The sequence below is a fragment of the Pseudomonas sp. CH61 genome, assembly GCF_059429415.1.
On the sequence record NZ_CM182098.1, the window covers coordinates 6,473,485 to 6,588,827 of the forward strand.

99 protein-coding genes (2 of these 99 only partly in view) are annotated in these 115,343 nt (G+C 60.4%); 36 read left to right on the plus strand and 63 right to left on the minus strand.

What is annotated here, in order from left to right:
- From ureC to urtA, 11 genes are all read right to left on the minus strand, one after another.
- Positions 1-1,418, minus strand: partial view of an urease subunit alpha gene (gene ureC / locus AC5SEM_RS29055; RefSeq protein ID WP_212620495.1) — the 5' portion only. 283 nt of this gene lie to the left of the window's left edge; the window shows 1,418 of its 1,701 coding nt (coding positions 1-1,418); the start codon lies at positions 1,416-1,418; its stop codon lies off the left edge, out of view.
- Positions 1,419-1,620: 202 nt separating this feature from the next.
- Positions 1,621-1,926 carry an urease subunit beta gene (locus tag AC5SEM_RS29060; RefSeq protein ID WP_134175795.1) on the minus strand — a complete coding sequence of 102 codons (306 nt, stop codon included), beginning with the start codon at positions 1,924-1,926 and terminating at the stop codon, positions 1,621-1,623.
- Positions 1,926-2,459 carry a GNAT family N-acetyltransferase gene (locus AC5SEM_RS29065; RefSeq protein ID WP_495471829.1) on the minus strand — a complete coding sequence of 178 codons (534 nt, stop codon included), beginning with the start codon at positions 2,457-2,459 and terminating at the stop codon, positions 1,926-1,928. Before AC5SEM_RS29065 ends, AC5SEM_RS29060 begins: the two co-directional genes overlap by 1 nt.
- Before the next feature lie 5 nt (positions 2,460-2,464).
- Positions 2,465-2,998 carry a GNAT family N-acetyltransferase gene (locus tag AC5SEM_RS29070; RefSeq protein WP_116031801.1) on the minus strand — a complete coding sequence of 178 codons (534 nt, stop codon included), beginning with the start codon at positions 2,996-2,998 and terminating at the stop codon, positions 2,465-2,467.
- Positions 2,999-3,007: 9 nt separating this feature from the next.
- Positions 3,008-3,310, minus strand: coding sequence for an urease subunit gamma (locus tag AC5SEM_RS29075; RefSeq protein ID WP_116031797.1), 303 nt, complete (start codon positions 3,308-3,310; stop codon positions 3,008-3,010).
- A gap of 158 nt (positions 3,311-3,468) precedes the next feature.
- A complete protein-coding gene (locus AC5SEM_RS29080; protein WP_495471830.1) occupies positions 3,469-4,308 on the minus strand; it encodes an urease accessory protein UreD in 840 nt (279 codons plus the stop codon).
- A 43-nt stretch (positions 4,309-4,351) separates the two neighbouring features.
- Positions 4,352-5,050, minus strand: coding sequence for an urea ABC transporter ATP-binding subunit UrtE (gene urtE, locus AC5SEM_RS29085; RefSeq protein ID WP_077570731.1), 699 nt, complete (start codon positions 5,048-5,050; stop codon positions 4,352-4,354).
- Positions 5,051-5,185: 135 nt separating this feature from the next.
- Positions 5,186-6,055 carry an urea ABC transporter ATP-binding protein UrtD gene (urtD, locus tag AC5SEM_RS29090; RefSeq protein WP_007918913.1) on the minus strand — a complete coding sequence of 290 codons (870 nt, stop codon included), beginning with the start codon at positions 6,053-6,055 and terminating at the stop codon, positions 5,186-5,188.
- A complete protein-coding gene (gene urtC, locus AC5SEM_RS29095; protein WP_495471831.1) occupies positions 6,052-7,131 on the minus strand; it encodes an urea ABC transporter permease subunit UrtC in 1,080 nt (359 codons plus the stop codon). The genes urtD and urtC overlap by 4 nt, the downstream gene beginning before the upstream one ends.
- Positions 7,131-8,633: an urea ABC transporter permease subunit UrtB gene (gene urtB, locus AC5SEM_RS29100; RefSeq protein ID WP_495471832.1), complete on the minus strand. Its 1,503-nt coding sequence runs from the start codon at positions 8,631-8,633 to the stop codon at positions 7,131-7,133. The genes urtC and urtB overlap by 1 nt, the downstream gene beginning before the upstream one ends.
- A gap of 330 nt (positions 8,634-8,963) precedes the next feature.
- The gene (gene urtA / locus AC5SEM_RS29105; protein WP_007914554.1) at positions 8,964-10,229 is read right to left on the minus strand and encodes an urea ABC transporter substrate-binding protein; all 1,266 of its coding nucleotides are present in this window, start codon (positions 10,227-10,229) and stop codon (positions 8,964-8,966) included.
- A gap of 309 nt (positions 10,230-10,538) precedes the next feature.
- On the opposite strand from urtA, the gene AC5SEM_RS29110 reads away from it, so the two are divergent.
- Positions 10,539-15,338, plus strand: a complete 4,800-nt coding sequence (locus AC5SEM_RS29110) for a DUF4329 domain-containing protein (RefSeq protein WP_495471833.1) — start codon at positions 10,539-10,541, stop codon at positions 15,336-15,338.
- Between the two features lie 67 nt (positions 15,339-15,405).
- Here the strand turns inward: AC5SEM_RS29110 and AC5SEM_RS29115 are convergent, their stop codons facing one another.
- The 10 genes from AC5SEM_RS29115 to cbiE all read right to left on the minus strand — a co-directional run bounded on the left by AC5SEM_RS29115 (position 15,406) and on the right by cbiE (position 24,439).
- Positions 15,406-16,779: a PepSY-associated TM helix domain-containing protein gene (locus AC5SEM_RS29115; protein ID WP_495471834.1), complete on the minus strand. Its 1,374-nt coding sequence runs from the start codon at positions 16,777-16,779 to the stop codon at positions 15,406-15,408.
- A gap of 180 nt (positions 16,780-16,959) precedes the next feature.
- Entirely contained in the window at positions 16,960-19,080 is a 2,121-nt protein-coding gene (locus tag AC5SEM_RS29120) for a TonB-dependent copper receptor (protein WP_495471835.1), read from the minus strand.
- Positions 19,081-19,164: 84 nt separating this feature from the next.
- Positions 19,165-19,611 carry a DUF2946 domain-containing protein gene (locus tag AC5SEM_RS29125; RefSeq protein ID WP_495471836.1) on the minus strand — a complete coding sequence of 149 codons (447 nt, stop codon included), beginning with the start codon at positions 19,609-19,611 and terminating at the stop codon, positions 19,165-19,167.
- Between the two features lie 21 nt (positions 19,612-19,632).
- Complete coding sequence (locus AC5SEM_RS29130; RefSeq protein WP_137217653.1) at positions 19,633-20,112, minus strand: copper chaperone PCu(A)C; 480 nt, start codon at positions 20,110-20,112, stop codon at positions 19,633-19,635.
- Positions 20,113-20,160: 48 nt separating this feature from the next.
- Positions 20,161-20,559, minus strand: a complete 399-nt coding sequence (locus tag AC5SEM_RS29135) for a DUF2946 domain-containing protein (protein ID WP_116031771.1) — start codon at positions 20,557-20,559, stop codon at positions 20,161-20,163.
- A gap of 97 nt (positions 20,560-20,656) precedes the next feature.
- On the minus strand, positions 20,657-20,947 hold the full coding sequence (locus AC5SEM_RS29140; RefSeq protein WP_007914567.1) for an addiction module antidote protein: 291 nt from the start codon (positions 20,945-20,947) through the stop codon (positions 20,657-20,659).
- A 3-nt stretch (positions 20,948-20,950) separates the two neighbouring features.
- Entirely contained in the window at positions 20,951-21,253 is a 303-nt protein-coding gene (locus tag AC5SEM_RS29145) for a type II toxin-antitoxin system RelE/ParE family toxin (protein WP_122606498.1), read from the minus strand.
- Positions 21,254-21,412: 159 nt separating this feature from the next.
- A complete protein-coding gene (locus AC5SEM_RS29150) occupies positions 21,413-22,141 on the minus strand; it encodes a cobalt-precorrin-6A reductase (protein ID WP_495471837.1) in 729 nt (242 codons plus the stop codon).
- Complete coding sequence (locus AC5SEM_RS29155) at positions 22,138-23,235, minus strand: cobalt-precorrin-5B (C(1))-methyltransferase (protein ID WP_495471838.1); 1,098 nt, start codon at positions 23,233-23,235, stop codon at positions 22,138-22,140. The genes AC5SEM_RS29150 and AC5SEM_RS29155 overlap by 4 nt, the downstream gene beginning before the upstream one ends.
- Positions 23,228-24,439, minus strand: a complete 1,212-nt coding sequence (gene cbiE / locus AC5SEM_RS29160; protein ID WP_495471839.1) for a precorrin-6y C5,15-methyltransferase (decarboxylating) subunit CbiE — start codon at positions 24,437-24,439, stop codon at positions 23,228-23,230. The genes AC5SEM_RS29155 and cbiE overlap by 8 nt, the downstream gene beginning before the upstream one ends.
- Positions 24,440-24,571: 132 nt before the next feature.
- Here cbiE and cobG point away from each other — a divergent pair, with 132 nt between their 5' ends.
- The 8 genes from cobG to AC5SEM_RS29200 all read left to right on the plus strand — a co-directional run bounded on the left by cobG (position 24,572) and on the right by AC5SEM_RS29200 (position 39,124).
- Positions 24,572-25,867: a precorrin-3B synthase gene (cobG, locus tag AC5SEM_RS29165; protein WP_495471840.1), complete on the plus strand. Its 1,296-nt coding sequence runs from the start codon at positions 24,572-24,574 to the stop codon at positions 25,865-25,867.
- Complete coding sequence (locus tag AC5SEM_RS29170; RefSeq protein ID WP_077570758.1) at positions 25,860-26,486, plus strand: precorrin-8X methylmutase; 627 nt, start codon at positions 25,860-25,862, stop codon at positions 26,484-26,486. The genes cobG and AC5SEM_RS29170 overlap by 8 nt, the downstream gene beginning before the upstream one ends.
- Positions 26,483-27,217, plus strand: coding sequence for a precorrin-2 C(20)-methyltransferase (locus AC5SEM_RS29175; protein WP_495471841.1), 735 nt, complete (start codon positions 26,483-26,485; stop codon positions 27,215-27,217). The genes AC5SEM_RS29170 and AC5SEM_RS29175 overlap by 4 nt, the downstream gene beginning before the upstream one ends.
- Positions 27,217-28,917, plus strand: coding sequence for a precorrin-3B C(17)-methyltransferase (gene cobJ / locus AC5SEM_RS29180; protein ID WP_495471842.1), 1,701 nt, complete (start codon positions 27,217-27,219; stop codon positions 28,915-28,917). Before AC5SEM_RS29175 ends, cobJ begins: the two co-directional genes overlap by 1 nt.
- Before the next feature lie 493 nt (positions 28,918-29,410).
- Positions 29,411-36,370 (plus strand): TcdA/TcdB pore-forming domain-containing protein, encoded by a 6,960-nt coding sequence (locus AC5SEM_RS29185; protein ID WP_495471843.1) that lies wholly within the window; start codon positions 29,411-29,413, stop codon positions 36,368-36,370.
- A gap of 309 nt (positions 36,371-36,679) precedes the next feature.
- Positions 36,680-37,459 (plus strand): hypothetical protein, encoded by a 780-nt coding sequence (locus tag AC5SEM_RS29190; protein ID WP_495471844.1) that lies wholly within the window; start codon positions 36,680-36,682, stop codon positions 37,457-37,459.
- Between the two features lie 100 nt (positions 37,460-37,559).
- A complete protein-coding gene (locus AC5SEM_RS29195) occupies positions 37,560-38,390 on the plus strand; it encodes a hypothetical protein (protein ID WP_495471845.1) in 831 nt (276 codons plus the stop codon).
- Positions 38,391-38,440: 50 nt separating this feature from the next.
- A complete protein-coding gene (locus tag AC5SEM_RS29200) occupies positions 38,441-39,124 on the plus strand; it encodes a hypothetical protein (RefSeq protein WP_495471846.1) in 684 nt (227 codons plus the stop codon).
- A gap of 88 nt (positions 39,125-39,212) precedes the next feature.
- Here the strand turns inward: AC5SEM_RS29200 and AC5SEM_RS29205 are convergent, their stop codons facing one another.
- The 13 genes from AC5SEM_RS29205 to gcbA form a co-directional block, all read right to left on the minus strand.
- Positions 39,213-39,809, minus strand: coding sequence for a MarC family protein (locus tag AC5SEM_RS29205; protein WP_331694086.1), 597 nt, complete (start codon positions 39,807-39,809; stop codon positions 39,213-39,215).
- A gap of 64 nt (positions 39,810-39,873) precedes the next feature.
- The gene (locus AC5SEM_RS29210) at positions 39,874-42,651 is read right to left on the minus strand and encodes a hybrid sensor histidine kinase/response regulator (RefSeq protein ID WP_495471847.1); all 2,778 of its coding nucleotides are present in this window, start codon (positions 42,649-42,651) and stop codon (positions 39,874-39,876) included.
- Positions 42,652-42,750: 99 nt separating this feature from the next.
- A complete protein-coding gene (purD, locus tag AC5SEM_RS29215) occupies positions 42,751-44,046 on the minus strand; it encodes a phosphoribosylamine--glycine ligase (protein ID WP_495471848.1) in 1,296 nt (431 codons plus the stop codon).
- A 155-nt stretch (positions 44,047-44,201) separates the two neighbouring features.
- Positions 44,202-45,809: a bifunctional phosphoribosylaminoimidazolecarboxamide formyltransferase/IMP cyclohydrolase gene (gene purH, locus AC5SEM_RS29220; protein ID WP_095047355.1), complete on the minus strand. Its 1,608-nt coding sequence runs from the start codon at positions 45,807-45,809 to the stop codon at positions 44,202-44,204.
- Between the two features lie 83 nt (positions 45,810-45,892).
- Positions 45,893-46,213: a DNA-binding transcriptional regulator Fis gene (gene fis / locus AC5SEM_RS29225; RefSeq protein ID WP_002555375.1), complete on the minus strand. Its 321-nt coding sequence runs from the start codon at positions 46,211-46,213 to the stop codon at positions 45,893-45,895.
- Complete coding sequence (dusB, locus tag AC5SEM_RS29230; RefSeq protein WP_116031736.1) at positions 46,210-47,220, minus strand: tRNA dihydrouridine synthase DusB; 1,011 nt, start codon at positions 47,218-47,220, stop codon at positions 46,210-46,212. The genes fis and dusB overlap by 4 nt, the downstream gene beginning before the upstream one ends.
- Before the next feature lie 185 nt (positions 47,221-47,405).
- Positions 47,406-48,674 carry a DUF3426 domain-containing protein gene (locus AC5SEM_RS29235; RefSeq protein WP_495471849.1) on the minus strand — a complete coding sequence of 423 codons (1,269 nt, stop codon included), beginning with the start codon at positions 48,672-48,674 and terminating at the stop codon, positions 47,406-47,408.
- 30 nt (positions 48,675-48,704) lie between these two features.
- Complete coding sequence (gene prmA / locus AC5SEM_RS29240; RefSeq protein WP_495471850.1) at positions 48,705-49,583, minus strand: 50S ribosomal protein L11 methyltransferase; 879 nt, start codon at positions 49,581-49,583, stop codon at positions 48,705-48,707.
- Positions 49,584-49,851: 268 nt separating this feature from the next.
- Positions 49,852-51,210: an acetyl-CoA carboxylase biotin carboxylase subunit gene (accC, locus tag AC5SEM_RS29245; protein WP_077570780.1), complete on the minus strand. Its 1,359-nt coding sequence runs from the start codon at positions 51,208-51,210 to the stop codon at positions 49,852-49,854.
- A gap of 17 nt (positions 51,211-51,227) precedes the next feature.
- Positions 51,228-51,689 carry an acetyl-CoA carboxylase biotin carboxyl carrier protein gene (accB, locus tag AC5SEM_RS29250; protein ID WP_150652411.1) on the minus strand — a complete coding sequence of 154 codons (462 nt, stop codon included), beginning with the start codon at positions 51,687-51,689 and terminating at the stop codon, positions 51,228-51,230.
- Between the two features lie 48 nt (positions 51,690-51,737).
- Positions 51,738-52,190, minus strand: coding sequence for a type II 3-dehydroquinate dehydratase (gene aroQ / locus AC5SEM_RS29255; protein ID WP_007914604.1), 453 nt, complete (start codon positions 52,188-52,190; stop codon positions 51,738-51,740).
- 251 nt (positions 52,191-52,441) lie between these two features.
- On the minus strand, positions 52,442-54,388 hold the full coding sequence (locus tag AC5SEM_RS29260) for a methyl-accepting chemotaxis protein (RefSeq protein ID WP_137217638.1): 1,947 nt from the start codon (positions 54,386-54,388) through the stop codon (positions 52,442-52,444).
- A 51-nt stretch (positions 54,389-54,439) separates the two neighbouring features.
- Positions 54,440-56,110: a diguanylate cyclase GcbA gene (gene gcbA / locus AC5SEM_RS29265; protein ID WP_495471851.1), complete on the minus strand. Its 1,671-nt coding sequence runs from the start codon at positions 56,108-56,110 to the stop codon at positions 54,440-54,442.
- Between the two features lie 434 nt (positions 56,111-56,544).
- Between gcbA and AC5SEM_RS29270 the strand changes: the two genes are divergently transcribed.
- The 7 genes from AC5SEM_RS29270 to AC5SEM_RS29300 all read left to right on the plus strand — a co-directional run bounded on the left by AC5SEM_RS29270 (position 56,545) and on the right by AC5SEM_RS29300 (position 64,115).
- The gene (locus AC5SEM_RS29270; protein ID WP_141125796.1) at positions 56,545-57,612 is read left to right on the plus strand and encodes a DUF2333 family protein; all 1,068 of its coding nucleotides are present in this window, start codon (positions 56,545-56,547) and stop codon (positions 57,610-57,612) included.
- A 3-nt stretch (positions 57,613-57,615) separates the two neighbouring features.
- Positions 57,616-58,173, plus strand: coding sequence for an NUDIX hydrolase (locus tag AC5SEM_RS29275; RefSeq protein WP_123593101.1), 558 nt, complete (start codon positions 57,616-57,618; stop codon positions 58,171-58,173).
- A gap of 188 nt (positions 58,174-58,361) precedes the next feature.
- Positions 58,362-58,733, plus strand: coding sequence for a translation initiation factor Sui1 (locus tag AC5SEM_RS29280; protein WP_007914613.1), 372 nt, complete (start codon positions 58,362-58,364; stop codon positions 58,731-58,733).
- Between the two features lie 219 nt (positions 58,734-58,952).
- Positions 58,953-60,866: an arginine decarboxylase gene (gene speA, locus AC5SEM_RS29285; RefSeq protein WP_034151560.1), complete on the plus strand. Its 1,914-nt coding sequence runs from the start codon at positions 58,953-58,955 to the stop codon at positions 60,864-60,866.
- A 233-nt stretch (positions 60,867-61,099) separates the two neighbouring features.
- Positions 61,100-62,443, plus strand: coding sequence for a type VI secretion system Vgr family protein (locus AC5SEM_RS29290; protein WP_495471852.1), 1,344 nt, complete (start codon positions 61,100-61,102; stop codon positions 62,441-62,443).
- Positions 62,440-63,234 carry a DUF4123 domain-containing protein gene (locus AC5SEM_RS29295; RefSeq protein WP_495471853.1) on the plus strand — a complete coding sequence of 265 codons (795 nt, stop codon included), beginning with the start codon at positions 62,440-62,442 and terminating at the stop codon, positions 63,232-63,234. The genes AC5SEM_RS29290 and AC5SEM_RS29295 overlap by 4 nt, the downstream gene beginning before the upstream one ends.
- 17 nt (positions 63,235-63,251) lie before the next feature.
- A complete protein-coding gene (locus AC5SEM_RS29300) occupies positions 63,252-64,115 on the plus strand; it encodes an alpha/beta hydrolase (RefSeq protein WP_137217635.1) in 864 nt (287 codons plus the stop codon).
- Here AC5SEM_RS29300 and AC5SEM_RS29305 read toward each other — a convergent pair.
- Together AC5SEM_RS29305 and AC5SEM_RS29310 are read right to left on the minus strand one after the other, a co-directional pair.
- A complete protein-coding gene (locus AC5SEM_RS29305; RefSeq protein WP_077570797.1) occupies positions 64,109-65,458 on the minus strand; it encodes an MATE family efflux transporter in 1,350 nt (449 codons plus the stop codon). The genes AC5SEM_RS29300 and AC5SEM_RS29305 overlap by 7 nt on opposite strands.
- 228 nt (positions 65,459-65,686) lie before the next feature.
- Complete coding sequence (locus tag AC5SEM_RS29310; RefSeq protein ID WP_064388791.1) at positions 65,687-65,980, minus strand: hypothetical protein; 294 nt, start codon at positions 65,978-65,980, stop codon at positions 65,687-65,689.
- Between the two features lie 235 nt (positions 65,981-66,215).
- Here AC5SEM_RS29310 and AC5SEM_RS29315 point away from each other — a divergent pair, with 235 nt between their 5' ends.
- From AC5SEM_RS29315 to AC5SEM_RS29335, 5 genes are all read left to right on the plus strand, one after another.
- Positions 66,216-66,518 carry a MazG-like family protein gene (locus tag AC5SEM_RS29315; protein WP_007914625.1) on the plus strand — a complete coding sequence of 101 codons (303 nt, stop codon included), beginning with the start codon at positions 66,216-66,218 and terminating at the stop codon, positions 66,516-66,518.
- Entirely contained in the window at positions 66,518-67,267 is a 750-nt protein-coding gene (locus tag AC5SEM_RS29320; RefSeq protein WP_495471854.1) for a methyltransferase, read from the plus strand. The genes AC5SEM_RS29315 and AC5SEM_RS29320 overlap by 1 nt, the downstream gene beginning before the upstream one ends.
- Before the next feature lie 12 nt (positions 67,268-67,279).
- Positions 67,280-67,894 (plus strand): DUF4136 domain-containing protein, encoded by a 615-nt coding sequence (locus tag AC5SEM_RS29325; protein ID WP_495471855.1) that lies wholly within the window; start codon positions 67,280-67,282, stop codon positions 67,892-67,894.
- 54 nt (positions 67,895-67,948) lie between these two features.
- Entirely contained in the window at positions 67,949-68,506 is a 558-nt protein-coding gene (locus AC5SEM_RS29330) for a DUF4136 domain-containing protein (protein ID WP_212620482.1), read from the plus strand.
- A 237-nt stretch (positions 68,507-68,743) separates the two neighbouring features.
- Positions 68,744-70,741, plus strand: coding sequence for a pilus assembly protein TadG-related protein (locus AC5SEM_RS29335; RefSeq protein WP_495471856.1), 1,998 nt, complete (start codon positions 68,744-68,746; stop codon positions 70,739-70,741).
- Here AC5SEM_RS29335 and AC5SEM_RS29340 read toward each other — a convergent pair.
- Both AC5SEM_RS29340 and AC5SEM_RS29345 read right to left on the minus strand, forming a co-directional pair.
- A complete protein-coding gene (locus tag AC5SEM_RS29340) occupies positions 70,738-73,491 on the minus strand; it encodes a PAS domain-containing sensor histidine kinase (RefSeq protein WP_495471857.1) in 2,754 nt (917 codons plus the stop codon). The two genes, AC5SEM_RS29335 and AC5SEM_RS29340, sit on opposite strands and share 4 nt — an antisense overlap.
- Positions 73,488-73,931 (minus strand): TadE/TadG family type IV pilus assembly protein, encoded by a 444-nt coding sequence (locus AC5SEM_RS29345; RefSeq protein ID WP_095121976.1) that lies wholly within the window; start codon positions 73,929-73,931, stop codon positions 73,488-73,490. The genes AC5SEM_RS29340 and AC5SEM_RS29345 overlap by 4 nt, the downstream gene beginning before the upstream one ends.
- A 75-nt stretch (positions 73,932-74,006) precedes the next feature.
- Here AC5SEM_RS29345 and AC5SEM_RS29350 point away from each other — a divergent pair, with 75 nt between their 5' ends.
- From AC5SEM_RS29350 to AC5SEM_RS29360, 3 genes are all read left to right on the plus strand, one after another.
- Positions 74,007-74,477 carry a prepilin peptidase gene (locus tag AC5SEM_RS29350; RefSeq protein ID WP_495471858.1) on the plus strand — a complete coding sequence of 157 codons (471 nt, stop codon included), beginning with the start codon at positions 74,007-74,009 and terminating at the stop codon, positions 74,475-74,477.
- A gap of 126 nt (positions 74,478-74,603) precedes the next feature.
- The gene (locus tag AC5SEM_RS29355; protein ID WP_495471859.1) at positions 74,604-75,392 is read left to right on the plus strand and encodes a response regulator transcription factor; all 789 of its coding nucleotides are present in this window, start codon (positions 74,604-74,606) and stop codon (positions 75,390-75,392) included.
- A gap of 817 nt (positions 75,393-76,209) precedes the next feature.
- On the plus strand, positions 76,210-76,572 hold the full coding sequence (locus tag AC5SEM_RS29360; RefSeq protein WP_137217628.1) for a DUF6124 family protein: 363 nt from the start codon (positions 76,210-76,212) through the stop codon (positions 76,570-76,572).
- A 118-nt stretch (positions 76,573-76,690) separates the two neighbouring features.
- On the opposite strand, the gene AC5SEM_RS29365 is transcribed toward AC5SEM_RS29360, so the two are convergent.
- The 8 genes from AC5SEM_RS29365 to cpaB are packed head-to-tail and all read right to left on the minus strand — an operon-like array spanning position 76,691 to position 84,139.
- Entirely contained in the window at positions 76,691-76,963 is a 273-nt protein-coding gene (locus tag AC5SEM_RS29365; protein WP_495471860.1) for a DUF3613 domain-containing protein, read from the minus strand.
- Between the two features lie 10 nt (positions 76,964-76,973).
- Positions 76,974-77,696, minus strand: coding sequence for a hypothetical protein (locus tag AC5SEM_RS29370; RefSeq protein ID WP_495471861.1), 723 nt, complete (start codon positions 77,694-77,696; stop codon positions 76,974-76,976).
- 22 nt (positions 77,697-77,718) lie between these two features.
- Positions 77,719-78,603 carry a type II secretion system F family protein gene (locus AC5SEM_RS29375; protein ID WP_123596011.1) on the minus strand — a complete coding sequence of 295 codons (885 nt, stop codon included), beginning with the start codon at positions 78,601-78,603 and terminating at the stop codon, positions 77,719-77,721.
- 1 nt (position 78,604) lies between these two features.
- Complete coding sequence (locus tag AC5SEM_RS29380; protein ID WP_495471862.1) at positions 78,605-79,489, minus strand: type II secretion system F family protein; 885 nt, start codon at positions 79,487-79,489, stop codon at positions 78,605-78,607.
- 18 nt (positions 79,490-79,507) lie between these two features.
- Entirely contained in the window at positions 79,508-80,776 is a 1,269-nt protein-coding gene (locus AC5SEM_RS29385) for a TadA family conjugal transfer-associated ATPase (protein WP_123596017.1), read from the minus strand.
- The gene (locus tag AC5SEM_RS29390) at positions 80,773-81,963 is read right to left on the minus strand and encodes a CpaE/TadZ family protein (RefSeq protein ID WP_123596019.1); all 1,191 of its coding nucleotides are present in this window, start codon (positions 81,961-81,963) and stop codon (positions 80,773-80,775) included. Before AC5SEM_RS29390 ends, AC5SEM_RS29385 begins: the two co-directional genes overlap by 4 nt.
- Positions 81,960-83,177 (minus strand): type II and III secretion system protein family protein, encoded by a 1,218-nt coding sequence (locus tag AC5SEM_RS29395; RefSeq protein ID WP_495471863.1) that lies wholly within the window; start codon positions 83,175-83,177, stop codon positions 81,960-81,962. The genes AC5SEM_RS29390 and AC5SEM_RS29395 overlap by 4 nt, the downstream gene beginning before the upstream one ends.
- Positions 83,178-83,197: 20 nt before the next feature.
- On the minus strand, positions 83,198-84,139 hold the full coding sequence (gene cpaB / locus AC5SEM_RS29400) for a Flp pilus assembly protein CpaB (RefSeq protein ID WP_495471864.1): 942 nt from the start codon (positions 84,137-84,139) through the stop codon (positions 83,198-83,200).
- Between the two features lie 331 nt (positions 84,140-84,470).
- Between cpaB and AC5SEM_RS29405 the strand changes: the two genes are divergently transcribed.
- From AC5SEM_RS29405 to AC5SEM_RS29415, 3 genes are all read left to right on the plus strand, one after another.
- Positions 84,471-84,680: a Flp family type IVb pilin gene (locus AC5SEM_RS29405; RefSeq protein ID WP_228759302.1), complete on the plus strand. Its 210-nt coding sequence runs from the start codon at positions 84,471-84,473 to the stop codon at positions 84,678-84,680.
- Positions 84,681-84,698: 18 nt separating this feature from the next.
- The gene (locus AC5SEM_RS29410) at positions 84,699-84,914 is read left to right on the plus strand and encodes a Flp family type IVb pilin (RefSeq protein ID WP_311998267.1); all 216 of its coding nucleotides are present in this window, start codon (positions 84,699-84,701) and stop codon (positions 84,912-84,914) included.
- A 73-nt stretch (positions 84,915-84,987) separates the two neighbouring features.
- Entirely contained in the window at positions 84,988-85,398 is a 411-nt protein-coding gene (locus AC5SEM_RS29415; protein WP_495471865.1) for a response regulator, read from the plus strand.
- Between the two features lie 63 nt (positions 85,399-85,461).
- On the opposite strand, the gene AC5SEM_RS29420 is transcribed toward AC5SEM_RS29415, so the two are convergent.
- The 5 genes from AC5SEM_RS29420 to AC5SEM_RS29440 all read right to left on the minus strand — a co-directional run bounded on the left by AC5SEM_RS29420 (position 85,462) and on the right by AC5SEM_RS29440 (position 93,356).
- Positions 85,462-86,763, minus strand: a complete 1,302-nt coding sequence (locus tag AC5SEM_RS29420) for an IS4 family transposase (protein WP_495473472.1) — start codon at positions 86,761-86,763, stop codon at positions 85,462-85,464.
- A gap of 702 nt (positions 86,764-87,465) precedes the next feature.
- Positions 87,466-89,136, minus strand: a complete 1,671-nt coding sequence (locus AC5SEM_RS29425; protein WP_137217622.1) for a ShlB/FhaC/HecB family hemolysin secretion/activation protein — start codon at positions 89,134-89,136, stop codon at positions 87,466-87,468.
- A 134-nt stretch (positions 89,137-89,270) separates the two neighbouring features.
- On the minus strand, positions 89,271-90,848 hold the full coding sequence (locus tag AC5SEM_RS29430) for a collagen-like triple helix repeat-containing protein (RefSeq protein ID WP_495471866.1): 1,578 nt from the start codon (positions 90,846-90,848) through the stop codon (positions 89,271-89,273).
- A 298-nt stretch (positions 90,849-91,146) separates the two neighbouring features.
- A complete protein-coding gene (locus tag AC5SEM_RS29435; RefSeq protein ID WP_495471867.1) occupies positions 91,147-92,001 on the minus strand; it encodes a MaoC family dehydratase in 855 nt (284 codons plus the stop codon).
- A gap of 2 nt (positions 92,002-92,003) precedes the next feature.
- Positions 92,004-93,356 (minus strand): 3-oxoacyl-ACP reductase, encoded by a 1,353-nt coding sequence (locus AC5SEM_RS29440; protein WP_077570838.1) that lies wholly within the window; start codon positions 93,354-93,356, stop codon positions 92,004-92,006.
- A gap of 284 nt (positions 93,357-93,640) precedes the next feature.
- Between AC5SEM_RS29440 and AC5SEM_RS29445 the strand changes: the two genes are divergently transcribed.
- The 3 genes from AC5SEM_RS29445 (at position 93,641) to AC5SEM_RS29455 (ending at position 97,722) form a co-directional block, all read left to right on the plus strand.
- On the plus strand, positions 93,641-94,918 hold the full coding sequence (locus AC5SEM_RS29445; protein WP_495471868.1) for an acetyl-CoA C-acetyltransferase: 1,278 nt from the start codon (positions 93,641-93,643) through the stop codon (positions 94,916-94,918).
- A gap of 388 nt (positions 94,919-95,306) precedes the next feature.
- Positions 95,307-96,203 (plus strand): PA4780 family RIO1-like protein kinase, encoded by an 897-nt coding sequence (locus AC5SEM_RS29450; protein WP_007914672.1) that lies wholly within the window; start codon positions 95,307-95,309, stop codon positions 96,201-96,203.
- 310 nt (positions 96,204-96,513) lie between these two features.
- Positions 96,514-97,722: an MFS transporter gene (locus tag AC5SEM_RS29455; protein ID WP_495471869.1), complete on the plus strand. Its 1,209-nt coding sequence runs from the start codon at positions 96,514-96,516 to the stop codon at positions 97,720-97,722.
- On the opposite strand, the gene cueR is transcribed toward AC5SEM_RS29455, so the two are convergent.
- The 3 genes from cueR to AC5SEM_RS29470 all read right to left on the minus strand — a co-directional run bounded on the left by cueR (position 97,676) and on the right by AC5SEM_RS29470 (position 101,058).
- Entirely contained in the window at positions 97,676-98,089 is a 414-nt protein-coding gene (gene cueR / locus AC5SEM_RS29460; protein WP_095122009.1) for a Cu(I)-responsive transcriptional regulator, read from the minus strand. The two genes, AC5SEM_RS29455 and cueR, sit on opposite strands and share 47 nt — an antisense overlap.
- Positions 98,086-100,479, minus strand: a complete 2,394-nt coding sequence (locus AC5SEM_RS29465) for a heavy metal translocating P-type ATPase (protein ID WP_495471870.1) — start codon at positions 100,477-100,479, stop codon at positions 98,086-98,088. Before AC5SEM_RS29465 ends, cueR begins: the two co-directional genes overlap by 4 nt.
- 195 nt (positions 100,480-100,674) lie before the next feature.
- The gene (locus AC5SEM_RS29470) at positions 100,675-101,058 is read right to left on the minus strand and encodes a hypothetical protein (protein WP_077570848.1); all 384 of its coding nucleotides are present in this window, start codon (positions 101,056-101,058) and stop codon (positions 100,675-100,677) included.
- Between the two features lie 147 nt (positions 101,059-101,205).
- Here AC5SEM_RS29470 and AC5SEM_RS29475 point away from each other — a divergent pair, with 147 nt between their 5' ends.
- Both AC5SEM_RS29475 and AC5SEM_RS29480 read left to right on the plus strand, forming a co-directional pair.
- A complete protein-coding gene (locus tag AC5SEM_RS29475; RefSeq protein ID WP_077570850.1) occupies positions 101,206-101,403 on the plus strand; it encodes a cation transporter in 198 nt (65 codons plus the stop codon).
- Positions 101,404-101,589: 186 nt separating this feature from the next.
- Positions 101,590-102,792 (plus strand): multidrug effflux MFS transporter, encoded by a 1,203-nt coding sequence (locus tag AC5SEM_RS29480; protein ID WP_077570852.1) that lies wholly within the window; start codon positions 101,590-101,592, stop codon positions 102,790-102,792.
- Between the two features lie 6 nt (positions 102,793-102,798).
- On the opposite strand, the gene AC5SEM_RS29485 is transcribed toward AC5SEM_RS29480, so the two are convergent.
- From AC5SEM_RS29485 to AC5SEM_RS29495, 3 genes are all read right to left on the minus strand, one after another.
- A complete protein-coding gene (locus AC5SEM_RS29485) occupies positions 102,799-102,972 on the minus strand; it encodes a hypothetical protein (protein WP_495471871.1) in 174 nt (57 codons plus the stop codon).
- 160 nt (positions 102,973-103,132) lie between these two features.
- A complete protein-coding gene (locus AC5SEM_RS29490) occupies positions 103,133-104,146 on the minus strand; it encodes a zinc-binding alcohol dehydrogenase family protein (RefSeq protein ID WP_495471872.1) in 1,014 nt (337 codons plus the stop codon).
- Positions 104,147-104,176: 30 nt separating this feature from the next.
- Positions 104,177-104,470 carry a putative quinol monooxygenase gene (locus AC5SEM_RS29495; protein ID WP_495471873.1) on the minus strand — a complete coding sequence of 98 codons (294 nt, stop codon included), beginning with the start codon at positions 104,468-104,470 and terminating at the stop codon, positions 104,177-104,179.
- 119 nt (positions 104,471-104,589) lie between these two features.
- Between AC5SEM_RS29495 and vimR the strand changes: the two genes are divergently transcribed.
- The 3 genes from vimR (at position 104,590) to AC5SEM_RS29510 (ending at position 108,080) form a co-directional block, all read left to right on the plus strand.
- On the plus strand, positions 104,590-105,519 hold the full coding sequence (gene vimR, locus AC5SEM_RS29500) for a transcription regulator VimR (RefSeq protein ID WP_077570859.1): 930 nt from the start codon (positions 104,590-104,592) through the stop codon (positions 105,517-105,519).
- 317 nt (positions 105,520-105,836) lie between these two features.
- Positions 105,837-106,571 (plus strand): ArsR/SmtB family transcription factor, encoded by a 735-nt coding sequence (locus tag AC5SEM_RS29505; RefSeq protein ID WP_077570861.1) that lies wholly within the window; start codon positions 105,837-105,839, stop codon positions 106,569-106,571.
- A gap of 126 nt (positions 106,572-106,697) precedes the next feature.
- Positions 106,698-108,080, plus strand: coding sequence for an MFS transporter (locus AC5SEM_RS29510; RefSeq protein ID WP_495471874.1), 1,383 nt, complete (start codon positions 106,698-106,700; stop codon positions 108,078-108,080).
- Positions 108,081-108,201: 121 nt separating this feature from the next.
- On the opposite strand, the gene AC5SEM_RS29515 is transcribed toward AC5SEM_RS29510, so the two are convergent.
- The 3 genes from AC5SEM_RS29515 to AC5SEM_RS29525 all read right to left on the minus strand — a co-directional run bounded on the left by AC5SEM_RS29515 (position 108,202) and on the right by AC5SEM_RS29525 (position 111,417).
- Complete coding sequence (locus tag AC5SEM_RS29515) at positions 108,202-109,155, minus strand: adenosine deaminase (protein ID WP_008082147.1); 954 nt, start codon at positions 109,153-109,155, stop codon at positions 108,202-108,204.
- 80 nt (positions 109,156-109,235) lie between these two features.
- Complete coding sequence (locus AC5SEM_RS29520; protein WP_495471875.1) at positions 109,236-110,201, minus strand: 2-oxoglutarate and iron-dependent oxygenase domain-containing protein; 966 nt, start codon at positions 110,199-110,201, stop codon at positions 109,236-109,238.
- 142 nt (positions 110,202-110,343) lie between these two features.
- The gene (locus tag AC5SEM_RS29525; protein ID WP_077570867.1) at positions 110,344-111,417 is read right to left on the minus strand and encodes a BMP family ABC transporter substrate-binding protein; all 1,074 of its coding nucleotides are present in this window, start codon (positions 111,415-111,417) and stop codon (positions 110,344-110,346) included.
- 287 nt (positions 111,418-111,704) lie between these two features.
- Here AC5SEM_RS29525 and AC5SEM_RS29530 point away from each other — a divergent pair, with 287 nt between their 5' ends.
- Entirely contained in the window at positions 111,705-112,796 is a 1,092-nt protein-coding gene (locus AC5SEM_RS29530; protein WP_123594069.1) for a calcium:cation antiporter, read from the plus strand.
- 124 nt (positions 112,797-112,920) lie between these two features.
- On the opposite strand, the gene AC5SEM_RS29535 is transcribed toward AC5SEM_RS29530, so the two are convergent.
- The 3 genes from AC5SEM_RS29535 to AC5SEM_RS29545 all read right to left on the minus strand — a co-directional run.
- A complete protein-coding gene (locus AC5SEM_RS29535; RefSeq protein ID WP_495471876.1) occupies positions 112,921-114,279 on the minus strand; it encodes an 8-oxoguanine deaminase in 1,359 nt (452 codons plus the stop codon).
- 256 nt (positions 114,280-114,535) lie between these two features.
- Positions 114,536-115,219, minus strand: a complete 684-nt coding sequence (locus AC5SEM_RS29540) for an SDR family oxidoreductase (protein ID WP_077570874.1) — start codon at positions 115,217-115,219, stop codon at positions 114,536-114,538.
- Positions 115,220-115,244: 25 nt separating this feature from the next.
- Positions 115,245-115,343, minus strand: partial view of a MerR family transcriptional regulator gene (locus tag AC5SEM_RS29545; protein ID WP_495471877.1) — the 3' portion only. 252 nt of this gene lie beyond the right edge of the window; 99 of the gene's 351 nt are visible here — the last part of the coding sequence; its start codon lies beyond the right edge, outside the window; the stop codon is at positions 115,245-115,247.

Sequence of the window (115,343 nt, forward strand, 5' to 3'; positions counted from 1 at the left end):
CGGTAGTGCACCGGTTGCGGCGTCGGGATCGAGGCGTTGGCATCGCCCATCAGGCTGGCGGCAATCGCGCCGCCCTTGAGGATCAGCGTTGGCTTCACGCCAAAAAACGCCGGACGCCACAGCACCAGATCCGCCCATTTGCCGACTTCCACCGAACCGACTTCATGGCTGATGCCATGGGTGATTGCCGGGTTGATGGTGTACTTGGCGATGTAGCGTTTGGCGCGGAAGTTGTCGTTGCCTGCGCCGTCCTGCGGCAGTGGCCCGCGTTGTTTTTTCATCTTGTCGGCGGTTTGCCAGGTGCGCGTGATGACTTCGCCGACGCGGCCCATGGCCTGGCTGTCGGAGCTGATCATCGAGAACGCGCCGAGATCGTGGAGGATGTCTTCGGCGGCAATCGTTTCGCGGCGGATGCGGCTTTCGGCAAACGCGACGTCTTCGGCAATGCTCGGGTCGAGGTGATGGCAGACCATCAGCATGTCGAGGTGTTCGTCGATGGTGTTGCGCGTGAACGGTCGGGTCGGGTTGGTCGAACTCGGCAGCACGTTGGGGAAGCCGCAAGCCTTGATGATGTCCGGTGCGTGACCGCCACCGGCACCTTCGGTGTGATAGGTGTGAATGGTGCGGCCCTTGAACGCGCCGAGAGTGGTTTCGACGAAACCGGACTCGTTGAGGGTGTCAGTGTGGATCGCCACCTGCACGTCGAACTGGTCGGCAACGCTCAGGCAGTTGTCGATGCTCGCCGGCGTGGTTCCCCAGTCTTCGTGCAGCTTGAGGCCGATGGCGCCGGCCTTGACCTGTTCGATCAAGGGCTCCGGCAGGCTGGCGTTGCCCTTGCCGGTGAGGCCGATGTTCATCGGGAACGCATCGGCGGCCTGGAGCATGCGCGCCAGATGCCATGGCCCTGAGGTGCAAGTGGTGGCGTTGGTGCCAGTGGCTGGGCCGGTGCCGCCGCCGATCATGGTAGTGACGCCGCTCATCAGCGCTTCTTCGATCTGCTGCGGGCAGATGAAGTGGATGTGCGTGTCGATGCCGCCGGCGGTGAGGATCATGCCTTCGCCGGCGATCACTTCGGTGCCGGCGCCGATGGCGATGGTCACGTTGGGCTGCACGTCGGGGTTGCCGGCTTTGCCGATCGCGGCGATGCGGCCGTCCTTGAGGCCGACGTCGGCTTTGACGATGCCCCAGTGGTCGATGATCAGCGCGTTGGTGATCAACGTGTCGACGACTTCGGCCGCCAGCAATTGGCTTTGGCCCTGGCCGTCGCGGATGACTTTGCCGCCACCGAACTTCACTTCTTCGCCGTAGGTGGTGAAGTCTTGTTCGACTTCGATCCACAGCTCGGTGTCGGCCAGGCGCACCTTGTCGCCGACGGTGGGGCCGAACATGTCGGCGTAGGCTTGTCTGGAGATTTTCATGCAGCGTCCTTCCGGAAAATAGTGGTGAGCCATTGACCCTCACCCTAGCCCTCTCCCAGAGGGAGAGGGGACTGTACACGGTGGGCCGGCAATCGGTGATCGGCTCCGCAGAGGGGACTGGTCGCGGTGGGGCGGTTATCGGTGATCGGCTCCCTCTCCCTCGGGAGAGGGCTGGGGTGAGGGGCAGCGGTGCACGCAGATGTCAGAGGTCACCCATGACCCGCCCGGCAAACCCGAACACCCGCCGCTTCCCGGCATAATCCACAAGCTCAACCTCACGGCTCTGCCCCGGCTCAAAGCGCACCGCCGTGCCCGCCGGAATATTCAGGCGCATGCCACGGCTCGCTGCGCGATCGAAGGTCAGCGCGTCGTTGGTTTCAAAAAAGTGATAGTGCGAACCGACCTGAATCGGCCGGTCGCCGCTATTGGCGACTTTCAGGCTGAGGGTGCGGCGGCCGACGTTGAGTTCGATGTCGCCGGGCTGGATCTGGTACTCGCCAGGAATCATCACTGGGCTCCTTGCAGAATCTTGTAATAGAGGGCGGTCGGCCGATAAGTGCCGGTCGGGTCGCAGGCGTAATCAGGAATCTGACCGGCGCGGGTGTAACCCAGCGCCTTGTAGAAATCTTCGGCGGGGGAGCCGGCCTCGGTGTCGAGGTAGAGCATGCCGCGCTTGTGTTTCGGCGCTTCGAGTTCCAGCGCACTCATCAATTGCTGACCGAGACCGCGACGCCGTGCGTGTTCGCGCACCAGCAGTTTCTGCACCTCGGCGCGGTTGAGACCGTTAGCCTTCTGGCACAGACCCAACTGCACACTGGCCATTACCTGCTCGTCCTTGACCACCACCCAAAGCAGCACGCTGCCCTTGTTGACGTTTTCCTGCACCTCATCGAAATACGTGCGCGCCTGCGCCGCATCGAGGTCGGCCATGAAGCCGACGCTGGCGCCGTACCCCACGGCATCGAGCAGCAGATCGATCAGGCCCTGACGATAATGCGCAAAACTTTCAGCATTGACGCGGCGCAGTTGGGCGGCGTTCATCGGTGTCACTCCTTGTTGGCGTCAGGCGGCTCCGCGCCGGGGTTGAGGGTCAGTTGCATGAAGGTCAGATCGAGCCAGCGGCCGAACTTGGTGCCGACTTGCGGCATCTGCCCGGTAATGCTGAAACCGGCGCGCTCGTGCAGGCGAATCGAGGCGGCATTGCCGCTTTCAATCGCGGCAACCATCACGTGTTTGTCGCAGGTCTTCGCCCGTTCGATCAGCACAGTCATCAGTTGCGGGCCGAGGCCGTTGCCGCGCTGATCGCTGCGCACGTAGACCGAGTGCTCGACGGTGTGACGGAAGCCGTCGAACGGCCGCCAGTCACCGAAGGAAGCGTAGCCGAGCACACTGTTGTCGGCGTCGACGATCACCAGAATCGGATAGGCCTGAGCCTGACGCGCGCTGAACCATGCCTGACGGTTGCCGAGGTCGACGGCTTGTTCATTCCAGATCGCCGTGGTGTTGAGTACGGCGTCGTTGTAGATGTCGCGGATCGCCGGCAGATCGGCGTGGACGGCATCACGAATGGAGTAGGTCATGGCGCGGCCTCAGACGATCGGTTGGTGGACGGTGACCAGTTTGGTTCCGTCGGGAAACGTCGCTTCGACCTGAATCTCCGGGATCATCTCCGGGATGCCTTCCATCACTTGTTCGCGGTTGAGCAGGGTGGTGCCGAAGTGCATCAGCTCGGCCACGGTCTGACCGTCACGCGCGCCTTCGAGCAGCGCTGCGGAGATGTAGGCCATGGCTTCCGGGTAATTGAGTTTCACGCCGCGCGCCAAACGCCGCTCGGCGACGAGGCCGGCGGTGAAAATCAGCAGCTTGTCTTTTTCGCGTGGGGTCAGGTCCATTGTGGGGTTCCGTCAGGGCAGATTTAAAAAGTATTCAGGGTTGCAAACACATTCCCTTGTAGGAGTGAGCCTGCTCGCGATAGCAGTGTGTCAGCCAATAAAATAATGACTGATACGGCGCTATCGCGAGCAGGCTCACTCCTACAGGGGAATGCATTTCAGGTGTTCCAGATTCGGGGTGGCTGAGCCTCACGGCCCAGCAGCACCGGACGCAGCAAGCGCCAAAGATCAATCAGCCATGCGCGGGCGAGCAGTGCTTCAGACGCCAGACAGCGAGCCACCAAAAGGCCAGGCAACTGGGTCAAATCCCCGCGCACGTCATGCCCCAGCGAACGACAACGCTCAAGCAACTCAGCATCAATTTCACCGGTGACCAACAACGTCGCAAACACCGGATTGCCATCCAGCCCGATCGGCGAATCAAGCAAACCGTCGCCACCGACAATGCGCTGGCGCTCATGCCAGAGCAATCGGCCATCGCGGCGAATATCCAGGTGCGCCTGAAAATGCCCACGGTCGAAACGTTCGCCACTGGCCGGACGACCCAGCGCCACCACGTCCCAGTAAAACAGCCGCGCATCACCTTCAAGATCAATCGAAGTGCTTAGTTCAGCCTGCGCGGCGCTGTAGACGATGGTTTCCTGCGGCAGCCATTCCAGCGTCGCTCCGGCAGCCACTTTCAAATCCAGTTTCTGATAAGCCGGCCCACCGGCGCGATACCACTTGGCCGCGCCGGGGCTGGTGATCTGCGCCCAGGCGTGTTGCTCGACACGTGCGCTGATATCGAGGCGATCACCGCCGGCAATCCCGCCCGGCGGGTGGACGATGATGTGCTGGCAGACCTCGGGGCCTTCGGCGTACAGGTGCTTTTGCACCCGCAGCGGGCCGAGGTGTCGGCGCATGACCGGGCGCGTGCAGTCGCCGAAACGGGCGTAGGCGAGTTCCAGCTCGGCGTGCCAGCTCGGGGTAAACAGGGCAGGTGCAACAGTCGAATTCATGGTGTGTAATTATCGTTAGGAAGCTACAGATTAGTTCGTTGTACTAGATCGTTACCAGCCCGCGTACACCCTCGGCCTCCATATTTTCACCGCGACCCTGCTGCACGATCTCGCCTCGGGACATCACCAGGTATTGATCGGCCAGTTCCGCGGCGAAATCGTAGAACTGCTCGACCAGCAGAATCGCCATGTCACCGCGCGCCGCGAGTTGCTTGATCACCGCGCCGATCTCCTTGATCACCGAGGGTTGAATGCCTTCGGTGGGCTCATCGAGGATCAGCAAGCGCGGACGGCTGGCCAGTGCGCGGCCAATCGCAAGCTGTTGCTGCTGACCGCCGGAGAGGTCACCACCGCGACGCTGCTTCATTTGTAGCAGCACCGGGAACAATTCGTAGATGAAACTTGGTACCTCTTTGGCTTCGCTGCCGGGGAAGCGTGACAGGCCCATCAGCAGATTTTCTTCCACGGTCAGGCGTCCGAAGATCTCGCGGCCCTGTGGCACGTAAGCGATCCCGGCGTGTACGCGCTGGTGTGGCTTGAACGTGGTGATCGGTTTGCCTTCCCAGTTCACCGCGCCTTCTTTGGCCGGCAGCAGGCCCATCAGGCATTTGAGCAGGGTGGTTTTGCCGACGCCGTTACGGCCGAGCAGGCAGGTGACTTCGCCGACCTTAACGTCGAAGCTTAAGCCGCGCAGGATGTGGCTACCGCCGTAGTACTGGTGCAGCTTGTCGACTTGCAGCATGTCAAAAGTCTCCTCAAATCCCTCTGTAGGAGTGAGCCTGCTCGCGATAGCGGTGTGTCAGTCAACATCTGTTTGTCTGATACACCGCTATCGCGAGCAGGCTCACTCCTACAGTTTTGATCGGTGTTTGCAGCTTTAGCGGCCGAGGTAAACCTCGATCACGCGCTCGTTTTCCTGCACCTGTTCCAGCGAGCCTTCGGCCAGCACGCTGCCCTGGTGCAACACCGTCACATGGTCGGCAATCGAGCCGACAAAGCCCATGTCATGCTCCACCACCATCAGCGAATGCTTGCCCGCCAGGCTCTTGAACAGTTCAGCGGTGAACTCGGTTTCCGCATCGGTCATCCCCGCCACCGGCTCATCGAGCAGCAACAATTGCGGGTCCTGCATCAACAGCATGCCGATCTCGAGAAACTGCTTCTGCCCGTGAGAGAGCAACCCCGCCTGACGATTGACCGAGGTGGTCAGGCGAATCGTTTCCAGCACTTCGCTGATCCGGTCCTTCTGCTCGCCACTCAATCGCGCACGCAAACTGGCCCACACCGACTTGTCGGTTTTCTGTGCCAGCTCCAGGTTTTCAAACACGCTCAGCGCTTCGAACACCGTCGGCTTCTGGAACTTGCGGCCGATGCCAGCCTGGGCGATCTGCACTTCGCTCATCTGCGTCAGGTCGAGGGTTTCGCCGAACCAGGCTTTGCCGTGACTCGGCCGGGTCTTGCCGGTGATCACGTCCATCAGCGTGGTTTTGCCCGCGCCGTTGGGGCCGATGATGCAGCGCAATTCGCCGACGCCGATGTACAGGTTGAGATTATTCAGCGCGCGGAAGCCGTCGAAGCTGACGCTGATGTCTTCCAGGGTGAGGATCGTGCCGTGACGGGTATCAAGGCCCGGCCCGACGCGCTGACCGAGGCCGATCGAGTCGCGGCTGGTGCCGGCGTCCTTGTTCGGTTCGACGGGAAAGAAGGCCGGTTCCAGCATGAATTCCGCGCTCGCTGTGACTCTCATTGTTCACCTCGTTTCTTCAGCAGGCCGATCACGCCTTTGGGCAGGTACAGCGTCACGACGATGAACAGCGCGCCGAGGAAGAACAGCCAATATTCCGGGAACGCCACGGTGAACCAGCTCTTCATGCCGTTGACCACACCGGCGCCGAGCAGTGGGCCGATCAGCGTGCCGCGACCGCCGAGGGCCACCCACACCGCCGCTTCAATCGAGTTGGTCGGCGACATTTCGCTCGGGTTGATGATGCCCACTTGCGGCACGTACAACGCCCCGGCCAGACCACACAACACCGCACTCAAGACCCACACGAACAGCTTGAACCCGCGTGGGTCGTAGCCGCAGAACATCAAGCGGTTTTCCGCATCGCGCAGCGCCGTCAACACACGACCAAATTTGCTTTGCGCCAGGCGCCAGCCGATGAACAGACTCGCCACCAGCAGCAACACCGTGGCCAGAAACAGCACCGCGCGGGTGCCCGGTTCAGTGATGCCGAAACCGAGAATCGTGCGGAAATTGGTAAAGCCGTTGTTGCCGCCAAACCCGGTCTCGTTGCGGAAAAACAGGAGCATGCCGGCGAAGGTCAGGGCCTGGGTCATGATCGAGAAATACACGCCTTTGATTCGCGAGCGGAAGGCGAAGAAACCGAACACCAGCGCCAGCAATCCCGGCGCCAACACCACCAGACACATCGCCCAGACGAAGCTGCTGGTGCCGGTCCAGTACCACGGCAATTCCGTCCACGACAGGAAGGTCATGAACGCCGGCAGACCATCGCCCGCCGCTTGGCGCATCAGGTACATGCCCATCGCATAACCACCGAGCGCGAAGAACAGACCGTGACCCAGCGAGAGCAAACCGGCGTAACCCCAGACCAGATCCAGCGCCAGGGCGACGATGGCGTAGCAGAGGATTTTGCCAACCAGCGTCAGGGTGTACGCCGAGACCGACAGTGCACTTTCCGTCGGCAACAACGACAGCAGCGGCAGGGCGATCAGCAGCGCAAGAATCACCGCGCCAATCGCGATGGTGACTTTCGGCCCGGCCTTTTGTGTAGCGGAAACAAGCAGAGGCTGATTCATCAGTCGATCACCCGTCCTTTCAGTGCGAAGAGGCCTTGCGGACGTTTCTGGATAAACAGAATGATCAGCGCGAGGATCAGGATCTTGCCGAGCACCGCACCGATCTGCGGTTCGAGAATCTTGTTGGCGATGCCCAGGCCGAACGCGGCGAGCACGCTGCCGGCCAGTTGGCCAACGCCGCCAAGCACCACCACCAGGAACGAGTCGATGATGTAGCTCTGGCCGAGGTCCGGGCCGACGTTACCGATCTGGCTCAGCGCCACGCCGCCGAGACCGGCGATGCCCGAGCCGAGGCCGAAGGCGAGCATGTCGACGCGACCGGTCGGCACACCGCAGCAAGCCGCCATGTTGCGGTTCTGGGTGACGGCGCGGACGTTGAGACCAAGGCGGGTTTTGTTCAGCAGCAGCCAGGTCAGCACCACCACAAACAGGGCGAAAGCGATGATCACGATGCGGTTGTACGGCAGCACCAGATTCGGCAGCACTTGAATGCCACCGGACAGCCACGCCGGGTTCGCCACTTCAACGTTCTGCGCGCCGAACAACAGGCGCACAAGCTGAATCAGCATCAGGCTGATGCCCCAGGTGGCGAGCAGGGTTTCCAGTGGGCGGCCGTAGAGGTGACGAATCACCGTGCGCTCCAACGCCATGCCGATTGCCGCCGTGACAAAGAACGCCACCGGCAGTGCGATCAACGGATAAAACTCGATGGCTTGGGGGGCGTAGCGCTGGAACATCAACTGCACCACGTAGGTCGAGTAGGCACCGAGCATCAGCATCTCACCGTGGGCCATGTTGATCACGCCGAGCAGGCCGAAGGTGATCGCTAGACCAAGTGCCGCCAACAGCAAAATGGATCCGAGCGACATGCCGCTGAAGGCCTGGCCGAGGATCTCGCCGACCAGCAGTTTGCGTTTGACCTGAGCGAGGCTGGTTTCAGCGGCGGTGCGCACGCCGGCATCGCTCTCGACGCCGGGTTCGAGCAGGCCTTCGAGGCGCGTGCGTGCCAGCGGATCGCCGGTTTCGCCGAGCAACCGTACGGCCGCGAGGCGCACGGCCGGGTCAGCGTCGACCAACTGCAGATTGGCCAGCGCCAGGCTCAGGGCGGCATGCACGCCTTCATCTTTTTCACCAGCGAGTTGCTGGTCGAGGAATTTCAGCTGCGCGGGTTTCGCGCTTTTCTGCAATTGCTGCGCGGCGGTCAGACGGATTTTGGCGTCGGCGGCGAGCAATTGGTGGCTGGCCATGGCGGTGTCGATCAGACCCCGCAGGCGATTGTTCAGGCGCAGGATTTTGGGTTGGCCGTCGATGGTCAACTCGCCTTGTTGCAGGGCGTTGATCAATTCGATACGGGCTGGATCGGGCTGCGCGGCCCAGGTTTCCAGGAGTTTGGCCTGTTGCACGGGATTGGCCGCGACGAAGTCTTCGGCGTCGCCAGCATGGGCCAGCATTGGCAGCAAGAGTGCGATGGCTATGAGAAAGCGGTGTATGGCAGTGGGCATTAGTGGTGTCCTGTTCAACCGCCCCCTCACCCTAACCCTCTCCCGGAGGGAGAGGGGACTGACCGAGGTGTCTGGACGATGTGCTGCGACCTGCGAATTCGAGCCGAACTCAGGCTTCGAAAAGCATGAAGATCGGCTCCCTTTCCCCCTCACTCTCTTGAAATTGAGGGGACTGACCGAGGTGTTTGGACGATGTGCTGCGACCTGCGAACTCGAGCCGAACTCAGGCTTTGAAAAGCATGAAGATCGGCTCCCTTTCCCCCTCTCCCTGAGGGAGAGGGCTGGGGTGAGGGGGGAAATCTCAAGCCCACCTCAAAAACTGAATCCGCCTCAGTTGCTCTTCACCGCATAATCCGGCTTCTTGTCGTTGCCCTGAATGAACGGACTCCACGGTTGCGCGCGGATCGGTCCTTCGGTCTGCCACACGACGTTGAACTGACCATCGGCCTGAATCTCGCCGATCATCACTGGTTTGTGCAGGTGGTGATTGGTCTTGTCCATGGTCAATGTGTAGCCCGACGGCGCGGCAAAGGTCTGCCCGGCGAGGGCTTCGCGGACTTTGTCGACGTCGGTGGACTTGGCTTTCTCGACCGCCTGCGCCCACATGTGGATGCCGACGTAAGTGGCTTCCATCGGGTCGTTGGTCACGGCTTTGTCGGCGCCCGGCAGGTTGTGTTTCTTCGCGTAGGCTTTCCAGTCAGCGACGAACTTCTTGTTCTGCGGGTTTTCAACCGACTCGAAGTAGTTCCACGCCGCGAGGTTGCCCACCAGCGGTTTGGTGTCGATACCGCGCAGTTCTTCTTCGCCGACCGAGAACGCCACAACCGGCACGTCGGTAGCCTTCAGGCCCTGGTTGGCCAGCTCTTTGTAGAACGGCACGTTGGAGTCGCCGTTGACCGTCGAGATCACCGCAGTCTTGCCACCAGCCGAGAATTTTTTGATGTTGGCGACGATGGTCTGATAGTCGCTGTGACCGAACGGCGTGTAGACCTCTTCGATGTCCTTGTCGGCCACGCCTTTGGAATGCAGGAACGAACGCAGGATCTTGTTGGTGGTGCGCGGGTAGACGTAGTCGGTGCCGAGCAGGAAGTAGCGCTTGGCGCTGCCGCCTTCTTCGCTCATCAAATATTCAACGGCGGGGATCGCTTGCTGGTTTGGCGCGGCGCCGGTGTAGAAGACATTCGGCGACATCTCTTCGCCTTCGTATTGCACCGGGTAAAACAGCAGGCCGTTGAGTTCTTCGAACACCGGCAATACCGATTTACGCGATACCGAAGTCCAGCAGCCGAACACCACGGCGACCTTGTCCTGGGTCAGCAACTGCCGACCTTTTTCGGCGAACAGCGGCCAGTTCGACGCCGGATCCACCACCACCGGCTCAAGCATCTTGCCGTTGACGCCGCCTTTGGCGTTGATCTCGTCGATGGTCATCAGCGCCATGTCTTTGAGCGACGTTTCGGAGATCGCCATGGTGCCGGACAACGAATGCAGAATCCCGACCTTGATGGTCTCGGCGGCCTGGACAGTCCAGGTCATGCCCATCGCGGCAATGGATGCCGTGAGTGTGAAAGCCTTGATCAAACTGCGACGCTTCATTGTGCGATCTCCATGAACATTTGAAGTTTTTCTGGTTGGCAGATGCGGACGACTGAAGGGTGTTTTGCAAGGGCTGTGCCCGGTCGGGAATGGGCAGGGAAATGTCGTGTTAGAGCGGTTGCGCCGCAGTAGCGCGCACCAGTAAGGCACAGAGTGCGGGTGTTGGTGCGTCGAGTTGCGCCAGATTGGGGCGCGCCTGTGTTGGCAGATGAGGATACATAAACGATAAACATGTACCACGGTCCGGCAGGCCTGCGGGACCACACTCATTCGATCGTTATCCCGATTATTTTTCGAAGGATGCTCAAGATGAATGACGTGTCAGGCCCCGCAAAACCTTCCCGCAAGTTCAGGCTGCCTACCCTGAGTCCCGCGTTCCTCACGGAGGAAGATGCAGCCTATTGGGTGCACAACCGGATTCCCCTGAAGCCGGACAGGGAATATGGCAGCGTGATTCTGCTGCGTCCGGATGGACGCTTTGTCGCCACCGTACCCATTCCGGGAGAGGTCACCCGCTTCGATTTCGGCACCATTATCGAAGTCGATGCTGCAGGGCAATACGTGCACCCTCGTGGATACAAATGTGTGGCGAATCTGCATTGCCATGCGCCTCTGTACGAGGAAGTTCGCAAAGCCAACCCACGTCAGGATGAGAGGCTGACAAGGCTGTTCATCAATTTTTTCTCCGATCTGGATTTCGTCGCGGATGTGGCAGCGAAGGACTTTTTTCGCAGTGCGTATCTGTCCGGACCCGATGGAACCTTGCTCAAATATTCGCCGAGTGGCTCGAAAGAGGAGTTCAGCTACTACCTCTGGCGCAAGGCCGGCTCGCCGACCGGTAATCCGGTGGGCGCTTATGACGTGATGAGCATCATCAACAAGGTCGCGTCCGTGGGTGAACTGAAAGTCATTGTTTCGCACGCAGACTGGGGGCATTCCGTTGGTCAAGTGCCGCCGGACTGGAAAGCCGGCCAGCCGTTTGCCAACGGCAGGGTGGCCGGGTTGCCGCTGATGACCCGCGTCTGTGTCACTGCCGAACGCGCCGTTCTCGCCGCATTGAAATCCAGAGGCGCGCAAACCTGGGGGCTGTTGCTGAAAAGAACTGCCGGCGAGGAGTATGTCGCGACCCATGGGCGGGCGGCCGGGCTGGCGTCATGGGATCCTGCAAAGATCTTTGCGGCGGATGCTCATGGTCAATTGCAGCTGCCCAAAGGTTATGAGCTGGAAGGCTTCTACTACGCGTCCCGCCCGGACCCTTCGCAGCTTCCTCCTGCGCAACCGTGGCTCTACGAGAACTTCTTCACGCCGCAGGAAATAGCCCTGGCCATTGCCTGTCATGGCCGGAGCAGAAAGCTCGCGGCGGCTCGCCGGCCTGTGTCGCTGTACATGCAGGCCAACGATGCCTCCATGTTGAAGTACAGCTTCAGCGGCAGTGAGATTGAACGTGCGCTGAGCATCGAGCATTCCAACGGCTCGATCAGCGATGCCGGGGTGCAATCCAGGCTAATGAAAGGGGCATTGCAGCCACGGGAATTTGTCTCGATGCTGATATTGGCCGGCCAGGTGGAAGTTGTGCGGGGCAGTGGGCTATGGGGACGTCTGGGCGTGCTGGACCTGGAGTGGGCGCCTTTCGCGGACTTCCCTTGGCCGTCATTGAGTCGGGCGTTTTTATCCGCCGATGACGCCGCCCGGTATGCGCATGAACAAGTCGGTATCCGACGCGATCGACAGTTCGCAGGCTACGTTTTTCAACGCCGCGACAAACGCTTTGTTGTCACCGAACCGCAGGAAGGGGACATCGATGTGCTTGGCCAAGAGCAGCTTTATCCTCGGGACAATCGAGGGCGCCCGGTTTTTCCCGATGACCATGTGTTACATGCCCGTTATGTCTCCCACGTCGCGTTGTCGCAGCTTGAACCGGTCAATATCGAGTACCTGCAATGGACGTTTGAGGAGGCGTTGCTAAGCCTGCAGATGTTGAGTGTCGAAGAGACCCGCCAGGTGTTGCTCGATAAGGTCGTTGTGTATTGCTCTGCCGCCAAGGACAGCCTGGTCAGGTTCGCACCTTACGCGACCCTGGCTGCGAAGGATCTGGCGAGACGCCTGGGAACACACTTGCACCCCGGTCCATTGGCTCTGGAACTGGCCAAGGGCAGCAAACGACCGCAAGACTTCATCAGGGAGCAGGCGACTGCCGGTGGGTTGTTCAACTTGCTGGATAACGAGTTGTGGGGCTACCGCGGACAAATAGCTCCGGACTGGAGTCTACCGGCATCCCCGGAGGCGACGACTACTGAACCGACGACGCCTTTTCCGACGCTGCCAACGCCGTCGTTGCCCCAACCAACGCTACCGCCGTTTCCCTCATCCCCTTCACTCCGGCCCATAGCGCTTTGGCCCTTGCCATGGAAGCGGCCGGCGTTCGTCATGTACGGTGCGGTCTATGCCTCAGCGGACGAAGCGGCACAGCATCTGTTTGCTCGCGACAGACGCTTGCATGATGAGAGCCGAGCCTGGTTCGGATTCATCCTCAAACACGAGGTTCGGGAAGAGTACATTGGCACTGAGATGTTTCCCGTCAGTGCTCAGGACAGCCATCTGTTTCGACTGGAGTCGGTGTTTGCGTCTCGACGGTCGGCACCCTGGCACCAGTACCCGGAAGGCTTTGAGATGTATGGGAGCTTTTATGTGCATCAGCGAACAAGAGCACCATCGAGCAGCCCCGAGGACTGGCTGGGGCAGTATTTTATATCGCCAGACCATCTGACCGCCGCGATGTACTACGGTGGTCGTCGGCCTGTCATCGCGTCGTCGCCCGCAGCGTTTTATCTCGCCGCTCGGGACGGTGCTCTGCTGAAGTACGCAAGGAATACGGCCAGCAAGTTGTTCCACGATGACACGTCCCAGACAACACTTGACCAGATCAAGCAAGACCTCGCCGCCGGAAAGTGGTTGCCGACTGACTTCGTCCATGAAGTCGCCGCCAGCGGTGAACTTTCGGTGGTGCGCACGAGCCTGTGCTGGGATCGCTCAGGGCAGGTCACGCCAACGTGGCAGCCCTTCGCGAATCTGCAGCGTCGATGGCTCGGCCCCGCGTTTCAACGCGCTGATGATGCGGCAGCATTTGCCCGATCGGTATTGCCTCGTCTCACCGACAGGATTTTCGGCGGCGTAATTGTACAAAGGCCAGACAGCCTTTATGTGGCCACGACGCCTGTCGAGGTTTCGCGGGAGGATTTCGACATCAGCGAAATCTTTCCGGATGAAGCCAAGAGCACCGGATTGTTTCCTGCTGGCTGCAGGATCACGGCGCGTTATCGATCCAGAGTCGCAAGGGCGCTGTCGGTCATTTTTTCTCGTGTCGAGAAGCAGATCTATCTGAACATGCTGTCGGTCGACACCGTGTACTCAGCCTTCACACGGCTGCCAAGAGTGGCGTGGGATGAATACCTGTTCGGCCCCGACGGTTCGTTGATCCGCTATCAACCGGGAATATGGGATCGTCTGCGAGCGGATCTGGTGGCCGTTCTGACGGATTACAAATCGGTTCCTGCCACCCTGGATGGCGACGCGATAAAACAGCGCATACGTAGCGCGAAACTGAAACCGAGTGAATGGGTCGACGCTCTGGCTAAGGCGGGTTACTTGCAGGTTGTCATCGGCAGTGACCTCTGGGGTTTGCCGCGCCAGGTGAGTCGCTGGAGTTCTTACTCCGCGGATCTGCAATCCGTAATGGATTACACCAGAGCGACAAGCGCCCCGTTGTGCAGTCCGGTATTTATCCAGGCCGATGCTGCCGCCCGGTATGTTCATGAAGTGTTGGTGAGCAGGGACACGCAGACTTTCGGATTCATACTGCGCTCTCGGGACGGCTTGTTCCTCGCCAGCCTGCCCGTTGAAGTGCAACGTTCTGAGTTGGCTGTGGATCGGGTGTTCGCTCAGGCACAACTGCTTTCAGGGTATGCGCAGGACTCGATATATCTGCGTGCAGCGCTGCCGCCACTCGACGCACGGCCCGATGACTTGCGCCATTTCCTCTTGACTCCTAACGATGTCCAGCAAGCCTGCCGACGGGCCAGTACGCCGCAGGGGTACAAACCGATCTACATTTCCTGTGCCGATGGCGCGTTGTTGAAACTGCAACTGCATGCATTTGAGCCGGGTGTGTTCTACGACAAGTTCGGGCAAGTTGAATTGCGCCCCAATGCTTTTGTATCGCGCGAACAGGCAGCGATTGATGAACGTGACATTGCCAAGGGCAGATTCAGATTTACAGACTACGTGCACCGGATGGCCAGGGCCGGCCGGCTCGACGTCATTGAAACCAGTGATTACTGGTCGCGGCATGGTCAAGTGGATGAGCACTGGCAAGCGCGTATGGCCGATGCTTCGAGCGAGCAACGCTGGCGAGATAACCCGGTGCCGGCGCTGGGACCGGTTTTTCATCACCCCGACGATGCCGCCCGCTATGCGCAACAACGCACGGACGATATCGCTCACAGCGAAACCGGTTACGAAGGCGCGATTCTGTCGCGCTCGACGAGCAGTCGCTTCGTCCCGCTCGAGCCAATAGCCTGGTCAGCCTATGCAGAGGATCCCGTCCTGCGGATATTCCGCTCGCCGAGCGATCCCGCGATCAGTTGGCGCACTCCGGCGGCGCGCTACCCCAAGGGCTACACACCCGTGGCCAGTCACCAGTTCCATCTTTCGGGCAATACCACGCTCGCACCGGACACGGATGATGTCAGAGCAAATTTCGCTGCGCCTGCGCGAGTGCATGCGCACACACATGAACTCAAGAGCCAGGGCTTCGATATTCAGGATTATTACTACTCAACGCCTGACCGGGTGTTGATCAAGTACACGCCCGTTTACTCGCAAGCCGAGAGGGATTTGTTGCTGACCCGACCGGTGGATTTCGAAGCCGGGCGTTGGGTCAGCCGGCTAAGCCCTGGCGAATTCGTTTCGCAGCTCATGGAACTGGGCGAATTCAGAGTGCTGGTCGCGGGGCATTACTGGCGTCAGACCGGTCGCATGGGCGCCGGCTGGAGAGTGCGCCGCCAGCAGCCTGCAACCGAGGGTGGGGCACGAGTCAGGGACGAGTTGTAACGCTCGATTTAGCGGCGACATAACAGGAGTGTGCCGCCGTCGGCGGCCACTCCACACAGAGTCTCACTTACGTCGAGGCAGATTCAGGCTGCCGGCCAAAGCGCGACAGCAGCACTCGATCCAGCAACCACACCACCACCAACGACGCCCCCACCAATGGGAACACCACCGCCAGTGCGAGCATGATCACCACGCCGGTTTTCCATTTCGGCAAGTCATGACGCAGCGGTGGCACGCCGAATTTGCCCTGTGGCCGACGCTTCCACCAGATCACCACACCGCTGACGGCGCTGAGCAGAATCATCAGGCAGATCAGCAGCACAACGATCTGATTGAAGGTGCCGAACATCTTGCCTTCGTGAAGCATCACGCCGATTTCCGTGGCGCGGGCGACGCTGCCGTATTGTTCGAAACGCACGTCGGCGAGGACCTTGCCGGTGTACTGATCGACATGCAGGGTGGCGTCATTGCGTGGGTCATCGGCGAACACGGCAATGGTGAACACGCCGGTGGCGGTGGTCGGCAGGGTGATGCTGTAACCCGGCTCGACCTTGCGCTGGGAGGCGATGTTCTGCACGTCTTGCAGGCTGATGGCGGGTGCTGCGGGGCCAGCATTGGTGGCGCCGTGGTTCATGTGTTCGGCGTGGTCGCCGGACATCGGCATCGGCGTGTTTTCCATCGCCCATGGCACGGTCTGGCGGGTGGCGGTGTTCAGGCTGCGCGCCTCGACGTCGGAGGTCGGCACGTTGTCCCACATCGCCGCCGGGAACACGTTCCACACCTGGGCGTATTGCTTGCCCCAGAAACCGGTCCAGCTCATGCCGCTGAGCAACATCACCAGCAACAGTGTCGCGCCCCAGAACCCGGTGACCGCGTGCAGATCACGCCACAGCACGCGGCCGCGACTGTTCAGCCGAGGCCACAAAATGCCCGCTGCCTGACCGCGCGGCCACCACAGGAACAGGCCGGACACCACCAGCACCACGCCCCAACCGGCGGCCATTTCGATAAGGCGATCACCGACGGTGCCGATCATCAATTCGCCGTGGATCGCGCGGGCGATGGCTTGCAGATTCTGCTTGGCATCCTGCTCGCCGAGGATGTCGCCGTGGTACGGATCGACAAATACGTTGAGTTCGTGGCCGGCGTTTTTCACCACAAACTGTGCGCTGCGTTCGGCATTCACCGGCGGCAGGTACTGGGTGACCTGGCCTTGCGGGTAAGCGCTTTTTACCCGTTGCAGCAGGTCATCGGCCGGCACCGTGTGATGGCCGGCCGGGACATTGAGCAGGCTGTTGTACATCAGTGAATCGAGTTGCGGTTTGAACAGGTAAATGATGCCGGTCAGGGCCAGCATCACCATGAACGGGGCGACGAACAGGCCTGCGTAAAAATGCCAACGCCAGGCCAGGTTGTAGAAATTCGGTTTGGGCTGTTTCATCACGTGTGCTCCGCTTGGCTTGGATCTTCTAGTTGTTTTGCAACCCTGTGGGAGCGACGGTGCGACGATTCGACCTGCTCGCGAAGGCGTCGTGCCAGACGACATCAACGTTGGATGTGCCGTCCCCTTCGCGAGCAGGTCGAATCGTCGCACCGTCGCTCCCACATGGGTGGGTGATTGTTAGAAACTCATGTCGACCTTGGTCCAGAGCGTGCGCCCCGGTTCATTGATCGCTTGCGGGTCGTTGGCCGGGTAGCCGAATCCGGCGTTGCCCGCCAGGTTCAGGTGTTCGGCGTAAGCCTTGCCGAACAGGTTGTCGACGCCGCTGCTGACCTTCCAGTTCTTGTTGATCCGGTAGGCACCGTTAAGCGAGAACACGCCGAAGCCCGAACTCTTGTCGTAATCCTTGCCGACCACGTTGCCCTTGTTCTGGTCGATACGGTTTTGCGCGGCAACTACTCTCCACAGTGCCCCGGCGCTCCAGTTGTCTTCGCTATAGGTCAGACCGAAACGTGCATCCAGTGGCGGCATCTGCGGCAGTGCCGAACCGTCGCTGCTGTTCTTGCCCCAGGCGTAGGCCAGGGTCGCATCGGCTTTCCAGTGGTCGGTGAGTCTGTACGCGGCACCGAGTTCACCGCCCATGATTCGCGCGTCGATGTTCTCGGCGCGCGAGGTGCTCATGCCCATCATTCCGGGCGTGTAGTCGAAGAGGATGTAGTCGCGGACCACGCCAATATATCCCGAGGCCCAGGCTTCGAGGTCGGCGCTCTTGTAGTTCACGCCAAAGTCGAACTGGGTGGTCTTTTCCGGTTTGATCGAATCGAACGCGTTGACCGATCCTGCCGGGCCGGACTTGGGCGAAAACAGCTCCCAGTAATCCGGGAAACGCTGCGCATGACCGAGGCCTGCATAGAGCGTGGTCGGGCTGTCAGCGAGGTCATGCTCGTAGCGGATGAAACCGCTCGGCAGGGTGTCGGCGCGGGTGTCGTCGGCGGTCGGGTTCGGGCGAGTCATCATTCCCGAGCCGGTGGTTTGCCGGTAATCCTTGGCCGAAGTGCGGTCGACGCGGGCGCCAGTGATCAGGCGATCACGGTCGGCGGCGTACCAGGTCATTTCGCTGAACACGCCGTAGTTATGGAAATCGGCGTCCTTGCTGTACGGCTGATCCTTGTAGGTGTCGATGCCCATGCCGCTGCGCTGACGGTGTTCGTTGGTTTGTGCGTCGAGGCCGGTGATCAGTTGAATATCAGCCCAGCGCCAAGTGGCCTTGATCCTTGCGCCGAGGGTGCGGCGGTCGACGTTGGAGGCCATGGGCCCGGCCATCATCCCGGTGCCGGACGGCGTGCGCAGGGTGTAGTTGTCCATCACGTGGTCGGCGTAGTTGTAGTAGACCTGCGCTTCGAGTTTCTCCAGCACGTCGGTGATGTTGGATTTTTCGAAACGCAGGCCGAGGCTTTCGCGCAGGAACTGCGAGCCGTCCATGCCGCGTCCGGCGTAGCGTGCTTCACCATCGCCCTTGCCGGCGGTGAGTTCGATCAGGGTGTCGGCGTCCGGGGTCCAGCCCACCGCGATGTCACCGTTCCACTTGTCGTAGCGTGAGGCGACGATGTCGTTGTTGCCGTCGCGGTAATCGTCGGAATGCGCGGTGTTGCCGATTACTCGCACGTAGCCCAACGGCCCGCCGGCAGCGGCATCGACGACTTTGTCGAAGCGTCCGTGGGAGCCGGCGAGAATGCTCGCGTTCACGCGGGTGCCGAGTTCGCCGAAGCTTTCCGGCTCACGATCAAACAGCACCGTGCCCGCGGATGCGCCCGGACCCCATAGCACGGTTTGCGGGCCTTTGATCACGGTGAGTTTGTCGTAGGTCTCCGGTGAGATATACGAGGTTGGTGCGTCCATCCGGCCGGGGCAGGCGCCGAGCATCATGCTGCCGTTGGTGAGGATGTTCAGGCGTGAACCGAACATGCCGCGTAGCACCGGATCACCGTTGGTGCCGCCATTGCGTACCAGTGCGAAGCCGGGAATGGTTTTCAGATAATCGCCGCCGTCACTGGCCGGCACCGGTTGGCGCGGATCCTTGGGGTTGGTGACGATGGTCAGCGGCGAACTCGGGGCGATCGCGGTAATCACCGTCGGGCTGAGTTCTTCGTTGTGGCCGGCGTGATCATCGGCCAATACCAGCGGAGACAGCAGAACGCCGCAAAGGACGGCGGTAGCGTGCCTGAAACGAATCCGCGATTCGTTCAAAGCGAAGGACGCCGGGGCAGTGCCCGAGCGTGGAACAGCAGTAAACCTGGACATGACAATTTCCATCAAACAGTCGTAAACGACACAGCCGGCAGCCTGAAGCTGTCTTCTCAACCGTGTGCAATCAAAGGTGCGTGTTTACGCTGCGACGGGCGGGGCGCGGCTGCGCGCGCCGGGAAAAAAGGTCTGCCGGGCATGACCCAGGCGTGGGGCGGGTGGGGTGAAGGTGTTCAGCGGCGGGATATTGAAAGCGACGAAATCGCCGCCACCGGTCAGTGCCGGGCAATTGAACAGCAGGCTGCAATAACCGCATTTTTCCCACAGTACGTGGTGCGAGGATTGCGGCGGGCAGTGTTCTGCCGTCGGTTGTGCATCATGGCCGCTGTGATCCATGCCCGGCATGTCCATCGACATGTCCATGCTCATCGGCATCGATGTCGAGGCGTGTTGATCCATCGGCATCGACTGAGAAATCAGTGGGCCGATGAAGATCATCAACATGGCGAACAGGGCGATCCAGCTGCCGCGAGTCAGGTGTTCAGTCTGACGGCGTTGCCGGGAGGGCCTGGCGCTCAGCGGGCACAAGGGCGGAGTCTGCCGGAAGGCTTACTGGGCGTGCGCGTGGGCCTGCGTGGTTTCCGGCGGCTTCTTCTGCACCGAGACGTCGACGGTGACGTCACCAGCCTTCTCGAAATGCAGTGTCAGCGGGAAGCGCTTGCCGTCGCTGAGCAGGCTGCGATCGCTCGGGTTGAGCAGCATCACGTGATAGGCCATCGGCGCAAACGTCACGTTGCCGCCGGCCGGAATGGCCACGCTCGGCACTTGCTGCATCTTCATCAGATCGCCCTGCATGACGTGTTCGTGCAGTTGCGCTTCGGGGGCGATGGGCGAATCGACGCTGAGCAAACGATCGTCAGTCTTGCCAGCGTTGTGAATGATGAAATAGGCGGCGACCGTCGGTGCATTCGGCGGCAGTTCCTGCGACCACGGGTGGGCGATCTCAAGTTCGCCCGCCTTGTATTCGTGGGCATGGGCAAAGCACGCCGGCAACAGCAGCGCAGCGATTACGATGAGTTTGTTCAACATGGCAGTTCTCCAGAACGATTTGAAACGCAGGTCAATTGCGCGAACAAATCAAACCAGAGGGGATGCACGGGGATTGAGACTCGGCCATTGCTGACGCGGCGTCGGTGTTTGCAGCAAGGCGGGCGCCACGCTGCGATTACTTTCGTAACGGGCGAAATACAGCTGCGGCGAATGCCCCGGCAGCGCCACCAATGGCGCAGAGCCTGAGCAGCACCAGCAATGCTGCATGTTCGTATGAGTGTCGTTGCTCGGGGCTTTCTGATCGATGGGGCCGATGTTGATCGCCACCATCTTGGTCCCGCTGCCGGTGCAGAAACTGCTCCAGAGCAATTGCTCGGCCGGTGAATTGGCCGCCTGCGCCATCGCCCCGGTCATCGGCATGGCGAGCATGTTGAACAGCACTGCAAAGCAGGCGATCCAGGCAATTGCTAGCCGGTGTCGGTTCATGGGACAGATCCATTGGGTGGGCGATCAGGCGCGGCTATTTAGCCTGATCAAGGCCGATAAGTAAAAAAGCGTCGTGCGGTTTGGTGTCGCAGCGCGTTCACAGTGTTACGGCATGCAATCGCAAACCCAGAGCCTTCATGACTTTCATGATAGTTGCGAATTCGGGATTGCCAGTGCTACTCAGCGCTTTATAAAGACTTTCGCGGCCCAAACCTGCATCCCGCGCCACTTGTGTCATGCCTTGAGCCCGGGCGATGTCATTGAGCGCTGCACGGATAAGGACGCCGTCGCCTTCATCGTCGTCAAAACAGGCATCCAGATACGCCGCCATGTCCTCGGGAGTTTTGAGGTACTCGGCGGCGTCAAAACGGGCGAATTCTTCGGTCATGATTTACTCCTCATTTCCGATGTTATGAGCCATCTGCACGGCGCGTTTGATATCTCTTTTTTGTGTCGATTTGTCGCCCCCGATCAGCAGCAGATAAATCACTTCGCCTTTGCGTGTGAAGTACATCCTGTAACCGGGGCCGTAATGAACACGCATTTCATAAACAGTGTCACCGACGAACCCGCAATCACCGAAGTTCCCATTTTCGGCTGTTTTAATTCTGGAGATGATTCGGCCTTTCCCTTTGATGTCTTTCAAGGAGTCGAGCCATTCGGAAAATATGCGGGATCGTTCAAAAGCGATCATGTCGGGATCGTATTCCTTGGGATACAAGCTGGCAAGCCGCTTTTCTTGGCTGTCTGCTTGTCGGGATTAAAGGAACCGAAGTATTGGGGTGAGGATGTAGTGAAAAACAGTCGGCTGCGTCCTCAAAAATTGCAGGTAAATTCGCAAATAAATTCGAAGTCAGGAAAAGTCTGACGTCGTGAGGGCTTCAAGGACTTCAGACGCTGATCGAAATTCCCTATCAACTTCTGGCAACCCCGGTCGCTTCAACACAACCACCGGCACCCCACGCTCGCGCGCCACTTCCAGCTTCGGCTCGGTGGCGGTGCTGCCGCTGTTCTTGCTGATCAACACATCGATCTGCCGCCGCTCGAACAGTGCGCGCTCATCCCCAAGCAGAAACGGCCCACGCGCACCGATCACTTCGCAGCGTTCATTGCCCGGGTAAACGTCGAGGGCGCGCAGAGTCCAGAACTGGTCCTGAGGGATTTCATTGAGGTGCTGCAGCGGTTCGCGGCCAAGAGTGAACAAGGGGCGACGGAATGGTTTGAGCGCAGTGATCAACTCGGCCCAGTCGCTGACTTCGCCCCAGTCATCACCGGGCTGCGGCTGCCAGGCCGGACGGCGCAGGGCCCAGCAGGGGATGCCGGTCAGTCGCGCAGCGGTCGCGGCGTTCTGGCTGATTTGCGCGGCATACGGATGCGTGGCATCCAGCAGCAGGTCGATGCCTTCGTCACGAATGAACTGCGCCAGTCCTTCAGCACCACCGTAACCACCGACGCGCACCTGACAGGTCAGATCCGTCGGTACCCGGCCAACGCCAGCAAGGCTATAGATATGTTCTGGCCCCAGCGTGCGGGCAATCGCCAGCGCTTCCGTGACGCCGCCGAGCAACAAGATCCGCTTCATGCAAAACCTCCGGCGTGCCCGACAATCCCGCCCTGACGATCAATCGCAAACACCTCGACCTGCACCTGCGCGGGCACCACGCTGCGGGCGAAATTCAACGCATGGCGACAGACTTCATCACCGAGGGCGATCCCTGCTGCACTGGACATGGCCAGCGCCTGCTGACTGGTATTGGCTTCACGAATGCCTTGCTGCAAAGCCTCATCGGCGCCAATCGCCGCCGCCCACTCCGCCAGTTGCGGCAGGTCGATACTCGAATGCCGCGAATGCAGATCCATGTGCCCGGCGGCCAGTTTGCTGATCTTGCCGAAGCCGCCGCACAGGCTGAGTTTATCCACAGGCACTTTGCGCAGATGCTTGAGCACCGCACCGACGAAGTCGCCCATTTCGATCAGGGCGATCTCCGGCAGGTTGTAGACCCGGCGCATGGTGTCTTCACTGGCGTTGCCGGTGCAGGCGGCGATGTGCAGATAGCCGTTGGTCTTGGCGACGTCGATACCCTGATGAATCGAAGCGATGTATGCCGCGCAGGAGAACGGCCGGACGATGCCGCTGGTGCCGAGGATCGACAGCCCGCCAAGAATGCCCAGTCGCGGATTCATGGTTTTCAGCGCCAGCGCTTCGCCGCCCTCGACGTTGACGGTGACGTCGAAGCCGCCGCCGTAACCGGTCTCGGCGGCGAGCAGCGTCAGGTGATCGCTGATCATTTTGCGTGGCACCGGGTTGATCGCCGGTTCGCCGACACCCAGCACCAGTCCCGGCCGAGTCACGGTGCCCACGCCCGTACCGGCATTGAAACGAATGCCCGGCTCACTCAAAAGCCGTACCCGCGAATAGAGCAGCGCACCGTGGGTCACGTCCGGGTCGTCGCCGGCATCCTTGATCGTTCCGGCCTCGGCGCCGTCATCGGTCAAACGACAGAACTCCAGACGCATCTGCACCTGTTTGCCTTTGGGCAACACGATCTGCACGGCATCGGCCGACAGCCCGCCGAGCAACAGACGCGCGGCGGCAAGGCTGGTGGCGGTGGCGCAGCTGCCAGTGGTCAGGCCGCTACGCAGCGGCGCAGGTTGTTCGGCGGTTTCGTCACGCATCGAGGGGTTTGACCAGATCGAGCAGGGTGATCGGCAACGCCTGACGCCAGGTGTCGAACTCGCCAAGTGGCTGCGCTTGGGCGACATGGATGCGCGTCAGTTCGCCGCCGAAGCGCTCGCGCCAGTTCATCAGCGCCACTTCGCTTTGCAGCGTCACCGCGTTGGCGACCAGACGGCCACCGGGCTTCAGCTGTTCCCAACAGGTTTCGAAGACGCCCTCACGGGTGACGCCGCCGCCGATGAAAATCGCGTCCGGGCGCTCCAGTCCGGCCAATGCCTGCGGCGCCTTGCCGCGAATCAATTGCAGGCCAGGCACACCCAGCGCATCGCGGTTGTGTTCGATCAATTGCTGACGGCCGTCATCGGCCTCGATGGCCAAGGCGCGGCAGCTCGGGTGCGCGCGCATCCACTCGATACCGATCGAACCGCTGCCGGCGCCGACATCCCAGAGCAGTTCGCCGGGGGTCGGGGCAAGGCGGGCGAGGGTGATGGCGCGTACGTCGCGCTTGGTCAACTGGCCGTCATGCCGGAAGGCCGAGTCGGGCAGCCCGGCCAGACGTGACAGGCGCGGGGCCTGTGTGTCGGCCAGACATTCGACGGCGATGACATTGAGGTCGGCTATCGGCGCGTTGTCCCAAGCGTTGGCGGTGCTGTCGATGCGCCGCTCGGCGTCACCGCCGAGATGCTCGAGAACGGTAAAACGACTCGAGCCAAAGCCGCGCTCGCGGAGCAATTGCGCAACCGCCGCCGGGCTCTGACCGTCGTTGCTCAGCAACAACAACCGCACGCCGCTGAATAATTGGGCATTGAGCGCCGCCAGCGGTCGGGCCACCAGTGACAGCGTCACCACCTCCTGCAGCGGCCAACCGAGGCGGGCGGCGGCCAGTGAACAGGACGACGGCGCTGGCAGGATCAGCATCTCGTCGCTCGGCACCTGGCGGGCGAGACTGGCACCGACGCCGTAGAACATCGGGTCACCACTGGCCAATACGCAGACCGCTTCGCCACGCTGTTCGAGCACAGGCGCGAGGGAAAACGGACTCGGCCACAACTGCCGTTCACCGCGAATGCACACCGGCAACAAATCCAGTTGACGCTGGCCACCGATGATCCGCGAAGCGCCCAGCAGGGCACGCCGGGCGTTTTTGCCCAGGCCCTTGAAGCCGTCTTCACCGATTCCCACTACCGTCAGCCAGGGTGACATCTATATTCCTCTAAACACGCCGTTCCGACGGGCAGTCTTTTCATGCCAGTGGACAAAGCAGGCATAATACCGCGCCTTCGCCCGCGAAGCGCCTTTCCCACGCAGCCGGTCAGCCCCTTGAACGAACGTCCGATGTTTACTGCCTTACGCCCCTCGGCCTGCCCGGGGTTGCTGCGTATCGTCCAGGCACTGGACGGCGGTATCTGCCGGATCAAGCTCAATGGCGGCTCGATCAGTGCCGATCAGGCCGACGCGGTGGCCGATGCCGCCGAACAGTTCGGCGCGGCGATCGAGGCGACCAACCGCGCCAATCTGCAGATTCGCGGGATCGGTGAGCAATCTGCGGCACTGATCGAGCGCTTGCTCGCCGCCGGTCTCGGCCCGCGCACGGCGGCCGCTGACGATGTGCGCAACCTGATGCTCAGCCCCGCTGCCGGGATCGATCGGCAGATGCAGTTCGACACGCGCGACCTCGCCGGGCAGATCCTCGACACTTTGCAAAGCCATCCACGCTTCCACGAGCTGAGTGCCAAGTTCGCCGTGCAACTCGATGGCGGTGAAGCGCTGGCGATGCTCGAACATTCTCATGACCTGTGGTTGTCGGCGTTCGAGCGTGACGGTGAAACCTTGCTGGCGTTCGGTCTGGCCGGATGCCCGACGGATCGCGCGATCGGCGCGGTGGCGCTGGAACATGGCCATGCGCTGGTGGTGGCAGTGCTGGAGCTGTTCCTGGCGTTGGCACGTCCCGAGCAGACGCGCATGCGCCATTTACTCGAGGAATGGCCGATGTTGGCAATTCTCGAACAACTGAGAACGTGTCTGCCGATCAAGGCAATCAGCCATTGGCAGCGCACGGCCGTGGCGGACGATCTGCACATCGGCGTTCATCCACAGAATACGGCGGGTCAGGTGTACATCGGTGCGGTGCCGGCGCTGGGCCGTCTCGATCCGGCAATGCTGCGCGGGGCTGCGCAACTGGCCCGCCAGTTCGGCAATGGCAGCCTGCGTTTCACACCTTGGCAAAGCCTGCTGCTGCCGGATGTCAAAGCAAGCGATGCGGCTCAAGTGCTGGAGGGACTTGAGCAACTGAGCCTGCTGACTTGCGCTGCCGAACCCCTTGCACGCCTGATCGCCTGCACCGGCTCCAATGGCTGCGGCAAAGGCCTGGCCGACACCAAGCAGGACGCGCGTTATCTGGCGACGTTGCTGCCCTCGGCCCTCAACGTACACCTCAGCGGCTGCACGCGCTCTTGCGCCGCCGCCCACTGTGCCCCGGTGACGTTGCTGGCCGTCAGTCCCGGTCATTACGACCTCTATTTTCGCGATGCAACGCTGCCGGGTTTCGGCGCGCTGCACGCTCGCAACCTTACTATTGAAGCGGCCGCGACCCTGCTCGACGCCCGCTCTCGGAGCCCCATTGATGCTTGATTACATCCGCGATGGTCAGGAGATTTATCGCAACTCCTTCGCGATCATTCGCAGCGAGGCCAATCTGGCGCGCATCCCGGCCGATCTGGAAAAACTCGCGGTGCGGGTGATTCACGCCTGCGGCATGGTCGAGGCGATCGATGGTCTGCAATTCTCCGAAGGCGCGGGCAAGGCCGGGCGCGACGCGCTGGCCGCCGGTGCACCGATCCTCTGCGATGCGCGGATGGTCTCCGAAGGGGTGACCCGTGCGCGCCTGCCGGCCAACAATGAAGTGATCTGCACCTTGCGTGATGAGAGCGTGCCGGATCTGGCGCGTGAACTGGGCAATACCCGTTCCGCCGCCGCACTGGAGCTGTGGCGTCCGCATCTGCAAGGCAGCGTGGTGGTGATCGGCAACGCGCCGACCGCACTGTTCTATCTGCTGGAAATGCTTGATGCCGGCGCCCCGAAACCGGCGCTGATTCTGGGCTTCCCGGTCGGCTTCGTCGGCGCCGCCGAATCGAAAGCCGCCCTGGCCGCCGACAGCCGTGGCGTGCCGTTCGTGATCATGCAAGGCCGCCTCGGTGGCAGCGCCATGGCCGCCGCCGCCGTCAATGCCCTCGCCACGGAGATCGAATGATGCAGGCCAAAGGACGTTTGCTTGGCCTGGGCGTCGGCCCGGGTGATCCGGAACTGATTACTGTCAAAGCCCTGCGCCTGCTACGTGAGTCGCCGGTGGTGGCGTACTTCGTCGCCAAGGGCAAAAAGGGCAACGCCTTCGGCATCATCGAGGCGCACCTGCAAGAAGCGCAGAACCTGCTGCCGCTGGTCTACCCGGTGACCACCGAAGCACTGCCGCCGCCACTTTCCTATGAGCAAGTCATCAGCGACTTCTACGACGAAGCTGCCGAGACGGTCGCCGCGCATCTGGACGCCGGTCGCGATGTCGCGGTGATCTGTGAAGGTGATCCGTTCTTCTACGGTTCCTACATGTACCTGCACGATCGCCTCGCCAGCCGTTACGAAGCCCAAGTGGTGCCGGGCGTGTGCTCGATGCTGGGCGGCGCTTCGGTACTGGGCGCGCCGCTGGTGTATCGCAATCAGAGTCTGTCGGTGCTATCGGGCGTGTTGCCCCATGAAGAATTGAAACGCCGACTGGCCGACGCCGACGCGGCGGTGATCATGAAGCTGGGGCGCAACTTCCCGAAAGTGCGTCAGGTGCTGGAAGAACTCGGTCTGGCCGAGCGCGCGCTGTACGTCGAGCGCGCGACCATGGCCAATCAGAAGATTGTGCCGATGGATCAGGTCGAGCCGATGTCGTCGCCGTACTTCTCGCTGATCATCGTGCCGGGCGAACGGTGGCAAGGCTGATGACTCAATCCATCCCCGCCATCGTCATTCTCGGTCAGGGCAGCCTGGCCACCGCGCGGCGCATTCAGCAGGTCTATCCGGCGGCGCAGATCCACGGCCTCGCCGGGCGCGTCGAAGGCGCCGATTGCACCTATCAGGAATTCGGCGTGACCCTGCGCGCGCTGTATCAGCAGGACACGCCGATCATCGCACTGTGCGCCGCTGGCATCGTCATCCGCACGCTGGCGCCGCTGTTGCTGGAGAAGGGCGCCGAACCTGCGGTACTCGCCGTGGCCGAAGACGGCAGCGCCGTGGTGCCGTTGTTGGGCGGCCTCGGCGGGGTCAATGTCATGGCGCGAGACATCGCTGCCGGGCTGCAAGTCGCCGCAGCCATCACCACCAGTGGCGAGTTGCGTTTTGGTACGTGCCTGCTCAATCCTCCGAGCGGTTACGCACTGGGTGATCTGGAACTGGGCAAGCGTTTCGTCTCCGATCTGTTGGCCGGTCACAACGTGCGCATCGAAGGCGCGGCACCGTGGCTGGATCAGGCGCAGTTGCCGGAAGATCCGCAGGCGCAGCGTTCGATTCATGTCGGCAGTGCCGCGCGTGAGGCGAGTGCCAGTGAATTAATGATCTATCCACGCAGCGTGGCGGTGGCGGTGAGTGCTGAAACGGCGGACCTGGCGGATGCCGTTCGCAGCGCGTTGCAGCAGGCGAAGATCGCCGTGCAGTCGCTGGCCTGTCTGCTGGCCAGCGAGACACAAATGGCTTCGCCACTTTTGCGTGAAGCGGCGCTTGAGCTGGGTGTGCCGCTGCGCTTTGTCGCGGCACAAAGCAACCTCGAAACCCTGGCGCGTTTCGCAGTGCCAGCGGCAACGGTCCTGAACGGCCACGGCATGGCAATCGCAGTCGCCGAGCAGCCTTTGGAGGTTTCCAGCATTGGCCGGCCACGCGGTCGTCTCGCCGTGATCGGCCTCGGCCCCGGCGCTGCCGAGCTGATGGTGCCGGCGGTAAAAGCCGAACTGGCTCGCGCGACCGATGTGCTCGGTTACGAAACCTACGTGCGCATGGCCGGGCCGTTTCGCGCCGATCAAGTGCAGCACTGCACCGACAACCGTGAAGAAATGCAACGCGCCCGTCACGCCTTCAGGCTGGCGGCCGAGGGGCGCTCGGTGATTGTCGTGTCCTCGGGCGATCCGGGTGTGTTCGCCATGGCGGCGGCGGTGCTCGAAGCGTTGCACGAGTCGGCCGATCCGGCGTGGCACAGCGTCGATCTGGAAATCCTGCCGGGCGTTTCCGCTTCGCTGGCCACCGCCGCGCAAGCCGGCGCACCGCTGGGCCATGACTTCTGCGTGATGTCGCTGTCGGACAACCTGAAGCCCTGGTCGATCATCGAAAAGCGTCTGGATCTGGCCGCTGAAGCGGATCTGGCCTTGGCGTTCTACAACCCGATCTCCCGCGCGCGGCCATGGCAACTGGGCCGGGCGCTGGAGATTGTCGCGCAGCATCGCACGCCGCAAACACCGGTGGTGTTGGGCCGCGACATCGGTCGTCCCGGCCAGACTCTACGCACCACGACACTGGGCGCGTTGACCCCGGAGCAAGTGGACATGCGCACCATGGTGCTGATTGGTTCTTCCACCACCTGCACGTTTGCGCGTGCCAGCGGTGGTGATTGGGTTTACACGCCGCGCTGGTACGGTGAAAAGCCGCTTTCCTGAGTACCGAGCCGAGGCAAGTTGTAAATAAGTTGCCTCGGCGAGATATCAAGTCGAACTTGATTGTCGGCCGATTAGGTTTAAAACAGGGCGGCGCATCCGTTGGGCGCGCCGCTTCGTTTGTTTATCGAACGACTCGTCATATGCCTGTTTATTACCGAATCATGCGCGGAATCAACTTGTCTGTTGTTTGATGTTTCTTGGGAAACTATTTGAATTTTGTGCTTTTTGAAGTTGCCCCACGAGCAGACTAACTTCGTTGAGGATTCTCCCAACGAATAAAGGATGAAGTCTGATGGGTGTCATGGAGCAATATGTTGACGAATTTAATTTTATTTCCGCTGATGAATACTCCGGGTTAAAACGCGCATTCAAGGCGTTTTCCGCTTCTGCCGAATATGCAACGTTGGTGACGCTTTACGAGAATGCCGGCCAAGCCACGAGCCTTGCTCAAAAGCTGCAGGTTGTAACACTCTTTCTGGAAAATTTTGAACGCTTGGCAAAGCGTAACTCAGCGCCCGCGATAGCGTTGATCGATACCGTCAAAGAGAAATTGCGCGATTACGCCGCCCGTTTGGCGGGCACTGTAAACATGCTCAGTAACGTGCCCAGTCCGATACCCAAAATCATGCATTTTGTCTGGGTGGGCGGCAGTGAAGTCGGCAGTATCCAGCGCGATTACATGAACATCTGGCGTCAGGTGCTGGCTGCCGAGAATTACCAGTTCAATCTCTGGTACGACAGCGATGCGTTACTGGCTTTTGAAATGAATCGGGTTATATCCGACAGCGCCAGAGTTGCTGCGATGGAGTCTGGCGGGGACACCGTGACCAACCCCGATGAACTTGCAAAGATGATCGAAGATCGTGCGCGTGTATTGAAGCGCGAGATGTTCGAGTACCTGCAACAACCGCAGTGGCGCGGGAAAGCTGATCAGGCCCGGATCGACCTGATGGTGCGCGCTTACGGCAAGGACCGCACGACGCTGGAAGCCTTTCGTCATCGCTGCTTGCAAAGCCATCTGCAAATGGCCGGCGGCGACTTGCAGTTGCGTGATGTTCGGCGGGATTTCGCCGGGCACTTTCTAGAGGATGTCTATCAACGCGAAGTGTCAATGCGCGGTAACTTTGCGGCGGCAAGTGACGTTGTTCGCTTGCAGGCCGAATATGCCGAAGGCGGGCGTTACAGTGACATGGATTACTTGCCGCCGCTGGCTGACAGACTGGGCGGTGTCGACATCAGAGGGTTCAGTGACGAGCAACGGCTAGGGGTTTTGCAGCTTTTGCTCAATCATGATGAAACGTTGATGCCCGGTCGCGATCATCTGCGCTACACCGATCACACGGATGCATTGCCTGCCGAACATCGGGAGGCGCTGCGGGTCTTTGCCCGCAGCAAGCCCGGCGTCGAGCTTATATTTGTCGCACCGCGTGAAGTCCACAGCCCGCAGCATGGTCTGCGTATGGGTGCGCAATTCAGCCGAGAGATGAACGCATATCTGCTGGCACAGCCGCAAAGCGAGATGACGCTCGCGGTCATGCAATTGATCCGGTTCAACTATGACTGCCTGCAGGCCGTTGAACAGTCGGCCATCGCGTCGTCGGTAGACTGGTCACAGACTGAACGATTGCTCGATGTCATAGAAAACGTCATGAACGAGAAAATCGAGCAGGGGCAACTGACGCGCACGCTGCAGGATTTTCTTGGCAAGTTGAGCGAGGCGATTTTAAGTTACTACCGTGACGGCATTCGCGTCGGAGCGCGCGGTACCATTGCGCTTACCGGGCCTGGTGCGGCGGTTACCGGGTTGAAAAACTATGTCGAGACTCACCTCCTGCCGCACAACGAGGTTACGGTTCAGGAGCGCTTGCGACTGGCCGAGGGTTACAACGTGCAGACCGAGGAGGAAGCGATCTCCGGTTGGACCGTCAATGACGACGCCGAGCAATGGCTGGCCAAAGAGCAGGAAAAGTGGAAAACCGGCAAACTCAAATCACGCTACACCGGCCAACTGGCGGATCTGCTTCAACCGCAACAGACGCTGACGTTCAAACAAGGCTGGCCTGTGGTGGGCGGTAAAGCAGTGCTGCTGACGTCGGTCCTGCAACAACTGATGGATGATCTGGGCGAACCCTTTGTGCGAGCCATGAGGGACAAACTCAGCGGTGACATCACCTTCACCCAAGCCTTTTCCATCGGCTTCGATAATCGTCAGTTGATCCTTGCACAACCTGTGCGCGAACTGCCCGTTTCCCATGGCGCCGAATCCTCAAGCAACCTCAACGAACTGCTCAGCCGCATTGCCCATGATTCCCTGCCGCTTGAGCAACTCAGCCCGTTGGTACGCGTCATGCTCGGGGGGATTTTCGGCGCGACAAGTCTGGACGACGCGAGCTTTGCCAGTGTTTGGCAAACCGTGCGCGACCTCGCTGTCGAGACTGACGGCGACGGTACTTTCGCTCGTTATGATGCGGTTGAAAAAGCCCTGCGTCAGCGGCAGTCGCCTGCCTTCGAGGCCGCGCTGGCGCGTGGACAGGTGCATGGCCTCCTGACGGCCCGCGAACTCAAGGTTCAGGCACTGTTTGAAGCACTGACCTTGCGCCAATGGGGCGAACGTATCGGGCAGATCACGCGCACGGCGCAAGGTGAATACCGTTCGCGAATTCTTCAGCGCAGTGCGCAGGTGCGCGAGATGTTCGTCGAGGCCGGCGCGACCTCGGCCCGGCAACTGTCGCAGGATTTGCTGATGCACACGAGCAGTGATCCAGGGCGTCGGTGTTATCCGCTGGCGTTGCTGATGGGCGCAGCGGTGGCTGCCGGCGAGTCGGCCGAACGGACATTGGTGGGGCATGTCGCCACGGCCAACGTCAACCATCAGGAACCGAGTTCACAGGCTTTGCTCAGTGCGTTGAGTGAACTGCGGGCCTTGCCCACCCGTGCTATTGGTGAATCCCGCGGCTTGCAGAGTCTGGACTCGGTCATGCAGACACTGGAGGCGAAAAGTGCGACCACCGTCCTGTTGCTCGACACCGGCGATCACGCCTTGCTGGTGGCCAAAGTGCAGACAGGAGGCCAATTCGTCTATCGATTCTACGACCCGAACTTTGCCATTTATGCGTTCGCCGAAGGCGCGCAGGTGAAACTTGGCATTGAGCGCTATCTGAGTGCAGGCGACAGTGCCCTGGCCAGGCTCTACGGTCTGGGCGAGATGGCCGGGGCGCGATTCAACGTGATCGAGTTGAACACCGAGGCGATGGCAGCCCGCAAGCTATCGAGCGGTTTGCGTCTGGACAGTTTTTTGCACATTCCTTCAAGTGATTCACGCCGTGTCGCTGTCTGGGCAAAACAGGCCGTGGCGCGCCAGCGTTCGCTCGGTGAAAACGCGCGGATGGGGGCCAGCCTGGCACAGGTGGATGCGCGCTATTGGGCGCAGGCGTTTGATCAGGCCATGCAGCGGTTGCGCAGTGAACACTCGCTCGGGCGTGAATATTTGCCATTGCTGGAAACGCTCAAATCGCAGGCGGACGGCGGCTTCTCGCTGACGTTGGTCGATGCACAGAATCCGCATCAAGTGCGAACAGTGACCACGGCCGACCCGCGCTTCACTCAGCTCAAGCAGCATTTGCATCAGCGGGTGAAGGTAGGCAAACCGAGTGCTGCGGCCGAGGCGGATGGCGGCAGCCGCTTGAGTTTCGCCTTTGCGATCCAGACGCTGATCAGTGAAATGCGCCATCGCGAATACCAGGCCGGTGATCAGTTGCCAGCCTTGTCGATTGCGTTGCAGGTTCAGGTTTACGTCAGCTATGCGCAGTTGGGTTTTGGCGTACTCAGCGATACCGCGCAGATGATCAACCTGGTGCGGCAGGCGGTGGCCAGTGAACAGGCGCTGCTCTTGCGCCAGTCGTCGTTGTCCGGCCGTGTGCTCGGTCGCGCGGCAACGGGTGTTGGTTTTGCGTTTTCGCTGGCCAACATTGGCTTCGACATTCATAACCTGGCATTGGCGCAAAATCACGAGCAGCGCTCGCGGTTCTCCACGTCTCTGGCGTTCAATACAGTGGCGTTGGGCCTGGATGTTGTGGCATTGGCGGCAGGCGGAACGGTTGGCGCGGCGGCGGCTTTTCTGTCTGTGCCGTTGCTCGGTATCGGCATTGGTGCCACGGCCATCGCCAGCAATCTTGGGCAGATTGCCGACAAGGCAACAGCGGTCGGCAATCATTTGCGTGCCATCTACAACGCTTACAAGCCGGGCGCGTTCACTGTCGCGGAGGGTGTATTGCAGTTCCCGCCAGAAGCCGTGATCACCCATCTGGATTTGCAGGACCGGCGGGTGCGCTTTGACAGTCAGCGCTTTTATCCGTGGGGCGGCGGCGCACTCGAGTTGCCGCAATACAACGATGATCCGCAGCAGATGCACCGTTCCCTCAACATCCGGCAGGCTTTCGGTCTCCCCGAGAGCACAGCGCTGGAAATCCCCGGGGCCGCTTCACTGCATACCGTGGTGTTGCCTTGCACACCGCTCTGCTATTACGGCTACGAATATCAACTGGGAGGCGCGGGCTATGTGTACGAGCCTCTGCCGGGAGAGCAGGTCGAGCCTCGTAACGCCAGTGAAGTGCCTGAGCCAGGCTGGTACTCGTATTTCAATCCGTTCACGGCACTGGGCGATACGCTGACGAGCCATCTGGATAAGCGCATCCACACACGCTATCCGCAATTGCGCAACAGTGCGGCGGACAAGCTGGAATACGACAAGCAGGGCAACCGGCGTTTTTATCTGCACAGCACACCCTCTTTCAAACACATCCTCTACAAACTGCATCCGGTCTATAAACCGACAACGATCAGCGTGGTGCTGAACGAACAGGTGCGCCAACTGGCGGTGCCGACTTTGCCGATGGAGTGCCAGCACAAGCTGTCCTACGAAATCAGCGCCACTTCAGACCGCTGCCAGCTTCGTCTGACCCCGGGACTGAAAGCCGTGAAACTCAATGGAGCGACCCAATGGCTGGTGCATGCCCCTTGGGCCAGCATCGAGCAGGTCTGCTTTGATGACGTACCCAAGGTGGATGACGGCGCCCCGCAGACATACCTGGCGGGGCGTCAACTGACGGTCGACGGTATCGTGCTGTCGGCGTTCGAGGGGCTGATCGAACTGGCCGGGGGAGAGTTGTTTCAACTGGACTGGCAACGCCAGGCGCTGCGCCTGCTTTCCATCACCCTCAACGATGCTAAAGACAACCCGCGTGATGTCCTTGCCCATCTGCGCCAGCGAGACAATGAAGGGCGCCTGGGCATGGGTTACGTCACGCTTCACCGGTTCAGGGTGCCGTTCAATCCGGCCAGCCACGCTGTGCGCACAACGGCCTTTTACGACATCGCTCAAAAACGTTTGTTATTTGCGCGCGATCTGCCGAGCGAAGTCAACGACGGCCTGATGCTGGGCGCCGCCAACGCTGCTCATGCGTGGTTTTATCATCCCGACCATGCCACGGTCTGGCGCGTCGCGGTGATCAGCGGCCTGGTCGTGCATCGTTATCGGTTACTGAGTGTGGAACCCGGTACGAAAATCAGCGCTTTCGGGCAACTGGCGGACGGCACTCTGCGAGTTTCGCAGCAGTTGGTAGAACAAAAGTCGATGAATGTGCGCACGACGCTGGAGTTTCATCTGACCGACCGCGAAGTGACCCTGACGGACATCCACATGTGGTCGCCCAGTCTGGAAAACTCTTTTCTCAAGCCCGAGGAGGGCACGAGAATCGGGTTTTTCCGCCATCGCCAGAAACAGCGTCGTCCCTACACGGACGAGACACCCGGCATGGCTTCGCCCATCAGCACCTGGAACTACGCGCCATACATTCACGCCCGTGCCTGGTCCTTCGATCAACTGCTTGAGCGGGCATGGATTGCCGCGCATCACGACAGGTACTTCCGGGCTGACGCCGACATTGAAGCGGACAGGGTGTTGCTGATGCCTCGATCCTCTGATCCCGCCGCTGCGCTGCTGTTTTACAGTCGGCAAAGTCAAATGCTCAGTCATGGCATCCAGCTGCGTGACGACGTGGTGTGGCACGAGGCGCTTGCGAAGGGTGTGATCGACGTTACCCGCGTTGGCGAAAGCTTCCTGGCCACCCAAGACGATGGGCGAATGTTCGAAATCGACCTCGGCGCCAAGGACGACAACTGGCTGTCCGAGCTGGATAGACCTGTGCTGAAGTTTGTCGGCCTCGGCCAGCGTTGGCTGCAACAAAACCCCGATTGGCTGGCGGCATTACCGGCGCTTGCCAGGGAATACAGCAGCGCCGCATTTGCCATCATCGGCCTGCGTGCCCAAGCGGGTCAGACGTTTCTGCCAGTGTGGTGTATCGACGAAAAGCTTGTGCTGATGGACGCCATGGGCAACCACGAGCTGACGTTGCTGGGGCTGACTCCCGACCGGCAAGGGGTTTGGCTGCTTGATGTTTCTTCCGGACAGCTGTGGCGCCAGACGCTGGTCTCCCTCGAGCAGCTGCGCACGGCGTTCGGAGAGGGCAGCGTGTTGCTGCATCGCCAAGTGTTGCCACAGGCCGAGCGAGTATGGGCGTCGTGGGCGTTTTGCGAAGTGCTGCCGCATGGCGACGGGCTGCTCGGGCGTACCCGCGAAGGTGTGACACTGCAACTGCAGGATCAGCAATCGGCGCGAATTGTCGGCATGGAAAACCGCTGGTCATACATTCCCGGCCAGACGCCAGCGCAATTGCAGAAGCGTTTAAAACTGCGGCTGGACGGGCAAGACCATGCCGCGTTTCTCCCCGTCGAAAATACTGGCAATCGCTACCGATACTACGTTCCGAAGCTTGATCGACTATTCGAGGTGTCTGCTCGGGACGATGGAAAATGGCCGACGTTCCTCGGTACGCGTGATGCGGCCAATCCGCTGCTGTTCGACCCGATTGACCCATTGATCTTCAGCGCCGGGACGGTCGATGGCGTCTGGTTGCCGGATAGCTACGCGCACCGTGACGAGGAGGTCATGGTGCTGGAAGTGAGTGATGACCTTACCGAGGTGCAGCCATTGCTTCCTGACAATATCGAAAGGTTGATTCTGACCTTTGGTTCGCACACAGAGGGTTATCGGATATCGGCCGCAACCTGGCAGCGTCTGGATTGCATCGTTGTTGATGTACGGCGCCCTTCCGGGGAGCAGGAGACGGAACCTGGCTTGTTGGTGCTGGATATGCCTGAGTGTGGGCATTGGCTGATGTCGCGGGTCGATGGCCACTTGGTACTCGCCGACCCGGACAATGGCCACAGTCTGATCGTTCGCGGGATTGAGGAGCAGGGTTCATGCGAACTGGCTGTCAAAATCGCTGGCCGTCAATTCCTGTGTGCACTCGAACAATGGTTGAAGACCCTTGCGCGCGTGCAGGGCAATGACGCAACTGCCTGCCTGGCGATGCTGGCGGACCATTTGCCCTGACCGGTGAATTCGTCTGAAAACCAAAGCGCCTCTTCGGAGGCGTTTTTTTGCACTAAGAATGCGGGCAATCATATCTCGTATGTTATCAGGGCGCCTGTCGCATGAACGATAGAGATCTGTATTTCTTCACAAATCTATCTTGACGCTGCTGATGTAAACAGGACTTTTGATAATGTTTTGTTAAATATGTTGGTGTGGTTTTCCTGTGATTTCCAAGTTGTGCTGTTTATGGTGTTTGGTATCTGTCGGTTCTATTTGGGTTAAAGCACTGGCAGGTCATTAAAATATCGTAATCAAAAAGGAATCAAGATGAGTGTAGACGTTAGTGTCATTCCACCGCTCGCTGAACGTTTGACGTTTCTTCGTGAAATAAAATTGCTCACAGCGCCGAAAATCCGGCACCGCGTGTTTTCCGTTAAAAGTCACTCGGCGCTTGAGGGCATTGGCAGTCAAAATGCAGTATTGCTGGGTGATACGCTGCTGAATTACATGGAGGGAATGAGCCGGGATGAGAAGCGTGAAATAAGAAATAGTGTGAGGCTTGCCCAGATTCTGAGTAATAAGTACAAAGACGAAAAGCTCGACCTTGCAGCGTGGCTGGATATATATGCCAAGGCCCTGAATTATATGGGTTGGTACTCGGATCGGAAACCCGGCGAAAAAAAGTACGAGGATTTTTCCGGCGACATCTCCAGCAAAATGGTCGATGTCGTCAGGGCACTGGGCAACGAGCCGATGCTGGATAACACGCTGGCTGCCTTTGCCGCACTAAAAAACCATAAAGCGGGATTAGCCTCTTATGCGAAGGAAAGTCTCTGGGGGCAGTCGTTTCAAACAATGCCCTCCGGACGCGACCAGCAAGGACGAATCACACTGGTCTTGAATCATTCGCGATTGAATGCCACGCGCCAAGTGGAGAATTTCCTTTTCTGCCACTGGCGCTCGGGTGAAGTTGTACTGCGTCATAACTATCTTAGTTTTTTTCTGGACAGAAATGCTTACGCACAAGTCCGTGCCGAAGTAGAGGCGGTTATCGAAGAAGATGATATGAGGGAAATCGACTTGCGGTTGGAGTTGATTGGTGTGTGAGGTGTGGCGCAAGTTTACTTGTTGTAATGTTCTTTCTGTTGATGTGAATTTGGCGTTTGGTTAGTTTGTTGTTCAAGCCGCAACGGCTTTTTATAAATATATGGATATAGAAATGAATGACGTAATTGCTGTAAAAATGAATGAAGCGGAAAGTCTCAAGTTTATCGAAGACTGCTGTGAGAAAAGCATCGCTGTTCTGAAGGGTTCCCGTTCGATCATGCCTTTCGCCCGAGCATTCAAACTGGACCTGCCAGACAAGGATGCCTTGAGTAACGCGGTACTTAACTCGACGATGATCGCCTTTCCTGAAGGTATGAAGCGTCGCCATAAGACCATTATCAAGCGTACGTTTCTGTTTGCTGATTTGTCTGCGCAGATCAAGTACCCGAACAAAGCAGACGCAGCCAAGCGTCTGTCCTACATGCTCCAGGGTTTGAATGCCATGGGCTGGGCACATTTCGGTAAGCCTGAGACCTTTGAGGAAACCGTCTCCAGTGGCGTGACGATGTCGAATCTGGTTGTGGACATCGCCAAGGCTGCACTGGGTGCAGTGGGCGTTGGAACCATTGGTGAAGTGATGAAGCTGGGGGCTGACGCGGCCATCAAAGGCCTCGAAGGTAACGCCGAAGCTCTGAAGCTTTATGAGAAAAATGGCAAGAAGGCCGGTGGTTCGAACTTCGGCGTGATGAGCGCGGCCGAAAGCAAAGACGATGATATTTACCTTACCGTAGGCGCGATCAGCTACAGCATTAAATCCGGCAGCTCGCATGTTGCGTTCTTCGACAAAACCGAATCTTCTTCCAGTGTGATCAAAGGGCATGGCGTATTTACCATGTACCCCGACGAAGACTTCACCGCGAAGAAAGAAGCGGCAGCCAATCGCTTCTACGAAGCGATCGACGCTGCTCTGGAAATGGAATACGGTTTCTGATTTTTCAGGCCAGGCGCTTGGCGCCTGGCCTCTTCATGGATTGATAAAGTATGAAATACCATGGATATGCCAACGCCGGATGCCTGTTGGCATGCGCCACATCGCTACCTGACCAGCATCTGGAAGATATTCTGTCCTCATCTGTTTACATGCAGTTGTCGTGCAATAACAGGTTTCCGTTGTTTGCAGACTACAAAGCCTGGAATGACCGCTACTCACAAGTTCAGCGTTTTTGCCTCTATAAACTATCGGGCTGGCTCAGTTATGAGGGGTTTTCAACCTCGCTCGATAAATCCCTGACGCCAACAGAGATGGTTTGTGCTGCATTGTCAGGGGCTTTATCGGCTGAGGAAAAGTGTCTGCTGGAGCGGCTGATGCAGGATTTTTCGCGATTGAATGCCGACAGCAAAGCATCGATTTTATTCAGGCAGCGCGCAGTTGAATCAGTTTCGCCAGTCTTGGAAGGAGAGGGAATCGTCAATCGTGTCCGAGTCCAGGTCGGCGTCGTTGACGATAAATCCACGGTGAAGTGCGTGATACTTAACATTGCAACGCGCCAACCTGTCGAAGCCTGCTTTTTGCGGCAGGAATTCACATTGGGTGAGATGGTTGAAAGTATTCATGCAGCGTACTTTGTCGCGCAGCTGGATGAGGACTATGCCGATTCCAAAAGAGCCATGGTGCTCAGAACTCTCGACGGAAGAGAAACCATGGAAATCGAGCAGTTTGTCTAAACCGCTCGATTGAATATTGGTTATAAATGGGCAGGAGGATAGAAAGCTTCGCGCTTTCACGTCTGGAGTCTCCATCACTGCGTGGCACTCAAGGCACCAGGTAACCCTTTATTCCAGTAAATATGATCTGCGCAGCCAGTGCGCAGACGAACAACCCCATCAATCTACTCACTATCTGCAAACCCTGATCCCCCAGAATCTGTTCAATCCGGTTTGACAGATAAAGCACGACCCCGACTGTGAAGCTGGCCAGTACGATGCTCATGATGGCAGTGAGTTTGTCGTCCCAATGGGGTTGGCTAACGCCCATCACCAACAATGCGCCGATGGTCCCGGGACCGACCGTGATAGGAATGGTCAGTGGAACGATGGTCACGTCTTGCTGCACGTTATCGGCTTGCACCGCTGACTTGCCTTGCGCCATACCGAGTGCCGAGATGAACAGCACGCTGCCGGCACCGATCCGGAACGCATCCACGGTAATTCCGAATACATCGAAAATCACCCGTCCGAACAAATACAGCAAGACGCTGGAGACCAGCGTGGCCACCGCAACTTTCCATGCCAGGCGCCGTTGCTCCTTGCGCGAATAACCGCGGGTCAGGCTGATAAAGCAGGAGAGCACGAAGAACGGGCTGTAGAGCACCAGCATCTTCAGGTAAACGCTGAATAACACATGGAGCATGGTGCAAGCTCACTGGCGAGGGAAGTCGTGGGGGAGTCTATCAGGCGCTACGGGGTCTGTCGGCTCAGGAGGTGGGCGTTGCGGCTCGATTCTGCTGATCTCGCTGAGCAACCCAATGCTCGATCAGCTCGCGCAATTGCGACAACTCCACCGGCTTGGACATATGCCCATCCATCCCGGCCTGACGCGCGCGCTCCTTGTGTTCGGCAAGTATGTGCGCCGTCAGCGCCACGATCGGCGTGCGAATGCGTTGGTTGCTGACTTCCCAGGCGCGCAATTGCTGGGTCGCCGAGAAACCATCGAGGATCGGCATTTCGCAGTCCATCAGCACCAGGTCGTAACGCTGGGCTTTCATCGCCTGCAGCGCTTCTTCGCCGTTGGCGGCGGTGTCCGGTTGCAGATTGAGCTTGCCGAGCATGCCGCGAATCACTTTGGTCGAAATCGTATTGTCTTCGGCGACGAGGATGCGGAAATCGCTCGGCACCTTCGCCGCCGTGGCCGGGGTGACCACTTGCGGCTGGAACACCACCTGGCCTTTGTTGCGCTGATTGAGTTCGTCGGCCAGGGTGGTCTTGAGCGTGTAGCCGGCCACCGGTTTGGCGAGGATACGTTTGATCCCCGAGTTGCGCGCGATGATCTTGCTCGGCGCATTGCTGATGCCGGTGAGCATGATCAGCAGGATGTCGTGGTTGAGGCTTGGGTCTTCCTTGATCTTGGCCGCGAGCTGCATGCCGGTCATGCCCGGCATGTTCTGATCGAGCAGTACCACATCAAAGTAATCACGCAGGTGCGCCTTGGTTCGCAGCAAGGCCAACGCTTCTTTGCCGGAAGGCACGGCGCTGACATTCAACCCCCACGCACTGCATTGCTGCACCAGCACTTTGCGGCAGGTCTCGTTGTCGTCGACCACCAGCACCCGTGCGCCTTGCAGCGGACTGTCGAGGTCGGAGGTCGGGTGTTCGAGGCGATCCGGATCCAGTGGCAGGGTCAGCCACAGCGTGCTGCCCTGACTGGCGCCGCTCTTGATACCGAATTCGCCCTGCATCAAACGGATCAGTTGCCGTGCGATCACCAGCCCCAGATTGCCGCCCAGGCGGTTGGCCGACAGGAAATGCTTGCTGTGCAGTTCGGCGTGCATCAGTGCGTCGCGCTCTTCCTGCTCCATTGGCGCGCCACTGTCCTGCACGGCAATGCGCAGGCGTGGTTTGCTGCTGCGTTCGTCGAGCGCGACGACGATCAGCACTTCGCCTTCATCGGTTTTCTTCAGGGCGTTTTCCAACAGGCTCAGCAGCGTCTGGCGCAGGCGGGTCGGGTCGCCGCTGATCACTCGCGGCACTTGTGGCTGGATAAAGCTGATCAGCTCGACGTTCTGTTGTTCGGCCTTGGCGCGGTAGATGCTCAGGCAGTCATCGATCAAGGCATTGAGGTCGAACTGCACGTCGTCCAGTTCGATCTGCCCGGATTCGAGCTTGGAGATGTCGAGGATCTCGTTGATCAGCGTCAGCAGTTCGTTGCCGGCGCTGTGGATGGTCTGCACGTAGTCGCGTTGCTTGACCGACAGTGGCGTGCCCAGCAGCAGTTCGGTCATGCCCAGCACACCGTTCATCGGCGTGCGGATTTCGTGACTGATCTTGGCAAGGAATTCGGCTTTGGCATTGATCTCGGCATTGCTCGCGGCAAGGTCGCGGCTGACGCTGAAACGGCTTTCGGTGATGCTGCGCTGACGTTCACCCAGAGCGATGCTCATCAACAGACCGCTGATGCAGATGAATGCCATCAGGGTCATGATCAGGCCTTGCGGTGACACCAGCGTCAGCCCCAGCAAGGCAGGCAGAATGATCAATGTGCCGATGTTGAACACCACCATCGCCGCGACGAACAACCGCGCCGGACGGTAGCCCTTCTGCCAGTGATAGAGCGCGACGAACAACATGCTCAGGCCGGCCAGCGCCACCAGTGCATAAGTGATGATGTTCAGCGGCAGGGTGTTGACGAACAACAGCAACAGGCTGCAGGTCACGATAAACAGGATGTCGCCAATCAACAGTTTGTTCAGCGGGTGCGGACCGAGCGGAGCGAAGAAGCGATAGGCGAACATCAACCCGGCCGGAGCGGTCAGCAGCAACGCGAGATAGGCGCCCGGCGTCTGCACCGCATGCCAGTTCGGCAGCCAGGGGCCGGCGAGGTTGAGCAGCAGCAACAGGCTCAGGCCCAACAAGCCTTCGCAGACCGCCAGCCACAGGCTGCTGCGCGAGCGGGAATAGGCGTAGCGCACCAGGTTGTGCAACAACAGCATGCCGAGGCAGCCGAACAGTAAACCGAAGACCAGCGTCTGGTTATGGTTGGCCGCGCTCATCACCGCTGATTGCAGGGTGACGTGCGGACGCAACTGATGATCGGACACCAGGCGCAGATAGACGTCGAGGGACTTGTCGCTCTGCGGCAGTGGCAGCATGAAGTCGCTGCTCGGCAACGGTCGTTCGGCCTGTGGCTGATCGGTGCCGGTGTTGCGTTGCTCGATCAGCTGGTCGCCGTCGAGCACGTAGAGACTGAGCTTTGACAGGTCAGGGGCGAAGATGCGCAGCACTTGTTCGTGCTTGCCCGGCGCCAGCCGGAAACGCAACCACAATGCGCCATCGGGCTCGGACGCAGTGAGGCGGTCAAGGTCGATGGGGCTGAATTGATTGGTGTAGCGAGCGGAGCGGATATCGCTCAGTTGCAGATTGCCCTGATCGTCGAGCAATACCGACCAGCCACTGCCTTGCGCGGCCTGGGCCGGGAGCATGCAGAGCAAGGTCAGCATCGTGACGGTGAAGCTTATGGCAATCCTGAGCCAGCGCACGGCGAAATCCCTTCGTAGGTTGATGCCAGAATATAACGATGCGCGGCGGCGGAACAGCCCGGCGAGGAACGGTATCCCTCGCCAGACTTGATCGACAGCTTATTCCTGGGTTTCGCCACGTTCACGGGCAATGGCGCGGTAGCCAATGTCCTTGCGGTAGAAGCAACCTTCCCAGTCGATGGCGGCCGCGAGCTTGTAGGCTTGCTGCTGCGCTTCACCGACGCTGGCGCCCATTGCAGTGGCGCAGAGTACGCGACCACCGGCAGTTACGACGTTGTCATCTTTCAGCGCGGTGCCGGCGTGGAAGACTTTGCCTTCCAGCTTCGCCGCTGCGTCCAGACCGTTGATCGCTGCGCCCTTGGCGTAATCGCCCGGGTAACCGCCAGCGGCCAGCACGATGCCGACGCTCGGACGTGGATCCCACTGTGCTTCAACCTTGTCCAGCGCTTGCGCCAGAGCGGCTTCGACCAGCAGCACCAGGCTCGATTGCAGACGCAGCATCACCGGTTGGGTTTCCGGATCGCCGAAGCGGCAGTTGAACTCGATAACCTTCGGGTTACCGGCCTTGTCGATCATCAGACCGGCATAGAGGAAACCGGTGTAGACATTGCCTTCCTCGGCCATGCCGCGCACGGTCGGCCAGATCACCAGATCCATCACGCGCTGGTGCACGTCGGCGGTGACCACCGGGGCAGGGGAGTAAGCACCCATGCCGCCAGTGTTCGGGCCGCTGTCGCCGTCGCCAACACGTTTGTGGTCCTGGCTGGTGGCCATCGGCAAAACGTTTTTGCCGTCGACCATGACGATGAACGACGCTTCTTCGCCGTCGAGGAATTCTTCGATGACCACGCGCGAACCAGCGTCACCGAAAGCGTTGCCAGCGAGCATGTCACGAACGGCGTCTTCGGCTTCAGCCAGGGTCATGGCGACGATCACGCCTTTACCGGCGGCGAGGCCGTCGGCCTTGATCACGATCGGTGCGCCTTTTTCACGCAGATAAGCCAGAGCCGGCTCGATCTCGGTGAAGTTCTGGTAGTCGGCGGTCGGGATCTTGTGGCGCGCGAGGAAATCCTTGGTGAAGGCTTTCGAACCTTCCAGCTGCGCAGCACCAGCGGTCGGACCGAAGCAGTCCAGGCCACGGGAGCGGAACAGATCGACAACGCCAGCCACCAGTGGCACTTCCGGGCCGACGATGGTCAGGGAAACGTTTTTCTCGGCAAAGTCGGCCAGTTGCTCAAGGGCCAGCACGTCGATGGCGACGTTTTCGCACTTGGCTTCAATTGCCGTACCGGCATTGCCCGGCGCAACAAACACCTTCTGCACGCGCGGATCCTGAGCCACTTTCCAGGCCAGGGCGTGTTCACGGCCACCGCTGCCAATGATCAAAACATTCATTTCAAAAACCTCGGATGACGCTAATTCTGTTGAGCGCCGCAGGGACGCTTTTCTGTAGGAGTGAGCCTGCTCGCGATTGCGGTGTGTCAGTCACTGCAGCTTTGACTGATCAATGGCTATCGCGAGCAGGCTCACTCCTACATTGGAACGTGTTCTTAGTGACGGAAGTGGCGCATGCCGGTGAATACCATGGCGATGCCGGCTTCATCAGCAGCGGCAATCACTTCCGCATCACGCATCGAACCACCCGGCTGGATCACTGCAGTGATGCCAACCTTGGCCGCGTTGTCCAGACCATCACGGAACGGGAAGAACGCATCCGAGGCCATCACCGAACCGGCGACTTGCAGGCCGGCGTGCTCAGCCTTGATCGCGGCGATACGTGCCGAGTTTACGCGGCTCATCTGGCCCGCGCCGACACCGATGGTCTGACGGTTCTTGGCGTAGACGATGGCGTTGGACTTAACGTACTTGGCAACCTTCCAGGCGAAGATCAGGTCGTGGATTTCCTGTTCGGTCGGCGCGCGTTTGGTCACCACTTTCAGGTCATCGGCGCTGATCATGCCGATGTCGCGGCTCTGCACCAGCAGACCGCCGTTAACGCGCTTGTAGTCCCACGCAGCGGCGCGGTCAGCCGACCACTCGCCGCAGGCCAGCAGGCGCACGTTGGCTTTGGCTGCCACAATGGCGCGGGCTTCTGCGCTGACGCTTGGGGCGATGATCACTTCAACGAACTGACGCTCGACGATCGCTTTGGCGGTCTCGGCATCCAGTTCACGGTTGAAGGCAATGATGCCGCCGAAAGCCGATTCGGTATCGGTGGCGTAAGCCAGTTCATAGGCCTGACGGATGCCGCCTTCAGCGTCCGGGCTGACTGCCACGCCGCATGGATTGGCGTGCTTGACGATCACGCAGGCTGGCTTGACGAAGCTTTTCACGCATTCCAGTGCGGCGTCAGTGTCGGCCACGTTGTTGTACGACAGCTCTTTGCCTTGCAGTTGGGTCGCGGTGGCGATGCCGACTTCGGCAGGCTTGGCTTCTACGTAGAACGCCGCGCTCTGGTGCGGGTTCTCGCCGTAGCGCATTTCCTGGGCCTTGATGAACTGGCTGTTGAAGGTGCGCGGGAATTCGCTGCGGCCTTCGGTGCTGAGTGTTTCAGCGGCCTGATTCACGGTGCCCATGTAGTTGGCGATCATGCCGTCATAGGCAGCAGTGTGTTCGAAGGCCTTGAGCATCAGGTCGAAACGCTGAGCGTAGGTCAGGCCGCCGGCCTTGAGGCCTTCGAGCACGCTGGCGTAATCGCTGGCATTCACCACGATCGCTACGTCTTTATGGTTTTTCGCCGCCGAACGGACCATGGTCGGGCCGCCGATGTCGATGTTCTCGATAGCGGTCGGCAGGTCGCAGCCTGGCTTGTTGATGGTGGCTTCGAACGGATAGAGGTTAACGGCGACCAGATCAATCGGCTTGATGCCGTGCTCGCTCATGATCGCGTCGTCGATACCGCGACGACCGAGGATGCCGCCGTGGATTTTCGGGTGCAGGGTTTTCACCCGACCGTCCATCATCTCGGCGAAACCGGTGTAATCCGCGACTTCCACTGCGGCAACACCGTTGTCGCGCAGCAGCTTGAACGTCCCGCCGGTGGAGAGGATCTCGACGCCCAGAGCTTCGAGCTCCTTGGCGAATTCGAGGATCCCGGTCTTGTCGGAAACGCTGATCAAGGCGCGGCGGATCGGCAGGCGGGTAGTCTGGTCGGTCATCTCAATTTCCATCAAAAGCAAAGGAAGTCAGCAAAAAAGGCGACCGTTTTTTACGCGGGCGCCTTTCTGGTTTGATTGAATGCTTACAGCAGATCGTACTGCTTGAGTTTCTTGCGCAGCGTGCCGCGGTTAAGTCCCAGCAGCTCACTGGCCTTGGTCTGGTTGCCCTTGACGTAGTTCATCACGCTTTCGAGCAGGGGAGCCTCGACTTCGGAGAGCACCAGGTTGTACACATCCGTGACGGACGCGCCCTCAAGGTGGGCGAAATAATTGTGCAGCGCCTTCTCGACACTCCCGCGAAGGGTCTGACCTTCTTCGCTCGGGGTATTGAGGTGCTGTTTCAAATTCACGTTGTCGCTCACGGGTGTTGTTCCACTCACTAAAGTCTCGGTCATCATCGTCATGCGGCCACCCCTTCTTCGTCCCCTGTCAGGCTCTTGTAACGCTCGGCGAAGAACTCCCGAACGTTGGCGCATTGTGTTTCCGTACCATCCAAACGATTGAAGTGGGCGCGAAACTCCCTGGCGCCCGGCAAGGTTGCGAGATACCAGCCCACATGCTTGCGCGCAATGCGCACGCCCATCACATCCCCATAGAAAGCGTGAAGGGCGGCCAGATGCTCTAGCAGTATGTGTTCCACCTCGATCAGCTCCGGCGCCGGCAATTTCTCGCCGGTACGCAGGAAGTGTTCGATCTCGCGAAAAATCCATGGCCGCCCTTGAGCGGCACGGCCTACCAACAGGCCATCGGCACCGGTTGCGTCAAGCACGTAACGGGCCTTTTCCGGCGAATCGATATCGCCATTGGCAAACACCGGGATCGACACCGCCTGCTTGATCGCGGCAATCGTGTCGTACTCGGCTTCACCCTTGTACAGATCGGCGCGAGTGCGGCCATGCACTGCCAGCGCGGTGATCCCGGCCTGCTCGGCGATCTTCGCCACGGTCAGACCGTTCTTGTTGTCGCGATCCCAACCGGTGCGGATCTTCAGGGTGACCGGCACATCAACCGCAGCCACAACGGCCTGCAGGATCTCGGTGACCAGTGCTTCATCTTTCAACAACGCGGAACCGGCGGCCTTGTTGCAGACCTTCTTTGCCGGGCAACCCATGTTGATATCAATAATCTGTGCGCCCAGTTCGACGTTGGCCCGGGCTGCATCCGCCAGCATCTGTGCATCACCACCGGCAATCTGTACCGAGCGTGGCTCGGGATCGCCTTCGTGGATCATGCGCATGCGCGACTTGCGGGTGTTCCACAGGCTCATGTCACTGGTGACCATTTCCGAGACTACAAGCCCTGCGCCCAAACGCTTGCACAGCTGACGAAAGGGCTGATCGGTGACGCCCGCCATCGGGGCGAGAATCAAGCCGTTCTGCAATGTGTATGGGCCGATGCGTACCGCCGACATAGGACTTCCCTGAGGTGGGGCCGGATCATGAGAGTTCGAAAAAGGGTTGGCATGATACCCGCTCTCGATGACTGGATAAAGGCTGAATTGAACAAAATCTGAACAGTTATTCTGTTATCGCCACCGGTTTGGTTGTGCGTGACAAAGTCAGAAAACCGCCGTCAATTCGAAAGCGATGAGGCGCGTCACTCGGGCGAGTGGAAACTCAGGCTGTAATTCACCGCTTTCGGGCCTGGATCGAGAATATCCAGCGCAATGTGGATCGGCGTCTGTGGCGGCATTTCCGCCAGGCCTTCGAGGTCGCCTCTCAGGTATTCGCCGGGTTTGAAGCGACGACTGGCGATCAGGTGGCCGTTGAGGTCGGCGAAGCGCAGCTCCAACAATGGAAATGGCTGGGAGAACGTCGCACGGTTGTAAATGATTGCATCGACCACCAGCGCACCGTTGAACTCCGGATGGCTGCGCACCACCAGATTGCTGCTCTTGATTCGGGCGATGTCCACTTTGGACGGCACCGTGCAGCCGATCTGCGGGCAGATTTGCTGGAACCACGGGCGGTATTGATCCTGTCGGGCCAGTTCATCGAAGTGATAAGAGATGTACTGCGCAGCCAGCCCACCTGCCGCCAGCAAGACCAGCATCAGCCAAAGCAAGCGACGACCCCACGGCGAGCGGCGTTTCTGCCAGTCCAGTTGCAACGGGTCGTCGGTCAGGTCTTGCAGAACTTCTGCGCGTACGCCGGGTTCTGCGCGCTCGCGTTTTTTGCGCAGCGGCTCAATCGATGGCAAATCGTCGTCATCGGGTTTGTCATTGGCCGACAAGCGTTCGCGGCGGGCATTGGGGTCGATCGGGTCGTGCAGGCGCAGGTGCGGGATCGCTGGCTCGTCATCCAGATCCACCGGTTCCAGCGACAGCGAAGGCTCGGTGCGCTCGGATTTGACCGGTTCAATGTCGTCGATCGGCGGCTCGTCGTCCGGCTCAGGCAGCCGCTCGTCGGCAGGTTCGCTGAACAGACTGCCTGGCCATGCCGCGTCATCCGGCTCCGGGCTGTCGCGACGGGCACTCAGGGAGTCTTCGCGCACGCGTCCGAGCTCGGTGGCGGGCTGGATTTCCCGTTGTTCGAGACGGGCCAGTTCTTCATCCAGATCGAGGCTGTCGAGATCAAGCGCCGAGGCGCTCCACTGCTTTTGGCTGATGGCGCGCGGCTCGGGCTGCTCGATGACGGGCGGTGGCTCGAAAGCCGACGGCGCTTCGTCCGGCAGCGCAACCATGGGCGGCGCAACCGGCGTCACCGCGTCCTTGCCGGCGTGTTGTTCCAGCAGCTGTTTGGCGGCGTTGAACACTTGCAGGCAGGAGCCGCAGCGAACCACCCCGCGGGCCACGCTCAATTGAGCATGGCTGACACGGAAACTGGTTTGGCAATGCGGGCACTGGGTGACGAAACTGTCGGTCATGCGGCGATCCGGATTATGCAGGCGGACATATTAGCGCCGACGACCGGTGATGCGCACCCAGCCATCGCGATTGGCGATCGGATCGAGATCGAAGTCCTTCGCGTAAGCGGCGGCGACTTCATCGCCTTGCTCGGCAAGGATGCCCGACAGCGCCAGACGCCCACCGGCTTTGACCAGGCCGGACAGTTGCGGCGCCAGCGAAACCAGCGGACCGGCAAGAATGTTGGCGACCAGCACGTCGGCTTGAACCTGTGGCAGATCTTCCGGCAGGTACAGCGGGAACAGTTCGTCGGCAATGTTGTTGCGCCCGGCATTGTCGCGCGAGGCCTCCAGCGCCTGCACGTCGATGTCGGTGCCGACCGCTTCTTTCGCACCGAGCAGCAGGGCGGCGATCGCCAGAATCCCTGAGCCGCAACCGAAGTCGAGCACGTTGCAGTCTTTCAGGTCCTGACCGTCAAGCCATTCCAGGCACAGGGCGGTGGTCGGGTGCGTGCCGGTGCCGAACGCCAGACCCGGATCGAGCAGCAGGTTGACCGCATCAGGTTCCGGCGCGGCGTGCCAGCTCGGCACGATCCACAGGCGCTGGCCGAAACGCATCGGCTCAAAACCGTCCATCCAGCTGCGTTCCCAATCCTGATCTTCGATGACTTCGCTGTGATGCTCGGGCAGCGGGCTGCCGGTCAGCAGTTCCAGATGGGCCAGAACCGGTGCCGGTTCGGTGCCACCCTCGAACAGCGCGAGCAGGTGGGTGTGGGCCCACAGTGGGGTGGTGTTGAGTTCCGGCTCGAAGATCGGCTGATCTTCGGCGTCCATGAAGGTCACCGACACGGCGCCCACTTCAAGGAAAGCGTCTTCGTAGGTTTCGGCTTGTTCCGGGCTGATGGCGAGACGTACTTGCAGCCAAGGCATGGCGGGCACCTTTGAAAAATATTGATTGCAGCCTAGCGGCCGGCGAGAAGCGCGCAAGTTTACGCGAGCGCAGGCGGTTTGTGGGAGCTGGATTTGTAGCGCCAATCCCTTGTAGGAGTGAGCCTGCTCGCGATGGCGATGTTGCCGTCAACATAAATGCTGAATGTGCCAGCCTCATCGCGAGCAGGCTCACTCCTACAGGGTTTTGTGAAATCTGTAGAAACAACAAAGCCGCCCGAAGGCGGCTTTGTCTGGTGCGGGCTGAAGCTTAGTGCTTCTCGCCAGCCAGCTTGTGCTCGAGGTAGTGAATGTTCACACCACCCTTGCAGAAGCCTTCGTCGCGAACCAGATCACGGTGCAGCGGGATGTTGGTCTTGATCCCGTCCACCACGATTTCGTCCAGGGCATTGCGCATGCGGGCCATGGCTTCGTCGCGGGTCGCGCCGTAAGTGATCAGCTTGCCGATCAGCGAGTCGTAGTTCGGTGGAACCGCATAACCGCTGTACAGGTGCGAGTCGACGCGAACGCCGTTGCCGCCTGGAGCGTGGAAATGCTTGACCGTACCCGGGCTCGGCATGAAGGTTTTCGGGTCTTCAGCGTTGATCCGGCATTCCAGCGAGTGACCGCGGATTACCACATCATCCTGCGTGAACGACAGCTTGTTGCCAGCGGCGATGCTGAGCATCTCCTTGACGATGTCGATACCGGTGACCATTTCCGAAACCGGGTGCTCCACCTGAACACGGGTGTTCATTTCGATGAAGTAGAAACGACCGTTCTCGTACAGGAACTCGAAAGTACCCGCACCGCGGTAACCGATGTCGATGCACGCCTTGACGCAGCGAGCCAGTACTTCTTCGCGCGCTTTCTCATCGATGCCAGGTGCCGGCGCTTCTTCGAGAACTTTCTGGTGACGACGTTGCAGCGAGCAATCGCGGTCGCCCAGATGGATCGCATGACCCTGGCCGTCGGAAAGAACCTGCACTTCCACGTGACGTGGATTGGTCAGGAATTTTTCCAGATAGACCATCGGGTTGCCGAACGCCGCGCCAGCTTCGGTGCGGGTCAGTTTGGCGAAGGCGATCAGGTCTTCTTCCTTGTGCACCACGCGCATGCCGCGACCACCACCGCCGCCAGCGGCTTTGATGATCACCGGGTAGCCGACTTCGCGACCGATGCGCAGCGCCGTTTCTTCGTCTTCCGGCAACGGGCCGTCAGAACCTGGAACGGTCGGTACGCCCGCTTCGATCATCGCGTGCTTGGCCGAGACCTTGTCGCCCATCAGGCGAATGGTGTCGGCTTTCGGGCCGATAAAGGCGAAGCCGGAGTTCTCGACCTGCTCGGCAAAATCGGCGTTTTCCGCGAGGAAACCGTAGCCTGGGTGAATGGCGGTAGCGCCAGTCACTTCAGCGGCAGCGATGATGGCCGGGATGTGCAGGTAAGAGTGCGCGGCAGAAGCCGGGCCGATGCAGACGGATTCGTCTGCCAGACCCAGGTGCATCAGCTCTTTGTCGGCCTTGGAGTAAACGGCGACGGTCTTGATGCCCATCTCTTTGCAGGCACGCAGAATCCGCAGGGCGATCTCACCGCGGTTAGCGATCAGAACTTTTTCCAACTTCGCAGTCATCAAAGGCTCTCCGCAGTTCAAACGATGGTGAACAGCGGTTGGTCGTACTCAACCGGCTGGCCGTCTTCGACGAGGATGGACTCGATCACACCGCTGGTTTCAGCTTCGATGTGGTTCATCATCTTCATGGCTTCGACGATGCACAGAGTGTCGCCTTTCTTCACGGTCTGGCCGACTTCAACGAAGGACGGCGAGGTTGGCGAAGATTTACGGTAGAAGGTGCCGACCATCGGCGAACGGGCAACAGTGCCGTTCAGCGCAGGAGCGGCAGCGGCAACCGGGGCTGCAGCAGCAACCGGAGCAGCAGCGGCAGGTGCGGCAGCCGGTGCTTGCATCGGCGCCGGCGCGTAGTACTGCTGAGCCGGGGTCTTGCTGTGACGGCTGATGCGTACGGACTCTTCGCCTTCCTTGATCTCGAGCTCGTCGATGCCGGACTCTTCCAGCAATTCGATCAGTTTCTTAACTTTACGGATATCCATGAATCATCAACTCCCAAGGGTCGGTCAGGGGCGCTTAACGCTTGTAGTTCAAGTCGTTGCCTGTGTTTCAAGCTGTTCTAGTGCAGCCTCCAGGGCCAGTCGGTAACCGCTGGCGCCAAGGCCGCAGATCACTCCCACCGCTACGTCGGAGAAGTAAGAGTGATGGCGGAAAGGTTCGCGTTTGTGCACGTTGGACAAATGCACTTCGATGAATGGGATGCTCACTCCCAGCAACGCGTCACGTAATGCGACACTTGTGTGCGTAAAAGCTGCTGGATTGATCAGAATGAAATCGACGCCTTCGCCGCGCGCGGCGTGGATGCGGTCGATCAATTCGTACTCGGCATTGCTTTGCAGATACAGCAGATGATGGCCGGCTTCACGGGCGCGGCGCTCCAGATCCTGATTGATCTGCGCCAGGGTCGTTGAACCGTAGGTGCCGGGTTCGCGGGTGCCGAGCAGGTTCAGGTTGGGGCCGTGCAGCACCAGTAGGGTTGCCATCTGCGTAGTCCTTGTTATGAATGAGCAATCGTCAGAACCCGGCGACTATGCCGCAAAGACTTTGTGACTGTCCAGTTCTATGCAATAGCCAGCACGATGGCCGATGTTTGCGCGAAATATGTGACCAAGTGATTTGATCCGGTCATTCCGCAAGATAGGCGGTGATACAAATGACGCTATCGCGAGCAGGCTCACTCCTACAGTTGAAATGCGTTCCCTGTAGGAGTGAGCCTGCTCGCGATAGCGGTCTATCAGACGCGAAAGGCCTGAACGGCTGTATGCAGTTGCCCACCCAGCACCAGCAGATTCTCACCCTGCTCACGGCCACGACCGATGCGCAGCAAGTTATCCCCACCCAATTGATGAATCCGCTCGCTGTGATCGCGAATCTCGCTGACTGCACCGCTTTGCTGCGCGGTGACATCGGCGATGCGGATCGCCGTGTCGGAAATGGTCTGGATCGCGCCGACGATTTTATCCAGCGCACCGTCCGCCGCTTGCGCCTGATTGGCGGTGGCTTCGGCGTGTTCGACCTGCGCGCGCATGCCTTCGACCGATTGACGAGCAGCGGTTTGCAGGCCGGCAATCAGCGTCTGAATCTCGGCTGTCGCGCCTGCGGTGCGTTGTGCCAGTGAGCGTACTTCTTCGGCCACTACGGCGAAACCCCGACCCATTTCCCCGGCACGCGCCGCTTCGATCGCCGCGTTCAGCGCCAGCAGGTTGGTCTGGTCGGCGATCGAACGAATCACCGTCAACACACCGCCGATGGTTGCCGACTCCTCTGCCAGGTGTTCGATCATCTGCGCGTTGCCTTGTACTTCACCGACCAACGCGTGCAGGCCGGTGAGGCTTTGGCCAATGACCGTCTGCCCATGCTCGACGGCCAGTCCGGCATGACGGCTGGCATCCGCCGCCTGCTGTGCGTCACCGGCCACTTGCTGGATTGTCGCTTCAAGTTCGCCGAGGGAATCACGGATCAGCGCGGTGTCGCCAGCCTGATGCTCGGCGCCGCTGTGCAAGTCGTTGCTCAGCTCGGCGAGGGTACGGCTGCTGCCCGCGACTTGTTCGGCATTGCCACGAATGGTGCCGACCAGATCCACCAGATAGGCGCGCAAGCGATTCAAAGAGGCTTCGATGTCGTGCAGTTCACGGTTGGTTTTGCCCAGGTGAATATCGCGGCTGAAATCGCCTTCTGCCCAGGTCGACAGCGCAGGCGCGAGATTGGTCAGCGTACGGGCCAGTCGCCGCTGCAAGGTGTCGATCAACAGCGCGATCAGCAGAATCAGGCCGATCATCACGCCTTGCATCAAGCGTACTTCGCCTTGGATTTGTCCGTGCTGGGCCCGCACGACTGGCTCCAGTCCGGCAATGGCTTGCTGCACTGCGGCGATTTTCTGATGGGTGGCGGCACTGAGGTCAGTGCGTTTCTGAATCTGATCGCGGGTGCGCTCAAGCTCCGCCGGATAACGTCCGAGCAAGCTGTTGAGTTCGCGCTTGAGGCCGACGCCAGCATCTTGCGCGACAGTTTTTTCCGTGTTTTCGATGCCCATCATCGCCGCGAAATCGTCGCTGCCCGATTCACTCTTGGCCACAACGCCGAGCAAGGGCAGGGCATCAATCACTTGAGCCTGCGAGCGGATATTGGTGACTTCGCGCTCAACATCGGCGGCCAACTCACTGCGCCCGCTGCTGACCAGTTTGTCCCGCGCCAGCGACAGTTTGCCCAAGTGCTGCGCAGCGGCGAGCAGCGGTGCCAGATAAGCCGCGTTACCGTTGGCGTAAGTGCTGAGCTGATCGAGGCTGGCGCTCAATTCGCGCTCGGCCTGCAACAGCAAGGCCTGCGGATCACCGGCCAGTTTGCCGGCCGCGAGCAGGTCGGTTTTGCTGAATTCTTCCAGCCCCGTCAAGCTCGGGCGCAGGGTGTCGGCCAGCGCCGGGGGCAATTCACCGAGGTCTTCGCGCAAACCGTCGATGGCCTGGCCGGCGCTGCTCAGGCGCAGGGCATCGCCACTGCCGAGGTAGTCCTCGACGTTGCGCGCCACCTCGTTTTGAAATTGCTGCGACAACCCCAGATAACGCTCCATCAACAGATACGGGCGTTCGAGGGCTTTTTGCGACCACCACAGCGTCGCGCCGAGTGCGAGGCACACGGCGACCAGCAGCAGCGTATTGAGATTGGTGAGCAACTTCAGGCGCATGACGGCTACCAACGGCAGAAATGGTAAGCGCCTGAATTTATTGCGGTTCTGTTACAGGGTTATGACCGAATCAGTGGAATCCGATGAAAAAGTGGCACTTTGCTTTGATTCGCGCGCAGTCTGCACGCGATTGCGCCCGGCACCCTTGGCGCGGTACAGCGCCTCATCGGCCTGGCTGGCCATCATCAGGCTGTCGCAGTCGTCGTGCATTTCCACCACGCCGGCACTGAAGGTGCACCACAAATCCTGGGGCTGCGCCGGGTAATGGATTTCGGCGAAACGCTGGCGGATTTCGTCGAGCACTTTATGCGCGGCTTCTATATCGGTGTCGGGCATGACGATGGCGAACTCTTCGCCGCCGTAACGGCCGATGAAATCGGTCTTGCGCAAACGCTGCTTGAGAAACAGCGCGAGGCTCTTGATCACCCGGTCGCCCATTGGATGACCGTGGCTGTCATTGACCCGTTTGAAGTGGTCGATGTCGAGCATGGCAAAGCTCAGCGGCTTGTTCTCGCGGCGGGCGCGGAACGAGCAGTCTTCGAGCAATTGCAGAATGTGCGTGTGGTTGTACAGACCGGTGAGGCTGTCGCGGACCATCCGTGCCTTGAGATTGCGCGCGCGGGCGGCGCGGTTGCGCACGGTGGTGATCAAGTGGCGCGGCTTGATCGGTTTGGTCAGAAAATCATCGCCGCCCTCGCTCATGGCGTCGAGCTGCTTGTCCAGATCGTCCTCGGCCGACAGATAGATGATCGGCACGCTGACATAGCGATCGTTGTGGCGAATCACCTTGGCCAGTTCGGTGCCGGTGCAGGCCGGCATGTACATGTCGAGGATGATCAGGTCGGGCTGGAAATCCGCCAGTTCGGCCATCGCCTGAATCGGTTCGATCAAGGTGCGCGTGACGATGCCGGCGCTGTTGAGCAGGCGTTCGGTGTGCAAAGCCTGCGCACGGGAGTCGTCGATGATCAACACTTTATAAGGCTCGTACTGCGCGACGCAGGTGAGGACTTCGATCTTTTCCAGCAGGCTCGACGCTTCGAGGGTGCCGGTGAGAAATTCCTGGCCACCGGCGCGCACGGCGGCGAGACGGGTCGGCGTGTCGGTTTCGTGCAGGCTGAAGAACAGCAGCGGCAGCGGTTCTTCCAGGCCAATCTGGGCTTCGGCGGCGAGTTTCAGGCCGATGCCGGCGCCGCTGAAATCCACGTCCATGACGATAGCTGCCGGCAGGCGCTCGACCATCGAGGAGCGAAAAGCCGAAACACTGTCCAGCGCCTGCGCGCTCAGACCGAAGAACTCCAGTTGTTTGGCCAGCCGTTCGGCGCGGTCGTGATCCTGCAGCATCACGTAGATCGGTTTACGCAGTGGCGGCAGGAAGGTCTGGTCGAGTTGATCGCCATGGCGCAGGCCGGTGCGCGACAAGCGCTGCATCAAGCGATTGAGGTCAGTGATCAGGCCACTGCTGAGGCGGCCGCGGTTGGCGTCTACCGCTTCCAGCGACTGGCTGATGTGGCGCGCGAGTTGAGTGTGTTCCGGCTGTTCGAAGCGCTCGGCAAAACGCAGCAGGCGCAGGTTGGCCTCGCTCAGTTCGGCGAGGTCGACAGTGGACCACTCACTGCGTTGCAGGCGCTGCCATATCTCAAGAATCTGACGTGCCTGATGAATTACCCGCTGGGCAAAGTGGTGCTTGAGACGCTCACGGCTGGGGTCTTCTGGCTCGGTCATATCCTGACTACTAGTTAGGCTGCATGCTGAGATCGACTGGTGGCTCTATGCTAGCACCTCTTTTCCCTTAGACGAGTGTCGTACGTCAATAATCTGCAATGCGTCACCATTCAGTTTCTGACCGGGCGGTTTTGTTTTCGACCTTGTCGTCGCTCAAACCCCCATGGTACGGGCAGTCCCTGATTGATCAGGGCGATATGGATGAGTTGTCAGGCGTACTTTCATCCGCGCGATGAATGAGCTTTGCAAGGGTTTTCAATAGCCTGCCATTCGAATCGCTGAGGCGCGGGCATCGGGGATTCCCTTAGTCGGCGTCGAAGCGTCATTCGTCCACATGATTTGCGGCTTATCGTTACGCGCGGGTGCCCGGCTCTGGCACGTTGTTGTATGGTTGTGGTCGAACCGTTGAACCCAAGATTTGAAAGGATATCGCCATGCTGGACTGGAAAAACCGCGCGGGCAGCGCGCCTGAACGAGCCGCCGAGCCCAAGTCGGCCGCCCGCAGCTATGTGGGCGGGCTGCTGTTCAGCCGTGCGCTGGCCACGCTGATCGGCATTTATCTGTTGGTGACCATTGGCCTGGGCTGGTACTGGAGCCAGGAGCCGGCGCTGTTTCCGGTCGCGCAAAACGCTCAGGTAGCTGCCGAGAAAGAAGGCAAGCAGATGGTGATCGGCTATACCACTGTCGAAACCCTGAAAACCGTTGCTGGCACCTTGCTCAACAAGCCGGGCGGCTACATTTCCAACGACCGTTTCCCGCCGGGCCTGTGGATGGATAACACGCCGAGCTGGGAATACGGCGTACTGGTGCAGGTGCGTGACCTGACCCGTGCCCTGCGCAAAGACTTTGCCCGTTCGCAATCGCAGTCGGCGGAAGATGCCGATCTGGCCAAGGCCGAACCGCGCTTCAACTTCGACAACAAGAGCTGGATCCTGCCGTCGAGTGAGTCGGAGTACCAGGAAGGTATCAATTCGTTGAGCCGCTATCAGGCGCGCCTGTCTGATCCAACCCAGAAAAACGCGCTGTTCTATGCCCGCGCCGACAACCTGAACAACTGGCTCGGCGATGTCGGCACCCGTCTCGGCTCGCTGTCGCAACGCCTGTCGGCCAGTGTTGGCCGGGTCAAACTCAACACTGCGCTGAAAACCGAAGTGCCGGCCATCGGCGAAGTGCCGCAGGTTGACGAGGAAGTTGTCGAGACTCCTTGGATGCAGATCGACAACGTGTTCTACGAAGCACGCGGTCAGGCCTGGGCACTCTCGCACCTGTTGCGCGCCATCGAAGTCGACTTCGCCGATGTCCTGGCGAAGAAGAACGCCACCGTCAGCGTGCGTCAGATCATCCGTGAACTGGAAGCCTCGCAGGAACCGGTCTGGAGTCCTATGATTCTTAACGGCAGTGGCTTCGGCGTGCTGGCCAACCACTCGCTGGTCATGGCCAACTATATTTCCCGTGCCAACGCTGCTGTGATCGATTTGCGTCAACTGCTCAATCAGGGCTGATTCATGAGCCAGAACGCCAAAGAGGCGGCCCATCGCGCCGCCTCGGATGCTGAACAGATCGCTTGGGTCGACGAGCAGGACAACCTGCTCGGCGCTCTCGTGCGCGCCGATTTACGCGAGCGCGGGCTGATCGGCCGTGGCACGTACATCATGTTGTTCAATTCCGCCGGTGATCTTTGCGTGCACCGGCGCACGTTGAGCAAGGCAATTTACCCGGGTTACTGGGATGTCGCGGCAGGCGGCATGGTGCAGGCCGATGAGACTTACGCCGAGTCGGCGGCCCGAGAGCTGGAAGAAGAGTTGGGTGTCAGCGGCGTCGAGCTGACGGCCCATGACCATTTCTACTTCGAGGACACCGGCAATCGCCTGTGGTGTTCGGCGTTTTCCGCTGTATGGGACGGTCCGCTCAAACTGCAGCCGGAAGAAGTCCTCGAAGCACGCTTTATTCCGGTCGAGCAGGTCATGCAGGAAATCGAGCAAAAGCCTTATTGCCCGGACTCTCTGGCCGCGTTGAAGCGCTATCTGAAGGCGCAGCAAAGCGACGTCGCAAAGAACACATGAATTGGCGCCGATTGGCACTTAGCAAGTCGCATTTTTGCCGTTACACTGCGCGACCTTTTCAAGCTGCACCGTCCTGCTTTTATTGAAGCATCCGGTGCAGTAGCGCTGCCCCTGCCTGAGTGGGGCTTCGCGGTCGCTGACCTTGCCCAAGGTTGCGATCAGTCTTTGTCCTCCCAAGAGGATTGCCGGTGGCCAAAAAAGCCGCATCCTTCGCCGCCTTAGGTGGCCTGGTATTTTCCACCGACGCAGGTCGTCATTGCCCGGAATGCAGTAAGCCGGTGGACGCCTGTATCTGCAAACAAACCGTGATCCCGGCCGGCGACGGCATTGCCCGCGTACGACGCGAGAGCAAGGGCCGTGGCGGCAAGACGGTGACCACCATCACCGGCGTGCCTCTGGCCGAAGACGCGCTCAAAGAGTTGGCGACAACGTTGAAGAAACGTTGCGGCACCGGCGGGGCGTTGAAAGACGGCATCATCGAAATCCAGGGCGATCATGTCGAGCTACTCTTGGCTGAGCTGATCAAGCACGGTTTCAAAGCGAAGAAGTCCGGCGGCTAGCAGCCTCTGTGAAAACCACCTGCGGCTTGATCCGGGTCTGAAACATTGCAGATCCGGCGTCGTCTCCATGGTTTTCACAGAGCCTGTTCATGACCGGTTTCTAAACTCCACGCAGTCAGTGCGGTCTACCGCCGCGCTGACGAACCGTCATTTTCATACTTTAGACTGCGCCGGCCTGCGATCAGGCGACGCACTATGACTTCTTTATAGGGGACTTCGATGTCCGTACGACGCACACGCAAAGACGATGGCAGCCAATGGACAGTTGCGGACAGCCGCAGTGTTTACGGGATTCGCCATTGGGGGGCCGGGTATTTCGCGATCAATGACGCCGGTCGCGTCGAAGTTCGTCCGAACGGCCCGAGCAGCTCGCCTATCGACCTGTTCGAGCAAGTCGACCAACTGCGCAAAAGCGGTTTGTCCTTGCCGTTGCTGGTTCGCTTCCCCGACATCCTGCAAGACCGTGTACGCCAGTTGACCGGCGCTTTCGATGCGAACATCGAGCGCCTGGAATACCAGAGCAAGTACACCGCGCTGTACCCGATCAAGGTTAACCAGCAAGAAGCGGTGATCGAGAACATCATCGCCACCCAGGACGTCTCCATCGGCCTGGAAGCCGGTTCCAAGCCTGAGCTGCTGGCCGTGCTGGCACTGGCGCCGAAGGGCGGCACCATCGTTTGCAACGGTTACAAGGACCGTGAGTTCATCCGTCTGGCGCTGATGGGCCAGAAGCTTGGCCATAATGTCTTCATCGTCATCGAGAAAGAATCCGAAGTCGGTCTGGTGATCGAAGAAGCCGCCTCGCTGAAGGTCAAGCCACAGGTCGGCCTGCGCGTGCGTCTGTCGTCGCTGGCGTCGTCGAAGTGGGCGGACACCGGTGGCGAGAAATCCAAGTTCGGTCTGTCGGCAGCGCAACTGCTGTCGGTGGTCGAGCGTTTCCGCGCCGCTGGCCTGGATCAAGGCATTCGCCTGCTGCACTTCCACATGGGTTCGCAGATTGCCAACCTCGCTGACTATCAGCACGGCTTCAAAGAAGCGATCCGTTACTACGGCGAGCTGCGCAACCTCGGTCTGCCGGTCGATCACATCGACGTCGGTGGCGGTCTGGGTGTCGACTACGACGGCACGCACTCGCGCAACGCCAGTTCGATCAACTACGACATGGACGATTACGCCGGTGTCGTGGTCGGCATGCTCAAGGAATTCTGCGACGCGCAGGCCCTGCCGCATCCGCACATCTTCTCCGAAAGCGGCCGTTCGCTGACCGCACACCACGCCATGCTGGTGGTGCAGGTGACCGACGTCGAGAAACACAACGACGAGATCCCGCAGATCGAAAACAAGGAGTCGCTGCCGGAAACCGTGCAGTGGCTGGTTGATCTGCTCGGCCCGACCGACATCGAAATGGTCACCGAGACCTACTGGCGCGCCACCCACTACATGAGCGACGTGGCCGCGCAGTACGCCGACGGCAAACTGACCCTGGCCGAAAAAGCCTTGGCCGAGCAGTGCTACTTCGCTGTTTGCCGTCGCCTGCACAACTCGCTGAAAGCCCGTCAGCGATCGCACCGTCAGGTGCTCGACGAGCTCAACGACAAGCTGGCCGACAAGTACATCTGCAACTTCTCGGTATTCCAGAGCCTGCCGGACACTTGGGCGATCGACCAAGTTCTGCCGATCATCCCGCTGCACCGTCTCGACGAAGAGCCGTTGCGCCGCGCGGTGCTGCAGGATCTGACCTGCGACTCCGACGGCAAGATCAACCAGTACGTCGACGAGCAGAGCATCGAAACCAGTCTGCCGGTACACGGTTTGAACGAAGGCGAAGATTACCTGCTGGGCGTGTTCCTCGTTGGCGCCTATCAGGAAATCCTCGGCGACATGCACAACCTGTTCGGTGACACCGACTCGGTGAACATCTACCAGAACGCCGATGGCAGCGTGTACCACGCCGGCATCGAGACCCACGACACCATCGAAGACATGCTGCGTTACGTGCACTTGTCGCCGGAAGAACTGATGACTCACTACCGCGATAAGTGCGCCAGTGCCCGCATCAGTGCCAGCGAGCGCACGCAATTTCTCGATGCCTTGCGTCTGGGCCTGACCCGCTCCTCCTACCTGTCTTCCTGAGGTCAGGTGGCGATCTCGCCGGGTTGTGTGAATTTTTCCTGTAGATGGCGGAAAATTCGCATGACCCGGTGGGATATCTCCCAATATCTTTGCGAAAGGCTTGGCATTCCCGGCCAGAAAAGTCATCCGGTCTGCTTTTCGCGTAGGTCATTTCCTAAGTTGTACTTCAGCTCTCTACTCGGCCATGGCTCTCGGCGAGAATCCCCGGCCGCCCCTCCTGTAGAGATCCGCCCATGTTCGAACCAGTCAACGAGTCGTCGTTTCGTCTCGATGTAGCGGGCCTGTCCGACCCCTTCGAAGTCCTGGCCTTTACCGGTAGCGAAGCCCTCAGCAAATCCTTTGCGTTCGAGATCGATGTGTTGATCGAAGATCCGCACCTGGATCTCGCCGGCCTGCTGTACCGTTCGGCGTTCCTCTGTTTCGGGCCGTCGGGGGAGGGCGTGCACGGGCAACTGCTGAGCCTTGTCCAGCATGAGCACGGACAAGGCTTGCAGTTGAGCCGGATTCGTCTGGGGCCGAAGCTGGGTTGCCTCGCGCTGCGCTTCAGTCAGCGCATCTTCAGTGGTCGTTCGGTGCCGCAGATCATCGAGCAAGTGCTCAGGGAGCACGGGATCGTCGGTCCTCAGCGCCGTTTCCAATTGCATGGCAACTACCCGGCCCGGACGTTCTGCACGCAATACCGCGAGTCCGATCTGCAACTGCTCCAGCGCTTGTGTGCGCAGGCGCGGATTCACTATTACTTTGAACATGACCGCGACCGGCATTGCCTGGTCTTTGCCGATGATCCGGCGCAGTTGCCATTGGCAGGTGCCGTGCGTTATCGGTGCGAAGACAACGCCGACGGTTCTGCGGCCTTGCACCAGTGGCAATTGCAAAGCACAACTGCGGCCAATGCATCAGCTGTGCAACGCGCGGAAGGTCGCAGTGATCTGGCAGCGTTGCGCAGCGGCCATTGGCTGCGGGTGACTGGGCACCCCTTCGCCGAATGCAATCGCCCATGGTTGCTGACACGCATTGAGCATCGCGCCGATCCATCCCACGAACCGCCGTACGCCAACCGACTGTTCGGCGCGGTGCAGGTACCGTGTGCCTCGGCCAAAGCGCTATCGCGCCTGCGCATGCACAGCCTGCAACGCGCCTGGGTGGTGGCGGTCGATGAACCACAACCCGACCGCTTGCGCCCGGTGGCGGTGCAATTCGACTGGCTGTATCAAGGCGAAGGGGCGGCGCCGAGTCACTGTTGGCTGCCGGTCGCGCCATCTCTGGCACAGGCGCCCATGGCCGCGCTGAGCGATGGGGTCGAGGTGGTGGTGAGCTTTTTCGAGGGCGATCCGGATCAACCGATGATCAGCGGTGTGCTGCAGCCGCCCATCGCCGCCGACAGCGACTGCAACGAGGTCCCGGCGTTGCCACTGCCCGACAGCCTGGTCAGTGACGGCCTGCAGCAACGGCTGATGTCGGGTGAACCTTTGCTGCTGTTGTGCCTGATCCCTGGCGGCGGCAGTTTCAACCATTGCTCCCAGTCGGTGTGCAGTTGTCGACTGGTCACCGCGCTTGAGCAGAGCGGCGCAACATGAGTGGCGCGATACTCGAGTCCATGGCGCAGTGGCTGTTGCTCGATGGCCCGGATGCACCGCAGGCCTTGCTGATCTTGCGCCGGGCGTTTGCCGACGTGCAGTGCTTCAATCTGTTCGATGGCACTGAGTTCGAACCGGTCAGCGAGCACGGCCCGGTGCTGATCGATTTGCGCGATTGCCCGGCATTGGCCGCGTTGTGTCACAGCGACCCGAACACCTGGCGCGGGTTGCTGCTGGGTAGTGAGGTCTGTGCTCAACGGTTGCTGAGCCACTTGCAACGCATGCTCACGGTGTCGTTCGGCTTGAGTCATCGGGCCTTGCTCAGCTATTACAACCGACAGACTGCGAGCTATTTTTTCGACGCCTGCGACGCCGCTGAGTTGAGCCGCTGGCTCGGGCCGATCCGTCAGATGCGCTGGTTCGGCGGGACCTGGGCCGACCGTGCAATTGGCAGTCAGGGCTGGCAGCAGTTGCGCAATCCGGGGCTTGCCGTCGAACCGCTGAGCATCGAAGAGAGCCTGACCCGACGCCAGCGCGAACGCTTGCAAACCTGCCTTCTGGAGCAACATGTCTGGCGCTGGTGCCAATCGCTGGGAACCGATTACGCGACGATGTCCTCCCATGCTCAACAAGGCCTGGCGTTGGGATTCAGCGACCGCACCGTGCTCGATGGCTGGTTATGGCTACGCTTGCTGCATCCGCGTGCCGTGCTGGTGCCACCGCCGGTGGGTCTGACTCAGCAACAGCGGCTTGACCATGTTCGACGGCAGTGGCACGGCGATCAGTCCTGAAGCGAGGTTCGGCGCGTATGGCAGGTTTATTCCGGCATGGGTTGGGCATCGTGTTGCTGCTGGTGTTGAGCGGTTGCTCGCCTGTGCAGTTACTCAATGCGCTGACCCCGGACAGTACCTACGACAAAACCGTGGGCATCGCTTATGGCGACGACCCTCGGCAGAAGCTCGATGTGTATGTACCGCATCGGCCGATGCCCGGCGCGCCGGTGGTGGTGTTTTTCTATGGCGGTAGCTGGAACAGCGGTTCGCGCGTCGACTACCGCTTTGTCGGCGAAGCGCTGGCGTCGCGGGGAATTGTCACGGTGGTGGCGGATTATCGCTTGTATCCGCAGGTGCGCTATCCGCTGTTTTTGCAGGACGGCGCGCGGGCGGTGGCGTGGGCCAAAGCGCATATCCGCGAGTTTTCCGGCAACCCGCAGCGCTTGTACTTGATGGGCCACAGCTCCGGCGGCTACAACGCGGCGATGCTTGCGCTGGATGGTGAGTGGCTCGCGGCGGTGGGCATGTCGCCACGGGACTTGCAGGGCTGGATCGGTCTGGCCGGGCCTTATGACTTTCTGCCAATCAAGAATCCCGAGGTGCGCCCGGTGTTTTTCTGGCCGGACTCGCCGCCGCAATCGCAGCCGATCAACCATGTCAGTCGCGGCGCACCGCCGGCTCTGCTGATTGCTGCAAGTAAAGATGATCTGGTCAACCCGACACGCAACACCGGTGGTCTTGCGAGCAAACTTCGCGCGGCCGGGGTGCCGGTGCAGGATTTGTATTACTCGCGGCCCAATCACATTACGTTGGTGGCAACCTTGTCACGACCGTTGCGGCAACTGGCGCCGGTGCTCGATCAAGTCGTCGGGTTTATCGCGCACACGCCGGCTCAGTGAACGCCGCCACTGAACCAGCCATCGTTGCGCTTCAGCCACCAGGCTTGCGCACCGAGGGTCAGGCTGCGCAGCACCATGAACAGCAGAAAAGATATCCACAGCCCGTGATTGCCGAAACCTTGCAGCGCCCAGGCGAACGGCAGCAGCAAAACCACGGTGATCAGCATGCCGTTGCGCATTTCCCGCGCGCGGGTGGCGCCAATGAACAGGCCGTCGAGCAGGTAGCTCCAGACCGCAATCAGCGGCAGCACGGCGAGGTAGGGCAGGTAGACGAACGCGGTATCGCGCACGCTCTGGATGTCGGTCTGCATCTCGATGAACAGGTGCCCGGCCAGCAGAAACAGGCTGGCGAAACCGAGGCTGGCGATCAGCGACCAGCCGCCCGCCACCACCAGCGAGCGACGCAGGGCCAGACGATCACGGGCGCCGATGGCGTGTCCGCACAAGGCCTCGACGGCATGGGCCAGACCGTCCAGCGCATGTGCGGTCAGCAGCAAGCCATTGAGCAGCAGCGCGTTGGCGGCCACCGTCGAATCACCCAGCCGCGCGCCTTGCACGGTGATCAGGAAAAACACCGATTGCAGCGCCAGGCTGCGGATGAAGATATCGCGGTTGACGGCCAGCAACGGACGCCAGCTCTGCCAGATTTTCAACGCCGCCCAGACGATGTGCCCCGGGTACGCCCGCAACGCCTTGCGAGTCAGTAGCAGGCCGAGCAGGGCGCCACTCCATTCGGCGATCACCGAGGCCCGCGCCGAACCGACCACGCCCCAGTCCAGGCCGATGACGAACCACAGATTGAGGACGATGTTGATCAGGTTGGTGCTCAGCAGAATCGCCAGCGGCGCCCGGGCGTTCTGCGTACCGAGGAACCAGCCGACCAGCGCATAACTGGCCAGCGCCGCTGGCAGGCCGAACAACCGCGTGTGGAAAAAATCACGAGTGAGCTGATCCAGCTCCGCCGACGGTTGCATGAAGTGCAGCGCAACCCCACTCAGCGGCACACCCAACGTGCCAAGCACCAGTGCCAGTCCCATCGCCAGCAGCAGGCCCTGCAACAGAATCTGCCGTAACGCCGCGCCGTCGCTGCGCCCGGCAGCTTGCGCGGCAAACCCGGTGGTGCCCATGCGCAGAAAGCCCATGGCCCAGGCGAGAAAAGTGTAAAGGCTGGCGCCGACCGCCACCGCGCCCAATTGATGGGCGTGGGGCAAGTGGCCAATGACAGTGCTGTCGACCAGCGCCACCAGCGGTACGGAAATATTCGAAAGAATCATGGGCGCGGCGAGTGCCCAGACCTTGCGGTGAGTCGGGCGGTCGCGCCAGTCGGCGATCAGAGTGGACATGCGGGCTCCTTGGGAGCGGCATTGTAGCGGTAGAAGCCACCCTCACCCCAGCCCTCTCCCAGAGGGAGAGGGGGCCGACCGAGGTGTCTGGCGTCATCCATCGACCTGAGAGAATGTGCCGATTATGGATTCGCTGAAGCTCGCTCAAGTCGGTGTAGCTCTTGAATATCCCCCATTCAGTCCCCTCTCCCTCCGGGAGAGGGCTAGGGTGAGGGGCTCTTCAAAGGCTTAATGAATAATCCAGCTAAGCAGCCACAATCCCAGCAACAACCAGATGATCCCGGCAATGATCGACGCATTCATGAACGCCCGGATCGCCGACCACAACAGCATCAGCCCGACGATCAGCGCGATGATGCTGATGATCGAGGTGTCCATGCCCAGCGTCTTCGCCAGCCCGTCGACAAAGTTGCCACCGGCATTGCTCAGAATGTTGAACAAGCCACTGAGGCCATCAACGATAAAGCGGATGATCGAACCGAGCGCCTGCCCGAGCCATTCGAAAAAGCTTTCTACCTGCATGTGTGCATCCTGATGAAAGAGCTGAGCCTTGGGCCACAACGCGGGTGGCCGAGTTCCCTGCATGATAGAAGGTTTGCACCGCCCTTGTAGGAGTGAGCCTGCTCGCGATAGCGGTGTGTCAGTCAACGATGATGTTGAATGTAATGGCGTCATCGCGAGCAGGCTCACTCCTACAGGGTTTACGCTTGCCTTCAAGTCGTATCCCCCCGAAGCTATACGCCTTCAGGAGAGCCCGATGAACCTTGTTGAACTGACCGAACGCCTGCACGCCATTCGCGACCGCAATGACTGGCGGCAATTTCACAGCCCGAAAAACCTCGCCATGGCGGCCAGTGTCGAGATGTCCGAACTGGTGGAAATCTTCCAGTGGCTGACGGAAGACCAGTCGCGCCAGTTGCCGGCGGACAAACTCGCTCATGCAGGGCAAGAAGTTGGCGATATCGTCCTGTATCTGTTGCTGCTGTGCAGCGAGTTGGGGCTGGACATGAATGAAGTGGTGCGCGCCAAGCTCGCCGACAGCGAACGGCGGTTCAGCTGATGAGCGACCGGCATTTCGATCAGTTGGCGACGCGTTTCGCCGAAAAAATCTACGGTGGCGCCAAAGGTGCGATCCGTCTCGCGGTGTTGCAGGCAGACCTGTCCGAAGCGCTGCCGGATCGCCCGTTGCGGGTGCTCGACATTGGCGGCGGCCTCGGCCATATGTCGCTGTGGCTGGCCGAGCGCGGCCACGACGTGACCTTCACCGAACCGGCCGCGCCGATGCTTGAAGGTGCGCGCCAGCGTTTCGCTGAAGCCGGGCAAACCGCGACGTTCATTCAGGCACCGTGGCAGGAACTGCTCGGGCAACTCACCGAACCGTACGATCTGGTGATCTGCCACGCCGTGCTGGAATGGCTCGCCGAACCCCACGCGATCCTGCCGGTGCTGCATCAACTGACCCAACCCGGTGGCTGGCTGTCGCTGGCGTTCTATAACCGTGATGCGTTGATCTATCGCAACCTGCTCAAAGGCCATTTCAAGAAAATGCGCAAGAACGTCATGGCCGGCGAAAAGCAGAGCCTGACCCCGCAGCAGCCGCTCGATCCAAGGGAATTGGCAACGCAACTCGACGGCCTGTGGCAGGTCGAAAGCCAGAGCGGGATCCGGGTTTTCCATGACTATATGCCGGTGGAATTCCAGGCCCGCGCTGAACTTGTGGATTTGCTTGAGATGGAGCTCGCTCACCGTCGTCACCCAAGCTTCGCCGGGCTTGGGCGCTATTTGCACTGGATCTGCCGGCCGATCTGATCGGAGCGCGACATGAAAGCTCAATCCGGGTTACTGCTGATGTGTCTGGGCTTGGCTGCTTGCCAGAGCAGCAACCCCTACGTGGCGCAATCGCGGCCCTTACCGCCGGCACCAGCGCAAGCCGCCACCACCTTCGACCGCAGCGCGTACCCGGCGCCGCCGCGTGATTATGGGCGTTATCGCAGTTGGGCCTGGCTCAATGGGCAACTGCCACCGGGCACGGCCTGGGCCGATTCGGCGCAAGTGGCCGAAGCGGTAAGCAATGCGCTGGATCAGCGCGGCTTGCGTCCATTGCACGACAACCGCCCGGCCGACCTGTTGGTCAGCGCTGATCTGCGTCTGGAAACCCGTTTGCGCCAGGTTCAGGATGACTACGGTTATTACGGCGGTGGATACGGCAGCTATGATCGATATGGACGCGGTTACGGTATGTACAACACGGTGCCGATCGTACGCACGTATTCCGAGCAAGTCGTGGTGGTGCAGGTCAATCTGTTCGACGCTGGCAGCGGGCAACCGGTGTGGAGCGCCAGTGCCGAAACCGCGAACAAGGGCAGCGAAATCGATCGCACCGATTCGATCCGCGAGGCTGTGGAAAAGGCCATGTCGGCGTATCCTCCCAGTTAGCTTCCTGCCAATCAGAAGCTGCCGCAGGTTCATGTCTTCAATCGGAGAAAAACCATGTTCCGCCGTCTCGCTCTACTGGTCTTGGCCACACTGCTCAGTGCCTGCGCCGCCAACCAGGTCAATCATGACTTCGACGCCAGCCGCGATTTTGCCGCCTATCGCAGCTGGAGCTGGAAAGACCCCGCCCTGCAATATCGCCCCGATGATCCGCGAATCAAAAGCGACCTGACCGAGCAACGCATCCGCCAGGCCGTCGCCGATCAACTCGACCAGCGCGGTCTGCGCCCGGCCACTGCGGGCGCCAAGGGCGACCTGAATGTGCAGACTTACCTGATCGTCGAGGATCGCCAGCAGCAAGTGACGACCAATTACGGCGGCGGTTGGGGTGGCCCGTGGAACGGCTACTGGGGCGCGCCGATGTACAACGAAACGCGCAACATCACCTACAAGGTCGCAACGATCCAGATCGACCTGCTCGACGGCAAGGACGGCAAACTGGTGTGGCGCGGCAGTGATGAGCAGATGCTCTCCAGCAAACCGAATCCGCAGGATCGCAGCAACGCCATCCGCGAGACGGTCACGCGGATTCTGGCCAACTATCCACCGCGCTGAATCCGTTAAAAAGTGGGGGCTGTTGAGCTCCCATTTTTTTGTTCCACCCTAAATTCCAATGTGGGAGCGAGCCTGCTCGCGAAAGCAGGGTGTCATGCAACTGTTATTTGTCTCACGCGACGCCTTCGCGAGCAGGCTCGCTCCCACAGGGATGTTTGTCTGTTCGAAATGGTGCGTTGCCATTAGGCGCGTCTACACTCATTTGCATCAATGGAGGTAACGGCAAAGGAGTGCGCCATGTCGCCTCGTTCGCGATTCAACGGCCCGGCCCGCCAGCGCGGGGCGATTGGCTTGATGGCGGCGGCCACCCTCAGTCTGGCGGTGGTGATGCTGCTGTTGGTGGTCGACACCGGCCGCTTGTACATGGAACAACGCAAATTGCAGCGGGTGGTCGACAACGCCGCCCTCGAAGCCGTCAGCCGTGGCGGTAATTGCCTGCCGGGCCTGAGCGCCGCCAGTTATGCCGGGCAAAGCGCCGTGCGCAATGGCTACATTGTGGATGCCAGCAACACCCTCGCCACGACGTGCGGCACGCTGGTGACCGCCGCGACCGGCCTGCGCACATTCGCGGTAGATGCCACGCAAGCAGCAGCGGTCAAAGTCGTCGCCAGTCGCACGGTGACCACCAGTTTTGCCGGTGGCGTACAGGCCTTGTTCAGCGGCACACCGGTCAGTCTCAATACCACGCTCAATGCCTCGGCGGTGGCCGCCAAACCGCAGCCGACGGTGGCCCAGCTGAATATTCGCAGCACCCTGGCCAACATCGATACGGCCCAGTCGAACATCCTCAACCCGCTGTTTTCCGGGCTGCTCGGCGGCAACGTCAACCTCGCGGCACTGGGCTGGGATGGCCTGCTGAACACCGACATCAACTTGCTCAAATACCTTGATCAACTGGCAATCAATCTCAACGTCGCGGCGGGCAACTACACGCAATTACTCAACACTCAGGCCACGGTGACGCAACTGATTCAGGCGGCGGCGACGGTGGTGCAACTCAACGGCGCGACCGCCCAGGTGATCACTGCGCTGGGCCAATTGCAGGTGGCCGCGATCAACGCGGCGCCGGTCAAACTGGGTGACATCCTGCAATTGCAGACCGGCACTACATCGGCAGGACTGGACGCCAATCTGCAACTGCTGCAGCTGATTCAGGGCGTGGTGCAACTGGCCAACAGCAAGAGTGCGGTGGCGGCAACGTTGCCGATCAGCGTGCTGGGGCTGGCGAATGTCACGGTGCGGGTGAAAGTGATCGAGCCACCGCAGTTTTCTGCGATTGGCGATCCGGCGCGGGCCAAGCTCAACCCGACCGGGGCGGACCGGATTTATGTGCGTACGGCGCAGGTGCGCACGATGTTGTCGGTGAGTTTGCCGGTGCTGTCCGGGGTGACGGGGCTGGCCAATGCGGTGTTGGGGCTGGTTGGTGGATTGACCCCGACCCTCAATGCACTACTGAGTCTGAATCTGGTCAGTACGCTCAATTCGGTCCTGTGCCTGTTGGGCGCGGGTTGTGAGCAACTTGATCCGCAATTGCTGCCATCACCGCAAATTGACATCAGTCTGGATGCCGGCGGCGCCAAGAGTTATGTCACCGATTACAGCTGTCCGACGGGCATCACCGGCACCAAGAGCCTGACAGCGCATACCATTACGTCCATCGCTGACTTGAAGCTCGGTAAGATCGATCCGACCAATGCCTTTTCTTCAGCGGCCGAACCCACGGTGGCGCCCTTGGCGCTGATCGATCTGGGGATCGTCACCTGTCACAAAATCCTGCTGCTCGGCACCTGTGATCCTGCCACCCATGTTCCTTTCGGCGCGGGAGGCATCGGCATCATGCTCGACACCAGTGTCGGGCAAAACTCGCAAGACCTGGTGTTCTCCAGCAGTACACCGTTTGCCACCCCGGCCAACCTCAAACTGCCGCCGAGCATCTTGCCGGCAGCGCCAACCAGCAACATCGTCGGCAGTCTGTCGAACACCCTCGCGGGGATCAATCTGATCGTCTACAAACCGCAGGGCAGTAATCCATTGGGGGCCATCGTCACCGGTGTGGCGTCGTTGATCAGCGATGTCACCAACCGATTGTTGCCCGTGGTGACCGGGGCAATTAGTCCGTTGCTCGATCCGCTGCTGAACAACCTGCTCAAAGGTCTGGGCATCAACCTGATGGACGTCGACGTCGGCGCCAATATGACTTGCGGCCAGACCGGCAAGGCCTATCTGGTGATCTAGGCATCCGCGGCAATCGGCAACTCGATGCAGAACCGCGCGCCCTCCACCGAATTGCGCACGCTCAACTCGCCGCCCATGTTGTCGATGATGCCGTAGCTCACCGACAGCCCCAATCCGGTGCCGACGCCGATCGGCTTGGTGGTGAAAAACGGTTCGAAGATCCGCTCCAGCAAGCGCGGATCAATGCCGCCACCGTTGTCCTCGACCCACAGCCGTACGCTCTGTTCATCGCGTTCAGCGTAGATCGCAATCCACGGTTTGAAGCTCGAATCCTTCTCGCGTTTGCTCAGCAACGCATCGCGCGCGTTGACCATCAGGTTGATCAACACCTGCTCAAGCTGATCGACATAGCCGCGCACTTGCACCTCGAACCCGGTCTCGCTGATGCGCAAGTCCACGCCTTTGCCGCGCATGCCTTCGGCCAGTAGCGACAGCGTGCCCTCGATGGCCGAGGCGGGGTTGAACAGTTGCTGCTCGATCTCCGAACGCCGGCCGAATACGCGCATGTGATCGACTACTTTCGCCGCGCGCTGCACCTGCGCATCGATGCGATTGAGTTTGTCGGTCAGGTAGTCGACCTGCACATCGCCGTTGCCCAGACGCTTGAGCACGTTGACGATGGCCATGCGCATCACGTTCAACGGCTGATTGATTTCATGGGCAAGACCCGTGGCCATTTCACCGAGGGTGGCCATTTTCGCGCTTTGCGTGAGTTGCTGCTGCGAGCGGCGCACTTCGGTGTTGTCGCGGCCCACCGCTTGCACTTCGATCAATTGGCCGTGTTCGTCGAACACGCCGCGATCGGACCAGACCCACCAGGCGTGTTCGCGGCCGGGCAGTTGCAGGCTGATTTCTGCGGTGCTTACCGGTTCCTCTGCGGTCAGTGAAGCGAGGCGCAGGACGAAGGCGGCACGTTGTTCCGCGGACATCCAACTGCCCAGATCGACCCCCGGCAGTTGCTCCGGTGTGCATTCCAGGTACGTCGCCAGCGGTCGGTTGCCGAAGGTCAGAATCAGGTCCGGGCGGTAGCGACAGATCATCGCCGGCGAATCCTCCACCAGAATCCGGTAGCGCTCTTCACTCTTTTTCACCTGCTCGGCCGCCAGAGTCGCTTCGGTGACGTCCAGCCACAAACCGACCGCTTCCACCGGCAGGCCGAGGTCATTGCGCAGCAGTTTGGCTTCATCAAGCAGCCAGTGATATTCACCGTGGCGGTCGCGCAGGCGATAACGTGCGCGCACCGAACCTTCGCGCAACAGCTGACGGCTGCGGGCGAAATACAGGTCGCGATCGTCAGGGTGAATCATTTCGATCAGTGCGCCGCTGCCGCAGTCCTCAAGGCTCCAGCCCAGCAAGGGGTGCAGGCTGGCACTGAAGAACGCCGGGATCAGCGCGCCTTCGTGGTAGTTCTGGACATAAATCACTGCGGGCGAACTGGCGATCAGATTGTCGAGCCGTGCATGGGCGGCGGCGGCCCGTTGTTGCTGGTTCTGGATGTCGCTGATATCGAGCATGAAACCGACCAGCCGGCGGTACTCGCCATTGCCAATCACTTGGCCCTGCACGCGATACCACGTGGGCGCCTGCTCGTTATTACCACCGCGCAGGCGCACCGATAACGTCAGGGCTTCGCCGTGTTGTTGCAAGGCTTGCAGACGGCTGCGCAACTCGTCGCGGTCGGCGGGATGGATTTGCGCCAGCCAGTCTTCCAACGCTAATCCGCCAGGGTTCACGTTCAGGGCCGCCGCCAGCGCGGGGGCCAGTTGAACGTGGGCGTCGCCTGCCAAAATCTCCCACCAACCGGTGCCAAGCAGGGTTTGCAGCGACTCGATGCGCTCCAATTGCAGGTGATGTTGTTGTTCGCGCAGGCGCCCGAGCAACGGCCCGGCGAGCGCGCCGAACAGCGTCATCCAGTCGCGCTCGGTCAGGTATGGCGCGGCGCTGTCCACGGGATAAAAACCGCAGAGCAGCCAGGCCACCACACCGCGTTCATCGCTATACGGCACCGCGAAACCTTCGGCACTGCCAAACAGAACCTGCACCCGCGAATGTTCATCGAGGCCATGCTGCGCGCCGACGCGTTGCGGCGCGGCACCGTTAAGGCTGTCCAATGGCGTGCCCAGGCGCTGCCCGTCATGCCACAGATCCTGCGCATCGTGGGCGCGATACTGGCGATGGATTTGCCAGCCCTGTTGCTCATCATCGAGCAAGGCCAGCGCCAGACAGGGGATATGCCAGCGCTGGGCGATCATTTGCAATTGTTCGCTGACGATCACCGGCAAACGCACTTGGCTGCAGGCGCGTAACTGTTCGCTGACCTGCCCGGCGATCAATTGGCAGGCATCACGCTGACGCGATTGTTGGCGTTCAAGCAGCAAGTCAGCGATGTCGATCAACTGCATCAGCCAGCCGTCGCCCAGCGGCTGTACCCAGCCACGCAGGTGCACGGTTTGCTCGCCCAGGCCGCAGAAGTCGAGATCCAGCAAGAGCCCCTGCCACTCCCGTGGCCGACCTTCGATGGTCAGTGTGCTGTGGGGCAGCAAATAAGTGCTGAGTGGCAAGGGTTGATCTTGAGGTTTGAACTGCGCCAGCAGATGGCGCAGCGGGCCGGCCATTTGCAGCACGCCACCGTCGTCGTTCAGGTACAGGTGCAAGCCGGTCGCGGGTGAGCCGAGTGGGTCGGGCAACTCGTGGGCGGCGGGCGGCGTGCGTTTGAGCAAGCGCCCGAAGAGCTTGTCCCCCGAGGTCAAAATTGCAGGCTCGACTTGGCGGTCAGGTAGGTGGGCAGATTGGGCACTGTACCAACCACCGGAAGCACCAGGAACGGCATGACCTGATTCAACTTGCTGACCGGATAATCCACGCGCACCGTCAGCAGGCCTGAGGCGCTGTATTGGCTGCTGGTATCAACGCCAACTACCAGGTTGAAGACCGGCGGAATCCAGGACAATTGCTGGGTCAGCGTGGCGTTCGCGGTGTTGAGCACGACCGTTGAATAGTTGGGCGTGTTGGGATCGACCGCGACACTGCGGCGCACCGCTTCGGACGTGGCCTGGTTGAACGATTGCATCATCACCAAGGGCAGGCTGTAACTGACCAGACCGTAAAACACGGCAAAAAAAATGATGAACACCAAGGCGAACTCGATCGCCACCGCACCTTTTTGCGACTTCCGAAAGCCGGTTTTCATGAGTGCGTCTACCCTGACTGTCACTGCGTAGTATCAGCATAGAATCATTCCGCAAAAATGGACGGTTTTTACCCGATGTACAGTTTTGTCCTCTTGATCTGGCTGGGGCTGTGCGCGGCGCAAGACGCCCGCCAACGACGCATTGCCAATGGCCTGACCCTTGGCGCGGCGGCGCTGGCGCTGGTTTATCTGCTGTGGACCGGCAGCACCTGGTTGGGTGCTGAGGCGGGGCAGGGCGGCTGGGCCTGCCTGATCGCACTGGCGCTGACCCTGCCGGGGTTTTTCATGGGGCGGATGGGCGCCGGCGATGTGAAATTAATGACAGCTCTTGGCCTTGCGACGGACGGTCTGTTTATTCTCGGCGTGTTTATTGGCGCGGGGTTCGCCAGCGTGCTCTGGATGCTGTTGGCGCCAAGAGTCTGGCTCCATATGAGTCAAGGGCTTAGGGAACGTCTGCGATATCTAGGGCCAGATATGTCAAAAAAGCTGCCATTTGCACCGTTCGTGCTGATCGGTACGGTGCTCGTTCTACTTTGGATCCATTAGTCGCCAAGCGCCACTAGTTCTATGTACATAGTCGGAAAGTGCGTCTACTTTCAAAGGAACTGGTTATACAGCCAAAGGCTGGCAGTACAGGAATGGTCAGCTTTGGCCTGGGACATGGAGTAGCACGTGAACAAGCTTACGTCTGCGGTAAAAGTCCTCGTGGTCGACGATCAGCCGTTGATTGTGGAGGAGTTGTGCGAGTTTCTTGAAAGCAGCGGTTATCGCTGTGTGCCGTGTGAGTCCAGCCAGCAGGCGATCGAGCGGTTCAGTGAGGACGCGGAGATCGGTCTGGTGCTGAGTGATCTGCACATGCCGGACATGGATGGCATTCAGTTGATCCAGGCATTGCAGCGGCTGGCGGGCAAGCATCGCGCGTTTGAGGCGATCATGCTCACCGGGCGTGCCGACAAGCAGGACGTGATCAAGGCGTTGCGGGCTGGGATTGCCGATTATTATCAGAAACCGATTGATCTGGATGAGTTGCTGGAAGGTGTGCGGCGTCAGGAGGTGGCTCTGCAGGAGCGGCAGAAGAATCTGCAGTTGGGGCATTTGAATCAGAAGTTGCAGTATTTGTCTGAGTCGATTGATGACCTGTACCAGGACCTGGACAAGGTGCGGCGCAGTCCTTCGGCGGTGGCTCGCGATGTGTCGGGTGGTGAGCCTGCCGAGGCTGAGGCGCAGGAGATGCCGGCGATTTTCAATCAGTTGTCGCCGCGGCAACTGGATGTGGCGCGGTTGGTCGGTAAGGGGCAGACCAATTATCAGATTGCCTGTGAGTTGGGGATTACCGAGAACACGGTGAAGCTTTATGTTTCGCAGGTGTTGCGGTTGACGCATATGCATAATCGGACGCAGTTGGCTCTGGCTCTTTCGCCGAGTGCATCGGCTGCGCGGCAGCGGGTTACGGCGCATTGACTTGGCGGCCTGTGGGCCGACCAGGTTCTTGGGGTTTTGGGTGAATATCCGTTGCTGCGGGTGTTGCCGCTGACGGTTCCGCTCTTACAGCGGGTCACTTTTTCAGACGCCAAAAAGTAACCAAAAGGCTGGGCCCCGGCGTTCGGCCCCTCGCTAGGGCTCGGGGTTCCTTCGTTCCGGGATCTATCCGGGGGCATCGCCTACGGTTTGCTTCGCTGCACCTCCTCTCGATGTGTTTGGCTTCGCCAAACGGTCGCTGCGCTCCCACCCCCGGATAAATCCCTCCACTCAGCCTGCCGAAGGGGCCAGCAGATCAAAAGCTGCAGCCGAGCTAACGCTCATCCTGTTGAGTGGTTAGGAGCGGGTGAGGGGCTTTTGATCTGTTTCAGAGTCTGAATTCGACCCGGTCTTTCACGTCGGCGTAGCTCTACTAAACACCGCGGTCAGTCCCCTCTCCCTCTGGGAGAGGGCTAGGGTGAGGGTTGGCTTTTGGCTGTTTAAATTTGTGCCAGATAATCAGACCCTTCCCACACTGTTTTCAGGTTGTCCGTCGGACGTGCGCTCTCTAGTCTCTGGCTGTCGCTGAACACTCAGCGATCGGGTGTGAGAACCCGGCAATTTATGGTCATCCAGTCCTTGTGCACGCATAATTGCCGCCAGCTTGTCTGCTGTCTGCAATGTGTCATGGCGGCTGTGTGCGGGCAGACTTCGGTCTGGCCGGGTGTCCATAACCGGTATTCTCACCCCGCATACAGCTGCCACCTTTTGCCCCGTGAGAATGGCAGTGGGTGGTGGCAAAGACTTTGGAGTTGTTTCAATGGACAAACTGATCCCCGACCCACCCCACGAACCCATCACCCCCCTCGAAGAAGCCATCCGCGCCGACGACCTCGTCAAGAACCGCGAAGCCATCAAACGCGCCCTCGATTTCTACCTCTGCCCCGAACCTGCGAAACCTCACCAACCCACCACGATGTTCCTCATCCATCCGAAAATCGATACCGAAAGCCTGCTCGCCCACGCCTGCGAATCCCTGGCGTCGGCCAATACGCTGGCCGGTAACTTTGCCGATCAGTTGGGTCGGCCTGAGCGCAATACCGCGCTGGCGATTCAGCAGATCATCATGCTCGCCGAACTGGCAGTAAACCGGGCATTGGATCGGGTAGATCCGCAGACCTGATCCGGCAGCCACACCGTATCATCGTTCTTCGCGAGCAGGCTCGCTCCCACAGGTGGAGTGCATTTCAAAAGGTGGGAGCGAGCCTGCTCGCGAAAGCGCCCGCAAGGTCACCACATCACTAATTCTTGGTCTCGATCTTCCCACCCGCATCCGGGTCATAAAAATCCGGAATCTCATATTTGTACTTCTTCAACCAGCGCTGCATCGCCAGATCCCGTTCGGTCGCAGTTGCCGCTTGTGGCTTGGGCGAGGCGGCTTTGTTGCGGCTTTGCAGGACCAGCCAGCCTTCGGTTTCCTGTTGTTGCGCGGAGGCGGGGCCGGCGTCGATGGCGGCGGCGCTGAGGGGCAGGCTGAGCAGGATCAGGTAGCACAGGCCTTTGAAGGGATGCATGGCTGTCTCCTTATTTGAGCGATGACGGCAACGGGTCAGCGACGGCGGCCACTTGATTGCTGGTGGCGGGTTTGGCCTTGACCGGGGCTTTGAGTTTTTCTGCGCGTTCCTGGGCTTCGGTGAATTGTTGCGGGGTCAGTTTGGCGCGGCTGACGATTTCGGCGGCTTGTGGCCAGTCGTTCTGGTACAGCAGCAGGGTGACCATGTTCAGGGTCGCCAGTTGGTTGTTCTGCTTGAGTTCGATGGCGGTGAGGAACTCGAAACGGGCGTCGTTGAGGCGTAGTTGGTTGAGGTAGACCACGCCGAGGTCGTTGCGGATTTTATCGTCGGTGGGGGCCAGGCGGGCGGCGCGTTGCAGGTGGGCCTGGGCCTGGCCGTTGTCGCCACGGGCGGCATAGAGCTGGCCGAGGCCGTGTTCGGCTTCGGCGGTCAGGCAGCCGCCGAGCAGGCCGCGGTACAGCGGCTCGGCTTCGCTGCGGCCGAGCAGACGATAGACCTTGGCCTTGCGCAGGCGCACTTCGCTGATGTTGTCCGGCAGGCTTTGCAGGTTGGCCAGGCTGGCGTGCAGTTTGCCGTCGTTGGCCAGGTCGTCCGCGAGGTTCAGGGCCAGTTCCTGCTCCTGAGTCATTTTGCTGCAACTGCTCGGTGACAGCAGCGCTGTCCACGGTGCCTGGCCGTCGGTGGCGCAACCGCCGAGCAGCAACAGACTTGCCATGACTATCAGTACTTTCATCAAACGCTCTCCATGAGCAAGGTCAGTTGGCGAACGCCCGGGCAATCGCGGTGAAGCCCGGGCCGGCGAGGACGATCAGCAGTGCCGGAAACAGAAACAGCATCATCACCACCGACATCTTCGCGGACATTTTCGAGATGTATTCCTGCAGGCGCGTCAGGCGCCGGTCATCCAGCAATTGCTTGAGCGCCAGCAGTGATTTCATCGCGCCGCCGCCCTGTTGAATCAGTTGCTGGAGGATCACGCAGGTGTCAGTGAATTCGTCAACGGCGAGCATCACCGCGGCTTTGTTCAATTCCTGGCCGAGCTCCAGACCGGAGTCGACACGAGTCAGAATCAGGCGCAGTTCGCTGGTCAGTTCCGGCAACAATTTTTGCGCTTCGATGCTGAGTACACGCAGGGCTTGTTCAACGGCCATGCCGGATTCGAAGAGGATGCGCAGCAGCGGAATGAACGTCGACACCTCCACGGCGATGGTTTTCTGCCGGCGTGCCGCCGCGTAGGCCAGCAAGCGTTTGGGCAGCAGATAGCCGCCGCCGGTGGCGAGCATCGGCACGATCCAGCGGTTGTCAGCCTGCGGGAAAAACACCTCTTGCAAAAAAATCGCCAAACCCAATGTCAGCAACGGCGTGCCGATCTGGCAGGCGGCGTACAGCGCCCGTTCGCTAGAGCGGCGCCAGCCGATGCGGTTGAGCAGAGTCTGGGTTTCGCTGTCGATGCTCACCGAGCGTTGTCCGAACTTGCTGCCGCCCAGTGCGCGCAGCCAGCTGCCGAAGCGGTTTTCACGCACCAGATGCCCTTGCAAGCGCTGATTGACCTGACGCACCCGACGCCGTTCGGTCAGCAAGTGATTGACCACGAGTAGCAGGGCGCCGAGCAGCAACATGAGGGCGGCGAGGTAGACCATGTCAGACGCTCCGCAACATGCGCCACAGCGCCAGGCTGCCGAACACTTGCAACACGGCGGCGCTGATCAGCATGTGCTGGCCGCTCGCGTCGTTCCACATCCCGAGCATGTAGCCGGGATTGGTCAGCATGAAGTAACTCACCAGTAGCAACGGCAATGAGCCGAGCACCCACGCGGTCATGCGTGTTTCGCCGGTCAGGGCGCGCAGTTGCCGGGCGCCCTGATCGCGTTCGCGGATCAGTTTGATCAGGTTCTCCAGCAGCTCGCTGGCGTTGCCGCCGTAGCGATGATTGACCTTCAGTCCGAGGGCGAACATGCGCAGTTCGTCCTGTTCATAGAGTTCGGCAAAGTCGCTGACCGCGTCGGGCAGGTTCACCCCCAGTTGCACGTTGCGCTGGACCCGGCCCATGGCTTTTTTCAGCGGATCTTCGCTGGCTTCAATGCCGCCCATCACCGCGTCGCTCAGAGTGCGCCCGGACTTCAGGCTGCGTACGGTGTGATCGAGCAACTGCGGCAGTTGCTCGATCATGCGTTTGATCCGGCGCTGGTAAAGAATGGCGATGTACAGCCGCAACAGCAGTGGCGGTATGACGATCATCAGCAGCAGGCCGATCCAGTCGGCAAGAAAATACCCCAGCACTATCGCCAGCGCCCACAGACTCAGCCACAGGCCGAAACGCTCGCTCGGACGGCCCAGTCCAGCACGCAGAAACATCCGCTCCAGGCCGACCCACACAGGTTTTTCAGGCGCCAGTTGCGGCTGTCCGGCGGCCAGTCGGTTGAGGACTTTTTCCGTGGCGGTCTTGCGCAAGCCTTGCAGGAACAGACGGATCGACAGCCCCAGCAGCGTCAGGCAGATAACGATGAGAATGATCGGTCCCAGCATGCTCGGTGCTCCTTGCCGTCAGCTCAGATGCGCTTCGTGGCGCAGCTTGTCGCCGGCCGGATTGACGGCTTCGCGCAGGAAGCCGAAACCGCTGCGACGGTCGAGGCGGAACAGGGTGTTGGTGACGTAGACGTCCTCGCGAATGCCGACCACTTCCACGACTTCACTGACGCAGCGGCGCCCGTCGGGCATGCGCGTCAACTGGATGATCACGTCGAGGGCGGCGCAGATCATCTGGCGCAGGGTGCGTTCGGCGATGGAGCGGCCGGTCAGGCCGACCAGTGTTTCCAGGCGCAGCAGCGCATCCTGGGCATTGTTGGCGTGCACGGTGCTCATCGAGCCGTCGTGACCGGTGTTCATCGCGGTGAGGACGTCGACCACTTCGACGCCACGAATCTCGCCGAGGATGATCCGGTCAGGGCGCATCCGCAGGGCGTTGCGAATCAGGTCGCTGGCCTTCACTTCACCGTGGCCTTCGGCGTTCGGCGGCCGGGTTTCCAGGCGCACCACGTGGGGGTGACCGAGCTGCAATTCGGCGACGTCTTCGATGGTCACCAGACGTTCGTGCGGGTTGATCAACTGGCTGAGAATATTCAGCAGCGTGGTTTTGCCGGTGCCGGTACCGCCGCTGATGAGGATGTTGCAGCGCTTGCCGACGGCATCCTGGAAAAACTCGAAGATCGACAGGTCGATGGTTTGCATGGCCATCAGGTCGCTGCTCTTGAGCATGTCCTTGCGAAATTTACGAATCGACAGGCATGGACCGTCGAGGGCGATCGGCGGAATGATCGCGTTGACCCGGCTGCCATCCGGCAGGCGTGCATCGACCATCGGCGAAGATTCGTCGAGGCGCCGACCGAGTGGCGCGAGGATGCGCTGCATCACGCGTTCGACGTGATGAGCGTCGATAAACCGCAGGTCACTCTGGTGCAGCACACCGTCGCGTTCGATGAACACCCGGTGCGGGCCGTTGACCAGAATCTCGGTTACCGACTGATCGCGCAGCAATACTTCCAGCGGGCCGAAACCGGTGAGCTCGTCGACGATCTCTTCGGCCAGACGCTCCATTTCGTAGCGCGATATCGCCAGGTGCAAACGCGCGATGTACTCGGCGACCTTGTCGGTGACAAATTGCGCGAGTTGCTGGCGTGAACCTTCCAGCAGGTTTTTCCCCGACTCTTCGAGAGCGTCGATGATGTAGCGATGCAGGACCAGTTTCAGGCCTTCGTGATCGCTGTTGCCGACGCCACTGCGGGGTGTCGCGCCGAAGAGTTTTTCTGCGCTCATGAGGTGCCTCGCAAACGGTCGAACCAGGTCACTTTCGGTTTGGCCAGGCCTTCGGAACGTTTGGCCAGACGTTCGCCGAGGGCGCGCAGGCTCTGGGTGAGCTTTTCTCGCGGGGCCAGTTCGAACAGGCTGACACCCTGGTTTTTCGCGTTCAGACGAACTTCTGGAGTGAGGGCCAGCGTGGCAATCACTTCCAGGTTGAAGGTCTTGCCGAGGGTTTCCGAATCGGGCGCGACATTGCTCAAGTAGCGGTCGATCAGCAGGCGTCCGTGGTCGAGCTTCATGCCTTTTTCGCGCCACAGATTGAGCACGGCAAGGTTGCGTCGGCAGTTGAGCACGTTCTGATCGGTGTACCAGAGCAACTTGTCGCAGTGGCTGACAAAGGTGCGCAAGGCTTCGCTGTCGGTCTGCCCGGTGAGGTTCACGACGATGTGCTGGAAGTGCTGGCGCAAGGCGCTGAGCAACATGTACAGCTCGGCGGCGCTGGTGTTTTCCAGCGGCTCGTCGTTGCTGGCGTAGGCGAGAATGCGCAGGCCGGCTTCGGCACTGGTGAAGGCGCTGTCGATCAACGTGGCGTCGAGCCTGCGCAAGTGGCGCAAGGCATCGCCGAAGTGGAACGAACTCTCCAGCCCGAGCAGGGCGAGGCTGTCACCGCGCGGCAAACCGAGATCAAGCAACAAGGTTTGCTGACCGCTTTTTTGCACCACCAAGGCCATGTGATTGGCCAGCAGTGCGCCGTCGGAACTGCTCTGCACGCCATACATCACCGTGAGGCCGCCCAATTGCGTATTCGGTGCCACGGGCGGCAGGCGTTTGCTCAAGCGCCGTACCAGGCCGGCGACTTCACTCGAACGCGAACCGTAGGCGACAAAATCGCGGGCGCCGGCGCGCATCGCGTTGAGCACCAACTGATTGTCCATGCCGTCGCCGAGGGCCACGATCGCCAGCATCGGTTTGGCCTCCAGCGCGCCTTCGATCAACGCGCTCTGGGCGACCACGTGCTCGCGATCAAGACCGACGAACACCAGATTGGCAAAGGTCACGTCCACCAGCGCCAGCAGTTCGTCGAGGCTGCCGCCACCGGCGCTGACCACTTGGCCCAACGGTGCGAGCGCGCCTTGCAGCCACTCCAGATCGGTGCTGTTGCGGGTGATGGCGAGAAAGGTCTGGCTCAGGCTCTGGCTCATTGCGATAACCCGCTGCGCTTGTCGAAGTTGCCGTTTTCAAGGAAGAACATGCGGTAGAAGTTCGGGTCGTAGTTGCGCAGTTTTTCGCCCGGTAACGACGGCAGTTGCGCATCGGCGGCCAGTGGCTGGACCAGATGCGGGGTGACGATCATCAGCAGTTCGCGTTCTTCGCGCTTGATCTGCGAGCCTTTGAAAAAGGCGCCGAGCACCGGGATATCGCCGAGGCCGGGAAACTTGTTCACCTGCGAGCTGTTGGTGGTGCTGATCAAGCCGCTGATGACGAAGCTTTCGCCATCGCCCAGCGACACGCTGGTGTCGGTGCGGCGGATGGTCAGGGCCGGCACAGTGGTGCCGGCAATCTGTACGGCGTTGCTGAAGTCCAGTTCGCTGACTTCCGGGGCGACCTTCAACGCAATGCGATCGCGGCCGATGATGGTTGGCGTCAGGGTCAGGCGGATACCGAATTCCTTGTACTCGATCGACACGCTGTCGCTACCGGAGCTGGGCACCGGAATCGGGATTTCACCGCCGGCCAGAAAGCTTGCGCTCTGGCCGTTCAGTGCCACCAGACTTGGCCGCGCGAGGGTATAGGCGAAGCCGCTGGTTTCCAGGGCGTTGATGATCGCCATGGTCTTGCCGCCGATCCACGAGAAGTTGAACAACGAGTTGTCCACCGGCAGGCGGGGCTGCGGCACACCATCAATCGGTGGCAGGGTGCCGGGCGAACCGAAGAGAAAGTTTCCGCGCGTGCCGATCAGTGAGGCGGTGGCTTCCTTGAGTTTGGTGCGGCTTACTTCGACGAAGCGAATATCGGTCTGCACCTGGGACGGCAGGTTTGGGTCATCCGATGGCAGGGTGCCGGTCATCGCGGCAGTGGCGGCGCCCTGAACAAAGACCATGCTCTGGCGTGGCTCGCTTGAACACGAGGTCCAGACCATCAGGCTGGTGGCGCCGGGCGCAACACCGGTGAGCAGAAAGGACGAGCTGCCGTTGGCGTGCACGTCGGCGATTTTCGGATCGCCAATCGCCAGACGGGTGATCGCTACCGGCGACTGTACGTCCTGTTGAAAGCCTTCGCCGATTTCGATCACCGGCGGCATGCGCCCCAGTGCCGAACAGTTGCCGACCGCCGCCAACGCGGCGTCCATCGACAGGCCCATCAGTAGCAGGGCGCGCAGCATGGATTTGAATGTCGGCGTGAAACGACTCTGCATGCCCTTGGATCCTTGCGCAGTCATGGGTTTTGTTGGGTGATCTGGTTGCCGCGAATGATTTCCACCGCCGGCCGTGGCGTGCTTCCGGAGCCGGCACTGGCAGGCGTTTTTGGGGCGCCGCTCAAGGCCAGTTGGGTGAACTGGACCAGTTGTCGGTTGGCGGTGTCGAGGTGGGCCGTGGACTGATCTTCACCGGCCCAGTATTTGGCCAGGCGTTGTTCTTCGCTGCTGCGCACGGCCAGGCGCAAGGTCCCGGCCTGCGTGGCGAGCATCAGGCGACTGAGCAGTTGCTCTGGCACTGCCAGCACCACGGTGCGCGCGGCGATGCGGCGTTGATCCTGTTTGAGTTTTTCGTCTGCACTGAGGGCCGGCGAGGCCGGTTGGCCATCGTTGGTCAGGCCGTACTGGTCACCGACCCCGAGTACGCGCATGGCCGGTAAAACGATCTGCGCAGATTGTTCGAGGTTGCTGGAATCCTGGCGCAGGTAGAGCAAGACATCGACGTAATCCCCGGGGATCAGTTGCCCGGCCGCGCCGATCACTTCGTCGACGGCCACGGTGAGGGCGCGTTCATCGCTGTGAATCATGCGTGCCAGTGAGCCGCCGGCGCTGAAGCTTTCATCGTTCAGCCAAGTGCCGGCGCTGAGGTGCCGCCACGGCGTACGGCCGACGGCCTGGTCGACGTTGCTCAAACTGCCCGCCGGTGCACTGCGCAGTTTTTCCACCGCTACATCGGCGGCGGTCAGCGCAGTGAAGGGTGGCACGTCGTGCAGCAGCACCACCACGGGTTGGCGGGTCTGGTCTTCGGCGATCGCGACAGTTTTTTCAACGCTGACGGCTGGGGCAATGGGGGCTTCGGCGACAGGCGCCGGTTGACGACTGAGCACCAGTCCCCAGTAACCGACAAAGATCGCTCCAAGCATAAGAATGGCTGCAAGGCCCATGGTGACGCGACTGTTCATGACGGTTCTCCCTTTCCTGCTGCACTACCCACCGCACTTGCTTACGAGAGAAGTTCCCAATCCGGCAGCTATGAACATGCAACTATTTCGCTATTTCCACGCTAGCTGATCCAAGCCAAAACGCCATTACTGACAGGAAAATAACCCACTAAAGTATGAGTCTTGGCCAATTAACAGCAGCAACCGGCAACTTCGCGATGTGATTAATCCTTTGTGATTAATCCGTTCTTACAGTTGTTGGGTGGGGGTTTGTTGACAATGCTCAAATGGCACGGTGGAACCTTGCCGCTGTAGTGCGACATCGGCGCCAGAGGCGCGAAGGAGTGGATGTATGTTCCAGATGATTGTTGATTACTTGATGGCCAGAGTGCGTCTGTTGTTCAGAAACGAGGAGGCGGCATCGGCTATCGAGTACGCGATCGTGGTGGCGATGGTGGCCGTTGTGGTTGTGGCATTTGTGACCCCCCTCGGTAATCGGGTGTTGTTCTACTTCAACAACATTTTGACCGGACTGGGCGGCACTGCCGTGACCAGACCCTGACGATCAAGGAGAACGGCGATGCTCTTTGAATACCTGATGATTCGTGCTCGCAGTTTCTTGGCCGATGATGACGCTGCATCGGCCATCGAGTATGCGATTGTGGTGGCGATGGTCGCGGTGGTGGTCATCGTGTTCGTCACGCCAGTGGGTGGCCGTGTGGTGGTCATGTTCAACAACTTGCTGGTGGCGCTGGGTGGAACGGCCGTGTCGACCACGCCTGCACCGTCCTCCTGAGTTGAAACGAAGCTCAATACCCGGCTGATGTCGGGCTACACTCGGGTTCACTTTCAGTTTTCAGGGATTGCCCATGACTGCTCCCCAGCCGCCCCGGCAACAATTGCTTCTGGTTGACGATGAAGAGGACGCGTTGCTGGAGCTGGCGGAGTTGTTGGAGGGGGAGGGGTTTGTCTGTCATACCGCAACGTCGGTGAAGCTGGCGTTGCATCACCTGACTCGCCATCCCGACATCGCGTTGGTGATTACTGATTTGCGTATGCCTGAAGAGTCCGGGATGTCGTTGATCAAGCGGTTGCGTGAGCATACGTCGCGCCAGCATTTGCCGGTGATTGTGATGTCGGGGCATGCTGATATGGAAGACGTCAGTGATCTGTTGCGGTTGCAGGTGGTGGATCTGTTTCGCAAGCCGATTTATTACCTGAGGTTGTTGGAGACTTTGGATAATCTGTTTCCCAAGCCTCGGAGTAATGTGGCTGGGTGATTGGGGAGATATCCGTTGCTGCGGTAACGGCGGCTTAGGGTTCCGCCCTTACGGCCATCCCTTTCAAGGTCTTTTCGTTTTGGCAGCCTTGATAACTCTGTCCGTTGAGACATGAGCATGGACCGCTGTACCTTGAACCCATGTCTTGGGTTTAGGCACCTTGGGACCGCGGGGGCTTTTCGCAACTTGTTTGGGCTGGATGTTTCTGGCCAGCTCCAACAAGCGTTGGGCCAGTTGCTCCAGAGGGACAACGGGAAGATATTCCGAGGGCAGCGCAATCTGCATTCCCTCATAACCACTCCTGACCTGAACCGCCAAGTGATAGATGGAGGCTTCCCATCCTTCAGGCTGAGTCTCCCGGTGAGCTTGCTCGACACTTCGTTTGAGGACGGCCAGGACGTTGTAGGCCAATACCGCAGTGGCGAACCCGAGCAAGGCAGCCTTTGGGCTGCCAAGGGTTTCGATTTCACTTTCCAGAATCGCTTCCAGTCGCTGGAACATACCTTCAATGCTCCAGCGGCGGCGATAGAGCTCTGCGATCTGCTGTGCACTGACGCTTTGGGGTAGGTTGCTCCAGAACATCAAGCTGCTGTCTCCCGAGTCCGTTGGCGAATGAAGCGTCAGTTCGACACGCCGACATTGGTAACCGCCTCTGACCTGGATGATCTGCTCACGCACAGTGCCTGTTTCCACAGGCACCGGCTCTTGCCACTCACCTTCTTGAATCAAGCGTGGATGCTTGGCTTGCTGGCGAATGACAAAGGAGGTCTGGGCCTGCTCACAAGCTTCCATGACCGGGAGCGTGCAATAGAGTCGATCAGCCAACCACACTTGGCCCGGCTCGGCATCAGCCAACAGCGGCAGCACGCAAACACGCTCGCTTGCGTAGGCATCCTCACACGCCTGAAGGTCGATGACCTGATCGAGGTCGGGGTCGTAGGCCACCACCGAAAAACCGGGACGAGCGGCGCCGCGCTCGTGACGTAAAGCTCCCAGACGTTTCTCAGTGGATGCCAAGTGATTACCGTCCACTACCCGAACCTGCCAACCCGGCAGCATCGTCGTGCAACCCAGCTCTTTTATGGTTGGAGTCAGGCGTTGAGCGCAGCCCGTAACCAGGGCGCGCAACAGCGCCGGCTCGGTACGACTGATCTTGTCGTAGAGAGCCGCCAAACTGACAGGAAGATCTTCCAGTTGCCGCGCGGCGGCGTGCAGGGATGGCTTCAGGCCCAATGAAACAAGGGACATCAGCTTGACGATGGTCGAGAACAGTAGCTCACGAGAATACTGCCGTTGCCGATGCTCTTCGAAAACCTGATCGACCCACTCAGGGGCAATAGCCTGCTCCAGCGCCAATTTAGCCATGACACTGGCGGGTGCTTTTTTCTCGAAACGCGCTAGAACATCGGCCCACATCGTTTGGGGATCCCTGAATGAAATTTCAGGGGATTTTACCGAAGACCTTGAAAGGGATGGCCCTTACGGCGGGTCACTTTTTCCAGACGCCGAAAAAGTAACCAAAAAGGCTTGCTCCTGCGTGCGGCCCGCTCGCTGAGGCTCGGGGTTCCTTCGCTGCGGGATCGATCCGGGCGCAGCGCCTACGGTTTGCTTCGCTGCACCTCCTCTCGCTGTGTTTGGCTGCGCCAAACGGTCGCTGCGCTCCCACCCCCGGATCAATCCCTCCACTCAGCCTTCCGACGTCGCCCGTGGATCAAGATCAAGAGCTGCAGCCGAGCTAACGCTCATCCTGTTGAGTGGTGAGGAGCGACGCGGTGCGAGGTGGGCTCACCGACCAATTTCTCTCTGTATGCACCCAGTTCAACTGTGGGAGCGAGCTTGCTCGCGAAGGCGCCCCGACAGCTGATCAATCTCACTCTGGATGCACCCCATTTGACTGTGGGAGCCAGCCTGCTGGCGATGGCGCCCCGACAGCCGATCAATCTCTCTCTGGATGCACCTGATTCAACTGTGGGAGCGAGCCTGCTCGCGAAGGCGCCCTGCAATCCGACCCATTTCTGCCGGTTGTACATTCCACCCGCCACTGCCGAAGCCTCTTGGTGTTTCAGCTTACAACTGATAACTGAAACTGATGCTGTACCGCGGCCTGCGATTGAACGTGTCCAAGGCTTCATCCGACATCGCCTTCGCCGCTTCCAGTGCAATGTTGTAGTACTTGGCGTCGCCAAACCGTAACCCGATCGCCGCGGATGACAGGTTGTTGGCCTTTACCGGCAGTTCATTGAACCAGCTGCGCGAGCGATCGAGCACGACATACGGTTGCAGGATGCGCACCCAGTTGCCGTCGCGGTTGAAGCTGTAGTTGACCTCGTACGCCACGCCCCAGCCCTTGTCGCCGGACGCTTGATCGTCGGGATAACCGCGACCGAAATTCTGCCCGCCGAACACCGCGCGCTCGCTGTCGGGCAGGCTGTCGTCGCTCCAGTACAGCGCGGCGGACAGCACGCCTTGCCAGTTGTCGAGGAACTTGTTGCTCTGCACGCCGGACAGGCGTACGCGGAAGAAATCGAGATCGATGCCGTCGTAGTTGGTATGCGCGCCCAGGCTGTCGAAACCCTGATACACGCCGCCACTGAGAATCCGCAGTTGCCGGGCATCGGCCTTGCGCCAGTCGCCTTCGAAAGCCAGAGCGCGTATGTCGGTGCGGAACTCGGTGCTGAACGGGAAGTTGATGCCGTTGTAGCGGGTCTTGTCATCGACGGCGTACAGGCGCGAGCCGGCGGTCAGCAATTCGTTGGAGGCGGCAATCAACGGCAGGGTGAAACCGATGGAGTAGCGGTCGTTTTCACGATGGGTGCTGAGTCGACCACCGCCGTCGATGAGCACTTCGGTACTGGGATCGGCGCGGTAGCGTGAAGCGGACAAGGCAAGTTGCGCGCCCTCGTCATTGAGGAACTGGTTGTAGTCGAGGCGGTAGTAATGTTCGTGATCATCACCCGGTGGAAACAGACCGCTGAGGGTCAGTTGTTCGCCCATCGAGGTTTGCGAATTGCTACTGACGCCGAGCAAAGCCTGGGTGCCGTTGCGGTTGTCTTCGGTGGTGCTCAGCGTGCTGGTGAAGGGTTTGCGACTGGCCTGGGCGACCAGCGTTGTCGCACCGTCGGTAGTGCCGGGCGGTGGCACCTGGGCCTGGATCGTGACGCCGGGGATGCGCGTCATCAGCGTGGTGTAGCGCTCGAACGTCTTGCGGGTCAGTGGTCGTTCGGCCTGGATCTTCGCTGCCAGTTTGTCGAGCAGCGCTCTGACCCGGCCGACATCGCCCTCGATCTGGATATCGCGAACGTAGCCTTCCACCAGCACCACGCGCGCTACGCCGTCATTGAAATTTTGCTGCGGCAAGAACGCGTAGGACAGCAGGTAACCGTCCTGCTGATAGCGTCGAGTGATGTTGCGCGTGGCTTCGATCAGGTCGGCGAGCGTGGCTTGGCGGCCGATCAGGGGTTTGTAGATTTCGGCGAGCTCGTTGAGCGGATAGAGGGTGCCGCCTTCGATCTGCACGGTTTGCAAATTGATCTTGGTCTCCATCAACAGCGGTTGCGCAGCAGCGGCACCGGCGTCCGGCACTTGCACGGGCGTGGCGCTCGGGCGATAGGCGTCGGCCGGCAGGTTGGGCACGGGCAGGTTGCGGATGGTTTCGTTGCTGTTGAGAAAACTGGGCAGGGTGTCGGCGAGGGCGGCGGAACTGAGACTCAGGAACAGCAGGGATGCCATTACGCGCATAGGACACTCCATGGTCAGATCACAGCACTGGGCTGAATTCTCCTAAGAAAAAAGGCGGAAGACTCGTGGGAATCTTCCGCCCTCAACCAAGCGTAGGCGCTGTAGGTGAGGCCGTCGAATCGGCCAGGTGCAATTTAGCGTTGGTTACCTCCCAAGGCGCCGGTCAGACCGCCGAGTACACCGCCCAGACCGCCACCGGTGGTACCTCCGCTGGTACCCCCGCTGGTACCGCCGTTGACCAGACCACCGACGGCGGCGACGGTACCGCCGACGTTGTTGACCAGTCCACCGACCGCCGTGGTGACCGGGTTGTTGGTCGCGGCAATGGTGGTGCCGATACTGCTGACCGCACCGCCAACCTGGCCGGTGAGGCTTGCGACGGGTGATCCGATACCGGTCGCTGCGCCGACTTGTTGAGTCACGTTGGTCACAGCGCTGGTGACCGGATTCACACTCGTGCCCAAGGTGGCGCCAACCGTGGCCAGAGGTGAGGTTGTCGCGGTGATCGGGGTGCCCGATCCGCCGAGTACGGTGTTGAGCGAAGCGACGGTATTGCCGAGGCCGGTAGCGGTAACGCCGCCGGCGCTGACGACGCCATTGGTATTGCCGGCATTCAGCCCTGCGCCGACGTTGACCACGGCACCGCCGACGGTTTGCAGCAGGCCAGTACCATCGAGGCCGCCACCCAGACCACCACCCACGCCACCAGTACCCGAGCCGGTGCCGTTGGACACCAGACCGCCAGCCTTGCCGACCGCGGTGCCGGTATCGCTCAACGCGCCGCCAAGCGTATTGGTCAATGCGTTGCCGTTACCCGCATCGGTAACATTGCTGCCCAATGTGTTCACCGCGCCACCGACTTGCGCCACCACGCCTTTGAGCGGGTCACCCAGACCGGTCGCATCGCCGACTTTGTCAGTGGTGCTTTCAACCATCGCAATCACTGGCACCAGGCTACTGCCGAGTTTGTTCGTCAGTTGACTGGTCGGGCCGCTGGTCAGCGTGGTGTCGAGAGTATTGCCGAGCATGGTGACTTTCTCACCGACCCCATCAACCAACGGCGCGACTTTGGTGACGACTCCGCCCACCACCGGAACGCTGCCAGTCGCAGTGGACAGCTTGGCGCTGAGGTCGGAGACGCCGTTGCCGACATCCGTCACTACACCGCCAACCGAAGCAACGGTGGTGGTCAGGCCGTTAGGGTCGGTGGCCAGTTTGCCAACGCCATTGGCCACGCCATCTCCCAAGGTGCTGACGACGTTGCCGGCGGTGTTGGCCGCACTCTGTACAACGCCACCGACAACAGGGACGGTGCTCAGGGAGTCGCCGATCTGGCCAACGCCATCGCCGACACCCGCGACGGTATTACCGACATCCTGCACCAAGGTGGTTGTCACTAACGGTGTGGTGGTTGGATTGGTCGGGTTGGTCGGGTCCGTTGGATCGGTCGGGTTGGTTGGGTTGCTCGGATCGGTGCCACCGGTTCCGCCATTACCGCCCGTGCCACCGGTCCCGCCAGTGCCTGCGGTATCACCGCTGCCACCCGTGCCGCCAGTACCCGAAGTGCCGCCAGCCCCCGCGGTACCATCCGCCGAAGAACTGCCGGAACTGCTTTTATGACCGCCACCACCGCTGCTGCACCCGGTGAGGCCAAGGGAGAGAATCAATGCCAGAGCGATTGCCGATTTGCACCACACGTTTTGAGTTTTCATGATTGAGATTCCTTGCACCTGTCACAACGTTCGTTGACTTCGATGGCTCGCCGATCTGTCGTCGGTGATGCCTTCGACCGTTGTGCTCAATCTCAGTCCAGGGGCAGGTTTCAGCCATTCTCAAGTTGGTATTAACGCCTTTATATACAAGGCGAAATTCAGTGCCTAAGGACTAATACCCAGGTGATAGCCGGGCAAAAAAAGGCCTTGATAATCAAGGCCCTGGGTTTTTCGGCGGAAGGGGATAGGCTGAGGAAAACTTAAGTTATATACACACAATTAACGGTGTCCCGAGTGCTTAGGCAATCGGTTGCCAGTGCCCGACCATGTGCTCCAGGTCTTGCGCACCGTCAAGGCGCAACTCACCACTGGACCCCGCCGCACTCGCCAGCAGCGTCACTTCACTGGGCAGGCGCACCGGTTTGCGAAAGTGCACGGCAATTTCGAGATTGGCCTTGGGCAAGTGATCGCCCAGGGCTGCGAGCGTTCGCGCCTTGTTCCACAAACCATGGGCAATGGCCGTTGGAAAACCAAACAGCTTGGCGCTGGCCGCACTCAGGTGAATCGGGTTGTAGTCTCCGGACACTTTGGCGTACTGCCGACCGATATCCGCAGGGGCTTTCCAGCGGGTCACTTCCACCAGCGCTTGCGACGGCTCCCAAGACTGCTCGACAGGCTCGCCCTCAAGTTTCACGCCGCGACAAAGCATCTGGCTTTCGGCTTCCCACAATGGCCCGAGTTGATCATCCAGACTGGTCAGCAAATCGAACGTCGCGCCTTTTGGATGCGGCTGCAGGTTATGCACGCGCACACTCACTTGCGCCCGACTGATCCCGCCCATCGGGCGCAACACGCGAATGCGGTTGCTCAGATGAATCAACCCCAGCAGCGGAAACGGAAAGTCCTTGGCGGTGAGCAATTGCATCTGCAAGGCAAAGGCGAGGATATGCGGATACGTCGGTGGCAGCAGACCGTCATCGACGAATCCGCAGACCTTGCGATAGGCCGCCAAGCGTTTGCCATCGACATCGACCCAACAGCGCAAACCGCTGTCGGGCAATTGCGTGCCGGTGATTTTCCGTCGCGTCGCCGCCCGTGCGTACAGCCCGGGCAGACTCGGTTCGCGATCCAGCGTGTGCCATTCGATGCTCATGCCTAAGCCCCCAGAACACTTTGTCCACAGACCCGCAGCGCTTGCCCGGTAAACGCGCCGCTGCCCGGTTGCGCCAGCCACGCGACCGCTTCGGCGACGTCTTGCGGCAAGCCGCCCTGACCCAGCGAACTCATGCGTCGCCCGGCCTCACGCAGGCCGAACGGGATGTGCGCGGTCATCTGCGTTTCGATGAAACCGGGGGCAACGGCGTTGATGCTGATACCGCGTGCCAGCAGCGTGGGTGCCCAAGCCTGCGCCAGACCGATCAGCCCGGCCTTGCTCGCGGCGTAGTTGGTCTGCCCACGGTTGCCGGCGATGCCACTGATCGAGGCCAAAAGAATCACCCGCGCGTTGTCGTGCAGCGTGCCGCTGTCGAGCAGCGCTTGGGTCAGCACTTGCGGCGCGTTGAGGTTGACCGCCAGCACCGCGTCCCAGAACTCCGGAGTCATGTTGGCCAGGGTTTTGTCGCGAGTGATGCCGGCGTTGTGCACCAGAATGTCGAGGCCGTCAGGCAGGTGTTCGACCAGCTGCGCGGCGGCGTCGGCGGCGCAGATATCCAGTGTGATCGCGCGGCCACCGAGACGGGCGGCGAGGGCTTCCAGATCGGTCTTCGCCGGTGGGACGTCGAGCAAAATGACCTCGGCGCCATCGCGAGCCAGGGTTTCCGCAATCGACGCACCGATGCCGCGTGCAGCGCCGGTGACCAGCGCCTTGCGCCCGGCCAGCGGCCGTGTCCAGTCATTCACTGGCGTAGCACAAGCGGTCAGGCGAATCACTTGTCCGGACACGAACGCGCTTTTTGGCGAGAGGAAAAACCGCAGCGGACCTTCCAGTTGATCTTCAGCGCCTTCGCCAACGTAGATCAGTTGCAGCGTGCCGCCGCTGCGCAGCTCCTTGGCCAGCGAACGGGAAAACCCTTCCAGCGCTCGTTGCGCACTGGCGGCAAACGGATCGCTGAGGGTTTCCGGGGCACGACCAAGAATCACCAGATGCGCGCTGTGGTCGAGGTTTTTCATCAGCGGCTGGAAGAATTCGCGCAGTTGCTTGAGCTGGTCGGTGTGCAGCAGTTCGCTGGCGTCGAACACCACGGCTTTGAGTTTCGGGCCGTGGCCGGGAATCCATTCAGTCGCAGTCGTCGGCTGCTCGCCGTAGCGGTAGATACTCTCGGTCAAACGGTTGGCGAAAGCGCTGACGCGTTCGGCCAGCGGCCCGCCGCCGATCAGCAGCGCACCTTCCACCGGCCGCAGGCGCCCGGCCTGCCAGCGTTCCAGTCGCACCGGCGACGGCAGGCCCAGCGCCCCGACCAGACGATGGCCGATGGACGAGTTGGCGAAGTCGATATAGCGGTCAGACATGGAACGCTCTCCAGAAGTTGGGGTTCAAAGTGTGGACTGTCGATGGCAAACAATCGTTCGATCCACGCAATAAGGCCTACGCTTGAACAGCAGAGTAGTTTGCCCCCGGCGTTTGTGTTGCCGAACGCACATTCATAAACACAGCTGACCCCCTGTAGGAGTGAGCCTGCTCGCGATAGCGGTGTATCAGTCAAGAAATGTTTATCTGACCCACCGCTATCGCGAGCAGGCTCACTCCTACAAGGGATTGGCGTGAATTCAGACCTTTGGACAAGGAGTTATTCATGAGTCAGCTGCGCCGCGTCGCGATCATCGGCGGTAACCGTATCCCTTTCGCCCGCTCCAATGGGCCGTACGCCACGGCCAGCAATCAGGCAATGCTCACCGCCGCCCTAGAAGGCCTGATCGAACGCTATAACCTGCACGGTCAGCGCATCGGCGAAGTGGTGGCGGGCGCGGTGCTGAAATTGTCACGAGATATGAGCCTGACCCGTGAATGCGTGCTCGGCTCGCGTTTGTCACCGGCGACGCCCGCCTACGACATTCAGCAAGCCTGCGGCACCGGCCTGGAAGCGGCGATCCTGGTGGCCAACAAGATCGCCCTCGGCCAGATCGACTGCGGCATTGCTGGTGGCGTCGACACCACCTCGGACGCGCCGATCAGTGTCAGCGAAGGCCTGCGCAAAATTCTCCTGCAAGCCAACCGCGCCAAGACCACCGGCGACAAACTGAAAACCTTTCTGCAACTGCGGCCCAAACATCTGATTCCGGATTTCCCACGCATCGGCGAACCACGCACTGGCCTGTCGATGGGCGAGCACTGTGAGTTGATGGCGCAGACCTGGCAGATCCCGCGTGAAGAGCAGGATCAGCTGACCCTCGAAAGCCACCAAAAACTGGCTGCGTCTTACAGCGAAGGCTGGCACAACGACTTGATGACGCCGTTCCTTGGTCTGACCCGCGACAACAATTTGCGTCCGGACCTGACCCTGGAAAAACTCGCGACGCTGAAACCGGCCTTCGAAAAAAGCGCAAAAGGCACATTGACGGCAGGCAACTCCACACCGCTGACCGATGGCGCGTCGGTGGTATTGCTCGGCAGTGAGGAATGGGCGAAGGAACGGGGTTTGCCAATTCTCGCGTACCTGCGCGATGGCGAGGCGGCGGCGGTGGATTTCGTCAACGGCGCCGAAGGGCTGCTGATGGCGCCGGCGTACGCAGTACCGCGGTTGCTGGCGCGCAACGGGCTGACCTTGCAGGATTTCGATTACTACGAAATTCACGAGGCTTTTGCGGCGCAGGTGCTGTGCACGCTGAAGGCTTGGGAGGATCCGGAATACTGCAAAACCCGTCTGGGCCTCGATGCACCGCTGGGCTCGATCGATCGCAGCCGACTGAATGTGAAGGGCAGTTCGCTGGCGGCTGGGCATCCGTTTGCCGCGACTGGCGGGCGTATCGTCGCCAATTTGGCGAAACTGCTGGATGCGGCGGGCAAGGGCCGGGGTCTGATCTCGATTTGCGCGGCGGGCGGCCAAGGCGTTACCGCCATCATCGAACGCTAACGCTAGAAGAGCCCCTCACCCTAACCCTCTCCCGGAGGGAGAGGGGACTGATTGGGGTCAGATGGTTAGCCCAATCCATAATCGACGGGGTATTTCAGGTCGATGTATAACGCCAGACACCTCGGTCGGCTCCCTCTCCCTCGGGGAGAGGGCTGGGGTGAGGGTAAAAGGGCTGAAACCGCAGATGTCAGATTCTGTCGCAAATGCCCTCAACGGCCGATACCAACAAACAGGCAAGGCTCGGCTATGATTCGCAGCGGTCGATTTTTCGGCACAGTGTGTGCATTCACAGGTTCACAGGTCGGCAACCCCTCCCCGTAATGCGAGGATTGCCGTATAACGAGTGACATTCGCGTGTTTGGTAATAAAGGACCCACAATAAAAGCTGATGAAGACTCCAAAACGCATTGAACCCCTGATCGAGGACGGTCTGGTCGACGAAGTGCTGCGCCCACTGATGAGTGGTAAAGAAGCAGCTGTTTATGTGGTGCGCTGCGGCAATCAGTTACGTTGCGCAAAGGTCTACAAGGAGGCGAACAAACGCAGTTTCCGCCAGGCGGCCGAGTATCAGGAAGGCCGCAAGGTCCGCAACAGCCGACAGGCTCGGGCGATGGCGAAAGGCTCCAAGTTCGGTCGCAAAGAGACCGAAGATGCCTGGCAGAATGCCGAAGTGGCGGCGCTGTTCCGTCTGGCCGGTGCCGGTGTGCGAGTGCCCAAACCGTACGACTTCCTCGATGGCGTGCTGTTGATGGAACTGGTGGCCGACGAATTCGGCGATGCCGCGCCGCGTCTCAATGATGTGGTGCTGGAGCCGGATCAGGCGCGCGAGTATCACGCGTTCCTGATCTCGCAGATCGTGCTGATGTTGTGTACCGGTCTGGTGCACGGTGACCTCTCGGAGTTCAACGTGCTGCTGACGCCGACCGGCCCGGTCATCATCGACCTGCCGCAGGCCGTCGATGCTGCCGGCAACAACCACGCGTTCAGCATGCTGGAGCGGGATGTCGGCAACATGGCTTCGTACTTCGGTCGCTTTGCCCCGGAATTGAAGCTGACCAAGTACGCCAAGGAAATGTGGGCGTTGTACGAAGCCGGCACCTTGCACCCGAACAGTGTGCTGACCGGCGAGTTCGATGACCCGGAAGACCTGGCCGATGTTGGCGGAGTGTTGCGCGAGATCGAAGCGGCGCGCCTCGACGAGGAACGCAAGCAGGCCATCCGCGCGGCGGACGACGAGCCGAAAGGCAAATCCGACGAACCACCGCCGCCGCCGTGGATGCAGTGATCGCTTGACGAGAAACCCGGCTTCGGCCGGGTTTTTTGTTTGAATCAGAAGCCTTGGAAGCCCAGAAGCCCCTCACCCCAGCCCTCTCCCAGAGGGAGAGGGGGCCGACCGAGGTGTGTTGAGTCATACATCGACCTGAAAAAACGAGTCGATATGGATTCAACGAAAAACGTTCAGGTCGGTGTACCTCCCAAATATCCCCCAATCAGTCCCCTCTCCCCCTGGGAGAGGGCTAGGGTGAGGGCCACTTTCGGATCAACGCAATTTCACGTCTACTGTCCACCGCCCCAACCACACTCAAGGACTGAATGTGACCACCCCGCGCAACACCCACCTGATCGTCACCGCCCGCCTGATCTCCGATTTCGGCGCCTTCCTCAACATGGTCGCGCTGGCTACCTACGTGTACCTGCTGAGCAACAGCGCCATGAGCGTCGGGGTTTTCCTCGCCAGTCGCGTGGGCGGAGGGATTTTTGCCAGTCTGATCGGCACCGCGTTTTACCGCCGCTGCAGTGGGCGCGCACCGCTGATCGCCTTCGATCTGCTGCGCGCCAGCGTGCTCGGTTTGCTGTTGATCTTGCCCGTCAGCCAGCAGGCCCTGCTGTTGCCGGTGATTGCGTTCGGCCTGGGCCTGGGCAATTCGATGTTCGCCATCGGTCTCAACAGTCAGTTGCCGCGTTTGATCCCTGTTGATCAATTGCTCAAGGCCAACGCCTGGATCACCTCAGCTTCATCCGCTGCGATGGTCGGTGGCAGCCTGGTTTCAGGTTTGCTGGTCGCGGGTTTTGGTTTTGAAACGGTATTCGCCCTGAATGCGCTGACTTATCTGCTGGCTGCGTTGTTGATTGTGCCGCTGCGATTCGCGCCAGTCACAGTCAACGAAGCACCGGAACGCAGCGAATGGTCTGCCCTCAAGCAGGGCTTGCGCTCTACGCCGGTGATTGCCGCGATGCTGGCGGTGACGATGGCCGACACCCTGGGCAGCGCCGCACACAACGTCGGCTTTCCGATCATCTCGAAACTGCTCACGCCAGAGTCGGCGAGCACCACGCTGGGTCTGATGCTCGCGGTGTGGGCCAGCGGCAAACTGCTGGGCGCGCGAATCGCCAGTCGTCTCAAAGGTTCGGACAACATCAACCTCGAACGGCGGTTTTTCTTCGGCGTGGCGCTGATGTCCTGCGGCTTTATCCTGATGTTCCAGCAACACAGCCTCTACGGTCTGCTGCTGTTTTCCTTGCCGGCGGGGCTCGGTGACGGTTTTTCCGAAGTCGGGCTGATGTCGCGCCTGCAACGCGAACCCGAGCAGTTGCGTCTGCCGATTTTCAGCGTGCTGACCTTGCTGCAGATGACCGGGTTCGGCATCGGCATGCTGATCGCCGCGCCGTTCTACGGGTGGTGGACGCCGGGTGCCGTGGTCATGCTGTTCCATGGCATTCCCCTCGGCACCTTGCTCACGGTGAAAGTGCTCGCCCTCAAGCGCGGGCGGGTTGCGCGCAGCAGCCCGACGCCAGTTCCTTGAGGATCGGGCAATCAGGGCGGTGGTCGCCGTTGCAGTGCTCGACGAGGTCTTGCAGGGTGTCGCGCAATTCGCCGAGTTCGCGGATCTTCTGATTCAACTCGTCGATGTGCTGGCGGGCCAAGGCCTTCACATCGGCGCTGGCCCGTTGGCGATCCTGCCAGAGGGTCAGCAGTTTACCGACCTCTTCCAGCGAAAAGCCCAGGTCGCGCGAGCGCTTGATGAATGCCAGCGTGTGCAGGTCATCGTCGCCATAGACCCGATAACCGCTGTCGGTGCGATGCGCCGCTTTGAGCAGGCCGATCGACTCGTAATAGCGGATCATTTTTGCGCTCAGGCCACTGTGTTTGGCTGCTTGACCGATGTTCATCGGTGCTCCTCCAGGTCCTTGGGTTTCCAGGTTTTCAACAGTAGCGCATTGCTCACCACGCTGACGCTCGACAGCGCCATGGCTGCACCAGCCAGTACCGGGTTGAGGAAACCGAACGCCGCCAGCGGAATGCCGATCAAGTTGTAGACGAAGGCCCAGAACAGGTTCTGGCGGATCTTCGCGTAGGTCTTGCGGCTGATTTCCAGCGCCGCCGGCACCAGCCGTGGGTCGCCGCGCATCAGGGTGATGCCCGCCGCGTGCATGGCCACGTCGGTGCCGCCGCCCATGGCGATGCCGATGTCGGCAGCGGCGAGGGCCGGGGCGTCGTTGATGCCGTCGCCGACCATGGCAACCACGCCGGTTTTTTTCAGCTTGGTGATGGTGGCGGCTTTGTCCGCCGGCAGCACTTCGGCGTGAACATTGCTGATGCCCAAGGCTTCGGCGACGACTTTGGCACTGCCGCGATTGTCGCCGGTCAGCAGATGGCTTTGGATATGGCGGGCGGCGAGTTGTTGCACGGCTTCCAGTGCGCCGGGTTTCAGGGTGTCACCAAAGGCGAACAAACCGAGCACTTGCGGTTCAGGACTTTGCTCGATCAACCACGACAACGTGCGGCCTTCGGTTTCCCAGGCGCTGGCGGATTCGGCAAGGTCTCCAGCGCTCAAGCTGCTTTCGTCCAGCATGCGCCGATTGCCCAGCGCCAGACGCCGGCCGTCGAGATTGCCGGCGATGCCGCGACCGGTGAGCGACTGGCTGTCGCTGATATCCGGTACGTGCAGTCCTCGTTCCGCTGCGGCATCGAGCACCGCTTTGGCCAACGGGTGTTCGCTGCCGCGCTGCAGGGCTCCGGCCAGTTTCAGCAGCTTGTTTTCATCACCATCGATGGCGCTGAAATGGGCAATACGCGGGGTGCCAGAGGTCAGCGTGCCGGTCTTGTCGAACACGACGCTGCTGACTTCATGGGCGCGTTCCAGCGCTTCGGCGTCCTTGATCAGAATGCCGTGGCGCGCCGCTACGCCGGTTCCGGCCATGATCGCCGTCGGCGTCGCAAGACCCAGTGCACACGGGCAAGCGATGACCAGAACAGCGACCGCATTGATCAGCGCAGTTTCGATTGGCGCGCCGTAGAGCCACCAGCCGATCAGAGTGGCCAACGCTAAAACCAGCACGGTGGGCACGAACACCTGACTGACTTTATCCACGAGTTTCTGGATCGGCGCTTTGGCGGCCTGAGCGTCTTCGACCAGTCGAATAATCCGTGCCAGAACGGTTTCCGCACCGAGCGCCTGAGTGCGCACCAGCAAGCGACCCTCGCCATTGATCGCGCCGCCGGTGACCTTGTCCCCGGGTTGTTTCGGCACCGGCAGACTCTCGCCGCTGATCAGTGCTTCGTCGGCATGACTCTGGCCTTCGATGACTTCGCCATCGACCGGGAAACGTTCGCCGGGTTTGACCAGCACCAGATCGTTGAGGCGCAGGGCGCTGATGGCGACATCCTGCTCGCGGCCGTCGATCACTTGAATCGCCCGCTCCGGACGCAACGCTTCCAGCGCGCGGATGGCGCTGGCGGTCTGGCGTTTGGCGCGGCTCTCCAGGTATTTGCCGAGCAGTACCAAGGCAATGACCACCGCCGACGCTTCGAAATACAGATGCGGCATGCGCCCGGCAGCGGTGGCCCATTCGTAAAGGCTCAGGCCGTAACTGGCGCTGGTGCCGAGGGCGACCAGCAAGTCCATATTGCCGGCGCCAGCACGAACGGCTTTCCACGCCGCTACATAAAAGCGTGCACCGAATATGAACTGCACCGGCGTGGCGAGGGCGAATTGCGCCCAGGACGGGAGCATCCAGTGGATGCCGAACGGTTGCAGCAACATCGGCGCCACCAGCGGCAGGGCGAGGGCGATCGCGCAGATCAGTGCCCAGCGTTCATGTTTCAGGCGCTGTTGTTGGTTATCGGTTTGTGGGTGTTCGGCTTGCCAGACGCTGGCCGAGTAGCCGGCCTTGCTCACTGCGTCGAGCAGGGTTTGCGGATCGGCCTGGCCGAGCAATTCGAGGTGCGCACGTTCGTTGGCCAGGTTGACGCTGACGCTTTTCACTCCGGGGACTTTGTTCAGCGCACGCTCGACGCGACCGACGCACGACGCGCAGGTCATGCCTTCGATAGTCAATTCGATGGTTTGCTGCGGGACGCTGTAACCGGCACGTTCGACCGCGTCCATCAACGCCGGCAAGCTGTCGCCCGGCGCCTGCACACGGGCCTGCTCGGTGGCGAGGTTGACGCTGACGGCACTGGCGCCGCTGACTTTGCTCAAGGCCCGCTCGACACGCCCGGCACAACTGGCGCAGGTCATTCCGGCAATCGGCAGGTCGAAAGTGATGGAATCGGACATCGGTCGTACTCCCTGTAGTAGATGCCTACAAGGATCAACCTTGCCATGCGGGCAAGGTCAAGCGCCATTATTTGACGCGCCGCAAAACCAACTGTGGGAGCGAGCCTGCTCGCGAAAGCGGTGGGTCAGTCAACATCATCGCTGAATGACACACCGTATTCGCGAGCAGGCTCGCTCCCACAGTTCTGGATTTGCTTAATAGCCGAGATCGGCGCGCTTCAGGTACATGCCTTCCTGTGTCATCGCGATCCGGTACTTCTGCACATCGCCCGCCTGCAGTTTTATTTCCTGTGAACCCGGTGCGAGCAAGCCCGGATTGCAACCCGGTACTTGCCCCGGCAGTAGTTTCAGACGTAGCGAAACAGTGCCAGGTGGCAAGTTGAAAGATGTGCTCTGTTCCTGAAACAGGCGTGCCGACAGCTGATCCTGGATATACACACCGATCTCGCAGGAGGTTGCCACTTCCAGACGCTCACGGGAGATGATCAGAACGCCGTAATCCTCACCAGCGGCTTGCACTGTAGGAATTGCGGCAAAGAGGCTGAGAAAGCCAAACAGGCTGAAAGCTGACCAGCGCATGGCTGAATCTCCTGAATCGAGTCATTGATGTACGCAGCTTGGCCGAGCGCGGCGCCGATTGCCAGCCCGGCAGTTTATTGAAGAACTTGACCTTGCCATCGTGGCAAGCTCGAAACTGCCGGCAACCTCACTCAAAGGAGTCATTCCATGCAAGTGTTCAACGTTCAAGGCATGTCCTGCGGTCACTGCGTCAAAGCCATCACCAACGCGGTGCAGGCCAAGGATCCGGCGGCCAGCGTGCGGGTTGATCTGGCTGCGAAAGAGGTCGGCGTGGAAAGCGCGCTGAGCGCCGAGCAGGTGATCGAGGTCATCAGCGAAGAAGGCTACGCGGTGGAACTCGCCTAGAAGCAAAAGATCGTCCGATCGCGGCCCGAACCTTCGGCAGCTCCAACAGGGGGACGAATTCCAATGTAGGAGCTGCCGAAGGCTGCGATCTTTTGCTGTTTTTATAGTTAGCGAGCTATCGGAATGTTCAAGGCGTCCGGGCGCGGCTAGACTGTCGGGCTGCCGACTTGCCAACCTGGATGCCTGATGAACTTCCGTACCATTCTGATTCTCGGTGCCTTGACCGCCTTCGGGCCCTTGGCGATCGACTTCTATTTACCTGCATTTCCCTCGATGGCGCTGGCGTTCGGCACCGACGAGAAACACGTGCAGATGACGCTGGCGGCGTATTTCGCCGGGTTGTCGATTGGCCAACTGGCTTACGGCCCGGTGGCGGATCGCTTTGGCCGACGCATTCCATTGCTGGTCGGCCTCACGCTGTTCACGTTGGCATCACTGGCCTGCGCTTATGCGCCAAACCTGGAATGGCTGATCGGCGCACGTTTCGTCCAGGCACTGGGCGGTTGTGCGGGGATGGTGATTTCCCGGGCCGTGGTCAGCGATAAATGCGACGCGGTGGGCTCGGCGAAAGTCTTCTCGCAACTGATGCTGGTGATGGGCCTGGCGCCGATTCTGGCGCCGATGCTCGGCGGTCTGCTGGTCAACACCACAGGCTGGCAGTCGATCTTCCTGGTGCTGACCGGCTTCAGTGCGCTGGCCGGATTGGCCGTGGCACTGGGTCTGCCGGAAAGTATGCCGGCGCACATGCCGCGCCAACCGCTGTCCGGCGCATTGCGTCAGTACGGTCGCCTGCTCAAGGATCGGGTCTACCTGGGGCATGCCCTGACCGGTGGCATCGCCATTGCCGGGATGTTTGCCTACATCGCCGGTTCTCCGTTCATCTTCATCAAACTGTATGGCGTGCCGGCCGAGCATTTCGGCTGGTTGTTCGGCACCAACGCGGCGGGTTTCATTCTGGTGGCGCAGGTCAACGCGCGGATGTTGGCCAAGCGCGGCCCGGCCTTCCTGCTGTCGCGGGCGGTGTGGGTGTATTTCGCTGCCGGGCTGACGCTGCTCGCGGTCAGCGCGATGCATACCGAATCCTTGTGGCCGCTGCTGATTCCACTGTTTATCTGCGTATCGAGCCTGGGTTGCATCAGCCCGAATGCCGCCGCTTGTGCGATGAACGGGCAGGGCGCACGCGCCGGCAGTGCTTCGGCACTGCTCGGCTGCATGCAATTCAGCGTCGCCGCCGGGGCTTCGGCGTTGGTCGGGGTGTTGCACGACGGCACCGCCGTGCCGATGGCAATCGTCATCAGCGTGTGCGGTTTGCTGGTGGTGTGCGTGGCGCTACTCACCCGCCGTCTGCAGAATGCCCGGGCACTGGCGCAAGCTCAGGCCGAGGCATAAATAACCTCAGCCGGCGGCGCGCTGCTGGCTGCGGTCGGGAATCTGATGGGGTGCGCAAAGGCGCGCTTCAAGGATGCGGGTGAAGGCCAATGCTTCGGCTTCACTGCGGAATGTCACGGCGTGTTGGTCCAGACGAACCTGCCATTGAGACTTTGCCACTTCTTTTATCAGGATCTTCATTGCTGACCTCCCTTGCGTAAAAGATGTATCGCAGAGGCTTCGATTGTAGACCTGAATACGATCGCAATTGTGACAACGGTCAAGCATCGGACTGACGGCAAAAAACAGCGCAACCCCGCCGACCGCTCTAGGTTAGGCGAAGGCTGCGCTGTGCGGTTTTTTAGAAACCTTCTAAAACAATTTTCCCCTTGGCTTTGCCACTTTCCAGCAGCTCATGGGCGCGACGCAGGTTCGCGGCATTGATCGTGCCGAAGTGCTCGCCCACCGTGGTCTTCAACGTCCCGGCATCAATCAGCTCAGCCACGCGATTGAGCAGTTTGTGCTGCTCGATCATATCCGGCGTTTCGAACAGCGAGCGGGTGTACATGAACTCCCAGTGCAGCGACAGGCTTTTGCGCTTGAGTTTGCTGATGTCCAGCGACTTCGGATCGTCGATCAGTGCCAGTTTGCCTTGCGGCGCCAGCGCCTCGACCAGTTGATCGAGGTGCTGATCGGTCTGGGTCAGACTGGCGACGTGAGTCACGCTGTCGATCCCGGCGCCTTTGAGCTCTTCGCTCAGCGGTTGGCTGTGATCGATGACCAGGTCGGCGCCCAGTTCTTTGACCCAATCGCGGGTCTGCTCGCGGGATGCGGTGCCGATCACCTTCAGCCCGGTCAGTTGCCTTGCCAATTGCGTGAGGATCGAGCCAACCCCGCCGGCGGCACCGACGATCAGCAGGCTCTGGCCTTCATCGGTTTTGCCTTCGCGGATTTGCAGGCGCTCGAACAGCAATTCCCACGCGGTGATCGCGGTCAGCGGCAGTGCGGCGGCTTCGGCAAAACCGAGGGATTTCGGCATATGGCCGACGATGCGCTCATCCACCACGTGCAGTTCGCTGTTACCGCCGGCACGGGCGATGGAGCCGGCGTAAAAGACCTTGTCGCCGGTCTTGAACAACGTCACGTCGCTGCCAACAGCCTTGACCACACCGGCAACGTCCCAGCCCAGCACTTTCGCCGCGCCGTTTTCCGGCGCCACGTTCTGGCGCACTTTGGTGTCGACCGGGTTGACCGAGATGGCTTTGACTTCCACCAGCAGGTCGCGCGGGCCGGCGACCGGTTCTGGCAGTTCGATGTCTTGCAGGGATTTGGCGTCGCTGATCGGCAGGGAAGCGTAATAGGCGATGGCTTTCATGAATGGCTCCGTACAGTTAATAGTAGAAGATCAGGCAATCGCGCCGAGGCGCTTGAGCTGAAAGTGTTCGATGGCGTGACCGACGCTGGCCTGGAAATGCTGGAAGTGTGCGCTGGCGTTGTGCGCCTCGAGAATCGCTTCGCTGGCCCAGTGCTCGATCACATAAAACACCTGCGGGTCGGCGAGATCGCGGTGCAAGTCGTACTGGCTGCAACCGTCTTCGGCGCGACTCGGTTCAACCAAGGCGCGCAGGCCCTGTTCAAGAAGATCCTGCTGGCCGGGTTTGGCAATCAGGGTGGCGATAGCGGTGAACGGCTGGGACATGCTCGGCTCCAGAGAAGCGGGATGAATGCGATGGAGAGATGATTGGCTATTTCTCTGCGAGATAAAACCGGCTAAAAGAGCAGTCTCTTTCAATATTTTTTTGATAATCGAGGCTGAGCATGCTGCGTTTTGACGACTTGCAGTTGTTTGTCCGGGCGGCGGATCTGGGCAGTCTGTCGGCGGCCGCGCGGGTGATGGACATGTCCGCTGCCGTGGCCAGTGCGGCGTTGAAACGGATCGAACAGCAGCTCGGTGCGCGGTTGCTCGCGCGTTCGACCCGCAGTTTGCGTCTGACGGCCGAGGGTGAGGGCTTTCTCGAATACGCCCGCGCGGCGTTGAGCAACCTCGATGAAGGCCGGCGTCTGCTGGCCAGCGGCCAGGATCAGGTCAGCGGGGTGTTGCAGTTGTCGGCGCCTTCGGACTTCGGCCGCAACCTGTTGCTGCCGTGGCTCGATGAGTTCCAGCGCGAACACCCCAAGCTGACCGTGCGTTTGCTGCTTGGCGACCGCATCGCCGATCTGTTTCGGCAACCGGTGGACATCGCCTTGCGCTATGGCGAGCCGGAAGATTCAAGTCTGGTCGCCTTACCCATCGCCCCGCAAAACCGCCGCGTGCTGTGCGCCTCGCCGGCGTATCTGGCCCGGCACGGCGAGCCGCGTCAGCTCGAGCAACTGGCTCAACACAATTGCCTGCTGTACATGCTCGGCAGCCGGGTTCATGACCACTGGAGTTTTCACGACGGCAAACGTGAAGTCGGGCTGACTGTCAGTGGCGACCGCTTCAGCGATGACGCTGACGTCGTGCGCCTGTGGGCGGTGGCCGGCGCCGGAATTGCCTACAAGTCGTGGCTGGACGTGGGCGCCGATGTGCTCGCCGGACGCCTCAAAGTGCTGCTGCCAGAGCTGCTTTGTGAGCGCGCACCGCTGAATTTGCTGTGCGCCCATCGCGCACAATTGAGTAAGCCGGTGAACCTTCTGAGGGAAATGCTCGCCAGCCGATGCGCTGATTTGAGTAGTCAATTTCCCGTTTTTCCGAAAGTTGATCATTAGTCGCAGGTAAATAGAGAAATTTCTGTCAGGAACAATCACCACCTGCGCAGGCCCCAGTGCGGGACGCGGGGGCTAACCCGCTTATACTAGCGCCCGCCTCATGCCAGCACCGACACCCCGGCCCGGAGACCCTCGCAGCGCGTCGCCAGTCTTCGAGTGACGGTCGCGCATCTGCTGCGGGTTCTGTGCCGGAGCAGGCTGCGTCAGCGGCTTGCCTCGCCCCGGTTCATGGCGATTTTCGCGTCTTGGCCGATGACTCATTACCGGCCAAGATGTCTCCGAGCAGTAGACGATACGATTCAACAGGGAGTGAACACATGGAACATGCACCTTGCATCAGCCAGATTGCCACGCTGCTGGCCGACCCCAAGCGCAGCGCGATGATGTGGGCGTTGATGGATGGTTCGGCCCGGCAAACCGAGGAGCTTGCGCTACTGGCAGGGCTGTCGCCGTCGTCGGCCAGCGCACATCTGGCGCGGCTTTCCACGGGTGGGCTGTTGAAGGTCGAAGTCCGTGGTCGCAAACGCTTTTTCCGTCTCTCGGCACCGGAGGTCGGGGCCGCGATAGAAGCATTGGCCAGCGCCACCATCGCCAGTGCTCCAAGGGAAATTCCCGAAGTATTCAAACGCACCACCCCCATGGCCAAACCGCAGACCGCACCGTCCTCGTTGTTGCGTGCGCGTTTTTGCGATGACCATCTGGGCGGTACGCTGGCGGCGGATCTGTATCAGCGGCTGCTTGATGCCGGCTGGATCGAGCAGCTTGAACAACGCGTTGTGGTGACCCACAAAGGGGCGAAATTGCTGGCCGGGCGCGGCGTGTTCATTCAGGCGCTGGCTCATCGCAACGTACAAGTGGCGTGCGCTTGCCCGGACTGGAGCGAGCGCCGTCCGCACATGGGTGGCTCACTCGGCGCGGCGTTGCTGCAGCTATTCATGCAGTCCGGTTGGCTGACGCTGCCCAACGACTCAAGAGCCCTGCAATTGACGGCCACCGGCCAGCGGGAACTGCACCGATTCGCCAAGGAAACCGAGCTGGAAATGGCGTTGTAGAGCACTGGCTTTCGACGTCAGCACTTCTGGCGTCGTCCACGGTTGCGAACAGGTCGCATCCAGCACGAACGCCGTGTCGCTATCGCGCACACTCGATCCGCGGACATTTCGGATGTGGGAGGCGGCATGGACACTCACGGCTACAGCGCGGCAGAACGCTTGGAACGACTGCCCATCAGCGGTTATCACCGGATCATTTTCATCATCATCGCCCTAGCGTTTTTCTTCGACTCCATGGACCTGGCGATGATGACGTTCCTGCTGGGCTCGATCAAAGCCGAGCTCGGTCTGAGCAGTGCGCAAGCGGGGTTGCTCGCCAGTTCGAGCTTTTTCGGCATGGTGCTGGGGGCGTCGCTGTCCGGCATGCTCGCCGATCGCTTTGGGCGCAAACCGGTGTTTCAGTGGAGCATCGTATTGTGGGGCGTGGCCAGTTATCTGTGCTCGACGGCGCAAACGGTCGAGACGCTGACGCTGTTCCGCATCCTGTTGGGGATTGGCATGGGCATGGAGTTTCCCATCGCCCAGTCGATGTTGTCCGAGCTGATTCCGGCGCAACGACGCGGACGTTACATCGCGTTGATGGATGGCTTCTGGCCGCTGGGTTTCGTGGCGGCCGGCGTGCTGTCTTACTTTCTGCTGCCGTTGATCGGTTGGCGCGACATCTTTCTGGTGTTGGCAGTGCCAGCAGTGTTTGTGCTGGCGATCCGCTTTTTCATTCCCGAGTCACCGCGCTGGCTGGAACAAGCCGGACGCAATGATGCCGCGGACAAGGTGTTGAACGGCATCGAGGCGCGGGTGCGGTCGTCGCTGGGCGGTGCGGCGCTGCCGGAACCTATTCGTTTGCCGCGGACGGTGACGCCGCCGGGCAACTTCTTTGCGGCGCTCAAGCAGATCTGGTCGCCACAGTATCGCCAGCGCACGACGATGATCTGGAGTCTGTGGTTCTTTGCATTGCTCGGTTTTTATGGGCTGACGTCTTGGCTCAGCGCGCTGCTGCAACAGTCGGGATTTGCCGTGACGCAGTCGGTGTATTACACGGTGCTGATTTCCCTGGGCGGGATTCCCGGCTTTCTCATGGCGGCGTGGCTGGTCGAGCGTTGGGGGCGCAAACCGGTGTGCATCGTCACTTTGCTGGGTGGCGGGGTGATGGCGTTTCTGTATGGGCAGAGCGCGGTGTTTGGCGGCAACGTGGCGCTGCTGATCGGCACCGGGCTGTTGATGCAGTTTTTCCTGTTCGGCATGTGGGCGGTGCTCTACACCTACACGCCAGAGTTGTATCCGACCTCGGCACGGGCGACAGGCTCGGGGTTTGCCTCGGCGATTGGCCGCGTGGGTTCGCTGCTCGGGCCGTTGGTGACCGGGCTGGTATTCCCGATTACCGGGCAGGGCGGGGTGTTTGCGCTGGGCGCGGCGTGCTTTGCGATTGCGGCGGGGGTGGTGTGGCTGTTCGGGATGGAGACGCGGGGGAAAACCCTGGAAGAGCTGACTGAAACCCAAATCCCAGGCTGAACAAAGAACCCACTGTGGGAGCGAGCCTGCTCGCGAAAGCGGAGTGTCATTCAACGAAAATGTTAACTGACACTCCCTCTTCGCGAGCAGGCTCGCTCCCACATGGGTACTTCGGTGTTGCTTACGGTTTTACCAGGCGCGCATCCAGGCTGTTCTGCGCCAGGCGCTTGGCCTGATCCTGGGTCATGCCCAAATGCTCATGCAGCGCGTAGAAGTTCTCGGTCACATAACCACCAAAGTACGCCGGGTCATCGGAGTTCACCGTGACCTTCACGCCACGTTCGAGCATGTCGAGAATGTTGTGCTGCGACATGTGATCGAACACGCAGAGCTTGGTGTTCGACAACGGGCACACGGTCAGCGGGATCTGCTCGTCGATGATCCGCTGCATCAGGCGCTCGTCTTCGATGGCGCGTACGCCATGGTCGATACGCTGGATTTTCAGCAGATCGATGGCTTCCCAGATGTACTCCGGCGGGCCTTCTTCGCCAGCATGGGCAACGGTCAGGAAGCCTTCGTGACGGGCACGATCAAACACACGCTGGAACTTGCTCGGCGGGTGGCCCATCTCGGAACTGTCGAGGCCGACCGCGACAAACGCGTCACGGAACGGCAGCGCCTGATCGAGGGTTTTCTCGGCTTCTTCTTCGCTGAGGTGGCGCAGGAAGCTGAGGATCAAACCGCTGGTGATACCCAGTTGCTGTTCGCCATCCTTCAATGCCGCGGCGATGCCATTGAGCACCACTTCAAACGGGATGCCCCGGTCGGTGTGAGTCTGCGGGTCGAAGAACGGTTCGGTATGAATCACGTTTTGTGCTTTGCAGCGCAGCAGGTAGGCCCAGGTCAGGTCGTAGAAATCCTGCGAAGTGCGCAACACGTCCGCGCCCTGGTAATACAGGTCGAGGAATTCCTGCAGATTGTTGAACGCGTAAGCCTTGCGCAGGGTTTCCACGTCATTCCACGGCAGGGCGATCTTGTTGCGTTCGGCCAGGGCGAACAGCAGCTCGGGCTCCAGCGAGCCTTCCAGGTGCAGGTGCAGTTCAGCCTTGGGCAAGGCGTTGAGCCAGTCGTACATATTCTTTTCTCATCAGGTGCAATGACGGCATTCTACAGATGCGCGCCGAAACAATTGGCAAAACCTGACCAAGCGATCCATCAAACGGCTTCCTGCTCGCGGCGATAGGCGTAGGTATCGGCGAAGCGTGAGAGCAGGAATTCGGCGCAGGTGGTGGTCGGATATTTCGCTGGATGCTGTGCGTCCTGACATCCGGGCAGGCATTCGATGCCCGTGTCCGGGTGTGGCTCGGCAAAGAACGGCATCGAGTAGCGATCCACGCCGAGCGGGCTGATCACCCGGTGCGGGGTCGAGCGATAACGGTCGTTGCTCCAGCGCGCCATCATGTCGCCGAGGTTGACCACGAAGGTACCGTCGATCGGTGGCGCATCAATCCATTCGCCTTTGACGTTTTTCACTTGCAGGCCGCCGGCGCTGTCCTGATAGAGCAGGGTGATGCAGCCGTAATCGGTATGCGCGCCGGCGCCTTGCTGCTCGGCGGAGCTGGCGGTGTGGCGCGGTGGGTAATGGATCATGCGCAGCACGCTGACGGGGTCGTTGAAACGGCTGTCGAAGAAGTCGCGTTCGATGTTCAGGGCGAGGGTCATCGCCCGCAACAAGGTTTGCGCGAGTGCCTGCATGTCGAGGTAGTGCTGCTCCATCAACTCAGCCCATCCGGTTTGCGCTGGATGCCGGTTCGGCCCGCGCAACGGTTTTTCGGCGAGCACGTCGGGATGGTTGGCCGGCAGGTGCAGGCCCATGTCGAAGGTTTCTTTGAGGTCGCTGGGCTTGCTCGGGTCGAGTTGCTCGGTGGCGATGGCGCCGTAGCCGCGATGGTGGCGCGTCTGGGTGATGTCGATCTTGAGTTTTTCCGCTGCGGGCAGGGCAAAAAAACGCTGAGTCTGATCGAGCACCGCGTCGATGCGTTGCGCCGAAATCGGGTGACCCTTGATGTAGAAGAAACCCCACTCGCGGCAGGCGTGGTCGATTTGCTCGGCGACGGCGGGCCAGGCGTTTTCGTCGGCGGAATAGAGCGGGCTGATGTCGATGATCGGAAGCTGATCCATACACAATCCTTGAGAGCGCTGAAGATCAAATGTAGGAGTGAGCCTGCTCGCGATAGCGGTGTATCAGGCGACACTTTTGCTGAATGACCCACCGCTATCGCGAGCAGGCTCACTCCTACAAGGGACGGTGGTACGACTGGGATTACTTCGGCATCTCAGCCTTCATGCCTTCAACGTAATAGTTCATCGACGCCAGTTCCGCATTCGTCGCGCTCACGCCCGCCGGGATTTTCTCGACCCCGGCCTGATCCTTGATCGGTCCGGTAAACGGCTGAAATGCGCCGCTCTTGATGTCGGCGATGATCTGCTCGGCCTCGGCTTTCACCGGCGCCGGCACCAGATCGCTGATCGGCAGTTCAACCGTGCCTTCCTTCAACCCGCCCCAGTAATCCTGGGATTTCCAGGTGTGATCGATCACGCTTTGCGTCGCTTGAATATAGTGCGGCGCCCAGTCGTTGACGATCGAGGTCAGCACGGCTTTCGGGCCGAAGTGCGCCATGTCCGAGGCGTAACCCACCGCGTACACGCCACGACGTTCGGCGGCCTGGATCGGCGCCGGGCTGTCGGTGTGCTGGAACACCACGTCGACGCCCTGATCGATCAGCGCGTTGGCGGCATCGGCTTCCTTGCCCGGGTCGAACCACGAGTTGACCCACACCACTTTGATCTCGGTGCCGGGGTTGTATTTGTTCAAGGCCAGTTGAATCGAGTTGATATCGCGGATCACCTCGGGGATCGGGAACGAAGCCACGTAACCGATTTTCTTGGTCTTGGTCATCTTCGCCGCGAGGAAGCCACCGACATAACGCCCCTCGTAAGTGCGCGCCAGATAGGTGCCGAGGTTCTTGTCTTGCTTGTAGCCGGTGGCGTGTTCGAAGGTCACCTTGGGAAATTGCTTGGCGACCTTCAGCGTCGGGTTCATGTAGCCAAACGAGGTGGTGAAAATCAGGTCGTAGTTGTCCTTGGCCATGTTGCGGATGACCCGCTCGGCGTCGGCGCCTTCAGCAACGTTCTCGACGTAGTTGGTGGTGATCTGCGTACCTAGTTTTTCTGCGAGTGCCTTGCGCCCCTGTTCATGCTGATACGTCCAGCCGTGGTCACCGATCGGGCCGATGTAGACGAAACCGACCTTCAGCGGATCGGCAGCGCTGGCGCTCAGACTGATCCCCAGACCGAGGGCGGCGCACAGCAGTTTGTGCAGCGGACGTATTTGCATGAATTGGAGCTCCATTTTGTTGTGTGTGGTCAGGGCCAATGCAAATTGCTGACCAACAGGACAACAAACTGGTGTGAAACCGTGTGAAGGCCTTCGCGAGCAGGCTCTCTCCTACAGGGGAATGCGATCAACTGTAGGAGTGAGCCTGCTCGCGATAGCGCCCTCAAGGCCAATAAAAGTGCAACTGCCAAAAGCCCTGCCAGCGCTTGGTGCGCTAAGGTGTAACGAAACGTTAGCGCCGCCCCGCAGTCAGTAGCTCATTCGCACTCTTCGGCAAAAGGCCCGCCATGTTCACAATCCTCAAGCAAGAAAGCTTTCTGCTCCTGGCCGTCATCGCCGCGTGCATCGCCTATCCGTTGGAACACTGGATGCTGCACAGCGGCCAGATCGTCGCGCTGACTGCAGGCCTGGTGCTGATCGCTTTCATCGTCGCCGCCTCGATGCGCGTCGCCCATCACGCCGAATTGCTCGCGGAAAAGGTCGGCGACCCTTACGGCACGATGATCCTCACGCTCGCGGCTGTGCTGGTCGAAGTGGTGATTCTGGCGATCATGATGAGCAACGAAGCGTCGCCCACGTTAGTGCGCGACACGATCTATTCGGCGGTGATGCTCGACATCAACGGCATCCTCGGCCTCGCCGCGCTGATGGGCGGGATCAAGCACGGCGAACAGTCGTACAACGACGATTCCGCGCGCAGCTACAGCGTGATGATCCTCACCGCCATGGGCGTATCGATGGTGGTGCCGGAGTTCATTCCCGAGGCCAACTGGAAGATCTATTCGGCGTTCACCATCGGTGCAATGGTGGTGCTTTACGCGCTGTTTCTGCGCATGCAAGTCGGCCCGCACAGTTATTTTTTCAGCTACAGCTACCCGGACAAACGCCGCAAGAAAGAACCGCAGGACGCGCAGGCGAAAGCGCCGGGCATCGGCCTGTCGATCGGCATTCTGGTGTTTGGCATTGTGGTGATCGGCGCATTGGCCGAAGTGATGTCGAAGACCCTCGATCTGGGCCTGGAAGGCACGGGCGCACCGCCGGTGATCACGGCGATTCTGGTCGCGGCGATTTCCGCGGCGCCGGAGATTTTGACCGCGTTGCGTGCAGCGTTGGCCAACCGCATGCAGTCGGTGGTGAACATTGCGATGGGCGCGTCATTGTCGACGGTGATTCTGACCGTGCCAGTGATGGAGGCGATGGCGCTGTACACCGGCCAACCGTTTCAAATGGCGATGACGCCGGTGCAGACGGTGATGATCTTCATCACGCTGATCGTCAGCGCGATCAACCTAAATGATGGTGAGACCAATGCCATTGAGGGCATGACCCACTTCGTATTGTTTGCGACCTTCATCATGCTGTCCCTGCTGGGCCTTTGAGGCTGACAGAAACCAATGTGGGAGCGAGCCTGCTCGCGAAAGCGGTGTGTCATTCAACAAACATGTTGTCTGACACTCCCTCTTCGCGAGCAGGCTCGCTCCCACAGTTTTGAACGGCGGTGTATCAGGTACCGGCGATCAACTGGCGAGCCGCCTGGCTGTGATCGGCGATCAGGCCTTTCAGATCCAGGCCTTCGACTTGGCCATCGACCACGCGCCACTTACCACCAATCATCACCCGATCCGCACGATCCGCGCCGCACAATAGCAACGCCGAAATCGGATCATGGCTGCCCGAGAAACGCAGCTCATCAAGCTTGAACAACGCCAGATCCGCCTGCTTGCCCACGGCAATCTCACCAATATCGGTACGGCCCAACAAGCTCGCCGAACCCTTGGTCGCCCAGCCCAGCACGCGTTCCGGCGTAATCTTCTCGGCGCCGTAACGCAGACGCTGGATGTACAGCGCCTGACGCGCTTCGAGAATCATGTTCGACGCATCGTTGGACGCCGAACCATCGACGCCCAGACCAAACAGCGCACCGGCGTCAGTCAGATCGATACTCGGGCAAATGCCGGAAGCCAGACGCATGTTCGAGCTCGGGCAATGGCAGATACCGGTGCCCGCCTCGCCGAGACGAGCGATTTCGTCGGGGTTGAAATGGATGCCGTGGGCCAGCCAAGTGCGCGGGCCGAGCCAGCCGACGCTGTCGAGATAATCGACAGTGCGCAGGCCGAAACGCTGCAGGCAGAAATCTTCTTCATCGAGGGTTTCGGCCAAGTGGGTGTGTAGACGCACGTCGAGCTTGTTCGCCAGATCAGCACTCGCGGACATGATTTCCGGGGTCACCGAGAACGGCGAGCACGGCGCCAGGGCGATCTGGATCTGCGCGCCGTCGCCACGTTCGTGGTACTCGTGAATCAGGCGCTGACTGTCGTCGAGAATCACCTGACCTTCTTGCACGGTCTGCTGCGGCGGCAGGCCGCCGTCCTTCTCGCCGAGGCTCATCGAACCGCGAGTGAGCATGGCGCGCATGCCCAGTTCACGGACGCTTTCGACTTGCACGTCGATGGCGTTTTCCAGACCGTCGGGGAACAGGTAGTGGTGGTCGGCAGCGGTGGTGCAGCCGGACAGCAGCAATTCGGCCAAAGCCACTTTGGTGGCGAGGGCGAGTTTTTCCGGTGTCAGGCGCGCCCACACCGGGTACAGGGTTTTCAACCAAGGGAACAACGGCTGATTGACCACTGGGGCCCAGGCGCGGGTGAGGGTTTGATAGAAGTGGTGGTGGGTGTTGATCAGGCCCGGCAGGATCACATGCTCGCGGGCATCGAACACTGCATTGCACGGCGCCGACGGCTGCTGGCCAGCGGCGAGGACTTCGACGATGACACCGTCTTGCACGACAAGACCGCCACGGGCATCGAGCTCGTTGGAGGTGAAAATGGCGAGGGGATTTTTTAACCAGGTACGGGTCGCGGGCATGTTGCCGGCTCCTCTGAAAATGGGGTTCAGGGTTGCCAGCTCAGTGATGCCCTGTCTGCTGATCCAGGGTCGCCGCGGGGACGAGGTGCGCAGTTTCAAACAAATTGTTGCAGCGGGCAAGCCCAACCCGACCATTCACCACACAACCCTTGTGGGAGCGAGCCTGCTCGCGAAGGCGTCGTATCAGTCGATACATTCATTGTCTGACACACCGCATTCGCGAGCAGGCTCGCTCCCACATTGGGATCTTCAGTGTTTACCAGGGGATCGTTTCACCCTTGTAGTTGATGAAGTGATGCCCGCCCTTGCCGGTATACGCATTCACCTGATCGACCAGCCCACGGGTGCTGGTTTCCACGTCAAGGTCCGCCCCCTCGCCGCCCATATCGGTCTTTACCCAACCCGGGTGCAGCGACAGCACGGTCATCTTCTGCTCGCCCAATTGCGTGACAAAACTGTTGGTCATCGAATTCAGCGCAGCCTTGCTCGCCTTATACAGCGCCAGCTCCGGCGCGTCCGGCACGGTCACGCTGCCCAGTCCGGAACTCATGAACGCCAGCACACCGCTGCCGTCACGAATCTGCCCGGCAAAACGCTGAGCCAGATTGATCGGCGCCACCGCGTTGGTGAAAAACAACTGACCGACTTCAGCCAGTGTCGCGCCGCCAGGGGTTTGATCGGCCGGGCCTTTGACCCCGGCGTTGACGAACAGCAAGTCGAAGGTTTCACCCTTGAGCTGTTGGCTCAGAGCAATGACCGCTTGCTGATCGTCCATGTCGAGCTTCTCGATCCGCACCTTGCCTAATGCTTGGAGCGCATCGGCATTGGCAGGATTGCGCACGGTGGCGGTGACTTGCCAGCCGTCGGCCAGCAGGGTTTTCACCAGACCGAGGCCAAGGCCCCGGGAGGCGCCGATGATCAGTGCGTTTTTTGCAGACATGAGGGGCTTCCTTGATGGATGAGGATCATGGATTCAATGGACAGGCCTGACCGAGGCGAAGTTGCAACTCCTGCCGCAGCGCATCAAGTTCGCGCATGCGGGTTTCGATCAATTGCAGTTTGTC

Bases quoted from the DNA above. Each gene is read 5' to 3' on its own strand.
- AC5SEM_RS29060 (WP_134175795.1), bottom strand. From the start codon at position 1,926: ATGATTCCTGGCGAGTACCAGATCCAGCCCGGCGACATCGAACTCAAC.
- AC5SEM_RS29065 (WP_495471829.1), bottom strand. From the start codon at position 2,459: ATGAACGCCGCCCAACTGCGCCGCGTCAATGCTGAAAGTTTTGCGCAT.
- AC5SEM_RS29070 (WP_116031801.1), bottom strand. From the start codon at position 2,998: ATGACCTACTCCATTCGTGATGCCGTCCACGCCGATCTGCCGGCGATC.
- AC5SEM_RS29075 (WP_116031797.1), bottom strand. From the start codon at position 3,310: ATGGACCTGACCCCACGCGAAAAAGACAAGCTGCTGATTTTCACCGCC.
- AC5SEM_RS29080 (WP_495471830.1), bottom strand. From the start codon at position 4,308: ATGAATTCGACTGTTGCACCTGCCCTGTTTACCCCGAGCTGGCACGCC.
- urtE (WP_077570731.1), bottom strand. From the start codon at position 5,050: ATGCTGCAAGTCGACAAGCTGCACCAGTACTACGGCGGTAGCCACATC.
- urtD (WP_007918913.1), bottom strand. From the start codon at position 6,055: ATGAGAGTCACAGCGAGCGCGGAATTCATGCTGGAACCGGCCTTCTTT.
- urtC (WP_495471831.1), bottom strand. From the start codon at position 7,131: ATGAATCAGCCTCTGCTTGTTTCCGCTACACAAAAGGCCGGGCCGAAA.
- urtB (WP_495471832.1), bottom strand. From the start codon at position 8,633: ATGCCCACTGCCATACACCGCTTTCTCATAGCCATCGCACTCTTGCTG.
- urtA (WP_007914554.1), bottom strand. From the start codon at position 10,229: ATGAAGCGTCGCAGTTTGATCAAGGCTTTCACACTCACGGCATCCATT.
- AC5SEM_RS29110 (WP_495471833.1), top strand. From the start codon at position 10,539: ATGAATGACGTGTCAGGCCCCGCAAAACCTTCCCGCAAGTTCAGGCTG.
- AC5SEM_RS29115 (WP_495471834.1), bottom strand. From the start codon at position 16,779: ATGAAACAGCCCAAACCGAATTTCTACAACCTGGCCTGGCGTTGGCAT.
- AC5SEM_RS29120 (WP_495471835.1), bottom strand. From the start codon at position 19,080: ATGTCCAGGTTTACTGCTGTTCCACGCTCGGGCACTGCCCCGGCGTCC.
- AC5SEM_RS29130 (WP_137217653.1), bottom strand. From the start codon at position 20,112: ATGTTGAACAAACTCATCGTAATCGCTGCGCTGCTGTTGCCGGCGTGC.
- AC5SEM_RS29135 (WP_116031771.1), bottom strand. From the start codon at position 20,559: ATGAACCGACACCGGCTAGCAATTGCCTGGATCGCCTGCTTTGCAGTG.
- AC5SEM_RS29140 (WP_007914567.1), bottom strand. From the start codon at position 20,947: ATGACCGAAGAATTCGCCCGTTTTGACGCCGCCGAGTACCTCAAAACT.
- AC5SEM_RS29145 (WP_122606498.1), bottom strand. From the start codon at position 21,253: ATGATCGCTTTTGAACGATCCCGCATATTTTCCGAATGGCTCGACTCC.
- AC5SEM_RS29150 (WP_495471837.1), bottom strand. From the start codon at position 22,141: ATGAAGCGGATCTTGTTGCTCGGCGGCGTCACGGAAGCGCTGGCGATT.
- AC5SEM_RS29155 (WP_495471838.1), bottom strand. From the start codon at position 23,235: ATGCGTGACGAAACCGCCGAACAACCTGCGCCGCTGCGTAGCGGCCTG.
- cbiE (WP_495471839.1), bottom strand. From the start codon at position 24,439: ATGTCACCCTGGCTGACGGTAGTGGGAATCGGTGAAGACGGCTTCAAG.
- cobG (WP_495471840.1), top strand. From the start codon at position 24,572: ATGTTTACTGCCTTACGCCCCTCGGCCTGCCCGGGGTTGCTGCGTATC.
- AC5SEM_RS29170 (WP_077570758.1), top strand. From the start codon at position 25,860: ATGCTTGATTACATCCGCGATGGTCAGGAGATTTATCGCAACTCCTTC.
- AC5SEM_RS29175 (WP_495471841.1), top strand. From the start codon at position 26,483: ATGATGCAGGCCAAAGGACGTTTGCTTGGCCTGGGCGTCGGCCCGGGT.
- cobJ (WP_495471842.1), top strand. From the start codon at position 27,217: ATGACTCAATCCATCCCCGCCATCGTCATTCTCGGTCAGGGCAGCCTG.
- AC5SEM_RS29190 (WP_495471844.1), top strand. From the start codon at position 36,680: ATGAGTGTAGACGTTAGTGTCATTCCACCGCTCGCTGAACGTTTGACG.
- AC5SEM_RS29195 (WP_495471845.1), top strand. From the start codon at position 37,560: ATGGATATAGAAATGAATGACGTAATTGCTGTAAAAATGAATGAAGCG.
- AC5SEM_RS29200 (WP_495471846.1), top strand. From the start codon at position 38,441: ATGAAATACCATGGATATGCCAACGCCGGATGCCTGTTGGCATGCGCC.
- AC5SEM_RS29205 (WP_331694086.1), bottom strand. From the start codon at position 39,809: ATGCTCCATGTGTTATTCAGCGTTTACCTGAAGATGCTGGTGCTCTAC.
- purD (WP_495471848.1), bottom strand. From the start codon at position 44,046: ATGAATGTTTTGATCATTGGCAGCGGTGGCCGTGAACACGCCCTGGCC.
- purH (WP_095047355.1), bottom strand. From the start codon at position 45,809: ATGACCGACCAGACTACCCGCCTGCCGATCCGCCGCGCCTTGATCAGC.
- fis (WP_002555375.1), bottom strand. From the start codon at position 46,213: ATGACGATGATGACCGAGACTTTAGTGAGTGGAACAACACCCGTGAGC.
- dusB (WP_116031736.1), bottom strand. From the start codon at position 47,220: ATGTCGGCGGTACGCATCGGCCCATACACATTGCAGAACGGCTTGATT.
- AC5SEM_RS29235 (WP_495471849.1), bottom strand. From the start codon at position 48,674: ATGACCGACAGTTTCGTCACCCAGTGCCCGCATTGCCAAACCAGTTTC.
- prmA (WP_495471850.1), bottom strand. From the start codon at position 49,583: ATGCCTTGGCTGCAAGTACGTCTCGCCATCAGCCCGGAACAAGCCGAA.
- accC (WP_077570780.1), bottom strand. From the start codon at position 51,210: ATGACTGCGAAGTTGGAAAAAGTTCTGATCGCTAACCGCGGTGAGATC.
- accB (WP_150652411.1), bottom strand. From the start codon at position 51,689: ATGGATATCCGTAAAGTTAAGAAACTGATCGAATTGCTGGAAGAGTCC.
- aroQ (WP_007914604.1), bottom strand. From the start codon at position 52,190: ATGGCAACCCTACTGGTGCTGCACGGCCCCAACCTGAACCTGCTCGGC.
- AC5SEM_RS29260 (WP_137217638.1), bottom strand. From the start codon at position 54,388: ATGCGCCTGAAGTTGCTCACCAATCTCAATACGCTGCTGCTGGTCGCC.
- gcbA (WP_495471851.1), bottom strand. From the start codon at position 56,110: ATGACCGAGCCAGAAGACCCCAGCCGTGAGCGTCTCAAGCACCACTTT.
- AC5SEM_RS29270 (WP_141125796.1), top strand. From the start codon at position 56,545: ATGCTGGACTGGAAAAACCGCGCGGGCAGCGCGCCTGAACGAGCCGCC.
- AC5SEM_RS29275 (WP_123593101.1), top strand. From the start codon at position 57,616: ATGAGCCAGAACGCCAAAGAGGCGGCCCATCGCGCCGCCTCGGATGCT.
- speA (WP_034151560.1), top strand. From the start codon at position 58,953: ATGTCCGTACGACGCACACGCAAAGACGATGGCAGCCAATGGACAGTT.
- AC5SEM_RS29290 (WP_495471852.1), top strand. From the start codon at position 61,100: ATGTTCGAACCAGTCAACGAGTCGTCGTTTCGTCTCGATGTAGCGGGC.
- AC5SEM_RS29295 (WP_495471853.1), top strand. From the start codon at position 62,440: ATGAGTGGCGCGATACTCGAGTCCATGGCGCAGTGGCTGTTGCTCGAT.
- AC5SEM_RS29300 (WP_137217635.1), top strand. From the start codon at position 63,252: ATGGCAGGTTTATTCCGGCATGGGTTGGGCATCGTGTTGCTGCTGGTG.
- AC5SEM_RS29305 (WP_077570797.1), bottom strand. From the start codon at position 65,458: ATGTCCACTCTGATCGCCGACTGGCGCGACCGCCCGACTCACCGCAAG.
- AC5SEM_RS29310 (WP_064388791.1), bottom strand. From the start codon at position 65,980: ATGCAGGTAGAAAGCTTTTTCGAATGGCTCGGGCAGGCGCTCGGTTCG.
- AC5SEM_RS29315 (WP_007914625.1), top strand. From the start codon at position 66,216: ATGAACCTTGTTGAACTGACCGAACGCCTGCACGCCATTCGCGACCGC.
- AC5SEM_RS29320 (WP_495471854.1), top strand. From the start codon at position 66,518: ATGAGCGACCGGCATTTCGATCAGTTGGCGACGCGTTTCGCCGAAAAA.
- AC5SEM_RS29325 (WP_495471855.1), top strand. From the start codon at position 67,280: ATGAAAGCTCAATCCGGGTTACTGCTGATGTGTCTGGGCTTGGCTGCT.
- AC5SEM_RS29330 (WP_212620482.1), top strand. From the start codon at position 67,949: ATGTTCCGCCGTCTCGCTCTACTGGTCTTGGCCACACTGCTCAGTGCC.
- AC5SEM_RS29335 (WP_495471856.1), top strand. From the start codon at position 68,744: ATGTCGCCTCGTTCGCGATTCAACGGCCCGGCCCGCCAGCGCGGGGCG.
- AC5SEM_RS29345 (WP_095121976.1), bottom strand. From the start codon at position 73,931: ATGAAAACCGGCTTTCGGAAGTCGCAAAAAGGTGCGGTGGCGATCGAG.
- AC5SEM_RS29350 (WP_495471858.1), top strand. From the start codon at position 74,007: ATGTACAGTTTTGTCCTCTTGATCTGGCTGGGGCTGTGCGCGGCGCAA.
- AC5SEM_RS29360 (WP_137217628.1), top strand. From the start codon at position 76,210: ATGGACAAACTGATCCCCGACCCACCCCACGAACCCATCACCCCCCTC.
- AC5SEM_RS29365 (WP_495471860.1), bottom strand. From the start codon at position 76,963: ATGCATCCCTTCAAAGGCCTGTGCTACCTGATCCTGCTCAGCCTGCCC.
- AC5SEM_RS29370 (WP_495471861.1), bottom strand. From the start codon at position 77,696: ATGAAAGTACTGATAGTCATGGCAAGTCTGTTGCTGCTCGGCGGTTGC.
- AC5SEM_RS29375 (WP_123596011.1), bottom strand. From the start codon at position 78,603: ATGGTCTACCTCGCCGCCCTCATGTTGCTGCTCGGCGCCCTGCTACTC.
- AC5SEM_RS29380 (WP_495471862.1), bottom strand. From the start codon at position 79,489: ATGCTGGGACCGATCATTCTCATCGTTATCTGCCTGACGCTGCTGGGG.
- AC5SEM_RS29385 (WP_123596017.1), bottom strand. From the start codon at position 80,776: ATGAGCGCAGAAAAACTCTTCGGCGCGACACCCCGCAGTGGCGTCGGC.
- AC5SEM_RS29390 (WP_123596019.1), bottom strand. From the start codon at position 81,963: ATGAGCCAGAGCCTGAGCCAGACCTTTCTCGCCATCACCCGCAACAGC.
- AC5SEM_RS29395 (WP_495471863.1), bottom strand. From the start codon at position 83,177: ATGCAGAGTCGTTTCACGCCGACATTCAAATCCATGCTGCGCGCCCTG.
- cpaB (WP_495471864.1), bottom strand. From the start codon at position 84,139: ATGAACAGTCGCGTCACCATGGGCCTTGCAGCCATTCTTATGCTTGGA.
- AC5SEM_RS29405 (WP_228759302.1), top strand. From the start codon at position 84,471: ATGTTCCAGATGATTGTTGATTACTTGATGGCCAGAGTGCGTCTGTTG.
- AC5SEM_RS29410 (WP_311998267.1), top strand. From the start codon at position 84,699: ATGCTCTTTGAATACCTGATGATTCGTGCTCGCAGTTTCTTGGCCGAT.
- AC5SEM_RS29415 (WP_495471865.1), top strand. From the start codon at position 84,988: ATGACTGCTCCCCAGCCGCCCCGGCAACAATTGCTTCTGGTTGACGAT.
- AC5SEM_RS29420 (WP_495473472.1), bottom strand. From the start codon at position 86,763: ATGGCTAAATTGGCGCTGGAGCAGGCTATTGCCCCTGAGTGGGTCGAT.
- AC5SEM_RS29425 (WP_137217622.1), bottom strand. From the start codon at position 89,136: ATGCGCGTAATGGCATCCCTGCTGTTCCTGAGTCTCAGTTCCGCCGCC.
- AC5SEM_RS29430 (WP_495471866.1), bottom strand. From the start codon at position 90,848: ATGAAAACTCAAAACGTGTGGTGCAAATCGGCAATCGCTCTGGCATTG.
- AC5SEM_RS29435 (WP_495471867.1), bottom strand. From the start codon at position 92,001: ATGAGCATCGAATGGCACACGCTGGATCGCGAACCGAGTCTGCCCGGG.
- AC5SEM_RS29440 (WP_077570838.1), bottom strand. From the start codon at position 93,356: ATGTCTGACCGCTATATCGACTTCGCCAACTCGTCCATCGGCCATCGT.
- AC5SEM_RS29445 (WP_495471868.1), top strand. From the start codon at position 93,641: ATGAGTCAGCTGCGCCGCGTCGCGATCATCGGCGGTAACCGTATCCCT.
- AC5SEM_RS29450 (WP_007914672.1), top strand. From the start codon at position 95,307: ATGAAGACTCCAAAACGCATTGAACCCCTGATCGAGGACGGTCTGGTC.
- cueR (WP_095122009.1), bottom strand. From the start codon at position 98,089: ATGAACATCGGTCAAGCAGCCAAACACAGTGGCCTGAGCGCAAAAATG.
- AC5SEM_RS29465 (WP_495471870.1), bottom strand. From the start codon at position 100,479: ATGTCCGATTCCATCACTTTCGACCTGCCGATTGCCGGAATGACCTGC.
- AC5SEM_RS29470 (WP_077570848.1), bottom strand. From the start codon at position 101,058: ATGCGCTGGTCAGCTTTCAGCCTGTTTGGCTTTCTCAGCCTCTTTGCC.
- AC5SEM_RS29475 (WP_077570850.1), top strand. From the start codon at position 101,206: ATGCAAGTGTTCAACGTTCAAGGCATGTCCTGCGGTCACTGCGTCAAA.
- AC5SEM_RS29480 (WP_077570852.1), top strand. From the start codon at position 101,590: ATGAACTTCCGTACCATTCTGATTCTCGGTGCCTTGACCGCCTTCGGG.
- AC5SEM_RS29485 (WP_495471871.1), bottom strand. From the start codon at position 102,972: ATGAAGATCCTGATAAAAGAAGTGGCAAAGTCTCAATGGCAGGTTCGT.
- AC5SEM_RS29490 (WP_495471872.1), bottom strand. From the start codon at position 104,146: ATGAAAGCCATCGCCTATTACGCTTCCCTGCCGATCAGCGACGCCAAA.
- AC5SEM_RS29495 (WP_495471873.1), bottom strand. From the start codon at position 104,470: ATGTCCCAGCCGTTCACCGCTATCGCCACCCTGATTGCCAAACCCGGC.
- vimR (WP_077570859.1), top strand. From the start codon at position 104,590: ATGCTGCGTTTTGACGACTTGCAGTTGTTTGTCCGGGCGGCGGATCTG.
- AC5SEM_RS29505 (WP_077570861.1), top strand. From the start codon at position 105,837: ATGGAACATGCACCTTGCATCAGCCAGATTGCCACGCTGCTGGCCGAC.
- AC5SEM_RS29510 (WP_495471874.1), top strand. From the start codon at position 106,698: ATGGACACTCACGGCTACAGCGCGGCAGAACGCTTGGAACGACTGCCC.
- AC5SEM_RS29515 (WP_008082147.1), bottom strand. From the start codon at position 109,155: ATGTACGACTGGCTCAACGCCTTGCCCAAGGCTGAACTGCACCTGCAC.
- AC5SEM_RS29520 (WP_495471875.1), bottom strand. From the start codon at position 110,201: ATGGATCAGCTTCCGATCATCGACATCAGCCCGCTCTATTCCGCCGAC.
- AC5SEM_RS29525 (WP_077570867.1), bottom strand. From the start codon at position 111,417: ATGCAAATACGTCCGCTGCACAAACTGCTGTGCGCCGCCCTCGGTCTG.
- AC5SEM_RS29530 (WP_123594069.1), top strand. From the start codon at position 111,705: ATGTTCACAATCCTCAAGCAAGAAAGCTTTCTGCTCCTGGCCGTCATC.
- AC5SEM_RS29535 (WP_495471876.1), bottom strand. From the start codon at position 114,279: ATGCCCGCGACCCGTACCTGGTTAAAAAATCCCCTCGCCATTTTCACC.
- AC5SEM_RS29540 (WP_077570874.1), bottom strand. From the start codon at position 115,219: ATGTCTGCAAAAAACGCACTGATCATCGGCGCCTCCCGGGGCCTTGGC.